Origin of the sequence: Fibrella aquatica (assembly GCF_041321135.1) — a bacterium.
GTDB lineage: Bacteria > Bacteroidota > Bacteroidia > Cytophagales > Spirosomataceae > Fibrella > Fibrella aquatica.
In genome coordinates this window covers 749,491-864,833 of record NZ_JBGGWF010000001.1, presented here as the reverse complement: position 1 = coordinate 864,833, position 115,343 = coordinate 749,491, and the positions used below count along the sequence as shown (strand labels likewise).

The following is a 115,343-nucleotide window of genomic DNA, read 5'->3' as shown; positions in this document are numbered from 1 at the left end:
GAAAACAGCCTTTCTTGATCTGATTCCTCAGGTACGTGCCGAATTGGCCTGTCAGTTGTATGAACTCTACGAAAGCACCGAGAAACCCGACCAGTTTATCATGCACGAACGCTGGGACGACGAAGCAGGTCTGGCCGCGCATGCCGCCATGCCGCACATGGATGCGTTCAAACAACAGTTTGGCAACCTGATGGCCGGACCCGCTCAGTTAACCACCGTTCAGGAATAGGTGCTTACCAACCAGCTATGTTATTTACCAACGCTACCGTTTTTACCGGCAATTCGTTTCTGCCCCAAACCCACGTTCTGGTCGAAAATGGCCTTGTCAGCGCTATTGGCTCTGATTTAACGGCCGATGCAAGCGGTGACATTATTGACCTTCAGGGCGATTACCTGGTGCCGGGACTGATCGACTTGCAACTGTACGGCGGGTCAACTGAGTTTCTGAACGCTGACCCAACCCCCGAAACCGTTCGGCATATCTGGCGGAGTCACGCGCTCAACGGTACTACAACCCTGCTACCAACCCTGCATTCGACCCATTTGGCCGAGATGCAACAAGCTATAGACGCCGTGCGGGTGGTGCGCGATGAAATGCCGCTGAACGTACCCGGCATTCATCTGGAAGGACCCTATTTTAATCCGGTAAAGCGGGGGGCTCACCGGGCCAACTACGTGCGTGTTCCCGCCGATGGTGAACTGGAGACAGTATTCAGTACGCATGCCGATGCTATTTCGATACTGACGTTAGCCCCCGAAATGCTGCCGCCCGAGCAGTTAGACTTACTGTACGGCCTGGCTAAAGCCTCAGGTACGTTGCTCTCACTGGGTCATAGTAATGCCACCTATCAGCAGGCGATGGCGGCCTTTGGTGAAGGAGCTGACACCGACCGTTTTCTGCTGGCCACGCACCTGTACAACGCCATGAGAGCCTTTGAAAGCCGCGAACCTGGTACAGTTGGCGCCATTTTCGACCATCCGACGGTGATCAGCAGTATTGTGGCCGACGGCTATCATTGTTCCCCCGCCGCCATTCGACTAGCCCACCGGCAACTGGGTCCTGACCGATTGTTCCTGATCTCTGACGCGTTGTTTGCGAACCCGCCCCGTGCCCAATTCACCCTCGAAACGTTCATCGTTCACTTCGAACCCGGCACCGGAGAACCAAACTCTCCGACCCACGGCAGGTACATGAACGAGCAGGGCACGTTGGCTGGTACCGCCATCACGGTTCTTGACTGCGTACGTTTCTGCGTGCAGGAGGTTGGTTTGCCCATAACAGACGCGCTACGCATGGCGACCGTTACCCCCGCCAAAGTCATTGGTCTTGCCGATCAGATCGGATGCATTGCGCCTGGGTACGTTGCCAACCTGGTTCGGCTGGACCAACAGTTGGTGAAGCAGGGCGTTTGGGTCGATGGGAAGGTACTGTAACACGGACTTCAGTCCGTTTTTGATACTGCCAAAAACGGACTGAAGTCCGTGTTACGGCGATACACCAGCAACATATCGTCGCCAACTGGCTGTTGATCAACCAGCGTGCCCTGTACCTGGGGGGCACGAACGCCAGCCTGCAACGAAGCATGGCTACGAAAAAGTCGAATCTCATCCCACAAACCGGCGTCCATAAACGACGTCAACGTTTGCGCACCCCCTTCGACCAGCACCGATTGAATACGCTGCTGATAGAGGTCAGTTAGCACATCGGTCAGTGAATGGCTGAGTACATAGCGTAGGTTTAGCTGGTCGCCCGGCATATCCAATCCTGAGTTGTGATACACGCGTGTTGGCTGGGCTCCATCGAATAAGTGCAGGTCGGGCGGCAACGTAAGCGATCGATCGAGTACAATCCGAATGGGTGCTTTACCACCCGGCCAATGCCGAACGTTCAAGCGGGGATTGTCATGACGAGCGGTGGTGGTTCCTACCAGAATCGCGTCTTCCTCACTCCGCCAGCGATGAACCAACCGACCAGCCAACGGCCCACTGATAGCTACAGGCGTGGCCCCTACGCCACCCATGAAGCCATCGGCAGTTTCGGCCCATTTCAGGATAATGTAGGGTCGTTTTTGCTCAATGAAGGTAAAAAAACGGGCATTCAGCGCACGGCCTTCGTCGGCCAATAATCCGGTGATCACGTCAATACCCGCTTCTCTGAGTTTGGCGAACCCTTTGCCAGCTACCAACGGGTTGGGGTCATCATTGCAACAAACTACACGCCCTATCTTTTTGGCAATCAGCAGATCAGCACAGGGCGGTGTTTTGCCGTAGTGCGAGCAGGGTTCCAGCGTAACATAGGCGGTCGAATCGGGCAACAGTGCTTCATCGGCGGGTGCAACAGACCGAATGGCGTTCACTTCGGCGTGCGGTCCGCCATACTGCTGATGCCAGCCTTCGCCCAAAATCCGGCCTGTGGGTTTTTCACCCAGGTCGTAGACGATTACGCAACCAACCATAGGGTTGGGGCTAACCGTGGCCCGACCATGTTGAGCCAGTTCGAGCGCCCGGCGCATAAAGAGAGGTTGTATAGACATGGTCTGCAAGAAAGCAACTGAGCAGTGATTGGCGAAGCTTTTTTTGAGAGGATTTACAGGATTGGTCTTTGCGTCAGAGAATTCCGGATCGAAGGCAAATCCTGTTAATCCACTCAAAAAAATACGCCGTGCTCAAAAAAACACCGTCAGTAACCAAATTGGTCCACAAGAAGTTATCAATACAATCAGGTCAGCTAATGACCTGCATAGTAATCACTCAACACATGATCTCTTTACGAATTCCCAGTTTACTCCTGGCCGGCAGCCTGTTGATGGCCAGCTGTGGTGATAAAAAAAAGTCGGAAGGCCAGGCCGCACAGGTCGAAACGGCCATTGGCCCACTGGATCTTCCAGCACCCTACGCCAGCAAATCGTCGGTCAAATTCAGCAAGGTAATTGGCTGGCCCGATGGTCAGATGCCAACGGCCCCCGAAGGATTTGTGGTTACGGAGTACGCCCGCGACCTGATTAATCCCCGCTGGGCGTATGTTGCTCCCAATGGCGATGTGTTCGTTTCTGAATCGAACACCGAGAAAAAAGGCGTTAAAAAGACAGTTGCTGACGTAAACGGTCAGTCAGACTCACAGCGGTTCGACCAAAGCGCCAACCGCGTAACGATCTTTCGCGACACCAACGGAGACGGCAAACCCGATCAGCGAGCTGTGTTCTTGACCGGCCTCAATCAACCCTTTGGCATGCTGGTGATGGGCGACTATTTCTACGTGGCCAACACCGATGCGTTGTTGCGTTTCCCGTACAAAGCGGGTGAAATGAAACTGACAAGCAAGCCCGATACCATTCTGAAACTACCAGCCGGTGGCTACAACAACCACTGGACGCGTAACCTGTTGGCTGGTCCGGATGGCAAGAAAATATACATCTCGGTTGGTTCGGGCAGTAACGTAGGAGAAAACGGGATGGAGCATGAAGTGCGCCGGGCCAACGTACTCGAAATCAACCCCGACGGATCGGGCGAACGGGTGTATGCCAGTGGTTTACGCAATCCGGTCGGTATTGACTGGCAGCCCGGTACTAACAAGTTGTACGCCGCTGTGAATGAGCGCGACGAACTGGGCGACGGACTGGTACCTGATTACCTGACGAGTGTGCAGGAAGGTGGCTTTTACGGATGGCCTTATAGCTATTACGGTCAGATTGAAGATCCGCGTCGTGCTGGTGAAAAACCCGACCTGGTCAAGAAATCTATCATGCCTGACGTACCCCTGGGTGCGCACACAGCCTCACTTGGTCTGGCTTTTTATGATGGGAACAAATTTCCGACTAAGTACCAAAGTGGTGCTTTCATTGGTCAGCATGGATCGTGGAACCGTTCTGAACTGTCAGGGTATAAGGTTGTTTTCGTTCCATTCACGAACGGCAAACCTGGCAAACCTGAAGATTTCCTAACCGGATTTATTGCTAAAAACGACGGTCAAGATGTATATGGCCGCCCTGTAGGTACGTTCACCATGCCCGATGGTTCACTGCTCGTCACCGACGATTCGGGCAACCGCATCTGGCGTGTAGCCGCGAACTAGGGAAACGTCATTAGGCTTTGCTGTCATTTATTGTCATTCATCGCAAAAGCCAGAAATGACGGCGAAGCCTACTGACAATAAATGACAGCAAAGCCTAATGACCACCTAACTAGTAGGCTTCATATTCGAACAGTATGCGAGACGACGTATTGTCGGTTTGCGCTACTATCGGCAACCCCTGTTCGTTATAGGTATAGCTGATGGTATACGTCCGTACGCTACCGCTAGAATACCGCACTGTGGCCTCTGTAACATTGTTTCGGCTGTAGCGTCGCACAGGTGTAACGTCGGGACCAAAGAGACCAAAGAACGGATTTGGCTTATCGTCGAACGTAAAAGTTTCGTATTGATCTGGCCCGGTAAGTGCTCTAATGCCCATTAAATTCCCTGACTCGATTGTATACTGGTCAGTAGTAGCCGTCGATGCCGTGGTAGTGGCTTCGGTCCGTACTGTGTTTACGGTACCGTTGACAAGTGTTGAGGTAGTGTGTTTCAGCAACTGATAGGTGCCGTCTGACTTAGCGAAATCAGTTTGGGCAAACAAAATCTCTACCATTGGCTGGCCGGGGCCACTGGCCTGTGGACTGTAACTAAAAACTGTGCGCTCCCCCTTTAGGCCCTGACTGTCGACATACGGATATTGATAGTCGTATGTAGCAAGCCGGTTGCTGCCGTTGTAAGAAAATAAGCCTTTTGGTGCGCCTCGTCCGGAGTCATGCCCGGTGTATGTGGCCTGACTCACTTTCCCATTGCTGCCGTACGTAAATTCGGTGGTAGCTCCTGTGGCCCAGTTTCCCTCGTAAACGATTCGTTTAATACGGTAGCTCTTCTCGGTTTTCTCCGGTTCTTTTTTGGGTTCCGACTTCTGTTCGGGCGGTGCATTGTTGGGTAAAACCGAGTAATCAGCCCCACAGCCAAGCAGGAAGAGCCCCCAAATCAGCAAGGAAATCGTTCGTAATGATGATCGCATGGCATTGGCTGTTTTTACACTAACTCAGTTCACTGACAAAGAGTTGTAACGAACAAACTCTACCCATCAAGACTACTACTTAGAAACAATAAAGCCCTTTATCTGAAAGTTAATTTCAGGTAATGGGCTTTATGGCAGAGTAAGCCTGTAAGGTCTTCAGAAACCTCACAGGCTTGAACGTTTTACCCCAACAACGCGCGGCCTTGTGCCAACGCGGCGTCTAGGCCGGAGGCGTCGGAACCACCGGCAGTGGCGAAGAAGGGCTGACCACCGCCGCCGCCTTTGATGTTTTTGGCGAGGTCTTTCACCACCTGACCGGCGTTGAGGCCACGACCGCTGATGAGGCTGTCGGGCAACATCACGGCGAGTTGCGGTTTGCCGTTGATATCAGCACCGAGTACTAAAGCCAGATTATCTACTTTCGCTTTCAGATCGTAGGCAAGTTGCTTCAGCGCATCGGCGTTGGGTACGTTCACCCGCTCAACAACGACGCTGTGCCCGTTGACAGTCAACACTTTACCCAGTAACTCTTCTTTGATCTGCTGCACTTTCTCATTCTCCAGCGCCTCTACTTTTTTCAGCAGGGCGTTGCGCTCGTCCAGGATCGACTGCACCGCTTTCACCACGTCTTTCGGCGCTTTAAGCAGTTCCTTTAGCTCGCTGTTAATTGATAATTGTTCATTAATAATTGCCCACGCGCCTTCCGACGTTTTGGCTTCAATCCGACGGATACCGGTCGACACCGATCCTTCCGACGTTAACTTGAACAGGCCGATCTGACCCGTTGCCGGTACGTGGGTACCGCCGCAGAGTTCAACCGAATAGGCGGGGTCGAAGGTAATGACGCGAACAAAATCGCCGTATTTCTCACCGAACAGCGCCGTAGCACCAAGCGATTTGGCCTGCTCGATGGGTACGTTCCGTTTTTCATCGAGCGGGATATTTTGGCGAATCTTCTCGTTGACGATCGTTTCCACGCGGGCGACTTCCTCGTCGGTCATTTTGCCAAAGTGGCTGAAGTCGAAACGAAGGGCGTCGGGACCAACGTATGAGCCTTTCTGTGCCACGTGCGTACCCAACACCTCGCGGAGGGCTGAGTGCAGCAGGTGCGTAGCCGAGTGGTTATCTTCGGTCAGTTCGCGGCGGTGCGCGTCTATTTTGGCAAACACCAGATCAGCCGATTGCAGCAGATCGTCCATGTCGGGGCGGTCGGCTACGAGGTGGATGCTCAGATCGTTCTCTTTACGGGTATCCAGTACGCGTAAGGTCGCCTTAGGTACGTTCGATTGGAACAGTTCCAACGTACCGGTATCGCCAATTTGTCCACCCGATTCAGCGTAGAACGGTGTGCGGTCGAGCACTACCTGCACCTGCGTGCCCTGCTTATTCTGCACCCGGCGGTATTTCACCACCTGGGCGTAGGCTTCGGTTTCGTCATAACCAACGAACTCGATCTTATCGACGTCCTGCAATTCAACCCAGTCACCGGTCGATGACGAGGCATCTTTCCGCGAACGGGCTTTCTGCTCCTGCAAGGCTTTCTGGAAACCTGCTTCGTCAATTTCTAGTCCTTTTTCGCGAGCAATCAGGGCCGTTAAGTCAGCGGGGAAACCGAAGGTGTCGTTCAGTTCGAAAACAGTTTCGCCAGCGATCGTTTTCGCGTCGCCCAATTGGTCGATGATCTGGTCGAGGCGGGTCAGGCCGGTACCCAGCGTACGGAGGAACGAAATTTCTTCTTCGCGAATGACCGTGGCCACAAAATCCTGTTGCGCTTTCAGTTCGGGGAATACGTCGGCAAACTGATCGGACAGTAAGGGCACGAGCTTGGTCATAAACGGCTCGGTGAAGCCCAGATACGAATAGCCGTAGCGAATGGCGCGGCGCAAAATGCGGCGGATAACGTACCCAGCTTTGGCGTTGCTCGGCACCAGTCCGTCGGCAATGGCAAACGATACAGCCCGGATGTGGTCGGCAATAACGCGCATGGCCACGTCCGACTTTTCCATCTTACCCGTATAGGTACGTCCCGACAGTTGCTCGATCAGGTTGATCGTGCCCGAGAACACGTCGGTATCGTAGTTCGACTGCTTGCCCTGGATGGCCATACACAACCGCTCGAAGCCCATACCGGTATCCACATGGCGGGCGGGCAGTTCTTCCAGCGAGCCGTCGGCTTTGCGGTTGAACTGCATGAACACGTTATTCCAGATCTCAACCACCTGCGGGTGATCGGCGTTGACGAGTTCTTTACCTGATTTCTCAGCTACCTCTTCCGGCGAACGCAAATCGATATGAATTTCTGAGCAGGGACCACAAGGGCCGGTTTCACCCATTTCCCAGAAATTATCCTTTTTGTTGCCCAGAATAATCCGGCTTTCGTCACCGATGATACCTTTCCAGAGATCCCACGATTCCTGATCGAAGGGCACTCCATCTTTCTCGTCGCCCTGAAAAACAGACACGTAGATACGGTCGGTCGGCAGTTTATAGACTTTCGTCAGCAGTTCCCACGACCATTCGAGTGCGTCTTTTTTGAAGTAATCACCGAACGACCAGTTGCCCAGCATTTCGAACATCGTGTGGTGATACGTGTCGAAGCCAACGTCTTCCAGGTCATTGTGTTTCCCCGACACCCGCAGGCATTTCTGGGTATCGGCTACCCGTTTGGCGGGCGGCGTCCCGTTTCCGAGGAAGAAATCTTTAAATTGAGCCATCCCCGAGTTGTTGAACATCAGGGTAGGGTCATTTTTGGCAACGAGCGGCGCTGAAGCAACGATCAAATGTTGCTTTGAACGAAAAAAATCCAGAAACTGGCGGCGTATCTCAGGAGAAGTCATAGTGCTGTAGTTTACCCCACCCCCAGCCCCTCCCCTGAAAACCAGGGGAGGGGAGCTTAACTACAGTAGCTTCGCACTGAAGCGGAGCATTGCCCCCCTCCCCTTTTTTTAGGGGAGGGGCCGGGGGTGGGGTCCTGCAAAATTACGCTATTTTCGCCGTTGGGTTAGTATTCACACTACACATCGGCCTTTAAATCACATCGTAACACCAATATGGAATCGGGCGAAAAGCGGTATTACAGCATTCGGGAAGTGGCTGATCTGTTCAATGTGAACATCTCTAAGCTGCGGTATTACGAAAAAGAATTCCCTACGCTCAGCCCCAAAAAGAATCGCTCCGGTGATCGGGTATACACAAAAGCAGAGGTCGATCACCTCCGCGAAATCCTTGATCTGGTCGAAAACCGGGGATTTAAACTCCAGGGAGCCCGTGAGTTTCTGAATAAAAAGCTGACCGCCCAGAATGACACCGCCAAAATGATCGACAAACTCCGCGAGATTCGACAATTTATGGCCGAACTACGCGATAAGATGGACTGATCCAATCAGTCGCCAGTCGTACTTTTTACCCATAAAAAATGCCCGACCAATAATGGCCGGGCATTTTTGTTTGTCATTATTGCCTAGAATAGTCGCCCAATGAAAATGAGCACAACGGCACCACCGAATGCGATCAGGAGGTTCATGAACAGGCCGTCATTTTCTGGATCATTACCCAGCTTTTTGGCGATGAAGCCGCCAACAAATCCGCCAACGATACCCAGAATGATGTTGACCAGCATCCCGTTGTGACTACCCATGAACCGACTGGCCAGGTAGCCGGCAATACCACCTACAATGATTGAATACAGGAAACCCATACGTATAAAAAGTTAAGTGAACAGGAAAAATGTTTAGGTACTAACGCCCAAGGTATTAATAAAGGCTGATAAAACTGAGCAAGCGGGCAGTCAAATGCAGGTGACCGTTTTGAATTTCCCAGTCATTACAAGAGGGTAATACCGCTCGATTGACAACCCATTATTCTCTGCCATGACATACGCTACACTTAACTTTACCATATCAACAAAACTGCGGTTGCTGGTTATTCAGGCGATGTGTCTGACGGTTTTACTGGCTGGTTGCAAAAAGGAGGACGGGCCAACCACACCACCATCGGCTGTAGGAAACTGGAAAATAACGGCTCTCACGTTTAGCCCCGCCTGGGCGGCACCCACCGGAACCGTTCCCGATTTTGTGCCATTCCTAAAAGCCAACAGTGAAACGTGCCTCACCGACGTTACACTCACCTTCGGCACCGACGGAACAGCGAGGACCAATGCATCTGCCTTGGCGTCGTGCAATGAAGCGATTAATTCAAAAGCGTTTCTGGATTTTCTGTTTGAAGACGAAGCGTCGTTTACTGAAACCGAAACCGAACTGATTTTATACGGAAAAGGCAAGTTGACCGCTTTGCCACTGGTAAAATCGGGTGCGGGCAATGTGCTTAACATTCAGTTCGTAGACGCCACTGACTTCAGCAATAAGCCCATCAGAACAACCTACACGCTCAGGCTGGAGAAGCAGTAATTTCTGTTTACGAATCTGTATTTACTCAGTCATAAAAAAAGCCGCTTCGTCAGGATAGACAAAGCGGCTTTTCTATGGGCAAAAACGTATTGGTTACTTAGGCATCAGCACCGTGTCGATGGCGTGTACCGTACCGTTAGTAGCCTGAATATCAGCCACGGTAACTGTAGCAGATCCGCCTTTGGCATCGACCAGCATCACTGCATCACCCTGCTTGCGAACCGTTAGTGTACCGCCGCCTACTGTTTTGATGGTTTGTCCGTCCTTCAAATCAGCAGCCATTACGTTACCCGATACTACATGGTAGGCTAGTATGCCCGCCAGCGTACCCTTGTTTTCGGGCTTTACCAACATGTCGACCGTACCGGCAGGCAGTTTGTCAAAGGCCGCATTAGAGGGGGCAAAAACAGTGTATGGGCCTGCACCCTGGGCTTTGTCGACCAGGCCAGAGGCTACCATTGCCGCTTTTAGCGTAGAAAAGTCGCTGGCACCCAGCAGATTTTCAACCAGATTTTTTCCGGTTTCTTTTGATTTTCCTCCCGAAGGACGAGTCATCGATGATGACCCCATAGTACCGTTAGCGGCGGGATTAGACGGAGTGCCTGTCTGCGCGTAGGCAGTGCTCCCTGCTGCCAGTAAAGCCAGCAACAGCGTTTGTTTCAATTGGATTTTCATACGAAAGGTATTTAAGTTCTTTTGGGAACATAGACCTAACCTCGAATACGCCCAATTGTTAGTTAACACATCATTAATTTAACACACACGCATTTACCAGATAATCAGAGCGTTTAACCAAAAACAGGCTTAGTAACCCACAGATGCAGGTACGTTAGTTATTTAGGCGGGAAAATGATATGATTGTGACCCCATTTTTTCCGCTCTACCGTGCCCACCACTCCCTCTCAGCAACTTCACCAAATTGCGCTTTCGCTCGTTCCGGGTGTTGGCGGCGTATTGATTCGTCAGCTTATCAGCTACGGCGGTTCGGCCGAGGCCGTATTATCGGCACCGATCGCCAAACTGCTCAAAATTCCGGGAGTGGGCGAGGTAACGGCCCGTTCTATCCGGCAACCCGGTTTGCTGGACACCGCCGAGCAGGTGGTGAAACGGCTGGAAAAAATAGGAGCTAAGGCCCTATTCTATACAGATACGAACTACCCTACCCGCCTGAAAACGCTTTACGACGCACCAGCGCTGCTGTATCAATTGGGTCACGCGGACCTGAACGCAACACGTACGCTGGCGCTGGTTGGCACACGACAAGCTACCGACTACGGGCGGCGCATCACCGAAGAGATTGTGCAGGCCATGCAACCCTACGGCGTATCGATCATCAGCGGACTCGCGTATGGTATTGATATCGCCGCTCACCGGGCCAGCCTTCAGGCAGGTCTACCCACAGTGGGTGTAATGGCCAGTGGTCTCGACGTTATTTACCCATCAGTTCATCATCGAACGGCACAGGATATGCAGGCATCGGGCGGTTTATTGACAGAACACGTACCTGGCACCAAGCCTGACCCGCGTTTTTTCCCGGCCCGCAACCGCATTATTGCAGGCCTGAGCGATGCCGTTGTCATTGTAGAAGCTGCGGCCAAAGGCGGTGCACTGATCTCGGCCGAATACGCCAACAACTACAACCGCGACGTGTTTGCCGTACCAGGTCAGGTGTCGCAACAGTTTTCGGCGGGGTGTAACAAATTGATTCGTGAGAACAAGGCGCAGATTTACACCAGCCCCGCCGATCTGATCGAAGCCATGAACTGGGATAGGGACCCTGCCACTATGGCCGCTGGCAAATCATCAGCCTCTATTCCGATACCTCTAGATTTTACGGCGCAGGAAACGCAGATTGTTGCTCTGCTTCGTCAGAAACCCGGTTTCCACATCGATGAATTGAGTTGGCATTCGCAGATCAATATGGGCGCATTGGCCTCCCTCCTGCTCAGTCTCGAATTCCGTGGGTACGTTCGGTCATTACCAGGAAAACGCTACGAAGTGGTGTAGCCCCAGCGGGGCGTAGCATCGGTAGAAAACATATAGCTTCCTCCATTTCCTTAGCCCCAGCGGGGCGTAGCGTGCGTAATTCGTTCTTTATAAATCATATATGGCTAATACCTACACCCAACTAGAAATACAACTGGTTTTTGCTGTCAAAGGCCGTGAAAGTCTGATCCAGAAAATATGGCGTGATGACTTATATCGATATATAACTGGCGTCATCCAGAGTAATCAACACAAAGTCCTTCAGATTAACGGAATGCCCGACCATATACACATTTTTACCGGCTACAACCCTACGCAACTGATTCCCAAATTAGTGGAAGAGATAAAGACATCGAGCAACAGATATGTAAAGGAGAACCGGTTGTCACGTTTTCCGTTCAGTTGGCAAGCAGGATACGGTGCATTTTCATATGGTCGATCCCAGCGTCAGGACGTCATACGGTATATTGAGAACCAAGAGTTACATCATAAAAAGAGAACCTTTCAGGAAGAGTACCTGCTGCTTCTACAAAAATTCGAGGTGGCTTATGATGATAAGTATCTATTCGATTTCACTAATATCGGCTCGTGGGAGTGAGTAATACATGGTCCCGACACAGAGTTTAAAAATACCCGCATGCTACGCCCCGCTGGGGCTAGACGGTTGTATGCACACCGCCCTATGCTACCGATGCTGCGCCCCGCTGGGGCTAGACGGTTGTATGCATACCGCCCTATGCTACCGATGCTGCGCCCCGCTGGGGCTAAACGAGTGCGGAGACACGTCACATCCCACCGATGCTACGCCCCGCTGGGGCTAGACGGTTGTGTGCACACCGCCCTATGCTACCGATGCTGCGCCCCGCTGGGGCTAAACGAGTGCGGGGACACGTCACATCCCACCGATGCTACGCCCCGCTGGGGCTAGACGGTTGTATGCACACCGCCCGATGCTACCGATGCTGCGCCCCGATGGGGCTAGACGGTTGTATGCACACCGCCCTATGCTACCGATGCTGCGCCCCGATGGGGCTAGACGGTTGTATGCACACCGCCCTGTGCTACCGATGCTGCGCCCCGATGGGGCTCTATGGTAAACTCCTCATTTAGCCCCATCGGGGCGTAGCATCGGTAGCACGGCACGAGTTGATCCACGGATTCTTAGCCCCAGCGGGGCGCAGCATGCGGTTCCTGGAAAGCTGATACCCGGTTCAATCGATGCTTTTCACCTTTACGGCATGCTTTACGGTTTCAACGCTGTTTTTGCTTCGTTCCAATATACGTCCATTTCAGCGAGGGTCATTTCGTGCAGGGCCTGACCGTTGTCCCGGGCGCGTTCTTCGAGGTACTGAAAGCGTTTGATGAATTTCTTATTGGTTCGTTCGAGGGCCGTTTCGGGGTTAAGATCGATGAACCGGGCGTAGTTGACCAGCGAAAAGAGCAGATCGCCAAACTCACCTTCGGCCCGTTGCGCATCGATCGGTTCACCGTTATCGGCGTTGAATTCAGCTTTAAACTCCTGCATCTCTTCTTCCACTTTTTCCCAGACCTGCTGCTTTTCGTCCCAATCGAATCCGGCGCCGCGGGCTTTTTCCTGAATACGCATAGCTTTTACTAGTGCAGGTAACGATTGAGGCACGCCACCCAACACTGACTTGTTGCCTTCTTTCAGCTTCAACTGTTCCCAATTGGCTTTTACTTCGGCTTCTGTTTCGGCTACCACATCGCCATAAATATGCGGATGCCGACTCACTAATTTATCGCAGATACCGTGTAACACATCGGCCACATCGAAGCGGGTTGGCTCTCCTTCCGGCGCTTCCGAACCAATCTTGCTATAAAACACCATGTGCAGCATCAGGTCGCCGATTTCTTTTTTGATTTCGGTACGGTCGCCTTCCAGAATAGCGTCGGATAATTCGTAGGTCTCTTCAATGGTCAGATGGCGCAGCGTCTCCATAGTCTGTTTACGGTCCCAGGGGCACTGTTCGCGCAACTCATCCATGATAGTCAGCAGGCGGTCAAACGCCATCAGTTGTTCCTGGCGGCGGGGGGGCAGTTGGTCAAACGTCATGAAGTAAAGATACGGGGAAAAGAGGTGAGGGGTGAAAGGTGAAAGGGTGAAGGGTGAAGGGTGAAAGGGTGAGGGGTGAAGGGTGAAGATCTCATAGTTCGCATTAATCTTAATTACACCCGTAAATTCGTCCTCACTCTTCACCCCTCGCCCCTTCACCCCCTCACCCTTTCACCCTTCACCCTTTCACCCCTCACCCTTTCACCCCTCACCCTTTCACCCCTCACCCCTTCACCCCTTCACCCCTCACCCCATGTCCTCCCGGTTACCGCTGACTACCATTTTCTTTACCGTATTTCTCGATGTTATTGGCGTTGGCATTGCCACCCCAACCATTACGCCGCTCATGCTCCGGGTCGATTCGGGGTTATTGTCAGGTATGTATAGTGTAAACGAGCGCACCATTTTGCTGGGTTATCTGCTGGCTTCGTTTTCTATCGCGGGTTTCTTTGGCGGCCCTTTGTTGGGTGCATTGTCGGATCGGTACGGCCGGAAACCGTTGTTGCTGTTTTCCCTCCTGCTGACCCTGGCCGGGTACATCATTTTTGCGCTGGGCATTCAAACACGTAACCTACCTCTGCTCTTTCTGAGCCGAGTCGTGTACGGTATTGGCGGCGGAAATATTGCCATTATCCAGTCGGCCATTGCGGATGTGAGCGATACGGCTTCACGCACCAAAAACTTCGGACTGATCGGTGTAGCGTTTGGTCTGGGTTTTATTATTGGCCCCACCCTGGGCGGTGAGCTATCGAATCCGAATACCGTTTCCTGGTTCAATTTTGCGACGCCTTTCTATGCAGCAGCGCTACTGGCTATTCTGAACATTTTGATGGTCATGTTTGCCTTCCGTGAAACGCTGTCTGTACCCATCCACCGACCCATCACGCCACTCACCGGTTTTGTCAACCTGGCCGAGGCCTTTACCATTCGACGGTTGCGCATTCTGTTTGCCGGGGTCTTTTTCTACACACTGGGCTTCAGTTTCTACACGCAGTTTTTCTCCGTTTATCTGGTCAAACGGTTCGATTTCGATCAGGTACACATTGGTCGCTACTTCGGTTTTGTGGGGTTATGCATTGCATTGATGCAGGGTTTGGTGGTACGTCGACTCTCGGCTATTTACACGCCCAAGCAGATTTTGCGGGTCAGTGTACTCGGGCTGGCGGTAGCTTTGTGGTGCTTCTTGTTACCTCAGGAGTCGTGGCAAATTTTCCTGATCGCACCGTTCATGGCTCTATTTCAGGGGTTGACTTCACCCAATGCTACAGCGCTTGTTTCGACCAGTGCCGGAGCGAGTGAACAGGGGAAAATGATGGGCATTAACCAATCGGTGTTATCGGCGGCTTTTGCTACACCACCCATCATTGCGGGTTATATCGAGACCATTAACCTCAGCTTACCACTCGTTATGGCCGGACTGATGGCACTACTCGGCTGGATCTTCTTCATCCAGTTCATCCGGCAGGAAACCGTTTGAGGTTTTGGGATTTCGGACGTTGGCTTTCGGAGCTAGCCCGCCCGTTTCACACCCTTTCTCTTCGAACCAAGCATCTAACGCCAGAAATCCAACGTCCGAAATCCCACATCCAAAATTCAACGTCCTGTTTCCTGCCTGACAATGACTAACTTATCTATAAAGTCGCAGGGACAAGCAGGAATACTCCGCAAACCCGATAGACTATTGCATAACTAACTGACAATCATTTTTTTACATTTTCCTTGCAAGGCAATTTTTTACGTATCAATTTTGCTGGCGAACCACAACGCGTAAGCGGTTTGGCTCGGTATGTGTAGGTCAGTTCATAGCTGGCCTTTTCATTCAATCAATTAATCTATTAAATCTATAGATTATAAGTATTATGATTCATGCGCTGCACTATCATCAATCTGTTTACCAGATAACCGGCTTTGATCGACACAACTTCGTGAGCGACGTGACCAACGCCATTCCGCAGGACGAGTATTGCCGGATTACAGGAATGATGTTTGAAGGCGATGGCATTCGGGTTGATGGTTGCCTGACGGTGCAGGTAGCTGATGAACGTCATCTCTCCTTGATCGACTACCAATTGCGGGCCATTCGGGGCCTGGTGAGCGTAAAACAGAGCAACTAATACCATGGACGAACTACAGGAACAACAAACGGGTCCGGTCAACCCTTACGCACAGACGTTTTTCTGGATATGGGGACTGGCCTTACTGGCACTGGCTGGTTTTAGGTCCGATAACCCGTCGTATCGCGAGCAACTCGATAGCTGGCACTGGCAACGGGTCGAGTCATTAAAGGGCGAAAACGGCTGGTTGAATCTGGCCGGCTTACTCTGGCTGAAAGAAGGCACCAACCGCGCAGGTACCGACCCCGGCAATGAACTGACCTTCCCCGGCGGAAAAGCACCCGAACAGCTGGGTACGTTCCAACTGGCGAACGAAACCGTACAGTTTGAGGCTGCACCGGGCGCGGTGGTACAAGCCGACGGTCAGCCGGTGCTGGCTGCGAAAACCATTTTTTCGCCGGAGCTGACCAAACCCATCACCCTGTCGCACGGCTCACTGCGCTGGTTCGTCATCAAACGCGGCAACCGGTACGCACTTCGATTACGCGACCTGGAAAGTCCACTGTTGACGAATTTTAGAGGCATTGACCGTTTCCCCGTCGATGAATCGTTCCGGGTAAGTGCACGACTTGAGCAACCGACGGAAGCCCGCACCATTCCAATTCTGGATGTTATTGGGCAAACTGCTCAGCAACCGCTAGCAGGTACGTTGGTCTTCACCCTCGATAGGAAAACGCACCGGCTCGATGCCATTAGCGAGGGGAATAAGCTATTCATCCTGTTCGGCGATGCAACCAACGCGCACGATACCTATGGCTCGGGCCGGTTTCTGTATGTCGACAAACCAGGCGTCGACGGCCTTACCACGATCGATTTCAACCAGAGTATCAACCCGCCCTGCGCCTTTACCCCCTACGCTACCTGTCCGCTTCCGCCTAAACAGAACCGACTGGCGCTGGCCATTCGGGCGGGCGAAAAACGCTACGGCGACCATTGAGCTACATTGGCCCACTTCACAGCACACAACTAATCCGTAACACCAACACACAATACGCTTTTCTATGCTGACACTAACGAACGACACCGCCCCCCTCCTCACCCGCGTATTGACCGCGGAACAGCTTGCCTTTTTCAACAAGAATGGCTTCATCCACATCAAAAACTTCGTCGATCGCCAGACTGTCGATCTCTTCCTGTCTGAAATTCAGTGGATCGAATCGCAATGGCTGACCGAAGGCATTGAGAAAGTAAATGGTACGCCAATCAAGTTTGGCTATGATGAAAACGGCCAGCGGATCGTGCAGCGGTTTGCGTTCACATCGATGTTTAGCCCGGTGTTACGGCAGTTCCTGAACGATGAACGCCTGCAGGGCTTAACGAAACTGCTTGCTCCCTACGAAGGCCGTATCAGTCCCGAAGAGAAAGACGGGCTGGTAGTAAACCATTACGTTAGAACCCCCGAAAGCAACTTTTCGCGGATGGGCTGGCATACCGACAGTCCGCGCGATCTGTTTCTGGGTCAGCGCATTCTGCCGATGCTGAATGTAGGTCTGCACTTAGATGACTGCCCGCAAAGTAATGGCGGCCTGCGCGTATTGCCCGGCACGCACCGGCAACATACGCTGATGACGCTCTTCCGGAAAAAGCAATTCATCGACCACCGACCCGACCGCCGCGAAGTTGGTTTCGACATCGAAGCGGGTGACCTGACCATTCACAACGGGAATCTGTGGCACCGCGTTGAACAGTCGCCAAACTTCGGTGCCTCCAGCCGGCGTCGGGTCATGTATATCCCGATCATCACCGGCGATGTCAAGCTTAAAGACGCCAGCAGCAAAACGCCATTCTACCACCGGTTCGCTAAGCGGATTCAGGATTGAGTAGATGGATTAGCTCTTGTGCATTGCTTCGCGAGCTAGGCCCTTCGACTAGGCTCGTGAAGCAATGCACCTGAAACACAAAAGCAACTAACCAAAAAACAACACCTTTCTTTCAACTCATAATACGCATACCGTGCTCAGCCTGGCGGCAACCGGGTTGGGCACAAACGAAAAAGCCGAAACGGCGGCAACCGTTTCGGCTGGTACAAACAAGGTCCGGCAACCGAACCGTCGGCCGGACCCATTTATCACGTAACCACGACAATAATGCGAATTTTTATTCGATTGATAGCAGTTTTTCTGCTATTCACCAGCGTACTGGTGCCCGGCAAGGTACAGGCGCAAACAGCTACTATTACCGGAACTGTTCGTTCCGACACCGAGCTTATCCCCGGTGCGAACGTCGTTATCAAAGGGCAGAATAAAGGAACGAGTACTGATGGCAATGGCCGTTATTCGATTGCTGCCGGTCCTGGACAGGTACTGGTTATTTCAGCGATCGGCTACCAGAATACCGAAGTTACAGTCGGCAACGTGGGCAGTTCAACCCAACTGGATGTTACCCTCAAAGAAGCGGCCTCGCAACTGAACGAACTGGTTGTGGTGGGCTACGGCACAACGGATCGCAAAAACCTGATCGGTGCCGTGTCGCAGATCAACGCAGACGAAATAAAAACCCGGCCTGTTGCCAGTTTCGAGCAGCAATTGCAGGGACGCGTAGCAGGCGTACAGGTGTCGGCCAACACGGGCGTTCCGGGAGATGGACTCTATTTTCGCATCCGGGGCAATACCTCGATCAACGCCAGTAATGACCCGCTTTATGTGGTCGACGGTGTGTTTATCAACAACAACAGCCTTCAGAAAATTACCACGCAGGGGCAGGCGAACAACCCGCTGGCCGACATTAACCCGGCCGATATTGAGTCGATCTCGATTCTGAAAGATGCCGAGGCCACGGCTATTTACGGCGCACGGGCCGCTAACGGGGTGGTGGTGATCACGACAAAGCGGGGTACGTACAATGCCAAAACGAAAGTGGCCCTGAACACTTCGGCCGGACAGGCATGGGCACCCAAACTCTGGGATCTGGTGACAGGCCCCGAACACGCCACAATTATAAACGAAGCCTGGGTGAACGACGGCAAACCATTCGCTACACGGCCATTTCGCCCCGTTGCCGAGGGGGGACGCGGCCTGCCGGAAGAGCAACCCACCTACGACCGGCTGGGTGATATTTTCCGGACGGGCATCTTGCAGAATTACGACCTGAACGTGTCGGGCGGGAATCAGCAGACGCGCTTTTATCTCGGCGGGGGCTACACCAGCCAACAGGCCACGCTACGAACCAACGACTTCGCGCGGGCCAGCTTCAAACTCAATCTCGACCACGAATTGGCCGACAAGTTTCGCATCGGAACAAGCAATATCTTCTCGCAGTCGAACCGGACCAATGCGCGGGTGGGCGACGGGCCACAGGGCGGTATTTTGCAGGCGGCGCTGCACACGCCAACGTACCTGCCCAAGTTCAACGCGGATGGTACCTATGCCAAATGGGCCGGCTTTGATAACCTCGACGTGCTGATCAACAACACCGACATGCAATCGGTGAGTACGCGCTACATCGGCAATATCTACGGCGAATGGGACGTGGTACCGGGCCTCAAATTCCGCAGCAGCTGGAGCCTTGACTATAACCTCTACGACGAATACGAGTACTGGAATACGCTTACCAATCGGGGTACCGCCAGCAGAGGCCTGGGTACGTCGAGTATCAGCCAAAGCACCGTCTGGATCAATGAGCAGACCCTACAATACCGCAAAACGTTCGGCGATCAACATTCGTTTGGGGCATTACTTGGCAACACCATACAAGGTACGACCTCGACACAGACCCTAGCACAGGGGACCAACTTCCCCTCCGACGATTTCAAGCAGATTGCCTCGGCATCGGTCACCACGTCATCGTCTAACCAGAGCCAGAACCGGCTGACGTCGTTCTTCGGGCGGGTCGATTACAATTTCGCCCGGAAATACTTTGTCGAAGCCAGCCTTCGAGCCGACGCGTCGAGCCGGTTCGGGGCCAATAACCGCTGGGGGTACTTCCCGTCGGCGGGTGTTGCCTGGCAGATCAAACAGGAAAACTTTTTGCAGGATGTGCGGGCCATCAGCGACCTGAAACTGAGGGCCAGCATTGGCTGGACGGGTAACCAGAATGGCATCAACGACTTTGCCTCGCGTGGTTTATGGGGGGGCGGGTTCAACTACCAGGATAACCCAGGTACGTTCCCGACGCAGTTGGCCAACCCCAACCTGCGGTGGGAAAGCACCCGCCAGATCAACGCCGGTTTGAACGTGGGTCTGTTCAACAACCGCATCGGGCTGGAATTCAACGCTTACGAAAAGTACACCTACGACCTGCTGATTCAGGTGCCCCTGGCGCAGAGCACCGGTTTTTCGAGCATATTCCGCAACGATGGCGGAATCAGCAACCGGGGGCTTGAATTCGGCCTCAATACCGTCAACATCCAGAGCAAGGACCTGACCTGGAGCACGAGTTTCAATATTTCTACCAACAAGAACCGCATCGAAGAACTGTCGATTCCGGTCGATGCCAGCTATAGCGTACAGCGGCTGGTGCAGGGTTACCCCTACCATGCCTATTTCGTGTACAAGCAACTGGGCGTGAACCCCGAAACGGGCGATGTGATTTACGACGACTTCAACAAAGACGGGTCCATCACCGCGGCCGACCGGCAATATGTGGGCACGGCCCTGCCCAAATTCGTTGGCGGACTAAACAACACGGTGGCTTACAAAGGATTCGACCTGTCGGTGTTCGTCAATTTCACGTCGGGTAATCTGGTGAACAACAACAACCGGTTTTTCCATGAGTCGGGCGGCACGCGCGACGACCGGCGGGCCATCAACAAAAACCAATTGAACCGCTGGCAGAAACCAGGCGACATTACCGACGTGCCGCGCATTACCACGCTGGGTAACAACTACAACCTGAGCCCCAGCAGCCGCTTCCTCGAAGACGGCTCGTTTGTCCGGCTCAGCAGTGTAGTGTTCGGGTACACCCTGCCCAAATCACTCCTGCGTAAGGTCGGCATCTCGTCGGCGCGGGTGTATTACAACGGCTCGAACCTCTTCCTGATCAGCAACTATCAAGGTCCAGACCCCGAGGTAAACGTAACGGCGAATCAAAGCACGCAATCGCAGGACCTGGGCACGCCCCCGATCCCAAGAACCGCCCAGTTTGGTTTGAATTTGACATTGTAAAAGACCCCACCCCAACCCCTCCCCTGAAAACAGGGGAGGGGCTAATGCGCTGCCTACTCTAGATTGCTTGACATTAAGCTGGCAACTGTGAATAGCGAAGCATTGCTCCCCTCCCCTTGTTTAAGGGGAGGGGCCGGGGGTGGGGTCAAACATCCTCCACTATGAAAAAGACAACATTCTTCCTACCACTGCTTTTCCTGCTAACAGGATGCAGCAATTTTCTGGACGTTCAGCCCGTATTACAGGTTGACGAACAGCGAGCGATTACTGGTGCCGCTACAGCGGAAGTGGCCCTCAACGGACTATATAACCGGCTCGGTAATGATGGATATTACGGCTCTAACTTCTCGGCCCTGTCGTATCTGTCGGGGGGCGATATTCAGTGGACGGGCTCGCAGGGGGCACCACAGGAGATTACAGCCCGCAAACTGACCGCCGATAATGGGTACGTTGGCTCGGCCTGGAGTGCCATCTACCGCACCATTCTGGCGGCCAACTACCTGCTTGAAACCGTGCCGACACTGACCGATCCGCAGTTGACGGAAGCGCGGAAAAACCAGATTCAGGGCGAGGCACTGGCCATTCGGGCATTATCATACTTCGATCTGGCGCGGGGCTGGGGGGGCGTGCAACTGATTCTGAAGCCAACCCGCACCCCCAATGATAATACGAATGTGCCCCGTAGTTCGGTAGCCGATACCTACGCACAGGTGTTGAAAGACCTGACCGCTGCCGAACCGCTACTGGCCGCCACGACCAACCGCAACCGCGTGACCCGCAAAACGGTCTGGGCCTTACGGGCGCGATATCACCTCTACCGGCAGGAATGGGAACAGGCCGAGGCCTTCGCCACGCGGATTATCGACGATGCCACCAACTACAAACTGGTGAAGCCCTACAACGCCTTCTTTGCTAACAATGCCGTGAACACAACGGAGTCGGTTTTTGAGTTGGCGTATTCCAACTCGTTCAAGAACGGGCACTTTAACTGGTGGTTACCGCCCGCCCTGAGCGGACGGCGCGAATGGGCACCCAACACGCAATTGGTGACGCTACTAAACAACCCGGCGGTGGGGGGAAATCGCTCGGCGGTCATTGCGCAAACGGCTCCTCCGGGCAACCTGTGGTATGGTCGTCTGTATTACCGCAATCCAACCGGCACCGACCCCGCCTACCTGATCCGCATTGCCGAACTCTATCTGATTCGTGCCGAAGCCCGCGCTAAACTGGGTAAACCTGCTGATGCATTAGTCGACCTAAACGCCGTTCGCAGCCGCGCCGATCTGACCGCCCTGACCAGCACCACAACGCCCACCACCGACGCTATTCTACTGGCCATCGAGAATGAACGGCGCGTTGAGTTCGCCTTCGAAACCGACCGCTGGTTCGACCTCATCCGCACTGGTCGCATAGCGCCCGTACTCGGTATCAGCGATACAGACAAATACGTGTTTCCTATTCCAACGAGCGAAATCCTGGCCGATAAAGCCCTGACGCAGAACAAGGGGTATTAACTTACTACCCTACCCCCGGCCCCTCCCCTGAAAAACAGGGGAGGGGAGCAATGCTCCACTTTCAAAACCGCATGTTTGAAAGCGATCTCCAGGCAATATTAAGCAGCGCATTAGCCCCTCCCCTGTTTTCAGGGGAGGGGTTGGGGTGGGGTAACCACGCACAAATCATGCAACCATCATGAAAACTCGCATCTCGTACATCATCCTCCTTGTTGCCCTCCTCGCCGGGCAACTTTCCGCTCAAACGACTGGTCCTGAGAAAGGGGCTGTGGTGATCGTTGGGGGTGGTGCTATCTCGCCCGACATCTGGAACCGCTTCATCGATCTGGCGGGCGGGAAAGCCAACGCCCGGATTGTAGTCATCCCTACGGCAGGTGACGATTCGACGCTGAACGCCAGCGGGCAACGTACCCAGAAACGGCTTCAGGAACTGGGCGTCGCCAACGTGACCTTGCTGCATACCCGCGACCCGAAACAGTCGAATCAGGAATCGTTTGTGGCGCCCATTCGGCAGGCAACGGCCGTGTGGTTTGAAGGGGGCCGTCACTGGCGGCTAGCCGATTCGTACCTGAATACGCTGGCGCACAAAGAATTCAATGCGTTGCTTAGCCGGGGCGGGGTTATTGGCGGCACGTCGGCGGGAGCTACCATCATTGGTTCGTTTATGGTGCGGGGCGATACGAAAGGCAACAGCATCATGGTAGGCGATCATACCGAAGGACTGGCTTTTGTGAAGAACCTGACCGTCGATCAGCACGTGCTACGCCGGAATCGGCAGTTCGATTTGATCGACGTGATCAAAGCGCGGCCTGAACTGCTGGGCATCGGCATCGACGAAAGCACGGCGGTGGTGGTGCAGAAGAACGCGTTCGAAGTAATCGGCAATTCGCTCGTGGGCATCTACGATATCAACCAGATCAATAGCAACGCGAAGTACCCATCGGGTCAGAATAGCACGGGCGGGCCGTTTTACTTCCTGAGTAAAGGGCAGAAATTCGATCTGCAAACGCGAAAAGTAATCAACCAGTCACCACCCCGGCCCAACGAACCGGCGAAATAGGTTCACGGCCATTGGCCTGCGGCGTCATTTATTGTCATTACGCTGCGCTGTCATTAGGTGGTCATTTATTGCTAGTTCTACATGATTACCTAATGACAATGAATGACTACCTAATGACAGCGCAGCGTAATGACGCCATAGGCTAATGACCACTTAACTCCAACACATCATGCGTACCTCCAATCACGAGCCGCACCCTTCCTGGGAAGGCCGTTCAGCCACTGCTTTGCCCGATTCGGACTGGAAACCGGCCGAAAAAGGGCTGTTCCGGTTCGCTACCCTGTATTTTCTAATTCAGATTATACCGTCGGCTCCGTCGTTCTGGCGCGATCTATTCACCGCCAACTGGCAGTATGGCCTCTATCAGCCGTTGTTCAAACTGGCTAAGTACACGCCCAACTTCGTTGGCGATAGCGGGTCATTCCTCAACTGGATCATAGTGGCAGTACTAGCCGGGCTGGGTACGTTTGGTTGGTCTGTTTGGGAGAAGCGGCGGGCTAAATCGGGCAAACCGGCGCTTGATTACAACCAGTTGAACGCCTGGTTACGCATCCTTGTCCGCTACCGACTGGCGGCTGGTCTGCTGGCGTTTGGCCTCATCAAGCTGTTCCCAATTCAGGCAGCCGAACCGTCGTTGAGCCACCTCAATACACCTTATGGCGAACTGACCGAATGGAAAATCTTTGCCCTGACGCTGGGCGTAGTTCCCTCGTATCAGGCGTTTCTCGGTCTCGTAGAAACGATTGCTGGCCTGCTACTGCTCACCCGGCGATCTGCCACGATTGGGGCGTTTATCACGGTCTTCTTTACGGGAAACGTGTTCATATCGAACATCGCGTATGGCGGGGGTGAGTTCGTTTACAGCCTGTTCCTGATCAGCCTTGCGCTGTATCTGCTGGCCTACGACGGCCTCCGCATTTACAATCTGCTTGTGCTGGGCAAACCAACCGCGCCCAACCGCTACCGCCTGACGTTCGCCGAAGGCTGGCAACAATCGGCCCGACTGGCAGGTAAAGTCGTAGTTGCCTTGTTAATTCTCTCCTACGGGCTATCAGCTTACGGGGCCTTGCGGCAGGGTGGGCATCAGTACCCAAGTGCCACAAAGAAAGCTAGTCTATCCGAAGCCGCTGGCTTATACACCGTTCGTGAGTTTCGCCTGAACGGACAGACGCGCCCGCCCTCACCAGCCGATTCGCTTCGCTGGCAGAACGTCGTGGTCGAGAAGTGGAACACCATCAGCATCCGTCGTCCGGCCCCGGCTGCGCTGGCCACGCTCAACCAGGAGGATGTAATCGGACCTGATTCAGCCAGAAATTTTGAGTGGTCAGGACAGATCGGTCGTCATTATTACCACTACGAGCCAGTGGCCGGGCAATCAGATTCAGTTGTCAAAACGCTTCAGTTCCGAAACCCACAGCGCCCCGAAGACAGCTTCCAGTTCCACTACGAACGACCCAACCCCGGTACGTTGGTACTGGCTGGGGTGAACGCCCAACGCGATTCTGTCTACGCCGTTCTGGAAAGGGTTGATAAGAAATATCTTCTGGCCGAAGCCGCCAAAGCTGGCCGTCGTAAAGGATTGACACTGTAGATATAGCAACGCTGGCGCGAGCATGTGCTGGGGACGCCCAGTCCGTGCCTTTAATGTCGCAAGCGTTTGCTTGCACAGCGCGAAAGCGTAAAACGCTAGAGGCTGACAAACGGTAAGATTACAAACGGGTTCTTTTCACCACCGTATTGCGCTTTCGCGCTGTGCAAGCGAATGCTCGCGACATAAGAGGCACGAGCACATGCTCGCGCCAGCCAGCAATAACACCATTTTCCCATGATAAGCACGCAAACACCTACTGAGCAACGGTCCTCGCCTGTGGCCACCTCACCAGTCGGGCCAACGCAAAGCCGTTGGTCCGAAACGGAGAAGATCGCGTTTCGAGTCGCCTTCATTTTCTTTGTCGCCATGGCTTTGCCAAATAACGTCGGCTGGTACCGCGACGTGGTAGCCCTCGACTGGACGAACCTGCACTACCGCGACGTGTATGACATCGCCCGTTTCGGTTCGGGCCTGAGCCTGTTCGGCAACACTCTGTTTGGCAGTCCGTTGCTCGGCTATGCGCCCTGGATTATTACGATACTGGCCGCTATCGTCGGCGGATTGATCTGGACTGGTATCGTGAAAATTCGCAAGTCAGAGCCAAGCAACTATAACTTGTTGTACTACTGGCTTCGTGTGGTGGTGCGCTACCGGGCGGGCATCGGCATTATCGGGTTTGGCTTCACGAAACTGCTGCCAACGCAACTCCCCTACCCATCGCTGGGCATCATGAACGCTAATTTCGGTGACCTCACGGCGCAGAAACTGTATTGGCTATCCATTGGCATTGTGCCCTGGTATGAAGTGTTTGCGGGCGTGGTCGAAGTGGCAGCGGGCGTATTTCTATTCTTTCGCAAAACCACGTTCCTGGGCGCGGCGCTGCTGTTCGGTGCCCTGGCCGACATTGTGTACGTGAACCTCGCCTACGATGGAGGCGTACATGTGTATAGCTCCTACTTCGTGTTGTTGGCGGCTTTTCTGATGTGGTACGACGTACCCTTCGCCTGGAACCTGCTCGTTCGCGAACGATTCACGGTGCCGGTTTACCACTACCCCACCTTCCCAAAAGCGGGGCAGCGCTGGACACGCTACGGTCTGAAAGCCGCTACGCTGTTCCTGTTTATCGGTGTGCTGTTCTACCTGCAAGTCGTCAATTTTGTATACGACCCCTACAAGCAACCCGCCCAACGTGGTATTCGTGAACTGCGCGGCAACTATGCCGTGACCGAATTCAAGCTCAACGGCCAACCCATTCCTTACAGCCAAACCGATTCGACACGCTGGCAGGAAGCGACCTTTGAAAACTGGAGCACGCTGACCTTCAAAGTGAATCGCCCCGCCCGACTCGACCTCAGCAATGGCGGTGGCTCGCCCATGCGTGACCTGAACCGGACGTTTGAAGTAACGGGCGTAGCAGGTGGTCAACGCGTTTTCTACTACGATGCCGACACCATAAACCAGACGCTCTACTTACAGGATAAAGTACGCCTGAACGGCCCGCGCGAGGACGCACCCGGTGCCGGAAATCCCGGTGAAAGTGGCACGCGACGGAAAGAAAGAGTTAAAAATCCGAACGCCATTTCGGAGAAACAGTGGATTCCGGCGCAGGCACAAGCCAACATCGGTGAGGAATTTACGAAGGTGCATCCGTTGGTACAGACCACCCGACGCAAGCGGGGCCTGGTCGAAGAAAGCAAGCCCGCCGAGCGGAAACGGATGGTACTCCGCTACCAGACTACCGACGGTTCACGCGTGGTGTTGACCGGCATCAACGAGAAAAAAGACTCGATCTACGTGGTGTTAGACAGAGTCGTCAGGCCATACGCCCTCACAGAAAGCACCTTGAAAGCGGGACGGTATGAATGACTTATCTTTCGGCTTTAAACCCCGACAATGAACGTACCCGGTATGCACACACCCGAAAAACAATATGACGCCGTGATTGTCGGCTCCGGCCCGAACGGACTGAGTGCCGCCATTGTACTGGCGCGGGCGGGTTTATCGGTGGTAGTGCTCGAAGCCCGCTCAATGATTGGGGGCGGCACCCGCTCGGCGGAGCTGACCTTACCAGGATTTGTGCACGACATGGGTTCGGCCATTCATCCGCTGGCAGCTGGCTCTCCCCTGTTTCGAAGCTTACCGCTGGCCGATCACGGTCTGGAATGGATTTACCCGCCTGTAGCCGCCGCCCACCCGCTCGACGGTGGCAAAGCGGCCATCCTGACTGGTTCTGTGGCCGACACCGCCCGAACGCTTGGCGCCGATGAGGCAACGTACCTGAAGTTGATGGAGCCGATTGTGAAGCACTGGTCTACGCTGGCTCCCGACATACTTGGCTCGCTCCGTTTCCCGAAACACCCCATCGATCTGGCCTTGTTCGGCCTGGATGCCCTTCCACCGGCAACGTACCTGGCCAGTCGATTCAAGACCACCGAAGCGCGGGCCTTGCTAGCGGGCATGGCGGCCCACGCCATTCAACCGCTGACCAACCTGACCACCTCGGCTATTGCGCTGGTGCTTATGGCGGCCGGGCATCAACGGGGATGGCCGATGCCCAAGGGCGGTTCGCAACAGATTGCCAACGCGCTGGCCTCGTACCTGCAGTCGCTGGGAGGCGAGATTCAGACCGACCGAACGGTTCGCACGCTGGCCGATATTCCTAAAACGCGCGTGGTGTTGTTCGACCTGACGCCGAAACAGATCCTCAGCATTGCCGGTGATCGCTTCTCGACCCTATACCGAAAGCAACTGGAAGGCTACCGTTACGGTCCCGGCATCTTCAAAATCGACTGGGCGCTCGATGGGCCAATTCCATTCACGAACGTCGATTGCCAGCGGGCCGGTACGATTCACCTCGGCGGTACACTCGAAGAAATCGTGTTGGCCGAACAACAAACCTACGACGGTAAACACCCCGACCGGCCATATGTGTTGCTCGCTCAGCAAAGTCGGTTCGACCCTACCCGCGCCCCCAAGGGCAAGCACACCGCCTGGGCGTATTGCCACGTACCCAACGGCTCCACTGTGGATATGACCGCTCAGATTGAGGGACAGATCGAACGCTTCGCGCCCGGTTTCCGCGACCTGATTCTGGCCAAACACACGATGAATACCGTGCAGGTCGAGGCTTGGAACCCCAATTATGTGGGCGGCGATATCAACGGCGGCATCATCGACGCGGGTCAGTTGTTCACCCGCCCCACGATCAGCCTGACACCCTACCGAACCTCAGAAACGGGGATGTTCATCTGCTCGTCGGCCACACCACCGGGCGGGGGCGTTCATGGCATGTGCGGCTACCACGCCGCCCGCGTCGTCCTGCGCGACAGCTTCGGGAAAGATGTCCCGGTTGAACTATCGACGGTGTAACGTACCTACTGACGGAATGTTAGCAGAAAGGCCCTATCTGCCAGCTTCGACAGGATCAACAATTTATAACACCAATCAAGTTTTTCTGTGCGTGTTGCTGACGCGTGGCCCTTCGACTAGGCGTCCCCGACAGGCTCAGGGCCACGCGTCAGCAACACGCACGGACAAACTTGATGTAGTAGTATATCGCATTACCAAGAATGTATAAACTCACCAATTGGCATTCAAGTATCTGCCATCGAACGGATCACATTGGTCGTACACCCTGACAATGAATCGCTTAATATACTTATCCAATTGATTCAGTGGAATACTCCCTAAACCCGATAGACTACTAACACAACCAATTGACAATCATTTATTTAACTTTTCTTTCAGATTTCAAATTTCCTGTTCAACTTTGCCCCGTTGCTTTCATATCGAACCAAACCGCCACTGGATCAGTAGGCCAACAACGATCTGAAGCAATCCTTTTTTTGCCTCTATTACTATATTTAGTATATAGACTTTATTAACTAATAAAATGCATTGATTTCTGTTCAAACGATCGCATTGGTAATCTTCTCTCCTGAAAACCAGTAGCCCATAAACCAGACGAAACGTTAGCCGACAATCTCCCCATTTACGCTTAACAATAACAATACACCTGACAATGAGACACTTTTTAGTAACTGTTTTACAGATTTCAATCCTGCTGCTACCCTTCTGGTCAGCGGCTCAGAATACACCGATTATCAATGAAACCATATCGGGCCGAATCATCGACGCCCGTACCGAACGGCCCCTGATTGGCGCAACGGTGGTTATTAAAGGCACCACAAACGGCGCATCAGCCAAAGAAGATGGCCGTTTTACGCTCCTCACGGGTCAGAAACTCCCCTTTACGCTCACGGTTTCCTTCGTTGGTTATAAGACGACCGATGTCGTTATCGGCGAGAATAATGTAGAGATAAAACTGGAAGAGGGCACCAATGAGCTGGCCGACGTAGTCATTACCTCGCGTCGCCGGCAGGAGTCAGCACAGAACGTACCTATCCCGATTTCGGTAGTGCGGGGTGCGCTGGTCGAGGACGCCGGAGCGTTCAACGTGAACCGGTTGAAAGAACTCGTGCCTTCGGTGCAGTTATACGCCTCGAACGCCCGCAACACCACGCTCAACATCCGGGGTCTGGGCTCAACGTTTGGCCTTACCAACGACGGTATTGATCCGGGTGTAGGCTTTTACGTCGATGGTGTTTACTTTGCTCGTCCCGCCGCCACCGCCCTTGACTTTGTCGATATTGACCAGATCGAGGTGTTACGTGGTCCGCAGGGAACGTTATTTGGTAAGAACACAACATCCGGGGCATTCAACATCACCACCCGGCCAGCCAGTTTTCAACCGGGAGCCACCTTCGAGGTCAGCTACGGCAACTACAACTACATGCAGGCCAAAGCATCGGTGACCGGACCGTTAGCCAAAAACCTGGCCGCCCGCGTGTCGTTTTCCGGGACCCAGCGTAATGGCCTGATCTACAATGTCCGCAGCCAGCAGTCTATCAATACCCTTAATAACCTTGGTGTTCGCGGGCAACTACTCTTTACGCCTAGCGATAACGTGAAGTTGACACTGATCGGCGATGTTACCGACCAGCAACCCGTGGGTTATGCCGTTATCTATGCCGGAGTCGTGCCCACTCAGCGGCCAGCCTATCGCCAGTTCAACGCCATTATCGCCGATCTAGGCTATAAACTCCCTTCGACAAACCCCTTCGACCGGATTACCGATCAAGACACCCCTTCGCGGGCAGGCAATCAATTAGGCGGCGTTTCGCTCAACGCCGACGTCAAACTTGGCGGCGGTACGCTGACATCGACATCGGCCTGGCGGTACTGGAAGTGGGATCCGCTCAACGACCGGGATTACATCGGGTTGCCCGCATTCACAATTTCATCGGGTAGTTCTAAACACGATCAGTACTCGCAGGAGATCCGTTACGCCGGCAACGTATCATCGCGCGTGAATGGTGTGGTTGGCGCTTTTTATCTCTACCAGGATTTACAGTCAGACCCCGTACAAACGGAAGAAGCAGGTTCGGCTCAGTGGCGCTTTGCGCAGAGCTCCACCAGCGCACTCTGGAGAACACCCGGCCTGCTCGACAACTTCGGCATCCGCACCACCAACCGGATCCGCAGCACCAGCGCCGCTTTGTTTGCTCAGGCAGACTGGGCCATTACCGACAAACTGCACGTGCTGCCCGGTCTTCGCTACAACTACGACAAAAAAATTGCCAACTATAGCCGTCAGACTTATGGTGGTCTACAAACGACCGACCCCGCCCTGCTGGCCCTCAAAAACGCCGTTTATACCAACCAGGCGTTCAACGTTGACGTCGACGAAACCAACTTTTCGGGTCAGTTGACGCTGCAATACAAAGCCAGCGATCGGCTAAATGCCTTTGCTACCTACTCAACCAGTTATAAGCCCATTGGCGTTAACATTGGTGGATTACCTACGGCCAACGGGCAGGTGTTGACCGATCTGGCCCGTGTAAAGCCTGAATTTGTAACGCACTACGAAATTGGCGTGAAGACCAAACCAACCCCAAATTCTGTATTGAACGTAGTACTCCATAACTCGGATATCAGGGATTATCAGACTCAGGTACAAACGCCTGAGCCCGGCGTAAACCGGGGGTATCTGGCCAATGCTGAACGGGTGCGGGTACGCGGTGTAGAAATAGATGGCAACCTGCGCGTCAGCAACGCCTTTTCGGTATACGGCGCGGTAGCCTACACCGATGCCAAGTATCTGTCATTCACCAATGCGCCGGTACCACTCGAAGAAACGGGTGCTGCCCAATCGTTCAAAGACATTTCGGGAGGTGCGCTGCCGGGCGTATCGAAATGGGCGGGTTCGCTTGGGGGTGAAGTAAGTGGAGCCGGAAAATTCCTGTCGCAGGAAGGACGGTACTTTGCTGCTGCTGATGGCTATTACCGCTCTTCATTCTCATCGAGTGCCTCACCATCACGATACCTCAATATCGACGGGTACACCCTGGTGAACGCCCGCGTTGGTTTCCGGGCATCGAACGGCACATCAATTTTTCTATGGAGCCGCAACCTGCTGAACAAGGATTATTTTGAGCAACTGTTGCCCGCACCGGGTAATGCCGGTCAGTACGGCGCCGTGTTGGGTGATCCACGTACCTACGGCGTTACCTTGCGGTATTCATTCTAAGCAGTGCCCGTAAACGGGTGTATTTATGTTCAACGGAGCGGTGCTCCGGTAGGCCAAAAGGTATGCTCGATTAGCCTAACGGAGCACCGCTCCGTTGAACATAAATACACCCGTTTACAAATTCTTAACAGACAATCTTACTTCGCGCTACGGTCTGCATTTTCTGACCGTAGCGCGAAGCTTATCTTTTGTAACTCATCGTAAATTTGACCTTCCATTTTCCCTTCCCACCATGCAATCCTTCCAAACGCTTCCGTCTAAACTTCCTCGCGTCGGCACCACGATTTTTACCGTTATGTCGAAACTGGCGGCAGATGTGGGGGCGCTGAATCTGTCGCAGGGATTCCCGAGTTTCCCGGCCGATCCGGCTCTGCTTGAGTTGGTCACGAAGGCGATGCGGGCGAATCATAATCAGTATGCACCCATGGCGGGCGTGCCGATGCTGCGCGACGCCATTGCCCAAAAAACCGCTGATGTGTACGGCATCAGCTACAATCCGGATACAGAAATCACCGTCACGTCAGGCGCAACCGAAGCGCTGTACGCAGCCATTACAGCGGTAGTGCAACCCGGCGATGAGGTGATCGTCTTTGAACCTGCCTACGACAGCTACGTACCGGCCATCGAACTGGCGGGGGGCATACCCGTTTACATCACGCTCACCCCGCCCGATTACGGCGTCAATTGGGCACAGGTGGCGGAAGCCATTACGGAACGTACCCGGCTCATTCTGGTCAACACGCCGCATAACCCCACCAACCGCGTCTGGACAGGCGACGACCTGAACCAACTGGCCCACCTGATCCGCGACCGCGACATCTTCGTGATTGCTGACGAAGTCTACGAGCATATCACCTTCGACCAGCGGCCGCACGTATCGCTGCTGCAGCATCCGGGATTACAGGAACGCACGTTTGTGGTCGGCTCGTTCGGGAAGACGTTTCATGTGACGGGCTGGAAGATCGGCTATTGCCTCGCTCCGGCGGAGTTAACGGTCGAGTTTCGGAAGATTCACCAGTTCCTGACCTTTAGCGTCTCGACGCCGATGCAATACGCGCTGGCCGAGTACCTGCAACAGCCTGAGCGCTATCTGGAGCTACCCGCTTTCTACCAGCAAAAGCGCGACCTGTTCCTGCAAGCTATAGCCGGGTCGCGGTTCAGGTACGTCCCTACCGAAGGCACGTTTTTCCAGAACGTATCGTACGAAACCATCACCAATGAGTCTGACTACGACCTCGCTATTCGACTCACCAATGAAATCGGTGTAGCGTCTATTCCCGTTTCTGTTTTCTATGATCAGAAGAACGACTACAATATTCTCCGCTTCTGCTTCGCCAAAGACGACGACACCCTGCTCCGTGCAGGTGAACGATTGGTGAAGTGGTCAGTTGCTTCGCGTCATTAAAGTGGTCATTGATTGCTTCACGACGAATGACCACTTGATGACGCCGAAGGCAAATGACCGCGAAGCAAATGACATTTCTATCTCAACGTACCTATGCGTATAAAATCTCTTGAACGACTGCGGCAGGAAGCAGCAGAGAGTGACTCATCAACCCTTAAGCGATCGCTGGGGGCCTTCAATTTAGTGGCTATTGGCATTGGCGTTATTATTGGCGCGGGCCTGTTTTCGCTGACGGGTATTGCCGCCGCCAACCATGCTGGTCCCGCCGTGACGCTGTCGTTTGTGGTAGCCGCCGTGGGTTGTGCGTTTAGCGCCTTGTGCTACGCCGAATTTGCCGCTATGGTGCCCATTTCGGGCAGCGCCTACACCTATGCCTACGCCACCCTGGGCGAGTTGTTCGCCTGGATTATAGGCTGGGATCTGGTACTGGAATATTCTGTCGGGGCGGCTACCGTGGCCATCAGCTGGTCGCAATACCTGAACCGCTTTTTGGGCAATTATGGCCTGCATATACCGCCTCAGATTATGCTATCACCGTTTGAAACCGCTACCGGAGCCGACGGTTCCACCGTAACTGGCTTCATGAACGTACCTGCGGTCTTAATTGTGGTGTTGATCACCAGCATCATCATTCGTGGCACGTCGGGCTCGGCCATTTTCAACGCCATTGTGGTCACACTCAAAGTACTGGTCGTTCTCGTGTTCATCGCCCTCGGCTGGCAATATATCGATCCGGCCAATTACCAACCATATATTCCGGCCAATACCGGCACCTTTGGCGAATACGGCTGGAGCGGCGTACTGCGTGGTGCTGGCGTCGTTTTCTTCGTCTTTATCGGCTTCGATATTGTGGCTACGATGGCGCAGGAAGCCAAAAATCCGAAGCGCGACATGCCTATTGGTATCATTGGCTCGCTGGTGGTCTGCACCATTCTGTTCGTCCTGTTTGGCTACGTTATGACCGGCATGGCCAACTATACCGAGTTCAAAGACAGTGCGGCTCCAGTAGCCATTGCCATCGAAAAAACGCCGTATCGTTGGCTCGGTCAGCTCATTATCGGGGCCATTTTGATTGGCTACACGTCCGTTATCCTGGTCGATCTGTTGGGGCAGTCGCGCGTATTTTTCTCGATGAGTCGGGACGGATTATTACCAAAAGCGTTCTCCGAGATTCACCCACGATTTCGTACGCCCTGGAAAGCCAACGTGCTCTTGTGCGTGTTCATTGGCCTGTTCGCGGGTTTCGTGCCCATTCGGGTGGTGGGCGAAATGACCAGCATCGGCACACTACTGGCCTTCGTGATGGTCTGCATCGGCATCCTAATTCTGCGTAAAAAACAGCCCGACGCCCCCCGCGCCTTCCGCACGCCCTGGGTGCCTGTAGTGCCAATAATGGGCATTCTGACTTGCCTGCTGATGATGTTCTCACTGCCCGGCGATACCTGGTTACGGCTGGGCGTCTGGTTGGCCATAGGACTGGCGATCTATTTTGCGTACGGCAAAAAACGCAGTAAACTGCATCTTTCCTCTGTAACCGATGATCGGAGAACCCTTGATTAGCCGCCGATCGACTGCTTAGTTCAATCAAGAAAACGGTCTGTTAACGACTATTTTCGCCGTTAACAGACCATTCCTATCAACTCAATCTTCCCGCCCTTCTTTCCGGTTGGCATCCGCCATGCGGACAATCTTGGGCGTGAACTTGGCCAGTACTGATACCAGATCGCGTTGGGCTTCGATAACACTGTCGATATTTTTGTAGACCATCGGCGCTTCGTCTAGGTCGCCGCCCACCAATTGAATATCCGCTTCGACCAGCGCCTTCTGCCATTGCGACCGCGTAATCGTGTTGAACGCCTGGGTACGTGACATCAAGCGACCCGCACCGTGCGAGGCCGAGTTGATCGAGTCTGCGTTGCCGCGGCCACGCACTACGTAGCCCGGTTGGGTCATCGAGCCGGGAATGATACCCAGCACGTCAGGACCAGCGGGGGTGGCTCCTTTGCGGTGAACGATTACCTCCCGACCATCGGCCAGTTGCTCTTTCCAGGCAAAATTGTGGTGATTCTCAACCATCACCAGCGGTTTCTCGCGCAGGGCTTTGGCTAGTTTCCGGTGAATTTCGTGGTGATTGGCCGATGCGTACTCACCCGCCAGATTCATCGCAATCCAGTATTCCTGTCCTTCTTCCGTATTCAGATCGAGCCACGCCAGATGAGCTGCTTCTTTGGGCAGCTTCGTTTTCTGCATAGCCAATTTCGAGTAGTAATTCGCTACGTTTCCGCCAAAACCACGCGAACCTGAGTGCGACAGCAAGGCCAGGTATTCGCCCGGTGGCAGATTCAGGCCGGTCTCTTTGGCTTCGTCGGCGTACACGTCTACAATGCCCCACTCCACAAAGTGATTGCCCGTTCCTGAGCTACCTAATTGGCGGTAGGCTTTGTCTTTCAGATCGCGGATCACCTTCGTGGCCTGCCATTCGGGCAAGTCCATCACGCTCTCGTCGATCTTGTCGCGGGTTTCGCCACCGATGCCGAATTTGGTCTGCTCCACCAGCGCCTTCTTCAGCAGATGAGGTTCGCGCTTCAGAAAATCGGGACTTAAGTCGAAGATCGACAGGCACATACGGCAGGCGATATCAACGCCCACGGCAAACGGAATCACCGTGTTCGCCTCCGTAGCTAACACGCCGCCAATGGGCAGTCCGTAGCCCTGATGCGCGTCGGGCATGAGCGCACCCGCCACCGATACCGGCAAACTGGCCGCCGTGTGCATCTGTTTAAGCGCCCCTTCTTCAATGAAATCACGCCCAAACACGGCATATGGAAGTGGGCCTTCGCGCAGTTCGAAGGTATTTTCGACCTGCTTCTGCCCGGTGCCCAACACAAAGGGCGCGGGCTCAGCGGGCAGGTACGTTGCGCCCACTTCGCTGAGCGGAATAGCGATTCCCTGTTTGTTCAGCTCGTAGACCGACTGCGCCAGGTTAGTCACTTTATTCTTCGAGAACGCGTATTTCTTCGGGTTCTGAAGCATCTGCGCCAGTAAACCCATTACTTTCTCTCTGGTGTAATTTCCCCGCAGCATCAGGCCATTAGCCACGCGCAGGAATGTGGTATGTAACGACTCCGGGATTGGCCCGAGCGTTAAGATATCGTCAAGTAAGATTGATGTTTCCATGTGGTTAAAGGTCATTAAGTGGTCATTAGGCTGCGCTGTCATTTATGATCATTCGTTGTTTTGCGATAAAGGCCTACTTGATGACAATGAATGACCACTTAATGACGCACAGCGCAATGACTACCTAATGACGCGAAGCATAATGACGCCGAAGGCAACTAATTATTTCACAAACAATTGTTTCAACTGGTCAACCATCGTGCCGCCATTGGAGACGGAGATTGAGCCGATTTTATCCGCGATTTTTTCCACGTATTCCATCTCTTTCAACTTCCACAGCATCTCGTTGTCTTCCATCAGCTTAGCGGTGTTCAGCAAGCTACGGGTCGACGCCGTTTCTTCGCGACGCATGATGCTGTTGGCTTGTGCTTTCTTTTCGGCCATCAACACCTGGTTCATAATATCGCGCATATCGCCCGGCAGGATGATGTCGCGTAAACCGCCATTTCGGAGAACGATACCCAACTCCGCCGCTTTAGCCGCTGTGGCATTGACCACAAACGGAGCCAAGTCGCCTTTTTTGTCGAGGACTTCATCGAGTGTCAGACCACCTATGTATTCGCGTAGGGCCAACTGAATAGCCACGTACAATTGCTTGTCGTAGTCTTTGTTATCGACCAGGGCTTTCATAATATCCTGCACCTGATACTGAACAAAGAACGTTAACCGCAGCGACGCTTTGTCTTTGGTCAGAATCTCCTGACCCGACACTTCCATTTGCTGCTGACGGGTGTCGACTTTCAGCACGTGGATAGGCGTCGTGTTTTTCCACCAGTGATATGTACCCGGCGTCAATACCCGATCAAATGTCCAGTCAATGAACAGAACACCTTTTTCGTGGGCTTCAACGGTATACGTCCGCACATAGGCCGACAATGGCTGCGGCATTAGCGACACCAGATCGATCTCGGCCGGAATATCTAGTTGGTTCAAATCGGCCTTGATGTAGGTGTAGTGCTTTACCCCTTTCCAGTACGCCCAGCGGCCTTTGTGCAGGATGGTCTGAAACAGGCCCGTCGATGAACCAACCCGTTCGTATTGAAGGGCTATTTCATGGTCGTTGACCTCAACCACATCGAGCGCAGCGGCAACCTCCGCGTGTTCCAGCAACAAGGCCAGATCGCAGGGCGGATTCTGTAGCTGTTCTCCCTGGTTGTAGACATAGACGGTTTCGTTGGACCAAACCCAGTGGTTGCCCTCGGAAAGCATTTTCTTAAAGCCGCCATGTTTGAACACGAGCCCAATCTGATGAGCCAGGATGCGTACAGTTTTCATTGTAATAGATAGTTAAGTAATTCACTAAAAACCAGTTAGAAGGCAACCCATTTAGCCTGTGCGGAAGCCGATGGCTAGCTGTATTTGTACGAAGGAATGGCAACCTGATGGGGCGAAGAAATCAGCCGATCAGACGCAACTCAGTCTGATCAACCACCTTGTTTACCCCACTCTGTTTGCCAACACCCCGTACGCCCGACAGCCGCGTTACCGACTTGCTGGCCCTTGCTAAACCGTGTTGACCGGGCGCTGCCCAACCGCCACAGGGTCGCTTCTGACTGATTCACTGTTCGAGAGACCATTTTTAGAAGTGGCCGTCTTCCCAACCATCGGATCAACTTTTTGAGAGTTGATAGCAGGATTCGAACCTGCATATTCCAGTGAAACCAATCAATAACCAACAGCATATCGGGCTCAGCCACAGGCTGCGATACTATGAGGCTATACAGAAACCTACATCCGGTTTGGTCATCGACGCTTTCACTGCGACAAAGATTTAGGCCTCCTGCGCAGTCTTTTTGCGTAGTACGATTAATTTGTACGCGAATTGTTGGATGGGTACGCGGATTTCGCGGATTTAAAGGGATTTACACAGATTTTTGGATTAAATCTGATTGGCTCTGCTTGGGTCTACTATTCCGCTTACATCCAAGATCCGTGTAAGTCCGTCTAATCCCTTTAAATCCGTGTTCCATTAATTCTCTGTGTAAATCCTTTTAAATCCTTTAAATCCGCGTACCCATTACATGCCTGCTAACCGCAATGCCCTTGTTCGCTACAAAACGCTCGACGCCTGCCTGCGCAACCGGCAACGTACCTGGACTCTCGATGACCTGATTGAGCGGGTGTCGGAGGCGCTATACGAATTTGAAGGCATCGACAAGGGCATCAGTCGGCGTACGGTTCAGGCCGATTTGCAACTGATGCGGAGCGATAAGCTGGGCTACTTTGCGCCTATCGTGGTAATCGACAAGAAGTACTACACCTACGAAGACCCGAACTACAGCATCACCAATATTCCGCTGTCAGACGGCGATTTATCGCGGATGAACGAGGCGGTGGAGGTGCTGAAGCAGTTCCGGGGGTTCTCGCATTTCACGGCGCTTAACGAGGTGGTTCAGAAGTTGGAGGACCATGTGTATTCGACCGCCCAAAAGTCAACGCCAGTCATTGATTTCGAAAAGAACGATAACCTGAAAGGGCTTCACTGGCTGGATGAACTGTATCAATCGGTCGTTCAGAAACGGGCGGTTCAGCTTGATTACCAATCGTTTTCGGCGCGGGCACCACAATCGTTTACGTTCCATGTCTGGTGGCTCAAAGAGTTTAAAAACCGCTGGTTTGCCGTGGGACTACGCAATGGAAAAGGTATGATAACTAACTTGGCGCTGGATCGGATGCTGGCCGTCAGCATAAACCCTGCCGTCGACTACGTACCCAACGAGCACATAGACCCCGACCAGTATTACCAGCATGTAATTGGCGTAACGGTGAGCGAATCCATGCGACCGGTTCAGGTAAAGCTGTTCGTCACGGCCCGGCACGCCCCTTACGTGGAAACAAAACCACTGCATCACTCACAGCAGGTAATCGAACGAACCGAGAACGGCATGGTGATTCAACTATTGGTGCAACACAATTTTGAGCTGGAAAAAGAGATTTTGGGCTTCGGCGAGGCCATGCATGTACTCGAGCCCGCCCGACTACGAAGCGTCATTCAGAAACGATTGCAAGCCGGACTCGACGCGTATCTGCCCTCAGAACAGCCGTTGATGTAGAGGCAAAACATTGATTTGAGCGTTCAGACGAGGCATTTTGTTACCAATGATACCTTATCTTGGCAGTCGTTATCGAGAATTATAGCGGAAGTTGCTTCGCGCTGCAATGTATTGCTGGCGCGAAGCAACTCTCAATCCGAAATCCCTTCATCATGCCCAGAAAGCACGTTCTCCTCTTCCTTTGCGCCGGACTGATTCAGTCGGTTTCAGCCCAGACTATTACGATTCCTGCCGATGCGCAGCAAGCGGCCAAAAGCGTTCGGCCCGAAGCCATTGAGGCGCACATGCGCTACCTGGCCGATGATAAGTTGCAGGGTCGTAAACCCGGAACGCCGGGTTTTGAACTGGCGGCGCAGTACGTAGAGAAACAGTTTACGGCACTTGGCTTCAAACCGGCCGGACAAAAAGGAGGTTTTCGGCAGGCGGTGCCATTGCGAAAAGCGCAGGTACGTGATGAAGGCAGCACCATGGCCCTGATTCAGGACGGCAGCACTCGGCAGCTTACCTATGGCAAAAATTTCTTTCTGAGTCCGAATTACAACGCGGCCATTAGCGAGGTATCGGCACCGATCGTGTTCGTTGGTTTCGGTGTGTCGGCCCCTGAACTGGGCTACGATGATTATGCGGGGGTTGATGTAAAAGGCAAAATCGTAGCCTGCTTCAACGGCGCACCGTCTACGTTTCCGTCGAATCAGCGGGCTTACTCCAATTCAGCCAAGCAGGAAGTAGCCGCCCTGCGCGGTGCCCTAGGCATTATCACCTTCAGCCTACCCACCGACGTCAGCGCCCGGATCGAATCGAACGCACCACGCAACCGGCAGGCCACCTACCGCTGGACCGACGCTAACGGACAGGCGCAACGTACCTACTCACAGCTAAAAGTGATTGCGTCGATGGGCGACGAAACAGCCCGCTCGCTGTTTGCCAGAGCGGACAAAACGTTTGAGGAAGCCCGTCTGACCGCCAACAAGAACCAACCGCAGTCATTCCCGCTCAATATCTCCGCACAGGCACGTACCCAGACCGAAATCACCGACGGACTGGTAGGTGAAAACATTATCGGCCTGCTACCCGGCACTGATCCGAAACTGAAAGACGAGTACGTCGTGTACGTGTCGCACCTCGACCACCTCGGCATTACCCGGCCCGTAAAAGGCGATTCCATTAACAACGGAGCGCATGACAATGCGTCGGGTGTGGCGATCAATCTGGAAGCGGCGCGACTGTTCTCGACATTACCGAAAAAGCCACGCCGGTCTATTCTGTTTGTGGCCTTAACAGGCGAAGAAATGGGCCTGCTCGGCTCCGATTATTTCGCCAGCAACCCGACCGTTCCTAAAGACAAGATCGTAGCGAACCTCTGCCTCGACATGCCGTTCTTCTTCCACCCGCTAATCGATATTGTGCCTTACGGATCGGAGCATTCGAGCATGAAGGGGACCGTTGAAGCCGCCGCGAAGTTTGTCGGCGTTCAGATTGCGCAGGATCCCATTCCCGAACAGTCGGTGTTTATGCGCTCCGACCATTTCAGTTTCGTGCGGCAGGGTATTCCAGCCATTTACATCAAAAGCGGCAGCACCACCGGCGACGACCGTGATGGCACCCGGCTGAACCTTAACTGGCGGGCCACGATCTACCACTCACCGCAAGACGATATGAACCAGCCGTTCGACTGGACCGCAGCGGCCCGGCACGTACAGCTTCAATTCCTGATCGGTTACCTTACGGCCCAGGCCAACGACCGCCCCGTCTGGAATAAAGGCGACTTTTTTGGCACCAAATTCGGGGCTAAGTGAAATGTCATTCTGCTTCGCGTCATTACTAGCTAATAACTTACAATAAATGGCTACCAATGACGCGAAGCAGAATGACAAAAATGACCACTTACTTATTGTACGTCAGCATGATCAGGAAAAAGAGGTTCATGCCCCAGCCGGTGAGGCGGGTCATCCACATGGCGGCGCGGTAATCAGCAACGGCAGGGTTTTGCCAGACGCGATAGGTCAGCGCGGCCAGATACACAATACCCGGCGTCAGCAGCGCAATCATCAGCACAAAGGGCCAGGTGCCCTGATAGAAAATCAGAAAGCACACGCCCGACGCCAGCAGACAAAGCCAGGCGTTGATGAACGTACCCCGCACGCCCATCAGCCGGCTAATGGTGAGGTCGCCCCGGCTGGCATCTTCGGCATGTTGGTAGACCTGCGTAACCGGGTAAAGGGCCAAAATATTAAGGGCCGAAATCAACGTACCCAGCCAGAGGCCAATCGCCTTCGACATCACAAACAACTCCCAGAAGCTAACGTCGTGCATGATCATGTAGGTCATCAGAAAGACAAACCCACCCTGAAACGTACTGATTAGCAACCAACTGGCTACAGGGCGTTTCTTGATTCGAATGGCGGTATGGCTGTAACATTTCATGAACGCCCCGTAGACCAGAATAAATACCACGAACTGCGTATTGATAAATACCGCCGCCAGTAACGACAGCGCTTCGAGCCCCATCGACACCCAAAACAACAGTTCATTGACCGGGGGCGGGCTTTCGAGGCCGTTCACGCTGCCTTCGTCTTTGTCGTAATAACTGTTGAAGGTATTGGCCGCCGGGTACACCAGCACATGAATGATCAGCAGTACCCACACTGCCCGTCCCCAGTCGCTGATACCGGGTTTAAGGGTCATGGCAAACAGGCAGACAGGTAATAAATAAATGGAGAACGGCATGCGCAAATGCAGCCAGATAGCACGTAGGGTCATATTTGTAAGTGGTGAAACAACCTTATGGTAACGGTGTGGTTATAGATGTAACATCGTGTGAGTTACAAAGCACGTATATTGAGAAATATCCCGTCGGACCGCAACACCAATACCCCTGATGAACGTACCTGCCAGTTTTATTACGTCGCTCGGCACTGCCGTACCAGCCAACGCTATTCCACAAGCGCAGATCGCTCAGTTTATGGCCGAGGCCCTGGGGATGGACGAACGGGAACAACGCCGATTGTCAGCACTGTACCGGCAAACCCGCATTGATCAACGCCACTCGGTCTTACCCGACTACAGCCGTTCGCGGGGTGAATATACGTTCTACCCCAACACCGAAGGGCTTGAACCGTTTCCAACGGTAGGGCAACGCATGATAAAGTACCGGGAAGAAGCGGTACCGCTTGCCCTGAAAGCCATCGATGATTGTTTGGCAACGTACCCAGGTTTCGACAAACAGCGCATTACGCACATTGTAACCGTCAGTTGCACAGGCCTGTATGCCCCTGGTCCCGACATCGAAATCATTGAAGCGATGGGATTGCCGGGTACCACGCAGCGAATGGCCATTAATTTCATGGGCTGCTACGGGGCCTTCAACGGACTAAAAGCCGCTGATGCTATTGTGCGCTCGACCCCCGAAGCAGTGGTACTGGTTGTGTGCGTGGAACTGTGTACGCTGCATTTCCAGAAGAAAAACGACCTCGACAACCTGCTCTCCAACGCCCTATTCTCTGATGGGGCAGCGGCCGTTCTGATCGAAGGAAAAGCCCGGCCCGACCGGTCATTGCGGTTACGTTCGTTCTACTGCGATCTGTTGCCCGAAGGAAAAGACGCGATGGCCTGGCACGTAACCGATTTTGGCTTTGAAATGACGCTGACCTCCGAAGTTCCCTCGTTCATTCAACAGGGAATCGGCCAGATGCTGTCGCGGTTACTCGAACGCAGCGGCCTCACCATCGGCGACATTGGCACGTATGCCCTGCACCCCGGCGGAAAGCGCATTCTGGAAGTAATCGAAGGCCAATTGGGCCTCGACCAAAGCGATAACCGATACGCCTATCAGGTACTGCGCGAATTCGGCAACATGTCGTCGGCCACGGTGTTGTTTGTCCTGAAAGCAATCTGGAACGACCTGGAAAACGCCGCCACCGACCCCGACAAAAACAGCGATGGCTCGTTCAATATCTTGAGTTGCGCCTTTGGCCCCGGCCTCACGCTCGAATCCATGATTCTGGAAGCCAATTACACGCCCCTCGTCGATGCAGGTACGTCTGTTGACGCTGAAGCGGTGACGGTGTAGTTTTGTGCCAATGAGTATCTTACCGAAGCAACTTTTACTCGATCTCGTATCGGCTATTGAACCCCTATCGAGCGATGTGCTGACCGATGTGGAACAGGCGATTTCGGTGCAGCAAACGCCGAAAGGAACCATGTTGCTCGAAGCCGGTCGGGTTTGCCACAACGTGTGGTTCATTACCGAGGGAGCCGCGCGGGCTTTTTACTACAAAGACGACCGGGAAGTCACTGCCTGGTTTATGGGTCAGCACGATTTCATTATTTCGGTGCGCAGTTTCATCGAGCAAAAGCCCAGCTACGAATACATTCAGACCCTGACCGACTGTAAACTGGTCAAGATTTCGTACACCGATCTTCAGGAGTTGTACCAGAAGCACCCGTCGTTCAATGCCGTTGGCCGACAGTTGGTTGAAAAATACTACGCCCTAAGCGAAGAGCGCCTATTTCAGCTACGCATGCATACCGCCGCCGAACGCTATGATCTGCTACTGGCAACGTACCCAGCCATTTTCAAACAGGCTCCGCTGAAACATATCGCCAGCTATCTGGGCGTCACCCCCGAAACCGTCAGCCGCCTGCGAAAGCGGAAATAGCTGGGTACATTCTTGATATATGTCAAGAGAAACATGGTTGTAGATGACTTGTTTTGTCTCGTTCAAAAACTCAACAGAGTGACGACAAAACTGAACTTACAACTGTAGCCGTATGAAAACCAAGAAATGGCACGAGGCACTTCCGCGCTTAAAAAAGCGGTATGTTGCCTTGATAGTGGTATTTACACTACCAAACCTGCCGTACGGGAGACAAGTTATAAATACTCAATTGAACCATTTTCTCTACGTGACTAGATACGGCCAATGGATTGAAGAATGGGAGTTCTTTGGCTGGCGGTACAAGGATAGAATCACGGCATTTGATAAATATTGTCAGCATCCTTACTACAAAAAAGATTCAGTCTTATACCGGGTTGACGCTATCAATCCGTTAAAATTCTGGCGGTGGTACGATTATACTACCCACCCCCGCTGGAAATTACCTTACAATAGCCAACCTGATACGTTGCCTATTAATAATCATCCGATTGGATCAGAACCCAGACCGTTGCCGAAATAAGCCAAGTGTTACCTGATTATCATGCCCATCAAACGACTTGTTTTCATTCACGGTAACCTCGATGTGCCGGCTTCGTTTGATGAGCTACTGCCCCTGTTGCCACCCGCAAAAACACGTTGTATTAATCTGGAAGATGATTTCAATGTCTGGGACGCTAACCAGCCGGTAACAGCCAGAACCGTAGCCGAACGCGTAGCGCAAGCCTACCGGATTGGCCCATACGATGTACTGATTGGCCATTCGATGGGGGGCTGGGTGGCCGCACATATGAAGGAACTGACCGGAGCCCGCGTAATTCAGCTAAGTTCGTGGACTGACCAACGCAAAATAAAAGCCCCCATCCGGCGGCTAACGATAATTCGGGCGATCATCAACAGCGGGGTAGTACAACATCCAGTCTGCATCAGCCTCGCCAAAAGGCTCTATCCGTTCCGGCAGTCCCGCACCCGTATTCGGGCGGCGATGGATCGGGTGCAGCACATGAACCCGGCCTACATGATCTGGCAATACGAACTAATTTTCAACGCCGCGCCCCCGCTCACCCTCCTACCCGACCTCCGCATTCACGATCCCCATGACCGGGTCATCGGCCCACCCGACGAGCCGTTTGTCAACGTACCCGGCAATCATAAAATCCACGCGACTAACGCAGCGGGTGTGGCAGAGGCTATTGGGAGATTTCTGAAGTCTACTGTTTAAACCTTACTTCAACACTTTCCAGTCGATGAGTCCCCAACGGGTGAGGCGGTACAGGAGCGATACTTTCAAGACGCCGAGGCCGTAGATGGAGCTGCGTTTGAAATTGATGGATGAGGCTTCTTCGAAGTACTTGGTAGGGCAGGTGACTTCGGCGATTTCGAAGCCTTTATAGAAAATCTGCGCGATCATCTCATTGTCGAAGATGAAATCGTCGTCGTTATGCGTAAAGTCAAGCGCCCGCAGTACCTCGCCCGAAAACGCCCGGTAGCCAGTATGGTACTCCGACAGTTTCTGGTTCATCAGAATATTCTGCGTCAGGGTCAGAAACCGGTTCGCTACGTATTTATACATCGGCATTCCGCCTTTGAGCGCGCCTTTGCCCAAAATGCGGGAAGCGAAAACGACCGGGTAGAGGCCGTTCCCGATGATCGAGATCATGGCCGTCAGCAGTAGCGGGGTGTACTGGTAATCGGGATGCAGCATGATCACGATGTCGCCACCGATTTCGAGCGCCTTGCTGTAGCAGGTTTTCTGATTACCGCCATAGCCCTTGTTCACGTCGTGCCGGATAACGTGCCGGATGCCCAGATTTCTGGCCACCTCCACCGTGTTGTCGGGGCTATGGTCGTCAACCAGAATGACATCATCGACCAAATCGAAAGGGATTTCGCGGTAGGTACGTTCCAGGGTCAGGGCGGCGCGGTAGGCGGGCATCACCACCACTACTTTTTTACCATTATACATAAGTACAAAGCTACAACACGAATTTCATGCCAAAACAGCTATCAGGGGCACATATTTCCCAGGTCGCTTAACCAATTCCTCATTGATTAATGCGCAGGGCCATATTGTTTGGTACGTAGACACGCCCACCCCGGTCAACAACACGTTTGGCGGCTTGCCCTGGTTGGTTAACAGTCACTGTGTGCCCAGCTTCGATATGAACCACATCACTGGCAGTAGGAATTCGGCCACAAGTCCAGGTAGCGGGGTTTGTCCAGTTACCCGATTGGAGTGACCGCATAGGCGAATAAGTCAGCGTGGCAGCTACCCGCAAGCTGGGGCACATGCCTGCACACAGGCCCTGTGCGTAAACGGTTTGCGAGGCATTGGATAGCGAAACCGGCGAGTATGCTGCGCCAGTGCCCAGTAACGTACCTCCCGTTGGGGCGCTCCACCACGAAACGGCCGACGGGCTGTTTCCGCCGCCACCCGGCGAAACTACTTTAACGGAAAAACCAGATACACATAAAGGATCTGCTCCTGACAGATCGGTAGGTAATAACGTCCACACTCCGGTTGGATTTTCGGAGTTGAACGTAGCCAATGGCTGAGTTGGGCTGAAGATACCTGAAGTTGGTCGCGAACCAGCCGTAATTGGCGTTGCCCCGTCTCTGAACACGGTTGTTACCACACCACCATAGTCTCCCCCAAGAAAACTGCCGGGAATCAGCGTTATGATGGTTCCCTGCGGCGACCGCAGTCGAAATTGGGTTTCGCTGTTAAATGGCGAGCCCCCTTCATGCGGACTGCCACAGGATGTCTCGTAATACCCGTCTTTCTTTTCCCAGGTAATCGATACCTCAAGTTGAATTGCACCAGACGTATTTGTAATGGTGACCGATGGGTCTGCGCCACTACTATATCCATTATCGTACCCGACTGTACCACCGGTATACGTAGCTGTTTGGGTCAGGCCGGCAGGGCAAGCTACCGTTGTAGCCACAAGCGTACCACTCACACTGGCCGATGGGTCGCCTCCGCAAAACGACGTATTGTGCACGACAGGCGCTGTGGTTTGAGTAGCATAAAAACTAATAGTGGACGCCGACGATTGAGCCTGGCAATTACTTGCCTGAATACGTACCGTATAACTCCCCGACTGCGTAGTGCTGTAGACCGACGATGTGGCCGCGTTTATTGCGTTGCCACCCAGATACCATTGGTAGGTTACCCCTGCCGGGGTTGGGCTGACTGTAGCCGATAATGAAACCACTGTTCCCAAACAGGCAACGGTTTGAGGGGCATTTATGCCCACCCGGTACACAGGTACCGACACGCTTATGGCTGGCGATGTGGTGCTACAGAATGTAAAGGACGCGCCAACGGTGTATTCACCAGCATCACGAGCGGTGTAACTGGCCGACGTAACACCACTGATGTGTTGACCGTTACGCCGCCAAAAGTAGGATACGCCAGCCACGTCAGTTGTGCGCAGACCGGTTGAATCGCCCAGACAAAAGGTAGTTGGCCTTGTTGTGGCTATACTAAGCGTGGCCGGTAACACCGAAACCAGCGTTTGGGCCGATGTGAAACTACAGAACCCGCTGGTAATCGTAACCAGATAAGTCCCCGATGTAGTTACGGGCAACACATTACTGTTAGACCCAACAAAGGTTGTGCCCCGCCGCCATTGATAGGCCGCCCCAGCAGCAGCAGCAACCTGCAAATCGACCCGCTGTCCGGGGCAAAGCTGCGTGTTACCCCCTGCGGTCACTTGTGTATCGACCAGAATACGCTCAACCACCAACGGGTCACTGGTAATAGCACAACCCGATCCGGGCACATCGAGCCGGGCCGTATAGGTTCCCGGCATCGAGGCAACGTACCTGTTGGTTGCATTGGCAAGCAATGCGCCATCACGACGCCACTCAACCGGTACGCCACTCATCACGGGCACCGTAAGCACAACCGAGTCGGCATTACAAAGCACCGGCTGCTTGCTGGTACTGATCATCAATGTTTGTGGCACCACCGTAACATTAACGGCAGTGGCTGACGAAGGGCACCCGTCTGCTCCCTGAAAGACAACCCCGTACGAACCTGTTTCATTGACAACGAGCGTCGTTGCGTTTCCACCCACAAACAAGTTGTCTTTAGTCCATTGGTAGGTTCCATTGGCTAACGATGTGGCGGTGAGCGTTACCGATGTGCCTTCGCAGATAACCGAGCTTCCGGCCGGAGAAATAGCAATGGGCGCAGGATTCGGGCAGGCTTGCAGGGCGGCCCTCAATGCGTTGACCCGGCCACTGCCCAACAAACCGGTTTCACCCGGATTTTGCGCGTCGATGTTGTCGCAGGTACTCTTTATAAGATTGATGAGCTGCGTAGCTGTTAACGTCGGATTAATTGACCATACGTACCCAAATACGCTGGCTGCCAGAGGCGATGCCATAGATGTACCGCTAAATGTTCCGTATGTATTGGCAGGTAATGAGCTATAGATCGCATCGCCGGGTGCACACAAATCAACGGTGGTTCCGTAGTTACTGAACGAGCTTCGCGCATCGGTCGAGTTGGTGCTGACCACTGAAATTATGTTATTGAGCGCGGCCGGATAAGAGGGTAAGGTCGAGGCGGAGTTACCAGCCGAAGCGATCCAGATGATACCCCGGTTAAACACATCATTGGCAATATCCTGCGCCGTTTGTGAGAAAGCACCGCCGCCCCACGACGTGTTGATGATATTAGCCCCGTTTTGAGACGCCCAGACAACCCCTTCGTAGGCGTGGGTGATTGACGATGGCCCAGCGTCATCTCTGGTCGATTTGACCGGGATCAGTTTTATTTTGTTAAAACCCAGCGACGCAATACCGATGCTATTATTGGTTACGGCTCCTGCAATGCCAGCAACGTGTGTGCCGTGGTTCATGGTCACATCCGGAGGGTTGGGGTTAGTATCACCGTTGGCCACATCGTAGCCGGGCAACAGGTTACCCACTAAATCGGGATGGTTGGTGTCAATGGCATTATCACAGATGGCAATCTTTATAGTTGCGTTACCCTGACTGACATTCCAGGCTTCATAAGCAGCAATTCGGTTGAGGCCATATTGCTGAGAGGCTACCGCAGGGTCATTGGGAATTACCCGCACACGCATCAGCGGTACAGGTTCGGCATACACCACATCACTCTCACGGCTCATGTCTTCAATAAACTTAGCCACCATTTTCGGGTCGGCTAACCGGATTCGATATACCTGACGGATAGTTTGTGTACGAGCAAAATAAAACGATTGCTGTGCCCCTGCTAAGGAATACTTTGAGGCGTATTTCGCCAAAAAAGGCAATTCGCTGGTAAGATTGACCGATGAATTAGTCTTGACCTCTGTGGGATTAGTGAGCCTTTTGACTTTTATATATATCTCGCCATCGACATAGTTTGAATCTATTTTTTGAGCCAAACCGGGAATGGAGCACATAGTTAGTAAAGTCCCCAAAAGGTATAAATAGCGCATCGTAGCTGATTAAATAGTATAAGGTTTTAAGAAAAGTGCTACAATAAACAACCTCAGCGTATATTTTGCACTATACTGCTAGCTATAATTACTCATAATAACATTTAATCATACGTAAGTACATTAATCGCCTCAAACAGATTAGAGAGTCATTATAAACCTTAACCCTGCTACATACTTACCATGCTTCAACTTCGAATCATCGAAAACATTGGCAACTTTGCATACCTATTTCAGTGAAACGCGAAGCCATTTTAATCCCTTTCGTGTTATCCTGACTGTTATCCATTGCTTATGTTCACCAGCGAAACTTTGTTTTTTACCGGCTTTGCCGTGTTTGTCCTGTTTGTGATGTCGCTCGATCTGGGCGTCTTTGCGTCGAAAAAGGCGCAACAGAGTCACGTTGTTGGCTTTAAAGAGGCCGCTACCTGGAGCGCCATCTGGGTAGTTCTATCAGTCCTGTTTTACCTGTTTCTGCGTCAATACGGGCATTTTGTCCACGGAATTGATGATATGGCCCGGCTTCAGGAAATCCGGGATCGTTATGCCAGTCACGTGCAGCTCACCGCAGGTACGTTCGCCGAAAACCTCGATATTTTCCAGAAGAATATGGCCCTCGAATACATCACCGGTTATCTGGTTGAGTATTCACTGTCGGCCGACAATATCTTCGTATTTATCCTCATCTTCAGTTCATTTGCTGTTCGGGAGCGGTACTACAAGAAAATTCTGGTGTGGGGCATTCTGGGTGCCATCGTGCTACGATTCATCTTCATTTTCCTGGGTGCGGCCCTGCTCGAACGTTTTGACTGGATCATGTATGTGTTTGGCGCCTTCCTGGTGTACACGGGGGCTAGCCTGTTTTTTCAGAAAGACGAAGACGAGAAGATCGACACCAAAAATCACCCGGTGGTCAGGTTTGTGTCGAAATACATGAACGTGTATCGGCGCAACGTGATCGACCACTTCTTTGTCCGTCGTAAATCTGATAATAAGCTGTTTGTCACGCCATTGTTTATCGTTGTGATTGTGGTGGCCTTTACCGATCTGGTGTTTGCCGTCGATTCGATTCCGGCGATTTTCTCGATCACCAAAGACCCATACATCGTCTTTTTCTCGAACGTGTTTGCCATCATGGGCCTGCGGTCGATGTTCTTCTTCCTGTCGAGCATCATGAGTCAGTTCCGCTTCCTGAAAACGGGTCTGGCTGTACTGCTGACATTCATTGGTCTGAAAATGCTGTTCGAACCCCAACTGCATGATCTTGGCTTCAAGCCCGCTTACTCACTCTACGTGATTCTGGGCATTCTGGCAACGAGCATCCTCGCTTCGTATCTGATCCCAGAGAAGAAAGAGATCGAAGCGTAATTAATTACGATTTACGAGGTACGATTTACGATGTAGCGCTGCTAAATTATAGTTGCTTATCGGGCAGAGCTACATCGTAAATCGTACTTCGTAAATCGTAATTCGTAATGCATTTTTCTGCCACCGTTCTTAAAACATACCGTCGTCGCCTCACGAACCTGAGCAGCCGCAACCGGTCGCTGTTGCTGAGCAGTCTGCCCGTCGATCAATTTGTTGACCTGCACGACGCCGATTTTCGCCTTAACAAATCATCGTTCGAGTTGGTGGTGGGGCTAATGGCCCGGAAAAATCACGTTCCTATCTGTGCCATTTCCGATCCGCGCGACGAACGCACCAACACGCTTAGCAAACGCCTTCGCCGACTGTCGCGTACCGAACGGTTCATTGAAGAAGAACGCGGTACCGAAGACCTGTACGTAGGCTGGCCGTTTGTTCGCGGTCGATTCAACGATGGCACGCCCGTTCATGGCCCGCTTCTCTTTTTCCCGGTTCATCTGACTACCGAAGGCAACGAATGGCGACTGGAACGGCGGGGCGACGTACCGGTAGTATTCAACCAGTCGATGGGCTTGGCCTACAGTTATTTCAACGGCATAAAACTAGCCGACGAATGGCTCGATCCTGATTTTGACGGCTTCGATAAAGACCCGCTTTCATTTCGGATGCAGTTGTACGACTGGCTGAAGAGCAGTCCGTTCGAGGTGAACTTCAACACGCAGAACTTCACTAACCTGTTGTTGCCATTCGACAAACAGTCGGCCAAATCATTAACCCAACTGGAAGGCGTTGGCGAACTAAAACTAGTTCCCGAAGCAGTCTTAGGCATTTTCCCCCAAGCCGGTTCGTTTCTGGTACCTGATTATGATAGGTTGTTGGAGAAGGGGGAAGAAGGGGAGGAAGGGGAAGAAGGGGAAGAAAGGGACGAGAGGGACGAGAGGGAGGGAGAGGATAAATCCTCTTCGTCCCCTTCGTCCCTTTCTTCCCCCTCCTCCCTTTCCCCCCTCTCCTCCCTTTCTTCCCCCTCCTCCCCCCTAAAAGAATCCTCTCTTCTCCTGCCCCTCCCCGTCGATGCGTCGCAGGAAGCGGCTATTCGGGCCGTAAAAGCGGGACAGTCGGTGGTGGTGCAGGGGCCGCCGGGAACGGGGAAGTCGCAGCTGATTGCTAACCTGATGGCCGATGCCGCCGCTCAGGGTAAGCGGGTGTTGCTGGTGTGTCAGAAACGCGCCGCCCTCGATGTAGTGTATCAACGGCTGAAACAAGTGGGCATGGACGCCTTTGCGGCGCTGGTCCATGATTTTCAGGACGACAGAAAGCCGCTCTACGCCCAGCTTGCCGCCCAGATCGACGCCGTGGAAGGGTATCGGCAGCAGAACAACGGCCTCGATGCCGTCTTACTGGAGCGTGAATTCGATAGCGAAAGCCGCCGGATCGATGTGCTGGTGGGCGAGCTACAGACCTTCAAAACCGCCCTGTTCGATACGTCGATCTGCGGGGTGTCGGTGAAGGAGTTGTACCTGACTAGCAATCCTAACCTGCCCGGCCCAAACCTGACCGATTGCTACCGGGCCTTTCGGTTCGATTCACTAGGTCCGTTCCGCGATCAGTTGGGTAATTACCTGGCCTATAATGACCGGATTGGCCCCGATCATCCGTTTGCCGATCGGGTTAGCTTTGCCCTATTTAACGGGCAAGACCTGGTTGAACTTCGGGAAACGATTGAGGAAGCGGCACAGGAATTACCGCCCCTGCTTGACCGGGCAGGTACGTTGGTTGGACAAGCTGTTTCCTGGACGGAGCTGATGAGCCAATACGCACCGAACCGTACCGAGCTCGACGCGCTGGCGCAGGCTGTAAGCGACCCGCTGGTGTGGGCCGTACTGACCCGTATAGCCATAGGCGCGCTTCCCGACAATGCGGTTGCTACGTTTGCGCAAGACAAAGCTGACCTAAGCCAGATTGAAGCGCGCGGCATGCTGTTAACGGCCGAAACCAATGGCCTGACCGACCGGCTTAAACAGGGCATTACCGCCCGGCAATCGGTATTCAACTGGCTGTTTTACAAGGACAAAACGTACCTGAGCACACTGGCGCAAGAACACGCACTGGGTACGTCGCTGGCCGATCTGCAGCAACTCGAAGCGCGCTGGATAAACCGCCAATCATGGGAAGCGCGGGCCGCCGAAACCGGGCAACAATTTGCCGGAACAGCTATTGTAAGTCAAACGCCGACCCAGACAACACAAGCCTTGGAAACGCTGGAAACGGCCGTTTCGCACGCTCAGGACCTCTGGGTACGTCTCCGTGACCAGTTTCCAACGCTGTGTCGATTGATTGCTACCGAAACTTCCGGCGCTTCATTTGGCCAACGGCTGATGGACATCCGGTTTCTGCTGGCCGATGTAGTTGCCCGCCAAACCCGATGGCAAACGTACCTGACGGCGGGGCAATTAGCCGCCCTCGCCGTCGACCCGCAGACGTACAAAGCATCGCTGCTGGCGGCCGTACGTACGGATGCGGATAACCTGATTGAGATGGATCGAATCTGGGCTTCGTTTACGGCACCAGAACGTACGGCGGCTAAACGAATAACCAGCGTAGCCGACTTCGACAATGCGTTGCGCCTGGCCTGGATCGACGACATTGAGCGGCAACACCCAGAACTACGCTGCGTTTCGTCGTTGAAAATGGTGCAGAATGAAGCGGCGCTTCAATACAGCATTCGGCAGAAACAGGCGCTTACTCATGCCATTCTAGGGCTGAAACTGCGCGAACAAACGTATCAGGAGTTGGTGGTTAATCGGCTCAACAACCTGGTCAGCTACCGCGAGTTGCGGCATCAGGTGACGAAAAAACGGAGCATCTGGCCCATCCGTAAACTGATGGAGCAGCATGCCGATGAGGTGTTTCGGCTGGTTCCCTGCTGGATGGCGTCGCCTGAGTCGGTATCGACGCTATTCCCGATGCAGGAAGGTCTGTTCGATCTGGTCATTTTCGACGAAGCCTCGCAGTGTTTTGCCGAAAATGGCCTGCCCGCCATGCTTCGCGGCCAGCAGGTGGTAGTCACCGGCGATAGTAAGCAACTTCGCCCCAGCGACCTGTACCGCGCCCGGTTCGACACCGATGAGCCAGACGCGCCAGAGGAGGAAGATACAACCTCGACGGTGATGCTGGAGGTGGAATCATTACTCGATCTGGCGGCGCAATACCTGCCTCAGGTGTCGCTGACGGGACACTACCGCAGCCGGAGCCTAGACCTGATTGCGTTTTCGAATGAGCATTTTTACAACAACATGCTCACGCTTCTTCCCGATTTTGCGGACGTGAACAACCCCGAACCGGGCATCCGCTACATGAACGTGAAGGGCACGTGGCTTAACAACACGAATCCGGTTGAAGCCACCGCCGTATTGACGTTGATCGATCAGCTTCAGGGCGAGTTACCCGGCCGTTCAATTGGGGTAGTCACGTTTAATTTTCAGCAACAACAGTTTATTCAGGAACTGCTGGAAGACAAAACCGCTACCAGAGGTACCCCGCTCGGAAGTGAGGTCCGGTTTGTGAAGAATATCGAGAATGTACAGGGCGATGAATGCGACGTGATCATCTTTTCGGTAGGGTACGCGCCCGACGAACGGGGTAAACTGTCGGCGCAGTTCGGGAGCCTGAACATGCAGGGTGGCGAGAACCGCCTTAACGTAGCCGTGACCCGCGCCCGCGAACGTACCTACCTGATCACCAGCGTAAACCCGGATCAATTATCGGTAGAAAACACAGCCAATGAAGGCCCGCGCATGCTGAAAGCTTACCTGCAATATGCCCTCGACGTGTCGCAGGGGCGGTTTACACCACAGCCACGCAAGGTAACGGGTATACAGGCAGGCGGTCTGCTGAAAAACGTGCTGACAACCGCCCACCCAACCTGGCGTCCCGAATTACCGTTCGCCGACCTGACCATCCGCGACGGTAGCCAGTATCAGGGGCTGGTCCTCACCGACGACGATCAGTATTTTCAGCAAACACCCAAAGAGGCTCACGCTTATCGCCCCTTTGCCCTGACCAATCGTCATTGGCCGTTCCAACGCAAGTGGAGCCGCGAAATCTGGACAGGAAAGGAGGCGTAAGGCATTTTCTGTCAGAAGCCCCGTTGCCATGCTTTTACGGCAGCGGGCAACGTGCCTGGATCAGCAACGGTTACGTTGATCAGGGCAAAGACGGGTTCGCCCCGCAACATCCGACTCCGCACGTCTAGCTGACCAATGCTGCGGTGTTGTCCGTTGGTGAACCACCAGGCCGTTTGTAACCGCTGATGCCCTTTTCGTAGTTCGCCCCTGTAAACACGCTGACCGGCAACAGTCACCTCATGCACCTGTCGGAGCGTGTAGCCCTGCCCTTTCCAGCAAACGGCGGGGCTGTGTTCGGCACTGTACCAGTCGGGAAGCGGTTTTACGTAGATTAACTGACCGGGGCGGCTGTATTGAACGAAATCGAACAACGTGACTTGCCGAACGTACCCAGCCCGCGGCGGAACCGGATACCGTTGACTGGACGGCCGTATGAACGCAACGCAGAACGTACCCACGAATAAAAGTGCCATACCAGTTTTCCAGTTGATCACCCGCGCAAGTCGTTCCTGTAGCTTGTCGGGCTGGCCATAGCGGGTAAGTAGCCAGCGAGCCAGCCACCAGAGCGGCAACCAGGCATAAACAAGCACACAACATAGCCCAACCAGTTCGTGGAGCGGGTGGTCGGGCCCAAGGTTGAACAGGACTAGAAAAACAATCCGGATCAGGTTGCTAAGTATCGTCAGGGTCAGGGCCACAAAGCCGTAGGTCAGCACCCAACCTGTTGCCAGTGTGCGTAGTTGCCGCCGTTCATAGGCTAGCAACCAGAAAACGGCCAGCAGCAGCGTCAGCCCGGTCATGCGTAAGCCCATGCAGGCCGGATCAACGGCCATTTCCTGACCGTGTAGAATCAGCAGATTTCCTTCCGTTTGTACGGGAACGCCCACCCCACGAAGCATCTGCCCGGCCCAGTCGCTCAATCGTAACCGAACAGCAAAGCCGAATACGGTTTCAACGTACCTGAGCAACGGCGACAGCAGCAAAAGTGTAAGCAACCGAAGCAACCACACAACCCGATTGGGCTGACCCGGCCACATGGCAAATACGATCAGCGCAGTAGTTAGAATGAGCAGAAGGTCAGGCATTTATTAAGTTGATTTGCTGTACAATGATTGGTGTGTTGCTTCGCGCGTCGTACCCTAACTAACAGTAGTTTACCAAAGAATCTGGCACAACCTCATACCATGAGCCGGGGGCGGATGTAGAACCAGCCAACCAGCAGCGCAATGATCAGCATCATCGCCCATTCGTGGGGCTCGGGTACAGAACCATCCTGCTTCAGCGTTGCGTTATCGAGCCCGTTGTTATCCGCTTTGATGCCAAAACGGTCGTAATCGTGCTGCGTTTCCAGCACAACCAGACTCGACACGGGCGACACCACATGCCCTGCCTGTGCCAAACCGGCCAGCGTTTCGTTATTCCGATACGCTTTGTCGAAATACTGACGGCCCACCCGCTGCATGAGTTGGTTGTAGGTAAACAACCGAAGCAGATGATCGGGCGCCATACCAGCCGCCTGCGGGCTACCTGACTCGACGGGCGTTTCCCGAATCACCACGCCGGTTTCGGCAATGACTACCCGATAGGCGGTTTCTGGTTTCGTGGAGAACGTATGCGCTTTCATGAGCCGCTCTGTGTAGTCACTGCTACTACCCCACTGCACGTTCAGCACCCGCAGTTCCTGAAGCGATTGCAGATAGGGCGAGAGTTGATTCGTGGCATTGTCTGACAAACAGAACGTTCGGATTGGCTCACGCAATGTTGCCATTGTCGACAAGCGATCAGCGAACGGACTTCCCTGCAAATCACTCAGCGCGGGGCCCAGCGTGCCTTTAGTAACCAACAGGGCCGTAGCGGGCTGGCTAATGCGATAGACCGGAAACAGACTAAAACGCTGCTCCGCCAACCGATCATACGTTGCCTGAAGGGCGCCTGTCGTCAGTTGTTGAAGTCCGTCGTCGAACACCCAGACAATCGCCGTTTTTTGCCGACTGGCCGCCAGGAAAGCAGTTTTAAACTCCTCAAATGTCCAGGCAGCGTTTACATCCAGATACACGTTGACTGGCGTAAACGATTCATGCTGTGGCGTATAGGCCGCCATGCTGTATTGTTTCCCATCTAACCGAAATGGCTCAGCGGCAAGCGGCGGTGCGTCCATTTGTACAGACCAATCAGGTTTGTATGACTGATACTGCGTGAGTGCACGATTTACCAACGAACCTGATAGGCCGGTCATCACGAGTGCCGTTGGTTCACGGTCGAAGGTCAGTTTTAACGTTTCGTCGGCTCCACTGGCGTTAGGGCCCTCGAACCAGGGGTTCAGGTACGTTAATTTTTCACCATCGAAGCGGAGGGGTGACGTGATACCGATTTTCAGCTGTCGATTGCCCCCTGCCGGTACCGGAAATACCCGAACCGTTACGCGGTTTCCTTCCTGCCACGTCACAACCGACGGGTCGCGGGACGATATCCTGCTTTCGACACCAACCACCTGTGCATAGGCCGAATCGGCTTTGGCCTGCGTGGTTAATCGTGCCGGTTCTTCGCGGCCATTCACCCACAGCGATAACGCCGACACAGCCGACCCTTCGGGCAGGTGAAACGTGTAGAGCGCCTCCCGATCGCCCCACTGCGCCGCACTCTTAACCCAGATCGTTTTTTCGGTATAACTCAGCCGATACTGCGGCCAGATACGTACCTGCGTGGTCAGTTGCGACGTAGTCAGATTCCGGCCACTCCAGAATTTGCTCTCGGTACCATAGTGCTGTTGACTCACCGTCCGTAGCAACTTCGTTCGTTCGTCGGCCGTGACAGCCTGAACCGGAAACAGATTCTGGGCAATAACCACCAGTGGATCGTGCAACCGCACATCGTCGAGGGCCGTTAGCTCGCTGAACGAGCGGCCCCAGGGTTCTGTTCCGTACACCAGTCCTACTTTTAGCATGCGGTCAGTCAGTGGGCCAGGTGTTAATTTCTGCGCCATTTGTACCCAATCGGGCAGGTCACTGGTTTGGCGCAGCGCCGAGTCCATACGTACCTGATTCAGGCGCTCGCTGGTACGGTACCACGCAAACAGGAACAGGAGCAATAGCGAGACTGACATCGCCAGCCCCGTAAGCACTGCACTACGCAGGTACGTTTGCTCTCGGGCAGCTACCCATAGCTGTCGACCTGTCACAATGGCCAGTAACGCCGGTATAAACGTATGGAACGAGATGCCCAGCACAAACATGCCCGGAATGCTAATCGGATACAGCGACGCTACGTAAACAGCCTGATACAGAAACAGCAGAAAAGCACCCGTCAGGCCGGTGTAAAGCAGTTGCTGTGCCCAGCGCGGCATCATATCGGCCCAGGTATGAAGCACCATCAAAGCACCACTGCCCACAATTATCCAGCACAGCCAGGGCATTGACTGCTCAAAGACAGCCATCTGCCGGTTCAGGGCAAAGGCGCTCAGGTACCAAATTAGCAACGATATCCAGGTTGCCGCCTGCTGCCGCCGGTCGTTTCGCACCAGATAGGCAACACCACCACTCGCAACGACCAATAGCCCAAAAATCACGGTGGCGACATAGTGGATGCCAAACCAGATCATCCCATCCGGCTCACGAGATGGACCGCTTGCCCGCCAGTCATGCGCCAGAAAAACGCTACCAGAAAAAACCAGCAGCAGGATTCCGGTCTGGAAAACAGAGTTCTCGAAGGGCGACTTCCAGGTGGTCAGAAAATCACTCCGGGTGCCCGGCAGCGGGCTTAGCGGTGATTGCGGCACCTGTGTGTCAGGTACGTTGGTTAGGCTAAATGTGGTATCCATAAAGTACTTTGTTTTTCAAAGTGAAAAGACGTGAACGCACACGAAAAAGGGCTGACTGCTACTACATCAACACCACACTTAATATTAACTAACTAATTATCAGCAAGCTAACCTCAGATAGCTCCCCGAATGAAGGCTTCGAGGGCGTTGAGGTGATCGGTGAATGCCTGTTTACCAGACTCGGTAGCCAGGTACGTTGTGTTGGGTCGCCGACCAACGAACTGTTTCTGAACCAGTACGTAATTCTGTTCTTCCAATGCCCGCAGGTGGGTAGCCAGGTTACCGTCGGTAAGGCCAAGTAACTCTTTCAATTCGTTAAAACTGACCGCGTCGTTTACCATCAGCACCGACATGATGCTGAGGCGGGCTTTACTTTCGAAAGCCTTATTGAAACGGGACAGCACATCGTTTGTCATACAGTTGACTGGGCGTTTACAGACTGACCGTTCGTGGGGCGATCATATTTAAGCCACATCATGGTGCCGTATACCACGTGTAGTACGCCAAAACCAATAGTCCAGGCCAACAGGCTGTAGCCCGTCAGGAAGAGTGATGATAGGCCAAGGACTATTTCGCAGAAGCCTAGGTACTCCAGATCGCGGTAGGTGTAGCGGCTGGCGTTGAGTAATGTCAGGCCGTAAAAAGTAAGCATGGTGGGGCAAACCAGCCAGAACAGTTGGTGGTAGATCAGGCCGATGCAGAAAATGCCCGCTGCCACCAACGGCACCGCCAGTGCCCAGATCATCCGCCGCGAGGCCGCCGTCCAGATACTCAGGCCCTGCCGACGGGCTTTCCGGGACGTGAAGTACCAGGCTGCTAACAAAGCCAGGGACAGCACAATCGCGGCGTCGACAGCCAGAAAGTCGATCAACTCCCGTTGCGACATGGGCGTGAGTGACTGGTAATGTCCCGAATCGAAGACGGTAAACCAGCCTTTCCGAAACCGCAGATAGGCTACCAGCGCCCCACCCAGCGCGATGATTCCCACCGACACGCCCGACAGGCCGCTCAACGACAGGAACTTGGTCGACCGCTCCATGAGACCACGGATCTCGGTCAGGGTTTGTAGATGTTCGCGCGACTCGGTCATAGTATTGAAAATGGGTACGCTGATTTAAGGGATTAAACCGATTAACACGGGTTTTTAGGTAGTGAGATGGCAGGAATATGCTAAATAGAGCGATTAAAACGGATTGAGGGCAAGTAGTTTGGGCACAAAGATAACCAGCCCAACCACCAGTGCCACGATAGCTACGATCAGCACCGCCCCGGAGGATAGGTCTTTGGCCACCCGGATCAGGGGGTCGCGCTCAGTAGTGACCCGATCAGCCAGCTTTTCGATCGCCGTATTGAACCCTTCGGCCGCCATAACGAGGCCAATCTGGGTAATCACCATGGCCCATTCCATAGCTGAAAGTCCTAGCCAGTAACCCGCCCCTATTACCAGCACAGCTGCCAGCAGATGGATTTTGGCATTATTCTCGAACCGGAACAGATCGATAATTCCCTGCACGGCAAAGCGGATACTTCGAAAAAATTTAAAGACGTCGATCATTGTTGGGTAGCTGTCAATTCGCTCGTTGTCATGCCTTATTCAGACCGCAAACTTACCGACGGGAAACTACTGACATTGTATTGTCAACGTATATGTAAAACGCAACATACAGCGTGGCAAGCGCGAACCCGTAGGTCAACGCCACTTTTTGAGCCAGCGGATTATGCATTGACGCCCACAAGCTACGGGTAAGAATCATAGGTTCGGTGACTATGCTCCAGCTATTCCAGCGAATGTAGCGCCCTAGATAGATACCAAAGCCAGCCAATCCCTGACAGGCCAGAACCAGTGCCCAGGCGGTGAGCGAATCGGTTAGGGTGCGCAATGTACGGTGGGCAAGCAAGGTACTGTAGAGCCCCGCCAAAAGGCCGGTCAGCGCACCAATAAAGATCATCAGCGTGTCGAACCAGACCAGTTCATGGTCGGTCATGCGCAGGTGAAAAAGATCGGTGATGATGTAGGGCGCGTTGGGCATAAACAGCAGCCAGCCACCCATCATCAGCCACGATACGGACAGGTTTAGCCGCCCTCGGCCCAGCAAACCCGACTGACGCAGATCGCGAAGCACCAGCATGATGCCCAGCGGAAACCAGGCCAGAAACAGGTTCCACATCAAGAACATGAAGAACCACCAATTACCGGTCAGTGCCCCGCGGGTAGTGACCAGAACGAAACTCACCCCCGTCAGTAGGGTCAGGGCCATAAGCCCCTTCCCGGTTGACGGTGTTACGGTGGGTAGAGTACGCTCTACCAAAAACTTAGTCGGATAAAGCATTGTGCTGAAAGTACTTTGAGTTACAAAGTAAATAGATTTCACTTTGTAACTCAAAGTGAAATGAGAAATAAATAATAATGATTGATTGAACGGTAGTTTCAAGCCTACTGTCGAAACCGACATTACGTTGAAATCGTCATTCGTGAGCGACTTGTTAATCTGGACAACGAAACGGCTGAGTAGATGCGGCCATTTACAAGCTCATTGACTACTAACCTTCTTCACTCTGCCGTTTCAGTAATCCGTATGCACTCTGCTTCCCCCACCCCTACCCTTCGTGCGGTGCTCACCTTACCCGTGCTGGTGGCCGCATTAGGCTATTTTGTTGATGTTTACGACCTGCTGCTGTTCAATATTGTCCGCGTACCCAGCCTGACCGAACTCGGTTTGTCTGAGAAAGATGTCTCGCTTGTTGGTGGCCGGATCTACAATTTCCAACAGGCTGGCTTACTGCTGGGTGGTATTTTGTGGGGTATTCTGGGCGATAAACGGGGGCGGTTATCCGTCTTGTTCGGGAGTATCATCACCTATTCGCTGGCCAATCTGGCGTGTGGCATGGTTCAATCAGCCGATACGTATGCCTGGCTTCGGTTTCTGGCGGGGCTGGGCCTGGCGGGCGAACTGGGTGCAGGCATTACGCTGGTGAGCGAAGTGTTGCCCAGACACCTGCGCGGCTATGGCTCATCGGTAGTTGCCAGTGTTGGCTTATTGGGCGCCGTGGCCGCTTTTCTGACGGTGCAGGTAACCGGTAACTGGCGACTAACGTACCTGATTGGCGGCGGACTTGGACTAGCTTTATTACTGCTCCGGATCGGTGTACTCGAATCAGGCATGTATAAGGGCGTGGTTCAGTCGGAGGTTCGGCGGGGGAACTTCGGGGCTTTCTTTACCAAGCGTGACCGATTTCTGCGGTATCTGCGCTGCATGGGCATCTCGCTTCCCACCTACTTCATCATTGGCTTGCTGGCCACGTTTGGCAACGAATTTGGTAAGGCGCTGGGCATCGACGAACCTATTTTCCCCGGCAAATGCGTCATGTACACCTACATTGGTATGGCGGCAGGCGATCTCTTCAGCGGCTTTTTCAGTCAGTGGTTACGATCACGGAGAGCAGCCATTGGCTGGATGATGGCTTTCACGGCGGCCTTTGTCGTACTTTTCTTATCAGGAGCCGTCAATTCAGCCACAGTGTTCTACCTCATCTGCGGCTGCATGGGCTTTGGCATCGGGTACATCGCCATGTTCCTGACCATCACGGCCGAAAGCTTCGGCACCAACCTACGCGCCACGGCAACCACCTCCGTGGCTAACAATGTGAGGGCCACTACCCTGCTCAGCATTCCGGCTTATCAGTATCTGAAAACGATACCAGCTCTAGGCACGCTTGGCTCGGCCGCACTCGTTGGCCTCGTCTGCTTCGCTATAGGCGCCTGGTCGTTATGGGCCATCGGCGAAACCTACGGGAAGGAGCTGGATTACGTGGAGAGTTAAGGGTTAAGAATTAAGAGTTGGCTCTGCTCAGGTACGTTCCTAAGCAGAGCCAACTCTTAATTCTTAACCCTTAATTACTAAGAATCTGATCGCGGCGGATGTTTTCGGCGGGTGCGCCGTTGAGGCCCTGTCGGTATTCTTTGGTCTTAAAATCACCCCGTTTTACCGACTTGATAAAGTTGGCCCAGGCAAAGGGGTTCAGGAATGGGAACGTGGTAACCGAGCCGCGATTGGCAAACGACTCCCGACCCAAAAATTGCTGATTCATAAAGTACTGATGGTTCGACAATGCACCCATCGGTGTAGCGGCCATAGCACGCAACAGCGCCTGTGGGTCGGTATTTCGGGCCAGCGCATCACGATCGCGCTGATCGGGCAACTTCATATTAATCAATGCCTGCTTGAATAATTCTTCGGTTGGATACGGGTACACCTTTACTTCCGAGAGCAACTTCACGTCTTCCTGCAACGCCACAACCGCCGAGTACGTAGGCTCTGTAAGGCGGCGGGGAATAATATGATACTGCGTTTTATAGCCCACATAGCTAAAAATCACACTATCGCCGGGATAAACGGGCAACGCAAAATAGCCGTTGGTAGCCGACAGTACACCCTTTCCTGCACGGGGAATGAAGATGCGGGCCAGCGGCAGCGGTTCATTGTTTTGCCCCCCTGTTATTATACCTGTAAACGTAATCTGAGCCCCCTGCCCCTGCGCCAGACCATCGGTGGTCAGACAGAAAAGAAGGGCCACAAGGCCAGCCCACGCACTGTATTGTTTGATCAATCGATTCATATCGGAAGGGGAAAGGCAACCTACCCAACAAAATTAACAGTTTACCGGCGGGAGGTTGACAAGAAGACCCCTATTTTGAACAGGGGGTTGTTGCAGGTATTAACAAAGTAATAGGCCCTACGGTTGCAACAGGCTGGTCAGCACCAGAATTTAACGAATATTAATACCAATCGTAGACAAACCTATAAGGTTTTTAAAAACCTTATAGGTTTAAGATGGCCTATGCAAACAGCTTCAGAAAAGTCAGAATAAATGGTGCGGCCAGCAACAGTCCATCGAACCGGTCGAGGAAGCCGCCATGACCGGGGATACTGGTTCCCGAATCTTTGATGGCAATGCTCCGCTTAAAGAGCGACTCTACCAGGTCGCCATACGTACCTGTGACTACAATGATAGCGCCGATGCAATACCATAACCAAGGATCGAGCACAGGGGCATACCACGTAAGTGCCAGGGCCACAATGCCTGCTGCTACGGCACCACCAATACTCCCCTCCCACGATTTTTTAGGCGATACCCGCTCAAAAAGTTTTCGTTTTCCAAACTTCGTACCGGCAAAATAAGCGCCGATATCCGAAGCCCACAGCAGGAACAGACAGCCCAGAATAACATCGGGCTCATACGTACCTGTACGAAGCGCCAGCACGTTGAGCAGGGCAAAAGGAACGCCCACGTAGATGATACCCAGAAACGTGAAACCGATGTTGGTGAACGGTTTCATGTCTTTCTTTTTATACAGTTTAATCAGAAAAATCATCGACGACGCCGGGCTAATGAGGTAGTAGGCCGATTCGGCTACGTAGTTCATTTCGACCAGAAACGTCAATATACTGACCAAACAACCTACTACCGTTCCGTAGTAAGTCAGTGGCTGATTGCCATCGAGACCGAGCAGCCGGTAGAACTCGATTTGCGCCAAAGCGCTGATAACCAGAAATAACAGCGCAAACGTATACACGCTGTAACTGATGCAAAAAAGAATGACGGCTACGCCGAAAATAGCCGCGATAACGCGCTGCTGTAGGTTGGATAGCTCAGCTAATCGTTGTCTCATTATCTAAAATTATACGGGCTATAATAGCATCTTTCGTTGGGACGTACACCTCGTAATTACCAAACAGTTCGGGGTACGAACTGCTTTGTTTATTGATAATTACGGCATCGATGTCGTTTTCAACAAGCTGCGCTTTTGCCAGTTCGGCCTGATACGCTTGCTTCGTCATCAGCACTTTTTCCCAGTCTGTTGTCATAAGTCAGTTATCAGTTATCAATTATCAGTAAACAGTTATCAGGGTTGCAAGGACTACGAACTTGATTGTCCTAAGCAACGCTGATAACTGTTTACTGTTAACTGATAACTGATCGATTCATTCGTTTAAAATAGAGCAATGCGGCCACCGACACAGCCGTGCCCAGTAAAGCCGTTGATAGCGGGACCGATTCGGTATTGTCGATATCGATGGTTGTTAATTGACGCTGATGTAGAAAAATGAGTACCACCGTAAATCCGTTATTGACAAAGTGGGCCAGAATTGGTGCCCATAAGTTACCAGACCAAATATAGAGATAACCGAATAGAGCCCCCAGCAACATACGCGGCACAAAGCCGTAGAACTGAAGGTGTATAGCACTAAACAAAGCCGCCGCCAACCAGATCCCTACGTGTATGTTACCAGTCCAGACAATAAATTTTCGTTGCAATACGCCCCTAAACAGCACCTCTTCGCCCATTGCCGGCACAACCGCGATTGTCACCACAGCCATCAACAGTTGCGGAACGGTGGTGAAGGTGGTCAGAAATTTAGTGAGTTCGGCCATTTGGTCTTCTTTGGCGCGCATCCAGCGTTCCAGCGGGGCCAGCGACTCAGGAAGTTTAAGCATCTGGTTCAGCTCGATGATGAGCCCGTTGACAGGCATGAAGGCAATGGTAAGCACCACAACCAGCCCCCAGCCAGCAACCCGGTGAACAGGCTGACCATTAAAATCGTTAATTCCTCGCTTGTCTATGAAGTACCAGTAAAAAAGCGCAGGGAGCAGAAACGTACAGATGTGACTCAGCAACTGTACCATCATCAGCAACCACCAGCCATTGGGAATAGTTGTTGGGTTTTGAAGCAACTCCGTGACACTATTGACCGTACCACCCGTTGCCACCGCTTGTGCCCCAATAACCCCGGCTGCGGCAAGGGCACCAAGGGTCATACCCAGCATGATGAATCCAAACAGCAGGAACATCGAACGCAACGGTTGCGGCTCCGGGGTCAATGGGTAAGGCGCTCGTAGTTCTCTCATAGTTTTTACAAAAATAGGCTAGCTTTCCCAGACAATTGACCCAAATTTGTAACCCACCGATACTCAATTATTCCTTTGGCTTCATTCTGGCAAACATTCACAAACCGGCTGAAACAAGCTTCTTCTACGGCGCAACCCGTTAAGGCGGGGTACGTTATAGAGATGCACAGTCACCTTCTACCCGATGTAGATGATGGCATTCGAACGACCGACGACGCCCTGACCTGCCTGCGTCAGTTTGCCAAGTGGGGTATTCAACATGTAGTGACTACCCCGCATATTAGTCAGGATATGTACCCAAATACATCTGATTTACTGCGCAATGTAGCCGCAGAACTACGTACTCAGCTTGAAACCGAACAAATTCCCCTGACCTTCGACGTTGCTGCCGAGTACATGGTCGATGAATTGTTTGTGAAGCGATTACAGGAAAATGACCTGCTTTCGTTTGGCGCTGAGCGGTATGTACTCATCGAAACGGGCTGGGCAAGCCTACCCCGGCAACTCAACACCTGGACTTTTCAAATGCAGGTGCAGGGTTACAAACCCATTTTGGCCCACCCGGAACGCTACCCTTATTTTCGGGGAAAAACCGAGTCACTGGCCGAGCTTCGCCAACAAGGTTGTCTGTTGCAGCTCAATTTAATGTCGCTTGCTGGCCGATACGGGGCAGAAGCACGTCGAATGGCACAGGCGCTCATTCAAAACGGTCTGGTCGACTTTGTCTCATCAGACCTGCACCACCCCCGCGATTTACCCATCCTCGAGAAAGCCATGCAAACAGCTGATTATCAAGCACTATGCCAGTTACCTCTCTGTATTCCCACGTTCGAGGGCGGGCCGTCTGCTCTATAAACCAGGTCGGATAGGCCTTCCAACTGGGTGATAGCCAACATATTTATAGACTGGGCTCTATATTTACGGCTAGTTCCGAGAAACCCTATCCCCATCCACTTTCATTGATCCCAATTACCACCCCACTCGCCAGTTCTCCGCGCATAGGTATCATTGGGTTGGGCTATGTGGGCCTTCCGCTTGCCCTTGAATTTGGCAAAATATGGCCGACCACAGGCTACGACCTTAACACAACCCGGGTTGCCGAGTTAAACCAACACACCGACCGGACACGCGAAATAGAAACAGACGCATTTCTGGCCAGTCAGTATGTTTCGTTTAGTAGTGAGGCCAGCGATTTGGCCCATTGCACAGTGTACGTTGTAACCGTACCAACACCCATCGACAAATATAAACGGCCTGACCTTTCGGCCTTGCTGGCAGCCTCGAAACAGGTGGGAACGTACCTGAAACAAGGCGACGTGGTCATCTACGAGTCAACCGTGTATCCGGGATGTACTGAAGAAGACTGCGTTCCGGTGCTTGAGCGCGTCAGCGGCCTTCGCTACAACATCGACTTTTTCTGTGGATACTCACCCGAACGCATCAGTCCCGGCAATAAAGAACGTACCCTGGTCAATATTTTGAAAATCACGTCTGGTTCTACGCCCGAAACAGCGCAGTTCGTGGATCAGCTTTACGGGAAAATCATTCTGGCGGGTACCCATCGGGCCCCGTCTATCAAAGTAGCAGAGGCGGCCAAAGCCATTGAAAATGCCCAGCGCGACATCAACATTTCGTTTGTTAACGAACTGGCACTCATCTTCGACCGGCTCGATATCGACACCATGGACGTGCTGGAGGCTGCGGGTACCAAATGGAATTTTCTGAAGTTCAGGCCCGGTTTGGTGGGGGGGCATTGTATCAGCGTTGATCCATACTATTTAGCCCATAAAGCGCAGAGTGTAGGGTATCATCCACAGGTAATACTCTCAGGCAGAAGGGTCAACGACGACATGCCGATCTACGTAGCTAACAAACTGATCAAAGCCATGATTAAGGCAGGTAGCCCCATTGCCGGTGCCAGCGTGTTGCTGTTAGGTATTACCTTTAAGGAAAATTGCCCCGATATACGGAATACCAAGGTGGCCGACATCTACCACGAACTTACTGACTTCGGCGTCGATGTAACGGTTTATGACCCCTGGGCCAATGCCGTTGACGTAGCCAATGAGTATCAGATTAACCTTGCCAATAGTCCTGATGGCGCTTATGACGGAATTATTCTGGCGGTAGCTCATGATGAATTTGAGCAGTTGACCATTCCCTCATTGTGCCGCAACGATAAAGCCATTGTGTACGACCTTAAATCTGTGTTAGATCGAAGCATCGTATCTATACGAATCTAGTTTTTCATTTACTCAACTTCTCTATATATGCAATTCAACAACATTTCCGCTTTCGCCTTACTCACTGCCCTGCTTCTCACGGGCTTGTCAGAATCAACCAACGCTCAGTCGAAAAAACGGCGCGACGACATTACCTACTTTCAGGACCTCGCGCCTTCCGACACATCCATGCGTATTAGCACCGGGCCAAACGGCACCGTTTCTGGCCCTTACGTTTACCGGTTACAACCGGGCGACATTCTGGCCATTGCCGTTTCCAGCCTGAACACCGAGGCCGATGTGGCCTTCAACCCCTTTGCCCGTACAGGATTCACGCTTTCATCGGGCGCCAACAACTCGCAGGAAAACAACAATCTTCCGATTGGCTACCGGGTTAGCGAAACGGGCCTGATCAATTTCCCCAAGTTGGGCACCGTACGCGTTGAGGGGAAAACCCTCTCGGGACTAGAAACGATGCTCCGCGATACGCTTCGCCAATACCTGCGCGAACCGTTTGTGTCGGCCCGCTTGCTGAATTTCAAAATATCAGTGATGGGCGAGGTCAATCGGCCGTCGGTGTACACGGTACAGAACGAAAAAATTACCCTGACCGAAGCCATTAGCCTGGCCGGTGACCTCACCGTATACGGGAAACGAGATAATGTGATGATCATTCGGGAAACTGCCGGGCAACGCGAGTTTCTACGGGTAGACCTCACCCAACGCAACACCTTCTCGTCGGAGGCCTATTACCTAAAGCCCAACGACGTTATTTACGTAGAGCCAAAAAGTAGCAAAAAAGTACAGGCAAGCCGTACCCTCCCTATTCTTCCATCTATACTTGGCGGTTTAACCCTATTGGCCACAATCGTATTGAATCTGGTTCGATAACAAATAAGGCCAATAATACTAACCGGCGTGTATAAGTCAAAACACTTATACAAGCCGGTTTTTCATTTCGTCGCTGTCTGAGTATTAATTTGCAACTTGCGGTAGCAGAGTACGACTATAGCTTGTAGCATCAACGAATGACAGCACCTGAAAAAACAGCATCCGGTCAGCCTGGGCAGGAATACATTAAATTTCTGGTAACGAAGTACCTCCGTAACTGGCACTGGTTTGGGTTGTCACTGACCATCAGTCTTGTGAGTATGTTTACTTATCTCACTACCCTGAAATATTCGTACAGCGCCCAGGCCAGTATTCTGATCAAAGAAGAAGACAGCATGGGCGGTTCGTCTAAGCAGGCCCTGATGGAGGAACTGGATATGTTCGGTTCTAAAAAACAGGTGGAGAATGAGATTGAGGTGCTTAAATCGTATAAACTGGCCAAAAAAGTAGTCGACGATCTGGGCCTCGACATTGTTTATTCGTACAAAGACCGGTGGCGGGTGCGTGATATTTACCGCGACGCCCCCATTGTGGTCAAGGTGCTGAAGCCAACAGAAGCAGCGTACGACATACCGGTCAACGTAACCATGGCCGCCGACAAAGCCATCATTGGGGGCGTATCTTGTCCGTTTGGGCAGGCTACACAGTCGCCCCTGGGGCTGGTGATGGTCACCAGGCGCGACAGCGTAACGAAGCAGCACCGCGATATCATCGTTACCATGGAGCACCACGACGATGTGATTAAATCGTTTACGAAACGGTTACGCGTGTCGCAGCCTAACAAATCAGCCTCGGTGCTTTTCCTGACTATGGAAGACAATGCCCCCGACCGGGCCGAGATATTTCTGAACCGGTTGATTTACCTCTACGAACTCTCTTCATTACAAGACAAAAACCGCGTTGCCGCCAACACACTGCGTTTCGTTGAAGACAGATTAGGCATTATTTCCCGCGAGTTGACCTCGGTTGAAGGTGATATTCAACGCTACAAAACCAATTCGGGCATTGTAGACCTCAGTTCAGAATCGACGCTTTTTCTGGATAAAGTAAAAGAAAACGACGCCCAGTTAAGTCAGGTAACCATTCAGCTGGGTACGTTGACAGAGATAGAAACCTATCTGGCCAGCAAAAGTGGGAACCGCGTGGTTTCACCATCCACGGTAGGCCTGGAAAGCCCCACCCTAACGGCCCTCATCGGTAACTTAATGGACCTGGAAGGGCAACGCGAAAAACTGATTCGGACAGTGCCCGAGAAATCTGTTCCGATCGAAACGATTGACGATCAGATTAGGAATACCAAACGCAACATTGCCGACAATGTGCAGACCCTACGCCGCATTCTGACGAATACGCAGGGCAGTTTACAAACGACCAACAAACGGATCGAATCGACCATACGCACGATTCCGCTCAAAGAACGGCAGCTACTCGACATATCCCGGCAGGCCAGCATTAAGGGTAATCTGTATACGTACCTGCTGCAAAAGCGCGAGGAAACAGCCATGTCGTTTGCCTCCACCATATCAGACCTGCGCGTTATCGATGACGCCAAGGCCGATCCTTTGCCGGTAAAACCGGTCAGACGTAACTACTACCTGGTTGCCATCCTGATAGGTTTGTTACTCCCAGTACTGGTGTTGTGGCTGATCGACTATTTTAACAACAAGATCAGCCGAAAATCGCAGATTGAAGAGGCCACTAATACGCCCATCATTGGTGAGATTATTCAGTCAGACTCAACCGAATCGCCATTGGAAATGACCGTTAAAAGCCGGTCGCTGCTGTCTGAGCAAATTCGAGCGTTGCGCACCAACATCCAGTTTTTCAACCCCGATACGGGCACTAAACAAACCATTCTGATTACGTCGAGTATCAGTGGCGAAGGCAAGTCGTTCATCTCCCTCAACCTTGCCGCCAGTTTAGCTATTGCCGACAAGAAAGTGGTCATACTGGAGTTGGATATGCGGAAACCGAAACTGCATCGGTACATCAAAGAAACCAGTCCGCAGGGTTTGTCCAGCTACCTCTCCGGACAGGCCACACTCGACGAAATCATCAAACCGGTGCCGGGCTACGATTCCCTGTTTTTCATTCCCTGCGGCATCATTCCACCCAACCCATCTGAGTTGATCAGCGGCGAAAAAATGCGTTATCTGTTCGAGAATCTGCACGAACATTTCGACATTGTCATTGCCGATACGCCCCCCGTTGGCCTGGTAACCGACGCCAACATTCTGGCCAAATATGCCAGCATGACCCTCTACATTGTACGGCATCTGTACACAAGCAAGGGATTTCTTAAGACTATCGACACCCTGTACCGGGAAAAGCGCTTTCCGAATATGTGTCTGGTAATCAACGGTATAGACGTACAGAAAGATTACGAGTACAACTACGGATACGGCTACGACGCGGGCTACGGCTATATGTACCGCTCTACCTACGGAGGCGAAGAAGGCAAATCAGAGCCAAAACGCGTTGCCAAGAAAGGCCTGGGATTTGATTGGTGGAACAGGAAATGAACACGACACCAGTTGGCCGAAAAAGGGCGAAACCGTTTCTGATCATCAACTCGCATCCAGTGCAATACTTTGCTCCCCTTTACAGGCAAATGGCCGCCGATTCTTCCATCGACATGAAGGTGCTTTACTGTTCCAGACATGGACTTGATGGCGAACTCGACCAGCAGTTTGGCACGTCGGTGCAATGGGATATTCCGTTGTTGACCGGCTATTCCCACGAATTTATCAGCAACCAATCGCCCGCTCCGTCGATCTATACTTTCTGGGGTTTACTAAACTTTTCAGTGATCGGGCACTTGTGGCGTGCGCCCAAAAGTGTGGTGATCATACACGGATGGGCCTATGCCGTATGCTGGCTAACCCTTGTTTTTGCCCGACTGTTTGGGCATACCGTTTGCCTTCGTGGCGAGAGTCCATTGCGCCTCGAACAAACAAAAAGTAAGGCAAGCCGCCGGGTACGTCGGCTCATTCTTGGTCATGGCTTATTTAAGCTCGTGCATTATTTCGCGTATATCGGCCAGCAGAATTACCAGTTTTACCGGTACATGGGCGTTCAGGACAGTCAGCTACTATTCTGCCCTTATTCAGTTGACAACGATCGTTTCCAGCAACAAGCGGCCATACTTTGCCCACAGCGTACCTCATTGCGCCAGCGTCTGCAACTGCCGGAAAACGCTTTTGTGGTGCTCAGTTCGGGTAAATACACCGCTAAAAAACGCCCCCTAGACATTCTGAAAGCGATTGCCGAACTGAAACAACCCAACCTGGCAGCTGTTTTGGTTGGCGACGGCTCACTACGCCCCGAACTCAACGACTTTATTGCCCGGAACGATCTCAGGCATATCAGCCTCACGGGCTTCATCAATCAGTCGGCCATCAGCGAGTATTACGCCGCCGCCGATGCGTATGTGATGTGCTCGACAGAAGAAGAAACCTGGGGACTGTCGACCAACGAAGCCATGAATTTTGGTTTACCCATTGTGCTCTACGACACCGTTGGCTGTACTGATGATCTATTGGCCGACGGAGAAAATGGCTTTAAAGTCGCCTTTGCCAATACGGCTGGACTAGCCGCTGCTTTTCAGACACTGGCCAGTATGTCGCTGGGTCAACGCCGACAAATGGGTCGTGCGTCACTAGACCGCGTCAGCGGGTACAGTTACGCGAACGTTATCGAATCGTTAAAAGCCATTGCCTAACGCCGATACCATGACCGTCTTCATTGTAGGTAACCAAACAAACTCCTGTCTGGAAGCATCGTACCGGAGAGGTTTTGAGGAGCAGGGCGTTCGGGTACGTACCTACGCCATTTTCGAGCACCAACGAAACTATGTGCGCCTGGGTACGTTCGGCAAGCTCTTTCACGATTTTGTGCCGGTTGAGGCCTGGCAGCAAAAGCTGAACCGGGAGCTTGCGCTGACTATTGTGGCCGAAAAACCAGATCTGGTGCTCGTTTTTGGCAATGCGCCTGTATTGAGCGGTACCCTTGCCTTTGTCCGCTCGCTGACCACTATTCCCTTTGTGCTGGTCTGGCCCGACCCGCTCCTCAACCTGCAGGCGCATGTACAACAAGCCGCCCTGCTCTACGATGGCGTAGCTACTTTTTCGCGGGCCACAGTGCCTGTTTTCGAACAAATGCAGTTTCGCCATGTATATTGGCTCCCCCTCGCCGCCGACCCCGCCCTGCACGGCCTTGACTCACCCCCAAACACATTTTCGTACGATCTATCCTTTGTCGGGGCCTGGCGGCCCGAACGGGAGAAAGCCTTAGCGACTATCAAGCGGCTTTTCCCTCAGCTAAGGATAGGCATTTGGGGAACCGACTGGAACCGCTGTCAAACGGTTGCTCTCCGGTCGTTGGCCCGTAATTCGGCGTTGCGTGGACAGGCTTACGCCCAAGCGTTTAATGCCAGTCGCATCAACCTGAATGTCATTGACGACACCTGCTATCCGGCGGCAAACATGCGTTTTTTTGAAATTCCAGTTGCGCATGGGTTACAACTCGCCAGTTTGTGCCCCGAGTTTCAGGAGACATACCGCCATCAGGAGCACATGCTGTACTTCTCGGACGAAACGCAGCTTGGCAACAACATCGAGTGGGTATTGCAACATCCCGACCAAGCGGCCACTCTCCGGGCAGCCGGGCACAGGCAGGTTCTGCAGGCACATACGTATGCCCATCGCGTGGCGCAGTTGATAGATTTGATCAGTCATATCCGTGCCAAACCATGACGACCAAAACGGATCTGACAGCGCTGCCAACCCCCGAACCTGTCCAGTCGACCTGGATGGGAAAGCTGCTAGTATTTCTGTTTAGCGGACAGGCCGTTACCGCCGGTTTGTCGGTACTCATCGGTAAGATCACAGCTACTTACATTGTTCCCGATCAGTTAGGGCTTTACAACCTGCTGTTTGCCGGTATGACCTTTGCCCAAACGTTGCTGATCACGCCCATCATTCAGTCGTTTAAATCGGCAGTTACCGATAACAATCAGGAGCCGGTCATTCCCTTTTACATCCGATTGTTTCTCATCGCTTTTGGTATCACCCTGCTGGTTGCCTTGTTGGCTGGTAGCTGGTCGGGGGCACCCGTGTTGCTACTGCTTGTTTGGCTAACAGGCATTGGTCAGGCGCTCTACTCGCTGGGGAGCGACTGGCTGATTATCAACAGCCAAACTAAAAAGCTGACCTGGATTCAGTTGACGTATTCATTCATTAACCTGCTGGTGCTGGTTGTGCTGGTGATTGTCTTACAGAGCCGTACTGCCCGTTCTATTTTCGTGGTGTTGCTGAGTACGAATCTAGTCCTGGCCGGCTTGTCGCTCTGGCAATCGCGGCATCAGCTACTGGCAGTTGACTGGCAACAGATTGGCAAAGCAAACACGTACCTGTGGCACCGTTACAAACAGTACGCCCTTCCCATTATGGGACTAGCCTGCTCGAGCTGGCTACTGAATTACGCCGACCGCTTTCTGCTGGATTACTACATGACCACAACCGACGTGGGTCTGTATTCGGCGGGTTATAACCTGGGGGCCAGGATTTCGCTCTTATGCAGTCCGTTCATGATTATACTGAGTAGTGAAGTCTATCGGGCCAAAGCCGCCAATACACCTGAGCAAATTGCCCCAGCCCTCCAGCGTACCCTACTGCTTTTCTGGCTTACTGGTGGCGCGGCATGGCTGGTCTACACCCTCTTCTACGTACCAATCAGCACACTGTTACTCGACAAGCAGTACAAGGCCGGTTTTGCCGTTGGCCCCTGGGTTGCTCTGGGGTATATGTTCCTATGTAGCCTGTGGCTGGTCGACATACGACGATATGCCTACGGTAACACAACATTCATCGCCTTGCACAACATGGTCGGCGCAGGTGTCAATATCCTGCTGAACATCCTGTTTATACCCCGATTCGGGTTGATGGGTGCCGCTTACGCTGCCTGCCTTGGCTATGTGGCACAGGCTCTAGCCGTTTATGTTTTACGGGTAACCAGTGAATAAAATGAAAAACAACTATCATTTTGCCATTGCAGGTTTTATTCTATACGTTCTGTTAATAATTCAGGGAAGCTGTACCGTGCTTGAATCAATTGCACTGGGTTTTTCGCTCTTTTCTTTCTTGAATTTAATGCACGAAATAGGTCGTTCATTTCCTATAAGAGAGTTTATGGCCTTTATTGCCGTATTGCAGCTCTTACTAATGCCTACACTAGAAATACTTCAGGATAGTAATGTGCTTATGGTACAATCAGAAGAATATCTGGCTTTTGCAGTGCCGGTAACCATTTTATTCAGTATTGGTGTTCAAATGCCTTTATTCAAACTGCCAGAACCAATATCTTTTCTCGAAAATGTTCAGGAATATCTTAGAGATAAAAGAGAAGTTACGGTATTATTATTTTCGATTGGTCTAGTTGCCTGGTTTTTATCTGACAGTTTACCTCTGCAATACAAAGCCGTATTTCGATTACTGACCATCTGTACACACGCATCTGTTCTATACAGTATATATACACCCGGTAAACTAAGATTTTACATAATCAGTGCTACGCTAGCCGCTATTTTACTACAAACTATTCGCGAAGGTATGTTCGGCGAATTAGTCAACTGGACAACGCTATGGATTATGATTATTTCCGTTGGAACATCCTGGGGACAAAGTACCAGGATAAAGTCACTTGCGGTTATAGCGGGCTTGTTTGTTATTATAATTATTCAGTCTATCAAGTTAGAATACAGATTACTAACCTGGGGAGAAACGCAGAAAGACAGAAATGGTGATGCCTCATTATTATGGTCTTTGGTTACCAACAGAATTAACAACTCAAGCACACTGCTGGAAACCGGAATTCTCAACGCTTCGCTACGCCGTTTCAATCAGGGATATATTTTGTCTCATGTAATGGCATATGTACCTCATAACGAACCATTCGGAAACGGAGAAGTCATTATGCACCTGAGTTATCCGTTTATACCCCGCCTGTTCTGGGATGACAAACCAATCACAGGCGGCGCTGCCAACATCAAGCGATACACTTCTTTACAGATTTCAGACAATACGAGCTCAAACATATCACCAGTTGGTGAAGCTTATATCAACTTCGGCTATTCAGGAGGCCTGTTGTTTATTTTTCTTTTCGGATTACTCCTGAATTATTGCTTTCATAAGGTATTAGATCTCGCCAGAACCAGACCAACTTTAATATTATGGATACCATGTCTTTTTATTGGATCACTAACGATGGAAACTGACATTTTAACAACATGGGGTAGCTTCGCATCAATGGCTATTTTTTTAACTGCATTGTGGCATACAATGAAGCGACTTACTATTTCGATATAGCCTGTGAATACTTCAGTTAGTCTATTTTTTGATTTCATTTTCCTATCTATAAAGTAGATGTGAACTGCGCACCTGATGAAGATATTATACCTATACCGTAAAAATAATGCCGGCTATAGTATTGAAAACTTATTCAGCCAATTGGCTGACGAGCTAAGGGGGCGGCGTTTTTTTACAGTTACCGAAGCGTTTGTTCCGCATATGGCGCTACGCATTTGGTCAATCCTACAGAACCTTCGCTTTGCGCACCGACAACAGGCCGACATGTATCACATCACGGGCGATGTACATTATCTCATGCTCGTTTTACCGCCCGCCCGTACTGTATTGACCATTCATGATTGTGTGTCGCTGGTGCGTCAGCAGGCAGCGAATAATTGGCTAAAATTCAGGCTACTGTGGCTATTCTATTACTACCTGCCCATGCGCCGGGCACGCTACATCACAACGGTATCCGAAAAGTCGAAAAAGGAGTTGCAGCACTTTATGGGCGATAAACTAGCTGGTAAGGTCAGCGTGGTTCCCAATCATTATAATCCGCGATTTGTAGCTTCACCCAAAGCATTTAACGAGACTAAACCCACCATTTTGCAGATTGGCACTGCCCCGCACAAGAATCTGGAGAAACTGGTAGAAGCGCTGGCGGGTATTTCGTGTACCCTCGTCATTTTGGGGCCATTATCCACTACCCAGCAGTCTTTGTTACAACAGTCCAGGCTTAACTTTTATCAGAAAGAACAACTCACGGATGAGCAGGTACTAACTGAATACATAGCCTGTGATCTGGTCGCTTTCGCTTCCACCTACGAAGGTTTCGGTATGCCTATCATCGAGGCAAATGCGGTAGGTCGTCCTGTGCTTACCGCAGCTATTTCTCCCATGCGTGATGTAGCCGGTCAGGCAGCCTGTCTGGTAGATCCACACTCAGTCCAGTCTATCCGGGCCGGGTTACTTCAGATTATTACCAACGCCACTTACCGCGATCAGCTTATCGGGGCCGGGTACGAGAATGCGAGGCACTACACGGTAGAAAAAAAGGCAACCCAATACGAATTGATTTACCAACAACTACTAGCCTGACAAACGGCAGATGCACATCTTCTATCCCATAGGTACGTTCTATCCAGCTCAATCGGGTGGACCAAGCAATTCGGTGTATTGGCTGGCCAAGGCAATGGTACGTCAGGGAGTGAGCATAACCGTTGTTTCCACCGATACCGATCAACCAGACAACACCTTACGCGACCAATGGATCGACTCAGAAGCCGGACGAATCAGGTACGTTACCACCCGCCATCATGGCTTACCCTGGAGGGTTATCTGGCAGTCGTTTCATCTACTCGCCACGACCGATGTCGTCCACCTCGCCAGCTTATTTTACCCCCTGTCATTGGCGGTAGGTTTCCTGGCTTTGCTACGCGGAAAAATTGTTGTGTGGTCGCCACATGGGGAGTTAGCGCCGGCCGCTTTAGCCTATCGATCTGCACGCAAGAAAGCAGCGCTCAAGTGGCTTTTACGGAAGTCGAAAGCCATCACTTTTCATACGACCTCGCCCAATGAAACAGCTCAGGTAAGGCAACAGTTTGGCCCTTCTGTGCGAGTAATTGAGCTCCCTAATTATATGGAATTACCTGCCTTACTACCGAGAAGTAATAAGCAATCTTCTCCTTACCTGCTCTTCCTGGGCCGACTACATCCCATCAAAGCCCTTGACAAACTTATAGAAGCGATTGCCCTTTCATCCGCCTTTCGGCAAGGATCCTGGCAACTTCGTTTGGTCGGGCCCGATCTCGACGGCTACGGCGATATACTCCGTCGACAAACTGACAGACTGAATATTACGAACAGAATCACTTTTGAATTACCTGTTTCGGGCATCGAAAAAGAGGTGCTACTAGCCAATGCCTATGCGTTGGTACTTCCCTCGCACAGCGAGAATTTTGGGAACGTAGTTGTGGAAGCGCTGGCACAGGGTACGCCCGTTATTGCCTCGACCGGAACCCCCTGGGCTACCCTATCGACAACCAATACTGGTTTTTTTGTAAGTAATGACCCAGCCGAGTTAGCTGCTGCCATTACCGCCTGTTTATCTTTATCGGCTGATGCGTATGCTGGCTATCGGGAACGGGCATTAGCACTCGCTCAAGACCAGTTTGACATAAAGACCAACAGCCACCGTTGGCTGGCTGCTTACCAACAAACGCTTTTATCCACGAATCAGCATCCCCCCGTATGTGTGATATAGCTGGACTCATTGCTTCTGCCAACGCAGTTACTCCAATAAGCATGGTGCCTTTAACAGTTGTGGTCTTAACGCTTAATGAAGAAGTCAATATTCCGCTTTGCTTACGCAGTGTGTCAGGCTGGGCTCGCGACATCTTCGTGCTAGATTCGGGCTCAACCGACCGTACTATTGAGTTGGCAAACGCCGGTGGAGCCACCGTGTTTTACCGGACTTTCGATAATTACGCAGCGCAACGCCGCTATGCCGTCAGTCACCTTCCCATACAAACCGATTGGGTCTTGTTTTTGGATGCAGACGAAGCAGTAAGTGCACCGTTGAAAGTAGAAATCGACGGGATTATTAACCAGCCCTCGGCGCTGAACGGCTACTTTATCCGGCTACAGTTTGTCTTCATGAAGCAGTGGATTCGTCATGGTGGGTATGACGCATGCAGCAAGCTGGTGCTTTTCAGAAAAAGCAAATTAGTGGCTATCGAACGCGATATGGACGAACTCGTTATTGTGGAAGGTCCCACCCGTCAACTGACCGAATACATTATTCACCAGGACCGTAAACCCGTACGGTTCTGGTACGAGAAACATGCCCGCTACACCCGTTTTCAGGTGGCCGATTTAGTAAAGTCAAAACACGAAAAGACACTTCGATGGGCTGAGATCACGAATCAACGAGATCGTAAACGATGGGTTAAAGAACAAGTCTGGGGCCGTATTCCGGTCTTGCTGCGTCCTTTTCTCTACTTCGTTTACCGGTACTTTCTGCTCCTGGGCTTTCTGGATGGCCGCGCCGGTTTCATTTACCATGTCAGCCACGCCTTTTTGTATCAGTTTATGATCGCCGCCGTCTACATCGACGAACGTTCCCGCTTACCCGCCGCCCATGAACGCCGTTGATTTTCACTCCGACATTGCCAAGGCCTTTGGTGATCGATACCAGCAATCACCTGATTTTCAGGAGCGCTTTAGTGTGTGGAGTTCGCTGCTGGAAACCTACATTCAACCGGGTGCCAGCGTACTCGACGCGGGTTGTGGTACGGGCGTTTTCAGCCACTACCTGACCAATCGGGGTTGTACGGTGCTGGGCATCGATGGGTCGGCCGAAATGATTCGTCTCTGTCAACAGCAGGCAAATCCGGGCGCTACTTTCCGCGTGTCGCTGTTGCCGATAAACGATGAGCTGACCCATGAACGGTTCGACGCCATTCTGTCGTCGAGCGTATTGGAATACGTACCTGATCTGGCTAAGACACTGGCTTCTTTCGACCGTCATCTGCGGCCGGGCGGCCGTCTTATCGTGTCGCTTCCCAACCGCCATTCCGTGTATCGGGTGCTGGAACGAGTCGGCTTTTTTCTCACTGGCAAACCGCCCTACTTACAGCACGTATTGCATTACGGCACGGCTAAATCGATAGCGAAGCTGCTTGAGACGGATCATTATCAACTGATTGCCAATCAAACTTTTGGCGGCACCAACGCCATTGCCCGGCTGCTTCGTAGCTGTTTACCCACCTCCTACGCCGACACGCTGTTTGTGGCGGTTTTTCAGAAAAAATGAAGATTATAAACATTGTCGGTGCGCGGCCCAACTTCATGAAAGTGGCCCCACTACACCGGGCTTTTTTGAAAAAAGGCGGTATTGTATCGAAAATCGTGCATACCGGACAGCATTTCGATGACCGGATGAGCGACGTTTTTTTCAATCAACTCGAATTGCCAAAACCCGACTATTTTCTGGGCGTAGGCAGCGGTACCCATACCCAACAAACTGCCGAAATCATGACCAAATTAGAGGCCGTGATCCAAACCGAAAAGCCAGATTGGGTCGTGGTTGTGGGCGACGTGACCAGTACGCTCGCTTCCGCGCTCGTGGCAGTACGAATGGGGGTACGTGTAGCCCACGTTGAAGCGGGCCTTCGCTCGGGCGACCGGCAAATGCCCGAAGAGATAAACCGGATTTTGACCGATAATCTATCTGACCTGCTGTTTGTTACGGAGCAGTCGGGCATCGATAACCTGGTCTGCGAAGGGATTGCCGCCCGAAAAATCAGGTTTGTTGGCAATACCATGATCGACTCGCTGATTCATTATCGAGCTAAGGCCAATACCCTCAACACGGTTCGTACGCTGGGGCTCGTACCCGGTCGGTACACGTTGCTCACCATGCACCGCCCCACCAACGTAGATACGGCCGAGGGCTTACAAGCTATTTCAGCGATCGCCTGTGAAGCGGCTCAACACAGTACCGTCGTGTTTCCAATTCACCCGCGCACCCATGCTAATCTGATCCGGTTTGGGCTGCTCGACAAGCTAAAGGCAACGTCGAACATACGGCTACTTGAGCCGCAGGGTTATCTGGAATTTTTGAACCTGATGGAACATGCTCAGGCCGTAGTGACCGATTCGGGAGGCATTCAGGAAGAAACTACGTACCTGCAAGTACCGTGTTTAACTCTTCGCAACAGCACCGAGCGCCCCATTACCGTCACTACCGGTTCCAACACCTTACTGGCCGGGCTTAACCCCGCACTCGTTGCCGCTCACCTGCACGCCATTCGGGAAGGCAGGGCCAAATCTGGCGCTGTTCCTCCCCTATGGGATGGAGCAACCGCCAACCGAATTGCCGCCATGCTGGTGACCGAACAAGACGCTTTACCTGCTCATTCCTAGATGTACCAACTGATACAGAATTTAAAGTCTGGTGAAACGGTGCTGGAGACGGTGCCTGCCCCGCAGGTACGTGCCGGTCAGGTTTTGATACGTACCCGACGCACGCTGGTATCGCTGGGAACCGAACGAATGCTGGTCGATTTTGGCAAAGCCAATCTGCTCAGCAAAGCCCGGCAACAACCCGATAAGGTGAAGCAGGTAATCGAGAAAATTCAGTCAGATGGGCTACTTCCAACGCTGGAAGCCGTTTTTCGGAAACTGGATCAACCCTTACCGCTGGGCTACTGCCACGTTGGCGAAGTGGTGGCGGTTGGGGCTGGTATTACCGATATAGCCGTTGGTGACCGGGTGGCCTCTAACGGTCACCACGCCGAAATGGTCTGTATCCCCCGTAACCTGGTCGCCCAAATTCCCGATTCGGTGAGCGACGAGCAGGCCACGTTTACGGTTATTGGTGCCATTGGCCTGCAGGGAATTCGCCTGTTGAATCCGACGCTGGGCGAAACCGTAGTGGTTATTGGGCTGGGGCTGATTGGCCTGCTCACAGCCCAACTTCTGCGCCTGAACGGCTGCCGCGTTATTGGTCTCGACCCCGATGAACGTAAGCTAACCCTGGCCCGCACTTTTGGCATTGAAACGCTGAACCCCGGCAATACCGATGTGGTGAAAGCGGTGACGGACATGACTGGGGGCGTTGGTGCTGACGGCGTCTTGATTACGGCCTCCACCAAGTCGGATGAAGTAATAACGCAGTCAGCCCGGATGAGCCGGAAGCGAGGGCGCATTGTGCTGGTCGGCGTGGTCGGTCTGAACCTGAGCCGGGCCGATTTTTTCGAGAAAGAGTTGACGTTTCAGGTATCATGTTCATACGGCCCCGGCCGCTACGATGCTGGTTACGAACAGGCTGGACACGACTACCCCCTACCGTTCGTGCGCTGGACCGAGAACCGTAATTTCCAGGCTATACTACACCTGCTCAGCACCGGGCAGTTACAGGTAGAGCCCCTGATTACGGAGGTAGTAGCCCTAGAAAATTACCAGCAGATTTACGGGCAGATGAACAGTTCGGGCAGCATTGCATCGCTAATCAGCTACCCCGATACGCTGACTCAGTCGGGTACGTCGGTAACCTTGCGCGAACCAACACCGGGTACGTCGAAGGGTGTGGTGGGCATCATCGGCGCGGGCAACTTTGCGGGGTCAACACTGGTGCCTGCCCTTAAGAAAGCGGGGGCCGAGCTTCATATGATTGCCAGCGCCAATGGGCTGTCGGGTACGTTGCTGGCCAAAAAACACCACATCGGCCGCAGCACCACCAATTACCTCGACGTTCTGACCGACCCGGCAATCGACCTGTGCGTCATAACCACCCGCCACAACAACCACGCGAAACTGGTCGTAGAAGCACTACAGGCGGGCAAGCACGTGTTTGTAGAAAAACCGCTTGTGATCTACGACAGTGAATTACCCGGCGTGATCGCTGCCCAACAAGCCGCCAACCGCATGGTCATGGTGGGCTTTAATCGCCGTTTTTCCCCAACAGCCCGAAAAGCAAAGGCGTTACTGGGCGGCAACAATAGCGGAGCTACTCCCATGAATATTGTGGCCACGATGAACGCCGGGGCCATTCCGGCCAATTCCTGGGTACACGACCGCACCGTGGGCGGGGGCCGTATTCTGGGCGAAGCCTGCCATTACGTTGACCTGATTACGTACCTGACAGGTAGCCGTGTGGTGGCGGTGTGCATGAACGCCATGGGGCAACACCCGTCAGAAAGTACCGATTCGGCATCGATCCTGTTGCGTTACGAAAACGGGGCCACCGGCGTGATCAATTATTTTGCCAACGGAAGTAAAGCCTACGCGAAAGAACGTATTGAAGTGTATTCACAGGAACGGACGCTGATTCTCGACAATTTCAAATCGCTGAAAGGCTATGGTTTTCGCGGCTTTTCCAGCCAGTCGGGCGGGCAGGATAAAGGGCATACCGAACAGTTTCGGCAGCTTATAGCCTGTCTCCGTTCCGGCAGCGCACCCCTTATTGCGTTTGCCGAGATTGTGAACACCACCGCCGCCACGCTTGCCGCGCTGCGTAGTTTGCAGGACGGAGGCTGGGCCGATGTCAGTTAACAGTTAACAGTTATCAGTAAACAGTTATCAGTTATCAATGAACAGTTATCAGAGTTGCTCCTACACACCCCACCCTCAATGCAAGCCTTCACCAATAACTGTTCACTGATAACTGATAACTGTTCACTGATAACTGATAACTGTTCATTGAGCTTGTACTGGCGAACGCTACGGCATTTAACGATCCGGCAGGTAGGCTATCAAGTGTGGAACAGACTTCGCCCATCACCTCGCCTGTCGCTAAGCGATATGGCCCTACCTGCCAATGTACCCAACGTCGCCCTCCCAATTACCTTCACCTTCCTGAGCCAGTCGGTCACCTTCACCGAGCGCATCGACTGGAATTACGCTGCCAACGGGAAGCTGTGGACCTATACCCTGAACTACTTCGATTGGTTGCAGTTGCCCGAATACGAAGCCGGACAGCAGGGCACCGCCCTGATCTACGATTTCATTCGACAAACAGCGTCGCTTCAAGATGGGCTGGAACCGTACCCAACCTCGTTGAGGCTCCTGAACTGGCGGGCATTTCTGATTCGTGAAGCCATTCAGGACCCAGTGATCGAGCAACATCTACACGCCCAGACAGCGCTGCTCCGGTCTCGCCTGGAATACCATTTGGGCGGAAATCATTTGCTCGAAAATGCCTGCGCCCTCACAGTGATGGCCCTTCGTTTTCAGCATAAACCCTGGTTCTTAACGGGTGCTAGCCTACTACGCACTCAGCTTACCGAGCAGATTCTGGCCGATGGCGGTCATTATGAACGTAGCCCGGTTTACCATCAGTTACTCACCGATCGGCTGCTTGATGTGTATGCAATTTTACAGGCCGACTCCTGGGCCAACGAGCCGGGCCTGACAGCCTTTGTGCACGAAAAAACGGCCGCCATGCTCAATTGGCTGGTTGCGGTAACGTTTCGTGATGGATCGGTGCCGATGGTCAACGATGCTGCTTATGGCGTTGCTCCCACTACGGCCGAGTTAGTCCAGAAAGCTGCACTATTGGGCTTTCAGCCAACACCCGTTTCGCTAAGCGACAGCGGTTACCGAATGCTCACAACGCCCCGCCTCGAACTCTTCATTGACATTGGACCGGTGGGACCCAATCATCAGCCGGGGCATGCCCATGCCGATACCTTTTCGTTCATTCTGCATATTGATGGGCAACCTGTTCTCGTAGATCCAGGTACGTCGACGTACCAGATTGGGGAGCAACGACATTGGGAGCGCAGTACGGCGGCGCATAACACCGTGACAATTAATGACCAGAACTCGTCTGAAGTCTGGAGTGGCTTTCGGGTTGGTCGCCGGGCGCAGGTACACATCGCGTTGGATACCCCTACCTGTGTTGAAGCTAGTCATGATGGTTATCAGTACCTGGGCGAACGGCACACCCGCCGTTGGGAGATACTGGATGGCGATAGGCTTGTTGTACGTGACTCCTTTACAAACCCGACACTCATGCGAACCTATCACCTGCACACAGACCATGGTTTGCCGTTGAGTACCACGGAGCAGAACGTTGTTGACTTACCCAATTGTAGTATACAATTCAACACCGATGTTCCACTGCATATCCTTGTCTCTGCTTATCATCAGGCTGTAGGGTTCAACGTTACCCGATCCGCCTCTCAACTAGCCTGTAGTATTCCTGCCGAACTGACGACCTTATTTACTGCCCGCCCGTGAACGTACTTTTACTGACTTACTACTTTTCACCAGACCTGAGCGCGGGTTCATTCCGCAATACACCATTAGCCTACGAGTTGGCTCGTCAGGTTGGCGACACGGGCACCGTTCATGTTATTACCACGCAACCCAACCGATATGCTTCGTTTCGGGCTGAGGCGGCAGCTGAAGAGCAGCAGGGTAATCTGCGCATCAATCGTATCTCGGTGCCAAACCATAATGGTGGTTTCATTGATCAAATCAGGTCATACCTTCATTTTTATCGACAGGCTTATGCACTCACCAGAAACGAGACGTACGATGTGGTGGTGGCGTCATCGTCGCGGTTATTTTCGGCTTTTCTGGGTGCTCAGCTGGCTCGTCAGCGGCAGCTACCCCTTGTGCTCGACATTCGGGATCTGTTTCGGGAAAACATTCTGGAGTTACTGAAAAACCCGCTCGCTAAAATTGCATTAGCCCCTACTTTACAGGCAATAGAACGATACACATTTGGCTATGCCCGGCATATCAACATGGTATCTGAAGGATTCAACGATTATTTTGCCAAGTATCAGCAGGCATCCTACAGCTACTTCACCAACGGCATAGATGACCATTTTCTGAACCTTCCACCTACGCCGGATACTGGTCAGCAACGGAACCACCGCACCATCTTGTATGCGGGTAACATCGGAGAAGGGCAGGGACTGGAAAAAATTGTGCCGGCCGTAGCCAAACTGCTAGGCCCAACTTACCGGTTCGTTATCATTGGCGACGGCGGTACCAAATCCAGGCTGGAAAGAGTAGTGGCCGAGTTAGACCTGCATAACGTCGACATTCGGCAACCGGTAGACCGAACGGCTTTACTCAACGAGTACAAAAAAGCCGATTACCTGTTTCTTCACCTCAACAACCTAAAAGCCTTTGAGCGGTGCTTACCGTCGAAACTATTTGAATACGCCGCCACCGATAAACCTGTTCTGGCAGGAGTAGCGGGATATACGGCCCAATTCATCAGTCAGCACGTACCCAATAGCTTCGTCTTCAATCCCGGCGATGCCACAGCACTGACTACGTACCTACAAAAAACGCCGTACCAGAACACAGTCCGTACGGCGTTTATCGATCAGTTTCGGCGCCAGACCATCATTCGGTCATTGGCCGGGCAAATAGTACAGGCGGCTGGGCTTATGGCGCAACCGATACCATCGTCAGCAGATCTTGCTGAACTGTAGCAACCGGTTTGCGGCGACTTTCAAAAAACGCTTCGATACGGTTCAGCGCCAGGGTCATTTCGTCGATGTTGGGCAAACAGACAATGCGAAAATGGTCGGGCGTGCTGAAGTTAAAACCCTGCCCGGCTACAACCAGCACCTTCTGCTCAACCAGCAGATCGTAGACAAACTCATTGTCGTCGGCAATATCGAACTGGCTCAGGTCAATTTTGGGGAAGATGTAGAGAGCTCCTTTTGGTTTTACGCAGGTAAGGCCCGGAATAGCCACTATTCGCTCGTAGGCTAGCATGATTTGCCGATACAGTCGCCCAGCCGGAATAACCAGATCCTGAATACTCTGATACCCGCCCAGCGCTGTTTGAATGGCATATTGCGTAGGTACGTTGGCGCACAAACGCAGACTAGCCAGCAACGTTAACCCTTCGATATACGATTTGGCCTTGTGTTTTGCCCCCGTCATAACCAGCCAACCACCCCGAAAACCAGCAGCCCGGTAATTTTTCGACAGACCGTTCATGGTGATACAGAGCGTATCATGGACAAAACGCGCCATAGGGTGATGCACAGCCCCATCGTACAGAATTTTGTCGTAAATCTCGTCGGCAAACACGATCAGCTGATACTTTTCGGCAATACGGGCAATGCCTTCCAACACCGATTTGTCGTAGACGGCTCCGGTTGGATTGTTGGGGTTGATCAGTACAACAGCCCGCGTGCGGCTGGTGATTTTACGTTCTATATCGGCCAGATCGGGGTTCCAGTCGGCCGTTTCATCACATATATAATGTACCGGTTTGCCGCCACATAAAGCCACTGAGGTTGTCCAGAGTGGGTAATCAGGTGCGGGTACCAAGACTTCATCTCCTTCATTGATGAGCGCCTGCATGGAGAGCAAAATCAATTCGCTTACCCCGTTGCCAATGTAAATATCATTGATGGTCACGCCCGGCAAACCCAGATTTTGCGTATAGTGCATCACCGCCTTACGAGCCGAAAATAAGCCACGCGAGTCGGCGTATCCCTGCGCATTGCGGATGTTTAAAATTACATCATGCACAATCTCATCGGGCGTATCGAAGCCAAACGCCGCCGGATTGCCGATGTTGAGACTGATGATTTTGTAGCCCTGACTCTCCAGTTCCAGCGACTTTTCATATACCGGCCCCCGAATATCATACTTGAGGTGGGTAAGCCGGTCTGATTTGCGAATTTCCATCATAAAAAAAAGACACAACCTCAGTGGGTCATGTCAAGGGCGCAAAGGTAACGGATTTTAAAAGGCCTACAGCCTTTCGGACACTGAAGATGAGTGCGTTTAATTACATGCAAATAGCACTTACTTCGGCTATTTACAGTGGAAGGTGGGCTTTAAACAGGCGTAAATAATGGCCAAGCGGGCATTGTCAAAAATCATGCCTTTTATTTACAAACAGCAATAATACAGTAACATCAGGCAACTATTCATCATTAGAGTTTCGGATAAGCACATATAGTATACTAAAATAAAACCATACCAATCACATATGTTACTGGTCCAATAGTTGTAGGTAAGTAAGGATGCAATGGAACCTGAACGCGACCACCTTCGTGCCTTCCTGGGAGGTTATCTCCACGCTGCAGGCACAGCAGACTGCCAATGGTACTGGCTGGGTACTAACGGTTACCGTGCCGCCGCTGATTCCGTCAACGGCCCACTAAGCATCGCTACTGCCGGTTAGAAACCAACCTTTGAACTACCTTCCGTACGTTCACCAGAAATGGTTTGCCCTTCAATATTGAAGATGTCTGCCAGGGTCATTGGATCATTGGTATGAAACTGACTACCCAGACTGGTTAGCAGCGCATTAGCTTTCGGAGCCGCCAGTTTCCCAAATGCATAATCGACCATCAGCCGCCCTTTTCGGAGCAATGCCTTATCCAGCAAACTCTTGTTGGCGTTGAAGGTGGCGATGATCTGAATGTGCAGACAGTCAGCCAGTAGACCATCAGTAAGGTTCAGAATATTAGAGACGCTGTTGGTGTCGCCGCCCGCTTCGCGCGCCTGCAAAATTCGCTCGGCATCTTCGATCAGTAATACTGAATCTCGCTGTTCGAGGAGGAACGGAATCAGGTCCGGCGAGGTCAGAAAATTGGTCATGTAGGGCGGCAAAATCAGCATGTTCTTCCGCACCTGCGAACTCAGGTATTTGATATAGGTTGTTTTGCCGGTGCCGGGTTCGCCATGCAGCAAGATCAAACCTTTGTATTTGGGCCGGTTCAGGAGCGACACCAGCCGCTCGTGAACGTCGGGGAAACCATCGTTGTAGTAAAGTTCCAGGTCAATCTGCGGCGGTTCAATCTCGACCCGTTCGGTGTGCAAACCACCCAGGCCGCTCTGAATCAGGTAGATGTTAGTTTTCTCGGGCTCCTGCTCACAAATCAGGCTCTCAACGCCTTCCAGACAGGCTTTCAGCGCGTCGGCATCCCGATAAAATCCCGAAAACCGACAATACGAATCCCACATAAACTCCCCGCTTATCATCACACCATTGGGGTGCGTGTACGCGCGTTCGTTGGTCCGAATCCCGTCTTTAGAAATCCGCATCGACTGATTGATGACGGTAAACCCACGCGCGAGTAGCCAGTCGTGCAGCTCGGTTTTATAGTCTTCGTGGGTAAAGAGGTAGTTGGGATATTCGCCGTACGTTTGAACGAAATGAGCCGCCAGCGGAAACTCGCGATCTAAATCGTGGGTAATGAACAGGTCCTGAATAACGCGTTGATTGGGCATACAGGGCTAAAAGTACGAAAATTTGAGTGTATTGGGGTTAGGCGTGTACCGAAAAACCAGTTCGTGCATGGTTCGCTGAAACGCCGTCAGCGGTGCTTCAGGTGCAATGGAATTGAAGAGATATCCCAGTCGCACATTCCCCGATAGCTGATACTCGAGCGTTCCCTGCACGTAGCTGAAGGTGCCGTTTGTAAATGTGTTATTTTGCCGAACCGACACGCCTACTGCCGCACGATTGGCATACCAGACCCGGGCGTTCAGGTCAACGGCCATAGGTTCGGCCCCCGACCGCGACAACACAATCGACGGAATTAGTTTAAAGTCGTCGGTCAGGTCTAGTTTTGCGCCGCCCTGCACATAAACAGGCTGCCGGTAACTAAATCCACCGAAGCCGAATGCTTTGCTGTTCAGTTCAGGAACCGATACCCCGGCAAAGAATTTGTCGGCATCGTAATATAGTCCCACGCCGTAGCTTAACAGGGCGCTGCTGCCACTTCGGTTTATGCCAGTGCCCACCACAGGCAACACGTTCACGCCACCCTGCACGCCAATAAACAGCCGGGACAGGTTAGGCAGATCAACCCGATACGACAAATTGGTGGACAGCCCCAGATTACCTAGTGTGCTGTTGCGATCATTGAGAATCTGAAACCCTAAGCCAAACTGACTGCTACCCAGTTGACCATCGGCAGCAAAGGTTTGGGTAATGGGCGTGGCAATTTGCTGTGCGTTCTGACTCAGAAAACTAAAAAGCCGCCCCCGAAAACCGAGTGTCATGTTAAAATCTTCACGCACCCCCGCAAAAGCCGGGTTTATCGCCATCGGATTAACAAGGTATTGCGAATACAGTACCTCTTTCTGCGCCAGTGCGGGCAGGCAACCGATTGATAAACAGGCGAAGAGCAGAAAACAAATAGAATAGCGCATCTGATTGGTGTTACAACAACCGCAAGTTGCCCCATACTGCTCGTTTTTCCAATCGTAACCCGGGAGCCAGGTACGTTAGCCTATTTTCCGGCCGGGCCAATTCGTTCTGTAGGGAACTGTATGTAGCTGTGACCGATCGTGGTCGTTAAATTAGCACCCGTTAAGGCTTTCCTGAGTACATGTGTTGCCCCTCTCCTATCTTATGTCTACAATCTGTTGTTTTGGTGAAGTGTTATTGCGGTTTTCGCCGGTGGCAAACGGCGGCTGGATTCAGCAGTCGGTCATGCCCGTTTTTGTGGGTGGTGCCGAGCTGAACGTATCCATGGCTCTGGCTAACTGGGACGTACCTGTCCGCTACTCGACCGGCATGCCCGAGAACGCACTCGCCAGCGATATTACCGACTACATCACCAAACGCGGCGTTGACCCGTCGGGAATAATTCGTAACAAACCGGGGCAGACGTCGGGGAATAGGATTGGGTCGTATTACCTGCCGCAGGGAAGTGACCTCAAAAATGCCGGCGTTATCTACGACCGGGCCGGTTCTGCTTTTGCCGAAATCAAACCCGGCGAAACAGACTGGGAACCCGTTCTGCAAGGCGTCAGTCGATTGCACATCAGCGCTATCAGTCCGGCATTAAGCGCTCAGGCGGCCGTTGTTTGCCGCGAACTGCTGGCCATCGCCTCTGAAAAAGGCATTTCTATTTCGATCGACCTGAACTACCGCGCCCGCTTGTGGCAATACGGCGTTAAACCTGTTGATATCATGCCTGAACTGGTGCAGTATTGCGATGTGGTGATGGGCAATATCTGGGCGGCCAACACGCTGTTGGGCATTCCGGTGGGCGATCACATCACGGAGCAGAGCACGCAGGCCGATTACGTCGCCCACGCACAGATAACGTCTGAGGCCATTCAGGCTCGTTTTCCACGCTGTCAGGTAGTGGCCAACACGTTCCGGTTCAGTAAACAACCCACGGGTATTCACTACTACACCACGCTGTTCACCGGCGGGCAATCGTACGTATCGCCGATCTATGAAGCCGATACCGTGATTGACCAGATCGGAAGCGGCGATTGCTTTATGGCCGGATTACTCTACGGGCTGTATCACAACCACGAACCCCAGACCATACTGAATTTCGCCACAGCTGCCGCCTTCGGTAAGCTGAGCGAAGTGGGCGACGACACCAAACAAACCGTTGCCGACGTACTGCTTGTTGGTGAGGGGGGAAGGGCGAGGAGTGAAGGGTGAAAGGGTGAGGAGTGAAGGGTCCGCTAAGGAACGGTCGGAAATAGTCACTGAGCGGATCATCACCTTTCACCCCCTCCCCCTTTCACCCCTCACCCTTTCACCCCTCACCCTTTCACCCCTCACCCTTTCACCCTTCACCCCTCACCTATGTCTCCCTTCCTCCAGAATCTGGCTGACCACCCATTAGTACCTGTTTTCTACCACGCCGACGCTGCCCACGCCCAATCGATTGTACAGGCCTGTTACGATGGCGGTATGCGTGTTTTCGAATTTACGAACCGGGGTGCCGCGGCCCTGCCCGTTTTCACGGAGTTGGCTGGGTACGTTGCCGAACACTGCCCCGGCCTGTCGTTGGGCATTGGCACCATTCTAACCGCCACCGATACTGAGCGCTTCCTTGATGCCGGTGCTGACTTTGTGGTGCAACCCGTGATGACAACCGAAGTAGGTGACGTTTGCCGCGAACGGGGCCGTCCCTGGGTGCCCGCCGGGGCCACACTGACCGAAATTTATCAGGCTACCCAACTAGGTGCCGAAGTGGTGAAGGTATTTCCCGGCAACGTAGTGGGACCTGGTTTCATTAAAGCAGTGAAAGGCCCGATGCCCTGGCTAAACCTGATGGTGACAGGCGGCGTTGAGCCCACCGCCGAAAGCCTCAACACCTGGTTTGGTGCCGGAGCAACGGCAGTGGGCCTTGGCTCTCAACTCTTTAGCGGCGAAACCGCCTCGCCCGACGCCCTGCGCGACCGGGTGACTATGCTGGTGCAACTGGTGGCCGATCAGAAGGTTAAGCGGTAATAGGGCACGGGCAGAAAGCCCTGCTGGTAAGCCGTTCCGATCTGATTGGTGCGCGGGTTGTAGGCTTGCTGAAACACGTTCTGGTGGTTGGTCAGGTTTTGCAAATCGATGGCAAATTCATGGGTAGATCGGGTTCGGTTCATGCGGTAACCAAACTTGGCATCGAGCCGAAAATAGGCCGACTGTTGCTGGGAAAAAGCCCGGTTATAGTCGCCGACTTCAGAACGGGTTTCGGCCGACATGGCCATGTTGATGGGCGTTGTAAATCGTCCGTCAGCCGTAGTCATTCTCCAGTTCACGAGCAGAACGTTGTTTTTTGCGCCAATCTGCCACTCTTTACCCGTCAGCAAATTTACCACGTATCGGTTGTTAAATGGCGTGTTGCGCTCTACCCCATCGCTACCGGTATACAATGAGTTGAAGACCGAAGCTGTGACCAGGAAATAGTAATTGCGGTTGAAAAATTGCTCGAGGGTTAGCTCTACACCGTAGTTGCGCCCGGTGCCCTTGTTCACCAGGTTGGCTTTGTTGGTTGGCGCGAAACTTACCCCTTCGGTCAGGGCCGAGTAGTAGCTGGGGGTACGTTCAACGGGGGCGTTAAACAGCCACTGGTAGTATGTCTCCAGCTTCAAACGCAGCGTTGGTGTGAGCATGCGGTCATAACTCGCCACTAAGTGATGGCTGCGGGTGAACCCGAGGTCTTTGTTGGTCAGGGCATAGCTGCCGTTGGCCTGTCGAGTTTGGTAGAAATAGGTCAGAATGGGCTGCATCATGCTGTGCAAGCCATACGCCACGTTGAGCGAACTCGTGGGCGACACCCGATACGACAGGCCTGCACGGGGTTCAACGGCCGTTGACCCGTTTAGGGCCAGGTGCAGCACAGACATACCCGTATTCAGCGTTAGCTGGTCGGTGAAGCGGTGCTGCCATTGACCAAATGCCTGAAACAATCCCGTTTGGCCATCCGTGTTCCGAAGGGTAACCACCGACGGATATAACTCCCGGCTCTGCAGATCATAATGAAGCAGATCAACAATAACGCCACCCGACAGTTTGTCTTTTGCGCTCAGTTTATGCGTAAGACCGGCGTTGAGCGACAGTTTTTCCTGCGTGAAATCATTCTTTGCCGCCGCAATTTCCTGCGCAATCACACCCGTCGACTGGTAAATCACGGTATCGCCTTCAAAGTGCTGCGTGCTTCGCGAACCGGATAGGGTCAGTTTTCCCACCGTGCGGTTGCTGAATCTGTGTTCATAAGATACCGCGCCAAGACCCATCGAAAAATTAACGCGCGTATTGGTGTTTTCGTCGCCATAGGCATCGGGTTTATCGGTGTCAATGTCTTTGCCCAGAAATGTGATCCGGCTTTGCCCACCCAGCACCCAGACTGACAAATTACCCTTGCTGCCTACAGTCAGATCGGTTTTGAATAGACCATCCTGGTATTCGGGCGTACCCGCAATCTGATAGCCTACGTTTTTGAGCAGGCCAAACAACGAATATCGGTAGTTGACCAGATACGATGATCGGCCACCCATACCGTCAGACTTTTTGCTGTACGGCCCTTCTGCGCCCAGTTCCAGCCCGTTGAACGCCATCTGGCCCAGAAACTCGCGCTTCTCGTCGTTGCCTTTCCGTAGCTTCAAATCGAATACGGAGCCAAGTGCATTGGCGTATTCGGCCGGGAAAGCACCCGTCAGAAAGTCTGATTTGGCCAGCAGGTTCGCATTCAGCATAGACACCGGCCCGCCCGACGTACCCAACGCTCCGAAATGGTTTGGGTTCGGGATATTTACCCCTTCCATACGCCACAGTAACGACGCTGGTGAATTACCCCGCACCACAATATCATTACGGGCATCGTTAGCCCCGCTTACGCCTGCAAAATTGGCCGCCATTCTGGATGGATCGCCCAGGCTTCCCGCATACCGGTTGGTTTCGGCAGCATTGAAAGGCCTTGCTGATACCACTGCCAGTTCATTATTGGCCACCGTGCGATCTTCGGCCCGTTTGTAAGTTACGGCCAGCTCGGCCAGTTGGCGCAGACTTTCGGTGAGGGGCAGTTCAAGCACAGTTTCCTTTCCTGAATTAACCAACACATCGCTTAATACCAGTTCCTGATAGCCCACCAGCGTAATTTTCAGCCCTACACGGCCCACAGGAACATTCACCAACCGGAAGCGGCCATCGCCATCGGTTGTTGTACCTACTAGTGGATTGCTGTTGATGAGCACAACACTAACGCCGGGCAACGGTGTACGCGAGGCAGCATCGACCAGCGTACCTCTGAGGGTCTGCGTTGGTGAGGCAGAGGTAAGGCGGTTCTCAGGTACGTTCTGGGCGTAGGTAGCCAGCGCAAGGCCTAGCAGCAGGCATGTAAATAAAGTCTTCATGGCCAAAATCGGTTTGGTGATTGATTTCGAACCAAAGGTGGCAGGGCCAGACCGTTCAGGAAACGGGATTCTGGTGGATTGCGGTTTAGGTATGGTCAATTGTCGGAGCAGGCGGGTGAATCGGAAGCCAATTATTGCCCAACTCATCGGCCAGTGGCGCAAGAAATAGCTATGTATAAGTACTTATATGGCCCAACAGACCATGATTAGTCATAGTCTACAAACATCGTTGGTTGATGTAGTTTACGAAAACAACTAATTTGCCAAGCTACAGTGTCTGGTACCTTATGAGAAGACTACCTGTTCTTTCCACTGTGACCCATCAATTCATGAAAAAAATAGTAGTTAGTACCCTGGTTATGCTGGCTTGCTCGGTGTTTCATCTGGCAACGGCTCAGCGGTGGCAACAAATTGGCAAAACCGGCGACTGGGCCAATACCGTTGCCGTGGTGGCTCAAAACGGCAGTCTCTACAGCATCGAAAAAGACGGCACCCTATTTCAAACCGATAAAAAGGGAAATTACCAACAGTTAGGCAAGAAAGGCGATTTCGAGAATGCCGAGATTCTGGTTGCCATGGGTGGCGAAATCTGGACCGTCGAAGCAGGGTCGTTATACCGCACTAACCCAACCACCGTTGCCTGGCAGCAGGTTGGCAAAACCGGCGACTGGAAAAATACGGAAGCGATGGTGTCGCTGAACAATAAGTTGTACAGTATTGAAACCGACGGAACGCTGTATGAAACCAGCAAAAACGGAACCTGGCAGCAAATTGGTGGCGACGGTGAATTTACCGATGCCACCATGCTCGAGGCAATGGGCGATTACCTCTGGACCGTGGAAGGCGGCACGTTGTACAAAACCAATGTCCGTGCCATGCGGTGGGAACAGGTTGGCAAAAAAGGCGATTGGGAAAGCACCGTTGCCATGGTAGCTGATAAAGGGTTTTTATGGAGCGTCGAAAAAGACGGAACGCTCTTCAAAACAAATATGAACGGCGACTATGAGCAGGTAGGCGAACGCGGACTGCTTAAAGATGTCTCCCTGATTGTTGCCATGGACGGCATGTTGTATGTCGTTGAAGACGGCACCTTGTACGCGACAAAAGGGTAAGCCTATATGCCCTTACGTATCGTGTTTCTGCTATGCTGCTTCGACTAGCGAAGAGCCCGGCTCGCGGAGCAACATAGCCGAAATACACTAACTCTTATAGCCTGGTTACGGCTTCAACCATGTCACCAGCCAGTCTATTGCCGTTTGGAGCGCAATGGGGGTAACGGCATGGCCGGTATCTTTCTGAATGTACAGTTTTACCTTTTCATCGGCAGCAGTACGCTGATATGCCTGCTTCGCGAGCGTCATGCATTCATCCAGGCCAGACAAGGGGGTTCGGGCATCGGAGTCGCCATTGATGACCAGCAGCGGCCGGGGCGCAATAAGCGGCACCATAGCCGGGCCATCGAACTGTGTATAGATACCAGGAGCCACCCGGTCATAGAACGCACGAACAAAAGCAGCGTCTACGTGGCTGATGCCTGCTTCTTTAGCCGCCTCATCAACAGCCGTCTGGAATGTACCCACGCGCGACATCCACATGTTGTTATCCAACGCCCAGCGAAAGCTTTGCACGCCAATCATCGGCACTGCTACGGCAATTCGCGGATCAGCGGCGGCAGCAAGGTACGTTTCCATACCTCCTTTCGAGAAACCCATTACACCAATACGGGCAGCGTCTACATCGGCTCGGGTTTCCAGATAATCGATCAGTCGCAGTATATCCCAAACTGTATCATACAGAAAGGGATGCCCCTGCCCTGTTCGATAGGTTTTCAGCATGGCATCTACATATTGAGTCGATCCGGTACCGGTTTGCCGTTCGCCGTGATACCGCCCGTCAATGGCTATAGCGATGAATCCCTGATTAGCCAGTGTTTTAAGTAGACTCAGTTGCCCCTCTTTCGTACCGCCCGTTCCGTGCAAAACCACCACAACCGGTCGACGCTGACTACCTTCCTGTGTCAATAGAATACCCGGTACGCGCTGTGTTTGCTCAGCAGCATAGGTAAAATGCTCCTGTCGTAAGCCATCGGTGTTTGGCAATACCTTTATCTCTGCCGCCACCGGCACTCGTGGATGATCGATCAGTTGCAGGAAGGCTTTTCGGGTTGCATCTGTGTTGGGCGTTTGCTGCGCCAATACACTGAATTTGAGCAACATCAATAGCGAAGAAAGCCGGAGACTTTGGTATCTAGTGAAGGGATTGAGCATGGGTTTATGAGTGTATTGAACTGGCGCGAGGATTTCCTCGTGCCAGTTATGTCGCAAGCATATGCTTGTAGCCCGGCAGGGCGATGTGCTATAGCTAATTTTAGTACTACCCTTGCGCTGTCGCGCTGTGCAAGCGGATCGGTCCGGCGTCCCGGCTTGCGGCATAAGAGGCGCGAGGAAATCCTCGCGCCAGCTCGCGGAGGGATTCGGCATGGGTGGATAATTCAAATCAAGGGGTAAGTCAAGAACCCACTACTCCTTTACCCGCTGCAGGTCAAGGTCCTGGAAGTCGAAGCTGAAATCGGTTAGGGGGGAGATAGGCTTCATTTTTATGGAAGCAGGCTTCATGTCATCATCAACCTGGAAGGTTACAAACGCATCGGCATCCAGACTGCGGTTATTCCACTTCACCACGAACGTATTGCCTTTGTAATAAAAGAGTTCGCCCGTCAGCTTCGGTGCCCGCACCGACCGGAACCAGGTACGTCCCCCCTGCTGACTCAGCACTACATCGCCAAACCAAGGGTCACGGTAAGTACCGGCGTAGTTCGCAAAATCGACTTTCCTGATGTTGTTTTTCTGCTCTTTTTCAACCCCCTCCCAAATGGTTGCGGTGATTTTATCGGCTTCCTGCTGACCACTTTTTGCCCGATCGCCGTAGCGGGTAACCCAATCGGTTGGTGGCAGGCCCAGGTAGCTGTCTTTTATGGTGTTGGTCACCGAGTTAAACGCCCCACCCGATTGCTGATTGGTGAAAACGATGATGCCCAGTTGAAGTTCGGGCAAGAGCGTTACCTGCGTAACCATCCCCGCCAGGCCCCCCGTATGCGTCACCTGCTTCAGGCCTTTTACATCAGACAGAAACCAGCCCAAACCATAGGCCGCAAAATGGGTATTATACGGCGGCGTTGCTGTTGGGCCGGTTGGCAAAATCGTCTGCGGAGCCCACATCTCGGCGTGTACTTTCTCACTGAATAGTTTCTGGCTTCCGTTTTCGCCATACTTGCCCCTGTTCAACTGAGCAATGACCCACTTGCTCATATCGGCCACGCTGGAGTTGATTCCCCCGGCCGAATAGCCAAACCGCATCATGTCCCGGTCAATCACCTGCACTTTCCCATTAACGGGCGCATGGGCATCGATGACATTTACTTTGTCGGCCAGGCGTTCGTAATAGCCGGCGCTCCGATTCATTTGCAGAGGCTTCATGATCCGGTCTTCTACAAACGCAGACCAGGTTTTGCCGCTGACTCGCTCAATCACCTCGCCAGCCACCATGTAGAGCAAGTTGTCGTAATCGTATTTAGCCCGGAAGTCCGAAACGGGTTTCAGATAGCGCAGGTTATGAATGATGTCTTTCATGGTGAAGTTGCTCGAATCGGGCCAGAACATCAGATCACCCGCCCCCAAGCCAAGTCCGCTGCGGTGCGTGAGCAAATCGCGGATGGTAAAGGCCTCGGTTACGTAGGCGTTATACATCCTGAACTCAGGTATGTGGTCAATCACCTTATCGTCCCAGGTCAGTTTACCTTCGTCCATTAGCATACCCAGGGCGGCGGCGGTGAACGCTTTACTGTTGGAAGCAATCCCAAACAGCGTATTCTCATCGACGGATTGCTGCGTCTTCAGCGAACGGACGCCGTACCCTTTCGCATGAACCACTTTTCCGTCTTTCACCACGGCCACGGCAATGCCAGGTACGTCGAACGTAGTGAGTGTGCGCCGCACCAGCGCGTCGATTTGCGGTGATGTGATGGGCTGAGCCCCGCATTTTAGCGAGCAAACAGCAACGAAAACGGCAAGACAGTAAGTAAGCAGTTGTTTTTTCATAAATAGTCAGACAGTGAATGACAAGATAAATCAGCACCTCAACGACAAGGTACTAGATTATCAGACTATTAGAAAAGAGTACGGCTTACTGATCCAGCCAGGCTTTAAACTCACCTACCCGTTCCCGGCTCACAATCACTTCGAAAGCCGGATTGGGTTTCAGATCGAGTTTGAGGCGGCTGTTGAAGTAGGCATGAATTCGACCAATGGCCGAGACCTGAACAATGACCTTACGACTGATTCGGAAAAACTGGCCGGGCGGCAGAAAATCGTCGGCCTCGTCGAGGGTATACTCCAGAATATGGCGTTTCCCGTCCGATTCCACGGCAAACGTCAATCCTTCATCGGAGTACAGATAGGCGATTGACGAAACAGGCACCGTAGCCATCTGAGCGCCGTTACGGATGAGTAGCCGTTCTTTATGCGCTGTTTTCGGCGTTGTCAGTTGGCTGAGCAATTGCGTCAATACCGTTGGCAGGCCCTTGTCTGATGCTACCGCCTGGGTAGCATGCAGCGACTCGAACTTTTGAATAGCTGACGCGAGCTCGTCTTCATCAATTGGTTTGAGCAGGTAATCGACGCTGTTGACTTTGAAAGCTCTGAGCGTAAACTCGTCGTAGGCGGTCGTGAATATCACCGGTACGTTCACCGTCACCTGCCTGAAAATATCAAAGCTGATTCCGTCGGCCAATTGCACGTCCATCAATAGTAAATCGGGCGGGGTATAGGTACGTAGCCAATTCACGGCTGCTTCCACACTGTCAATCACATCCAGCACTTTCCAGCCGGGGCGGATATCGGCCAGCAAGCGGGTCAATCGCCGGGCGGCGGGGGCTTCGTCTTCAATGAGCAGCAGGTTCATTAGGCTAGTGCGGGTTGTTCTGTGGCGGTCAGTATCGGTAAACTCACGGCAAACTGCTGCGTAGTCACGATCACATCGACCTGTTGACCAGCCAGTAACTGGTAGCGCGAGCGGATATTTTGCAACCCAACCCCCGTTGACTCTTCCAGTTCATCGGCATTGATCTGTAATTTTCGTTGCAGGTTGTTGCGAACAATGATCCGGTTATTTTCGATAAATACCCGAATCAGCAATGGCTTTTGGGTGGAAATCACATTGTGCTTTACTGCATTTTCAACCAGCATCTGCAACGACAGAGGCACGACACGTACCGTCAGGCAATCATCGGGCAGGTCGATCTGAATAGCAAGCCGGTCACCGAACCGTATCTGCATCAGGAAGTTATAAGCTTTCAGGGCTGAGAGTTCATCGGCCAGAGAAACCGTTTGTAGTTCGCGAATTTCCAGGATGTAGCGGTATACTTTAGCCAATTTCTGCACGAAGCGCACCGCCAGATCGGGATCTTCGGGAATGAGGGCCGTTAATGAATTGAGACTATTGAACAGGAAATGCGGATTGACCTGATTTTTAAGCGTCTCCAGCTGCGATTGCAGGTTGGCCTGTTTCAGCTGCTCGGCTTCGAGCAAGGCTGCCCGTAGCTGTCGGAAATAATAGATGCATTCATACACGGTCAGGCACATCACCAGCGGAATGAGTGAAGCCCGGTATTTTTCCAGCACATCCGTTTTATTCGTCGACCCCGGAAAGACGATATTCAATACCTCGTTCAGCCCATAGCAAACAAACGCCGAAAATAAAGCCGAAAACACTAACGAAAGCCCTGCTAACCAGAGCAGACGACGCATGGTTTGCGAAACAGCCGGAAACCAGCGGCGGGTTTGAAGGTATATGATTCGGCTACCTTCCCAATACACTAACGCATGGGCAGTAGAGGAAATCCAGACGGGCAAGTACGGCACCAACCCGTTTTGGAGTGTTTTTCCAAAGAACAGTAACGGCATCATAAACCCTATCAACGGAATACCGATGAGTCGCATCAGGCGATCGTCGAACTGAACAACGGGGGCAGTGGTCTGCATAGGGTGAAGCCGAAAACGATTCAAGGTAGCAACCCGGCTCTCTGCAAGCTACAAAAAAGCCGTGACCGGTCGGATTTGCCCGGTGAACTGTCGCAAACACAAGCTGATCAACAACTTTGATTAGCCCTCAACTAGTCGACGGTGGTAGTTTATCTGACCCAGATGATAAGCTAAATGAGTAGCCAAATGCACTAAAAAAAAGCCCGTCGACATTTTTTCCTCGAAAACCAGCACTGGATAGTCTTCCTCCAGCCGAGCTTCATCAAAGTTCAAAAGCGTCTGTGCTACCATCGAAAGGGCTTCGTTGAGTTGGGCCAGCATGACGGCACGCGGAATATCACGAAGCGAAAACTCAAGCTCACGCTGACGAACGTACCCAGACTGGCCTAATTCTCCGCCAATGTACGTGTTCAGGTTACCGATCAGATGCAGGCATAAATTCCCCGCTGAGTTGGTGATCCCCGGCGGCACAGCCCAAATCTGTTTTTCATCCTGATATTGAGTCAATTCAGTTTTTACCCGGTTTAGGTCCCGGATAAATAAGGTGGTCAGGGTTTTGAGTAGCATAGAGATAGAGGTTTGTATTCGTTGTTTCAGCCATTCAAACTAATCTTTCTCAACGGCAATTCCACGATATGATACCTTTCCGAACAGGCTATAAACAGCCGCTACAAGCATTCATGAAAGCCAAAAGCCGAACCCTTCGCAAGGCTCGGCTTTTGGCTTTCGTGAATAAACGGTCTAGGCTGGCGTCAGGGCTTTCTTCTGATCGTCGATCGCTTTCAACAGCTTGTCATAGGGCTTGTTGAATTTGTCGATTCCCTCATCTTCCAGTTGCTGCATCAGCGCGGCCAGATCAATGCCTGCCTCACGTACCTGATCGAGCACCTGCTGCGCCTGTTCCGGGTTTTCTTCCAGCCGCGATTCCGCCTGTCCGTGATCACGGAAGGCGTCGAGCGTTTCCATGGGAACGGTGTCAACGGTATTGGGGCCAATCAGTGCTTCTACGTACTTCACATCCGAGAAGGCGGGGTCTTTACTACCCGTACTGGCCCACAGCAACCGCTGCGGCGTGGCGCCTTTGTCGGCTAGTACCTTAAACCGGTCTGACTCAAATAGTCGTTTGTAGATCTGATACGCCTGTTTCGCAGAAGCAATGGCTACTTCGCCTTTCAAGTCGGTCAAGCCTTTTTCAACCAATATTGGATCAACCAGCGTATCAATGCGGCTCAGGAAGAAGCTGGCTACAGAGGCAACCTGATCAATGGGCTGTCCGGCGTTAGCCCGTTCTTCAAGTCCGGCAATGTAGGCTTCGGCAACGGCTTCATAGCGATCGAGGCTAAACAGCAGGGTTACGTTGATGTTGATTCCTTCGCTGATAGCCTGCTGAATGGCCGAAAGACCGGGTTGCGTTCCCGGAATCTTAATCATCACGTTTGGGCGGTCTACGGCCTTCCAGAGGGCGCGTGCCTGCTCGATGGTACCGGCCGTATTAAGCGCCAGATGAGGCGATACTTCCAGGCTAACGAATCCGTCTGCGCCGCTCACTTTATCGTCGTAAACAGGCTTAAACAGATCGGCAGCCTGCTGAATATCGGTCACAGCTACGCCGTAAAAGATATCTTCGTTCGATTTACCTGCCTGCGCCAGTTGCTTGATGTCTTCATCATAATCCTGGCTGCTACTGATTGCCTTTTCGAAAATGGCCGGATTAGACGTAATGCCCCGAATGCCATCTTCATCAATTAGCTTCTGTAGTCCACCGCTGTTCATAATCTGGCGGTCAATAAAATCGAGCCATATGCTTTGGCCCAGTTCATGAATTTGTTTTACCCGATTTGCTCCCATGGTGCTAGTTTTTGTTTACAGTCGAGACTGATAACCCCGGCTATCTTCATAAAGCCCTGACAACCGGGTTTGTTCATCGAATACCCACAACTCAACTCATTTTTCATAAGAAAGCCGCCACCAGTTGACTGGTGGCGGCTTTCTTATGAAAATTCAGGTACGTATCAGGCTAGTTCTCGCTACCCTAGTTAATGGCCAGAATCTTGATCTCTGTGCGGCGGTTCTTCTGGTGATCTTCTTCGCTACAATTGGCTCCATCAACACAATCATTCACCAGGGCCGATTCGCCAAAACCGGCAGCTTTCAGCCGTGACTTGGCAATACCTTTTGAGGCCAGGTAGGCAACAGCCGCCTTAGCCCGGTTTGTCGACAGTGTTTTGTTGTAAGCAGCCGTTGCGCGGCTATCCGTATGCGACCGCAGTTCGATCGTCATCTTTGGGTAACGACTCAGCATATCAACCAGCCTATTCAGTTCAATGGCCGCATCGGGCCGGATTTTCGACTTACCCAGATCATAAAAAATATTGTCGAGCCGTAGGATATCGCCGGGGCTAAGCATCGTGATGTTTGGGTTTCCGCTACCATCGGCGGCAATCCGCGAGCCAAGGCACACCATGTCCTTGTAAGTAGCTTCGAGTTTATATTCACAGCCCAGAATGGTAGTGAACGAGTACAACCCATTACCATCAGACACCATCTGGTACGACGAGCCATCACATTCGTTGGCCAGGGTGATTTTTACATCCGGCAGGGGTACGTTATCGCTCTGCGTGACCACTTTTCCTTTCTGCTGCACAACCATACCGGCTACGGCACCGGCCACGGCGGTTGCCGGTGTGGGGTAGCCCAGGGCTATCTCGAGCCGCGACGGCTGATCGTCTTGCAGGTTGTGCGTGGCAAACCCAATTTTGCTGTCAACGTACCCGTCACGCTGCGCTGTTAGGGTCAGTTCACTTTCTGCGTCAACACAAATCCGAATATCGCCGTTAGCATCGGTCTGTAGTTCTTTGCGCTCGTTGCCGGGTTCGCCACCCTGCAAAACAACCATGGTATTGGGAAGCGGCTCTTTGGTTCTTTCATCGAATACATTGACCGTTAGCTGGCGACAGGGATATAGCGATCCCTCGCGGGCAAATCGATAGATATCATCATCAGCACCGCCATTTTTACGGTTGCTACTGAAATAGCCCGATGAACGGTTTCCATCTGTTACAATACCGAAATCGTCTTTGGCCGAATTGATTGGCTCGCCCAGATTGCGGACCTTACTAGTAGCTTTCCCATCTGCCGTTAATTCAGCATAGAACAAGTCCAGATCGCCCAAACCGGGCAGGCCGTCGGAGGCTAGGTAAAGATTACCCTTTTCATCGACGAAGGGAAACAATTCGTTTCCTTTTGAATTAACCTCAGCGCCCAGGTTTATCGGGGCCGACCAGCGGGTTCCTTCCCAGTTCGACACATAAATATCGGTACCGCCAAAGCCACCGGGCATGTCAGAGGCAAAGTATAACCGCCGGTTGTCGCGGCTCAGCGATGGGTGACCGGTTGAGTACTCATCGCTATTGAAGGGCATTTCTTCAATCTCGGTCCACATGCCATTGACTTGCCGGGCCGTATACAATTTGAGTTTATTAACCCCGTCTTTACTGGCCGATGTTTGCCCGTTATTATAGTTGTTGCGGGTAAAAATCACCCGCGACCCATCCTGACTGAACGTGGCTGGTCCTTCGTGGTATTTACTGTTCAGCGACTGACTAAATTGTTCTGCTTCTGATACTGGAACCAGATCATATCCCTCGCCGGCGGCTACCTGACTGCCACCAAATACACCCGGCGTACGGCTGTCGTTGGACGTACTAGCCGTGAAATCATCGCGACCGAGCGGCCGATACGACTGCCTCCGGGCCAAACGGGCTGTTGATTTACCGTTCCCCAAACTAGCCGGTGCAGAACTTTTCACAGCGCTGAGTTCGGGCAGGAAATACAGATCCAGAAAAGGCGTATTATCCCATTTAAACACGCGACGTATGCCGTTATCTGTTTTTGATGAGGTTACGAACACCAGCCCTTCCCGGTAGTAAATTGGGCTAAACTCGGGCTCTCGGGTATTCAAATCCAGAAAATCGACCCGGTAGCTACCTGCGTTATTCGTCAGGGCACTCACATCGCGGTAGAGCTTGGAGAAACGTGGCCCCCGGCTATCTGACCCCTGGAGGCTCGAATACGTTTCGTAGGCTTCCTGGGCTTGTTTGTATTTCCCGTTACTGGCTAGTGCCTGAGCAAAATGTAGGTAAGCATCGTTATAATCGGCGGGCAACTGCCCCTCGCCAATCAATTCCCGATAAATACGTTCGGCATTTTGGGTATCGCGCAACTGACGGTAGCAGTAGCCTAACTTGGCCCGTACCTGACGCACCTCGGTCTCGGTAGGTAATTGAACGTCTTTCAGCGCCTTCTCATAGAGTTCGGCCGCCTGAGCATAAGCTAGCTGGGAAAAGTGCTGATCAGCACTTTTTACGGCATTCTGAGCCGACGCAACGTACCCAAGAAGCAGGAGTAGCCAGCAAAGGGAAAGAGATAATCGAGTGTTCATACGTGAAGCTGTATGAGAATGGGTTAGAACTAAGAAAGGGTATAATCCCGAAAAATCGAGACTATACCCTCTGAATAGCAAATACTTTGCCGAACTCTTAAAAATAACGCGGCGTCAGAATTTTGTTCCTGTTGAAGCCTAATTCATAACGAATCATGACCTCATGTGAATTAGGAGAAAACTTCCCCAAATTGTTTAGCGTACGGTCATACGCATAACCGAAGCGGAACTGATCGCTCAGTTGCAGTTCGAGCATGCCGACAACTGCGTCGTTGGTTTGATCGGTGAATGTGTAGAACTGATTGCGGCGATACGACGTACCGATAGCTACCCGATCATTGATCCACAGATTGACATTACCATCGAAACCAAGGGGTGAATTCTCTGAATATTTCACCAGCATCGATGGCTTCAACTTGAGCGCCGGACTCAAACCGATCACGAAACCAGCCATGGCATAAGCCTGCCGGGCCTGCTGAGACCGGATTCCCGGTGCGTTGAAGTCACTCAGATTGTTGCGTAACAAACGTGGCACCGATACCCCAAGATACGACCGGTCATTACTGATGTAAATGCCCGTTCCGAAGTTGGGCAACATCTTATTAACATCCGTAGCAAAAGCCGGGTCAACGGGACCAATTTGGCCCGACGACGTTACGACTTCGGTAAGCCGGTTACTGTACGCTGATACGCCACCGGTCAGACCCAACGAGAGCGTTGACCGCTCTCCCACCCGAAAGCGGAAGGCATATGACGCGTAGGCTCCAGTCTCGGTCTGCTGACCAATGCGGTCATTATACAGTTGAATGCCCACGCCAACCCGTTCCCGGTTCAGCGGCATATCGGCAGTGAATGTTGCCGTTTGCGGCGCACCTTCCAGGCCAATCCACTGCGCCCGGTAGAGGGCTGTCATACTCAACACATCACGGCTGCCCGCGTAAGCCGGGTTAAGCGCCATCATGTTGAACATGTATTGCGAGAACATCTTGTCCTGCTGAGCCTGGACCCGGCTACTGCCAACCCCCAGGGTAAGCAGCAGCACAGCTGCCCAAAGTTTAAAAGCGTGTTTGTTACACATATCAGATAGACTGCTTTGGTATATTTCAGTTCACTGTGGTTCGCCGTGGCCAACCACAGTGAACTTACTTACTACCGGTTAATCGTCATGTATCGCACGAACTCCCGGCCATCACTCAATTTCACGACGTAGAAGTACGTGCCATCAGGCAATCCGTTGCTGGTGTTACCAACCTGCACACCTGTGTTTGGCTTGCCATCCCAGTCATTCTTGTAATCTGCACTGTTGTAAACGCGGTGGCCCCAACGGTTGAAGATCTCAAGGTTAACTGTTGTTCCCTGCGTTCCGGTAATCACGAACGTGTCGTTGATACCATCTCCGTTTGGTGAGAAACCTTCAGGAATAAACACAGTCGACAGGTTCAGCGGCAGGTTCAACGGCGTGGCTTCGCTTTCGCTTGGATCTGTAGGGTTGTTGTTACCGTTCAGATCCGGGTTCAAGCCATTGGTCGATACGTCGCGGAGCGTTTCCAGACCTGCCTTCGCTACAGCATACACCGTGTTGAAGAACGTACCTGTTTGTCCATTGGTGATGACGTTAACCCGAACAAGCAGGGTATCCGTAGCACCTACAGCCAACCGGCTCGTTGAATCACCTGTTACCAGTACAGGATCCGTGCTTCCGTTGAAGCCTGGATTCACCTTCAGTATACTACCTGCTGATGCAATTGGTGTGCCAAGAATACTGAAGCTGGCACCTACCTGCGAATTGAATACGTTCGACAGGCTGTCTGACAGCGATACATTGCTCAAGGCTACCGTACCGTAGTTTTTCACCACCATGCGGTAAGTAACGTTGTAGCTACCGTTAGTCTGGCGAACTGTATCGCTTACCGTCATGGCAACTCCAATGTAAGGCGCACCTGGCAGGCTGTTCAGCACTACCTGCGTGCCATCGTTGTTGTTACGCGGATCCAGATCGTTGTCAGGGTCAACATTTGATCCTGTGTTCGACGTATCGCTTACGGCTACTGCGCCACTCATTGCCGAACCAAAGGCAATGTTGGTGTAGCTCAGCGACGTGGCTTGCGACACATTCACCCGGGCTACCAGTTGCACGTAACGAATTGCTTTTACAGGCAGTGTGCTGGCTGTGGTATCGAGCATGCTGGTTAGCAACCCTACACCCGTATAACCGGCGTTTACTTTCAGACCCGCATCAGCCGTTACCGTCACACTAGTTACCTGTGCACCGTTACCAAACGTTTTCGACAGATCGTCAATTACCTGTACTTGTTTCAGTTCGGTTGTGCCCAGGTTGCAGACCTTAATGGTGTAAGGAACATCCCACACATTATCAGCCACACGAACCGGAGTACCAACCTGTTTGGCTAAACCAAGCAGTGCAGAAGGCAGATCGAAACGAACGGCAGTTTTTGTATCATCATTCGGGATGATTACAGAACCGGCATTCGAGCGATCGCTAACCGTCAGCGTTGATCCTTCAGGCTTGGCAATAGCTACTACCTGGCTGTAGAATGGACCACTGGCGCCGTTGGGCTGTACATTGACTGTGTAGCTCAGGGTATCTTCTTTACCAGCAGCCAAACGGCTCAGATAGCTATTGAGGTAGTAGGGTGCGTTGTTTCCGTCGAAATCACCGCTAACTACTAACTGACTACCTGCATTTGCCACAACACCACTCACGATTGAGTAGGCAGCCGGGCTGGTAAAGGCATTAGCAACTGTATCGAGCAGACTGATATTGGTCAACGTTGTGCTTCCGTAGTTTTTCACGTATACCGTATAGGTTACGTTATAACTTTCGTCAGCCTGTTTAACCACTGAAGCAACCGACATGGCTACACCCAGTTTTTTGGCCTGCGGCTTGGGCGTTCCCTGAATTACGATCGACGTTGCGTAGCTGTTGTTGGTTGGATCACCGTCCTTATCAGGGTCGGCGTCATTTCCTTCAATCGAAACGTCACTCACGTGCGTAGTCGAGTTCGTGGCCGTGGCTATTGCCGAGTTCCAGAACGTGCGATCTACCGTGTCAACCTTGTTTACGCGTACCATCGCAGACAAGACAAATGTCGATGTCTGACCGGCGAGCAGCGTGCTGCTTTCCAGCATCTGCGAGTTGCTGCCAATTCCGGTAAAAGCCGGGTTAGCCATCAACTTGCTGGCAGGATCGATGACCAGTTCGGTAGCAATCACCTTGTTGGCACCATACACAATGTCGAGATGATCGGCAACACCTACGTGTGTCAGATCTTCGTCGCCATAGTTGGTCAGAGTGAAGCGGTACGATACGGCCAGAGTGCTGTCGTTGGTGAACGTTGGCGTGCCAACTACCTCTTTAGCCAGACCAATCAGGCCCGCTTTGTGAGGTGAGTTGTCGGTAACCGTCACACTCGACGTGTTGTTGGCCATAGCGGCATCCGTTACATCGCTGTACGTGATACTAGCCGTGTTCACAACAGCCCCTTTCTTGGTGAGACGAGCCATGAAGACAATCGAGTCAGTGGCACCAACAGCCAGGCTGTCGAACCGCTTAGTGATCGCTCCATTTGTAACCGTATATGACACAGGTGCGTTGGCAACAACCAGGTTCAGGCCAACAGGCAGTACATCGCGAATATCGACGTTGTATGCTTTGTCAGGACCGTTGTTGGTCACTTTCAACGTATAGGTCAGCGTTTCACCCACTTTCGCCGATGTGTTGCTTACCAGTTTGGTCATTACCACGTCGGCCGACTTACCGTTATCGATTGTGCAGTTGATCACTTTCACTACTACCTGAGCTGGCATGCTAACACACTGGTTAGCCGTCCGCTCGAATATGTAGTAAGTGCCATCGCCAGCCAGTTCCGGGTTCATCACCAGTGCTGAAGATGCTGACTCACCCATGCGGTATTCGTAGGTGCTGCCAGCCGGAGCCGGGCCAGCCAGCGCAGTGCTAAGGCTAACCGTTGTGGCTGGACAGGCATTACGCAGATTGGCAACAAGTGGTGCGGCAACCGGCGAACCAACGCTGATCGTTACATGCGCTGAAGGTACTGAGCTACAACCGTTGGCGTCGAACACCTGAACAGTGTACTCACCTCCTTCCTTCACCATGATCGACTGCGTAGTTGCCCGGTTAGACCACAGGTACGTAAACCCGGCTGGTGCCTGAAGCTTCACTGAGTCACCGTAGCAAAGCTGGGTGGCTCCGATCACCGACACCATCGGCTGCTCTTTCGGACCATTGAGATTCAGTACCATGGCATCAGTTTTCACACCGCAGGCCGTATTGTTGGTCTTCACCGAGAAGGTCAGTGTGACCTGGCCGGCCTGTACATCCGTCGCCGACGGAGTGTACAGAGCCTGACCAATAAAGGCGTTATCGAACGTACCTGACCCGCTGGTTGTCCATTGGGTGATCAGGTTGTTTCCGGTAGCCTTACCGTCTAATTTATACGTTTTGGCGGCACATACTGTCGCATCGTCACCAGCACTAGCCGTTACCGGGTTATCGGTACATGGCAGCGGATCACCACAACCTGTGATGTTCACCTGGATTGGAGTTGGCAGGCTGTAGCAACCTGTCGTCGTTTTCTCCACTACGTAGTACGTACCTGACACCGTTACGTTGGTGTTGGTCAGTTTAGTAGCCGGAGCTAGTGTGCTGCTTGAGTAATACTCGAACATACCACCGGTAGTCTGTACAGTACCTACTGCACTGGCCAGATTCACCGTCAGCAGTGGGCAGGCATTGGTCAGGTCAACCGTTTTCGGCTGTGGCACCTTCGGCAACACCGTGATCACGATGGCGTTCGATACCTTGCTCTTACAGTTGTCAGACGTGCAGCACTGTGCTGTGTAGGTTGCCGTAGCGGCAGGGTTCACCGTGATGGTGCTACCAACCTGGTTGTTACTCCAGATGGCGAATGCACCGGCAGGGCAACCGCTGGCCGTCAACGTAACAGGCGAGCCGAAGCAGCTTGTCACGTTATTCGTCGACCCATTGACCATTACTACTGGCGTACCAGGCTGACCAACCGTCAGCTTGCAGGCTGGTGACCAGGCGCTTTCGCACTGTCCGATCACACACTTCACTGCGTAGGTTGTGCTTTCACCCGGTGTCACCACGATGCTCGACGTTGTTGCGCCGGTGCTCCATAGGTAACCTGCGTTCTCGCATCCCTGCGCCGTCAGTGTGGCCGGATCACCCGCACATACTGTTGGCTTGTCGCAACCAATCGTTGGCACTTTAGGCTGAACGAGGTAATGATCAACCATTTCAGATGGTGCACTGCTGCATCCATCTACTGTGCATACAGCACTAAACCATGAGTCGTGCAGGACAGTGAACGTAAACACACTTCCCTGGGCACCACCACCCCACGATACCGTACCGTTTTCGCAACCGACAGCTGTCAGCGAGACTACCTCGCCGTAGCAACGGTTCAGACTTCCGATACCCAAAATTTGTGGTGCAGGTACGTATTTAACTTTCGTACGAGCGCCAGTCACATCCAGGTCAGCGCAAATCTTGTTAGTCTGAATCAGGTTCAGTACATCAGCACCCGTTGTTGTTCCCGGAACTACCACCGACAGATCGAGGGTAGCAGGGTTGTACACTAACGTGTGGATCGTGTAGATACCCGCTTCAGTAGCTGGCACCGTGAACGTTGGCATATCGCTGGTCTGCTGAATCACAAGACCGGCTCCTTTTGTCAGCACGTAGCGGACTGAGAAACCTGCTGGTACCACGCGACCACCGTTGTCGGTTGCCGAGATTGTTACCGTAGTCATTGTCGACGCGCACACCTCGCTGATCGTTGGTACCAGTGTACCCGCTTTAGCAACACAGTTGTCCGGGCCTTTCTTACGAACCGTGATCGTTACCGATGGGTCGCTGACGCAGGTACGGAAGCGGCAGGTAGCTGTGTAGTAGCTTACATCAGATGATGGCATCACTACAATCGACGAGCCTGTCTGGTTTGTGTTCCAGGTTACTGTACCTGGGCAGTTGGTCGCTGTCAGTGTCACGCTTTCGCCTTCGCTGATAATCGTGCTGCTAGCCGATACAGTTGGCACCGGAACCGGCACTACTTCGATCGTGTACAGGATTGACGAACCGCTCTCGCAAGCACCGTTCACACACTTCACCGAGTAATCGGTCGTGCTTGTCGGCGATACAGAGATCATCGACTTACCGTTGTCTGCCGAACCGGTACTCCATACTGGCGTACCTATGCAGTTCTGAGCCGTTAATTCAACTGACTCACCTGGGCAAATCACCGAGGTGCTGCAGATGATCGTTGGCGCTGTTGGCGTCGTTACACCGATCGTGATTACACGTGACTGTGGGCTTCCACACTTGTCAGCTTCCTTACAAGTTGCTGAGTAAGTGTTGGCATCAGCCGTTGGCATTACTACGATCGACGTACCTGTCATACCGTTCGACCACTGAACCATTCCGTTGGTGCAGTTACCGGCTGTCAGCGTTACGCTGCCACCATTACAAACCGAAGGTGCAGACGAAGCAACAGTTGGTGCAGTACCAGCCGTTTTCACAATCACCTTCACCGTGTTCGACGCTACGCTTTCGCAATTGTCGACTACGCAAGTGGCCGTGTAATCGGTATTGACCGTTGGTATCACTTGAATCGTGCGACCAGTCAGGTTACCCGGCATCCATTTGATCGTACCGTTGGCACAGCCTTCAGCTACTGTCAGGGTTACCGACTCACCAGAGCAGATAGCCGTGTTTGGAATTGCCCGGATTGTTGGTGCCGAAGGCTTACCGACGCGAATCGTTACCGACTGCGATGGGTCGCTCAGGCAATCCCGCACTTTACAGAAGGCGTAGAAGCTTTCTGTTGCCGTTACCGACACCGAGATCACACTACCCGTCATGTTGTTACTCCATGTTACGTGACCCGCACAACCCGTAGCACTCAGGCTAACTACTGTACCGGTACAAACCGATGTAGCCGAAGCAACCACCGTTGGCACCGCCGCTGGCGTCACCTTGATTGTGTAGTCGTCTGAACGTGGGCTGGTGCAAGTACCATCCATGCAACGTACCGAGTAGCTGTTGTTACCCTGCGTTGGCATCACCGTGATGCTCGTGGTTTGCTCACCCGTGCTCCACATTGGCGTACCCATGCAGTTCTGAACAGTCAGTACAACTGATTCGCCTGGGCAAATCTCCGTTGTGCTGCATACTACAGTTGGCTTCGGAAGGTCGTTACCAACCCGGATTACTTTTTCCGTCGATGGGCTGTAGCAGTTATTGATACGGCACTGAGCAGTAAGCTTCGTCTCGGCAGATATCGTTACCGTTACCACTGAACCCGACAGGCTGTTATCTGACCAGAATACCTGACCATTTCCGCAACCCACTGCCGTGAGGCTAACTACACCACCAGCGCAAACCTTGTCGGCGCTAGCCAGAATAGTTGGTGCCTGTACGTTGGTTACCGTTACCGTGATCGCATTCGAAGGAACACTGGTACATGTACCTACTACGCAACTCGCTGTATAGGTTGTCGTTACTCCCGGAATAACCTCGATCCGATTACCCGTCATGCCATTCGACCACTTGATGGTACCACGGCAGTCACGGGCAGTCAGCACGGTTGATTCAGTTGGACCGCAGAGTGCAGTGATGGCACAGGCAATCGTTGGCGCCGGTGCAGTACAATCTTCTACGGTGATAGTCACTGTAGAGGTGTTGTTCTCCGGTTTGCTTGGATCGTCGTTGCCACCTGTTACAATCGCTTTGTTCACTACAGAACCAATCGATTTGATACGTGCCTGAACAATCAGACTACGGTCAGAACCATTGAGCAGGCTGCCCACTGTCCAGATTCCCGTATTGGCGTTATAGTCGGTTGCCGGTGTGGCGCTCACGTATTCCAGTGAGGCAGGCAGAATGTCAGATACTGACACCGCCGTAGCGTTTACCGGACCGTTGTTGGTCACCGTAATACCGTAGGCAATTACATCACCCACTTTATACGGACCATCTGTCATTACTTTCTTCGCTACTGCGAGGTCGGCCAGACAAGTGGCTTTCACCGTTACTACTACTTCTGTAGTCGACACACTGGTGCAACCTGCCAGGCTTACCGATTCAGCTACGTACGTAGTCGACTGCATCGGCGTCACCGTCAGGCTCTTACCGCTGGTTGTTGTACCCAGCAATACACCGTTGGCGTACCAGTTGATCTTGGCACCCGTTGTGAATCCGAACAGTTTGGTGCTGCTGCCTTTGCAAAGAATATCGTCTTCACAAGCAACGCCAATCGGAGCATCGGGCCGTTTGTTGATCACAACCAGTACCGTGCTGTTGGCTGGCGTACAAACACCGTTGCCATCAGGATCATTTGTTGTTACCGTGATAGCAACCTGACCGGCGGCAATGTCAGCGGCAGAAGGCAGGTACATGGCTGTTAGGCTGTTGGCACCGGTCAGCATACCAGCGGTAGCCGAATTAGACGCCATCCAGGTTACACCCGTAGCCGATCCACCAATGGTGGCAACCAGCATGATCTTGTCGCCTTCGCAAACAGAACCCGAGGTCAGGCTTGTCGATACCATGGCTACGCTCTGGCAGCTGCAATCGATCGCGTTTACCGTCAGCACAGCAGGGTAGCTGTAACAACCGTAGCGTGAGCGCTCGAAGAGGTAATACTCTCCTGCGCCAACGGCTGTTAGGTTAGTCACCAGCGGACTAGTTTCGCTGATGCCCGTGCGCCATTCGAGCGTGCTGCCAGGCAGGGGCACATTATTTAGCTGAACCGTTGTTAAGTCAAACGTCTTGTCTTTGCAGATCGTCGTCTCCTTCAAACACGATGGTGTGTTTGGGCGGGCATTAACGATGATGACAACCGGTTTGATCTCGCTCTTGCAACCATCAGCCGATTCTGCCTGTACATAGTACGTCAGATTGGTCGACGGCGCTACTTCGATCAGTTGACCGCTTACCGTTGTGAAGGCCAATACCTGCGCCGTAGCGTCGAGGTACCAGTTCACTTTAGAAGCACCCATGGCAACGGCACTTACCGACGTAGAACCACCCACACAAAGGCTCATGTTGGTTGTTCCGGCCACCAGCATGAGCGGCGTAGCACACTTGCCAGCCACACCCGCATCGATGGTCATGTTATTGCGACCAACGTTACCAAGCGCCAGGGCCGTGTTGATCACGACCGTCTTGCTGAATCCATCAGCACCCGGATCACTATCCACCGCACGGTCATTACCAACTTCGCTCAGCGTAAAGGTTTCTCCTGTTGGCAGGGTAAACTTCACTTTATAGCTTCCTGAAATCAGGTTGTCGAACAGGTAGAAACCAGTTGCATCGGTCACCGTTTCAGAAAGTGGAACCGTCAGGTTATCGTTACCAAACAGTTCAACTGTAATACCAGCCAGGCCAGTATTGCCGTCATTCTGAATACCATCGTTATTCGTGTCGCGCCACACATAGTTGCCAATTGAACCGTAAGGAACAATGCCGGCATCAATGGTCAGGTTAACACGAGCAGTGCTCGACAGTGGCTGCGTTACATCGATGGTGATGACATCCGTCAGACCATCTACAACGCCCGCGTCGCTGTCAAGTGTTGCATCAACTCCTGTTTTGTTCTTCGTTGTGAACACACTACCCGCTGGGGCCGTAAACTTCACTACATAGGTACCCGAAGGCAGCTTGTCGAACAAGTAGTAACCAGTTCCATCTGTAGTGGTGGTAGCTAGTGGCACAGTCGTGTTGGCCGCAGCAAAGAGCTGAACCGTTACACCCGCAACACCTGGCTCAAGAACCGTAGTGCCCTGCTGACCATCACTGTTGTAATCGAACCATACGTAGTTACCAATTGCACCCAGGTTGCGAATAAACCCGCCGTCTATGGTTGGATTGTATTCGCCACTAGCCAGCGTAACGCTTTGGCTACGACCTGTCAACGGATCGATATCGCTGTCATTAGCAGCGTTGGTACCCGATAACGGCGTTGTTGGCGTGAAACCACCCGGCGTAGTGAAGCCTACGCTGTAATTGTTCGACGTACCTGGCGTTAGACCCGTAAATGAATACAGACCGTTTGCGTCAGTTGTCGTAGTAGCTACGACTGAACCGTTTTGATACAGCGTTACCGTCACCCCTTGAATTGGGCTGTCACCCGCATCCTGAATGCCATCACGATTTACATCGTTAAATACATAGTTGCCTAGTGAAGCAGGACGGAAGAAACCAGCGTCAACCGTGGGGTTGAACTCATTGGCCGTCAGTGAATATACACCCGTAAGACCAGTGGTCCGGTCAGCGTCTGAATCAAGAGCATTGTTACCGACACCTACCAGCGTTGGCTCGAAACCGGCTGGCTTACCGAAGCCTACCACGTAGGGTGTGCCCGGCGTCAGCCCTGTGAACGAGTAGAAGCCAGCAACATCCGTCACCGTAGTGGCGATAGCTGAGCTGTTGGTATACAGAGTAACAACGACGCCTGGAATGGCTACGTCACCCGCATCCTGAATGCCGTTGGCATTCTTGTCTTCAAATACATAGTCGCCCAGACCCGCTGTTGGCTGGAAGAAACCAGCATCGATCGTTGGGTTGTTCTCGCCAGATGACAAAGTCACACTCTGGCTACGACCTGTAATGGGATCAGCGTCAGAATCTTTAGAAGCATCTGTGCCTGAACGAGGGGTAGTAGTCGAGAAGCCCGATGGAGCCGTGAAGCCCACTACGTAGCTATTCGACGCACCTGGGGTCAGACCCGTGAATGAGTAGGCACCGTTTACGTCCGTAGTAGTCGTGGCGATGGCCGAACCGTTCTGATACAGCGTT

The 115,343-nt window shown here is 52.6% G+C and carries 84 protein-coding genes (1 of these 84 running past the window's edge); 50 read left to right on the top strand and 34 right to left on the bottom strand.

The window, feature by feature from the left end:
- On the top strand, positions 1 to 229 hold the 3' portion of the coding sequence (locus ACAW87_RS03250) for a putative quinol monooxygenase (RefSeq protein WP_370721709.1). 56 nt of this gene lie to the left of the window's left edge; the window shows 229 of its 285 coding nt (coding positions 57-285); the start codon falls outside the window, past its left edge; the stop codon is at positions 227 to 229.
- Between the two features lie 17 nt (positions 230 to 246).
- Positions 247 to 1,434: an N-acetylglucosamine-6-phosphate deacetylase gene (gene nagA, locus ACAW87_RS03245; protein WP_370721708.1), complete on the top strand. Its 1,188-nt coding sequence runs from the start codon at positions 247 to 249 to the stop codon at positions 1,432 to 1,434.
- 8 nt (positions 1,435 to 1,442) lie between these two features.
- On the opposite strand, the gene ribD is transcribed toward nagA, so the two are convergent.
- A complete protein-coding gene (ribD, locus tag ACAW87_RS03240; protein ID WP_370721707.1) occupies positions 1,443 to 2,534 on the bottom strand; it encodes a bifunctional diaminohydroxyphosphoribosylaminopyrimidine deaminase/5-amino-6-(5-phosphoribosylamino)uracil reductase RibD in 1,092 nt (363 codons plus the stop codon).
- 224 nt (positions 2,535 to 2,758) lie between these two features.
- On the opposite strand from ribD, the gene ACAW87_RS03235 reads away from it, so the two are divergent.
- Entirely contained in the window at positions 2,759 to 4,072 is a 1,314-nt protein-coding gene (locus ACAW87_RS03235) for a PQQ-dependent sugar dehydrogenase (protein WP_370721706.1), read from the top strand.
- Between the two features lie 109 nt (positions 4,073 to 4,181).
- Here ACAW87_RS03235 and ACAW87_RS03230 read toward each other — a convergent pair whose 3' ends face one another.
- On the bottom strand, positions 4,182 to 5,042 hold the full coding sequence (locus ACAW87_RS03230; protein WP_370721705.1) for a hypothetical protein: 861 nt from the start codon (positions 5,040 to 5,042) through the stop codon (positions 4,182 to 4,184).
- 182 nt (positions 5,043 to 5,224) lie between these two features.
- Entirely contained in the window at positions 5,225 to 7,879 is a 2,655-nt protein-coding gene (gene alaS, locus ACAW87_RS03225; RefSeq protein ID WP_370721704.1) for an alanine--tRNA ligase, read from the bottom strand.
- A gap of 213 nt (positions 7,880 to 8,092) precedes the next feature.
- Here alaS and ACAW87_RS03220 point away from each other — a divergent pair, with 213 nt between their 5' ends.
- Entirely contained in the window at positions 8,093 to 8,419 is a 327-nt protein-coding gene (locus ACAW87_RS03220; RefSeq protein ID WP_370721703.1) for a MerR family transcriptional regulator, read from the top strand.
- Between the two features lie 83 nt (positions 8,420 to 8,502).
- Here the strand turns inward: ACAW87_RS03220 and ACAW87_RS03215 are convergent, their stop codons facing one another.
- Entirely contained in the window at positions 8,503 to 8,739 is a 237-nt protein-coding gene (locus ACAW87_RS03215) for a GlsB/YeaQ/YmgE family stress response membrane protein (protein ID WP_370721702.1), read from the bottom strand.
- 172 nt (positions 8,740 to 8,911) lie between these two features.
- On the opposite strand from ACAW87_RS03215, the gene ACAW87_RS03210 reads away from it, so the two are divergent.
- Positions 8,912 to 9,448: a hypothetical protein gene (locus tag ACAW87_RS03210; RefSeq protein ID WP_370721701.1), complete on the top strand. Its 537-nt coding sequence runs from the start codon at positions 8,912 to 8,914 to the stop codon at positions 9,446 to 9,448.
- A 93-nt stretch (positions 9,449 to 9,541) separates the two neighbouring features.
- Here the strand turns inward: ACAW87_RS03210 and ACAW87_RS03205 are convergent, their stop codons facing one another.
- The gene (locus tag ACAW87_RS03205) at positions 9,542 to 10,123 is read right to left on the bottom strand and encodes a fasciclin domain-containing protein (RefSeq protein WP_370721700.1); all 582 of its coding nucleotides are present in this window, start codon (positions 10,121 to 10,123) and stop codon (positions 9,542 to 9,544) included.
- Positions 10,124 to 10,333: 210 nt separating this feature from the next.
- On the opposite strand from ACAW87_RS03205, the gene dprA reads away from it, so the two are divergent.
- Positions 10,334 to 11,455 carry a DNA-processing protein DprA gene (dprA, locus tag ACAW87_RS03200; protein ID WP_370721699.1) on the top strand — a complete coding sequence of 374 codons (1,122 nt, stop codon included), beginning with the start codon at positions 10,334 to 10,336 and terminating at the stop codon, positions 11,453 to 11,455.
- Between the two features lie 100 nt (positions 11,456 to 11,555).
- On the top strand, positions 11,556 to 12,032 hold the full coding sequence (gene tnpA, locus ACAW87_RS03195; RefSeq protein ID WP_370721698.1) for an IS200/IS605 family transposase: 477 nt from the start codon (positions 11,556 to 11,558) through the stop codon (positions 12,030 to 12,032).
- 645 nt (positions 12,033 to 12,677) lie between these two features.
- Here tnpA and mazG read toward each other — a convergent pair.
- Positions 12,678 to 13,508: a nucleoside triphosphate pyrophosphohydrolase gene (mazG, locus tag ACAW87_RS03190; RefSeq protein WP_370721697.1), complete on the bottom strand. Its 831-nt coding sequence runs from the start codon at positions 13,506 to 13,508 to the stop codon at positions 12,678 to 12,680.
- Positions 13,509 to 13,761: 253 nt separating this feature from the next.
- Here mazG and ACAW87_RS03185 point away from each other — a divergent pair, with 253 nt between their 5' ends.
- The 14 genes from ACAW87_RS03185 to ACAW87_RS03120 all read left to right on the top strand — a co-directional run bounded on the left by ACAW87_RS03185 (position 13,762) and on the right by ACAW87_RS03120 (position 34,443).
- Complete coding sequence (locus ACAW87_RS03185) at positions 13,762 to 14,985, top strand: MFS transporter (protein ID WP_370721696.1); 1,224 nt, start codon at positions 13,762 to 13,764, stop codon at positions 14,983 to 14,985.
- 382 nt (positions 14,986 to 15,367) lie between these two features.
- Positions 15,368 to 15,622, top strand: a complete 255-nt coding sequence (locus tag ACAW87_RS03180) for an ACT domain-containing protein (protein WP_370721695.1) — start codon at positions 15,368 to 15,370, stop codon at positions 15,620 to 15,622.
- 4 nt (positions 15,623 to 15,626) lie between these two features.
- The gene (locus tag ACAW87_RS03175) at positions 15,627 to 16,559 is read left to right on the top strand and encodes a DUF1684 domain-containing protein (RefSeq protein WP_370721694.1); all 933 of its coding nucleotides are present in this window, start codon (positions 15,627 to 15,629) and stop codon (positions 16,557 to 16,559) included.
- A 64-nt stretch (positions 16,560 to 16,623) separates the two neighbouring features.
- Positions 16,624 to 17,442, top strand: coding sequence for a phytanoyl-CoA dioxygenase family protein (locus tag ACAW87_RS03170; RefSeq protein WP_370721693.1), 819 nt, complete (start codon positions 16,624 to 16,626; stop codon positions 17,440 to 17,442).
- 133 nt (positions 17,443 to 17,575) lie between these two features.
- Positions 17,576 to 17,698, top strand: a complete 123-nt coding sequence (locus tag ACAW87_RS03165; RefSeq protein WP_370721692.1) for a hypothetical protein — start codon at positions 17,576 to 17,578, stop codon at positions 17,696 to 17,698.
- An 11-nt stretch (positions 17,699 to 17,709) separates the two neighbouring features.
- Positions 17,710 to 20,724: a SusC/RagA family TonB-linked outer membrane protein gene (locus ACAW87_RS03160; RefSeq protein ID WP_370721691.1), complete on the top strand. Its 3,015-nt coding sequence runs from the start codon at positions 17,710 to 17,712 to the stop codon at positions 20,722 to 20,724.
- Positions 20,725 to 20,885: 161 nt separating this feature from the next.
- The gene (locus ACAW87_RS03155) at positions 20,886 to 22,238 is read left to right on the top strand and encodes a RagB/SusD family nutrient uptake outer membrane protein (RefSeq protein WP_370721690.1); all 1,353 of its coding nucleotides are present in this window, start codon (positions 20,886 to 20,888) and stop codon (positions 22,236 to 22,238) included.
- A 178-nt stretch (positions 22,239 to 22,416) separates the two neighbouring features.
- Positions 22,417 to 23,298 carry a cyanophycinase gene (locus ACAW87_RS03150; RefSeq protein WP_370721689.1) on the top strand — a complete coding sequence of 294 codons (882 nt, stop codon included), beginning with the start codon at positions 22,417 to 22,419 and terminating at the stop codon, positions 23,296 to 23,298.
- 169 nt (positions 23,299 to 23,467) lie between these two features.
- Positions 23,468 to 24,889, top strand: coding sequence for a DoxX family protein (locus ACAW87_RS03145; RefSeq protein ID WP_370721688.1), 1,422 nt, complete (start codon positions 23,468 to 23,470; stop codon positions 24,887 to 24,889).
- 234 nt (positions 24,890 to 25,123) lie between these two features.
- The gene (locus ACAW87_RS03140) at positions 25,124 to 26,755 is read left to right on the top strand and encodes a hypothetical protein (protein WP_370721687.1); all 1,632 of its coding nucleotides are present in this window, start codon (positions 25,124 to 25,126) and stop codon (positions 26,753 to 26,755) included.
- Positions 26,756 to 26,782: 27 nt separating this feature from the next.
- A complete protein-coding gene (locus ACAW87_RS03135) occupies positions 26,783 to 28,258 on the top strand; it encodes a phytoene desaturase family protein (protein ID WP_370721686.1) in 1,476 nt (491 codons plus the stop codon).
- 652 nt (positions 28,259 to 28,910) lie between these two features.
- Entirely contained in the window at positions 28,911 to 31,478 is a 2,568-nt protein-coding gene (locus tag ACAW87_RS03130) for a TonB-dependent receptor (RefSeq protein ID WP_370721685.1), read from the top strand.
- A 232-nt stretch (positions 31,479 to 31,710) separates the two neighbouring features.
- Positions 31,711 to 32,883: a methionine aminotransferase gene (locus ACAW87_RS03125; protein ID WP_370721684.1), complete on the top strand. Its 1,173-nt coding sequence runs from the start codon at positions 31,711 to 31,713 to the stop codon at positions 32,881 to 32,883.
- 93 nt (positions 32,884 to 32,976) lie between these two features.
- Positions 32,977 to 34,443 carry an amino acid permease gene (locus tag ACAW87_RS03120; protein ID WP_370721683.1) on the top strand — a complete coding sequence of 489 codons (1,467 nt, stop codon included), beginning with the start codon at positions 32,977 to 32,979 and terminating at the stop codon, positions 34,441 to 34,443.
- A gap of 81 nt (positions 34,444 to 34,524) precedes the next feature.
- On the opposite strand, the gene ACAW87_RS03115 is transcribed toward ACAW87_RS03120, so the two are convergent.
- On the bottom strand, positions 34,525 to 36,060 hold the full coding sequence (locus ACAW87_RS03115) for an RtcB family protein (RefSeq protein WP_370721682.1): 1,536 nt from the start codon (positions 36,058 to 36,060) through the stop codon (positions 34,525 to 34,527).
- A gap of 162 nt (positions 36,061 to 36,222) precedes the next feature.
- Positions 36,223 to 37,335: a slipin family protein gene (locus tag ACAW87_RS03110; RefSeq protein ID WP_370721681.1), complete on the bottom strand. Its 1,113-nt coding sequence runs from the start codon at positions 37,333 to 37,335 to the stop codon at positions 36,223 to 36,225.
- 746 nt (positions 37,336 to 38,081) lie between these two features.
- On the opposite strand from ACAW87_RS03110, the gene ACAW87_RS03105 reads away from it, so the two are divergent.
- Together ACAW87_RS03105 and ACAW87_RS03100 are read left to right on the top strand one after the other, a co-directional pair.
- Positions 38,082 to 39,113 (top strand): helix-turn-helix transcriptional regulator, encoded by a 1,032-nt coding sequence (locus ACAW87_RS03105; RefSeq protein WP_370721680.1) that lies wholly within the window; start codon positions 38,082 to 38,084, stop codon positions 39,111 to 39,113.
- Between the two features lie 152 nt (positions 39,114 to 39,265).
- Entirely contained in the window at positions 39,266 to 40,909 is a 1,644-nt protein-coding gene (locus ACAW87_RS03100) for a M28 family metallopeptidase (protein ID WP_370721679.1), read from the top strand.
- 88 nt (positions 40,910 to 40,997) lie between these two features.
- On the opposite strand, the gene ACAW87_RS03095 is transcribed toward ACAW87_RS03100, so the two are convergent.
- Positions 40,998 to 41,873, bottom strand: coding sequence for a UbiA family prenyltransferase (locus tag ACAW87_RS03095; RefSeq protein WP_370721678.1), 876 nt, complete (start codon positions 41,871 to 41,873; stop codon positions 40,998 to 41,000).
- Positions 41,874 to 41,991: 118 nt separating this feature from the next.
- Here ACAW87_RS03095 and ACAW87_RS03090 point away from each other — a divergent pair, with 118 nt between their 5' ends.
- The 4 genes from ACAW87_RS03090 (at position 41,992) to ACAW87_RS03075 (ending at position 44,990) form a co-directional block, all read left to right on the top strand.
- Complete coding sequence (locus tag ACAW87_RS03090) at positions 41,992 to 43,182, top strand: type III polyketide synthase (RefSeq protein WP_370721677.1); 1,191 nt, start codon at positions 41,992 to 41,994, stop codon at positions 43,180 to 43,182.
- 10 nt (positions 43,183 to 43,192) lie between these two features.
- Complete coding sequence (locus ACAW87_RS03085) at positions 43,193 to 43,771, top strand: Crp/Fnr family transcriptional regulator (RefSeq protein WP_370721676.1); 579 nt, start codon at positions 43,193 to 43,195, stop codon at positions 43,769 to 43,771.
- A 112-nt stretch (positions 43,772 to 43,883) separates the two neighbouring features.
- Positions 43,884 to 44,291, top strand: a complete 408-nt coding sequence (locus ACAW87_RS03080; RefSeq protein WP_370721675.1) for a hypothetical protein — start codon at positions 43,884 to 43,886, stop codon at positions 44,289 to 44,291.
- A 21-nt stretch (positions 44,292 to 44,312) separates the two neighbouring features.
- The gene (locus ACAW87_RS03075) at positions 44,313 to 44,990 is read left to right on the top strand and encodes an alpha/beta fold hydrolase (protein ID WP_370721674.1); all 678 of its coding nucleotides are present in this window, start codon (positions 44,313 to 44,315) and stop codon (positions 44,988 to 44,990) included.
- Between the two features lie 3 nt (positions 44,991 to 44,993).
- Here the strand turns inward: ACAW87_RS03075 and ACAW87_RS03070 are convergent, their stop codons facing one another.
- A complete protein-coding gene (locus tag ACAW87_RS03070) occupies positions 44,994 to 45,734 on the bottom strand; it encodes a glycosyltransferase family 2 protein (RefSeq protein ID WP_370721673.1) in 741 nt (246 codons plus the stop codon).
- Between the two features lie 79 nt (positions 45,735 to 45,813).
- On the bottom strand, positions 45,814 to 49,191 hold the full coding sequence (locus ACAW87_RS03065) for a S8 family serine peptidase (RefSeq protein ID WP_370721672.1): 3,378 nt from the start codon (positions 49,189 to 49,191) through the stop codon (positions 45,814 to 45,816).
- A gap of 330 nt (positions 49,192 to 49,521) precedes the next feature.
- Here ACAW87_RS03065 and ACAW87_RS03060 point away from each other — a divergent pair, with 330 nt between their 5' ends.
- Together ACAW87_RS03060 and ACAW87_RS03055 are read left to right on the top strand one after the other, a co-directional pair.
- On the top strand, positions 49,522 to 50,595 hold the full coding sequence (locus tag ACAW87_RS03060; protein WP_370721671.1) for a TerC/Alx family metal homeostasis membrane protein: 1,074 nt from the start codon (positions 49,522 to 49,524) through the stop codon (positions 50,593 to 50,595).
- 107 nt (positions 50,596 to 50,702) lie between these two features.
- Positions 50,703 to 54,716 carry an AAA domain-containing protein gene (locus ACAW87_RS03055; protein ID WP_370721670.1) on the top strand — a complete coding sequence of 1,338 codons (4,014 nt, stop codon included), beginning with the start codon at positions 50,703 to 50,705 and terminating at the stop codon, positions 54,714 to 54,716.
- 11 nt (positions 54,717 to 54,727) lie between these two features.
- On the opposite strand, the gene xrtN is transcribed toward ACAW87_RS03055, so the two are convergent.
- The 6 genes from xrtN to ACAW87_RS03025 all read right to left on the bottom strand — a co-directional run bounded on the left by xrtN (position 54,728) and on the right by ACAW87_RS03025 (position 60,863).
- On the bottom strand, positions 54,728 to 55,801 hold the full coding sequence (gene xrtN, locus ACAW87_RS03050) for an exosortase N (RefSeq protein ID WP_370721669.1): 1,074 nt from the start codon (positions 55,799 to 55,801) through the stop codon (positions 54,728 to 54,730).
- 92 nt (positions 55,802 to 55,893) lie between these two features.
- On the bottom strand, positions 55,894 to 58,533 hold the full coding sequence (locus tag ACAW87_RS03045) for an XrtN-dependent VIT domain-containing protein (protein WP_370721668.1): 2,640 nt from the start codon (positions 58,531 to 58,533) through the stop codon (positions 55,894 to 55,896).
- Between the two features lie 113 nt (positions 58,534 to 58,646).
- Complete coding sequence (locus ACAW87_RS03040; RefSeq protein ID WP_370721667.1) at positions 58,647 to 58,949, bottom strand: winged helix-turn-helix domain-containing protein; 303 nt, start codon at positions 58,947 to 58,949, stop codon at positions 58,647 to 58,649.
- Positions 58,946 to 59,623, bottom strand: a complete 678-nt coding sequence (locus ACAW87_RS03035) for a hypothetical protein (RefSeq protein WP_370721666.1) — start codon at positions 59,621 to 59,623, stop codon at positions 58,946 to 58,948. Before ACAW87_RS03035 ends, ACAW87_RS03040 begins: the two co-directional genes overlap by 4 nt.
- A gap of 93 nt (positions 59,624 to 59,716) precedes the next feature.
- On the bottom strand, positions 59,717 to 60,088 hold the full coding sequence (locus ACAW87_RS03030; RefSeq protein ID WP_370721665.1) for a diacylglycerol kinase: 372 nt from the start codon (positions 60,086 to 60,088) through the stop codon (positions 59,717 to 59,719).
- 52 nt (positions 60,089 to 60,140) lie between these two features.
- A complete protein-coding gene (locus ACAW87_RS03025) occupies positions 60,141 to 60,863 on the bottom strand; it encodes a DUF1361 domain-containing protein (RefSeq protein ID WP_370721664.1) in 723 nt (240 codons plus the stop codon).
- Between the two features lie 246 nt (positions 60,864 to 61,109).
- On the opposite strand from ACAW87_RS03025, the gene ACAW87_RS03020 reads away from it, so the two are divergent.
- Positions 61,110 to 62,354: an MFS transporter gene (locus ACAW87_RS03020; protein WP_370721663.1), complete on the top strand. Its 1,245-nt coding sequence runs from the start codon at positions 61,110 to 61,112 to the stop codon at positions 62,352 to 62,354.
- A gap of 70 nt (positions 62,355 to 62,424) precedes the next feature.
- Here the strand turns inward: ACAW87_RS03020 and ACAW87_RS03015 are convergent, their stop codons facing one another.
- From ACAW87_RS03015 to ACAW87_RS03000, 4 genes are all read right to left on the bottom strand, one after another.
- The gene (locus ACAW87_RS03015) at positions 62,425 to 63,150 is read right to left on the bottom strand and encodes a carboxypeptidase-like regulatory domain-containing protein (RefSeq protein ID WP_370721662.1); all 726 of its coding nucleotides are present in this window, start codon (positions 63,148 to 63,150) and stop codon (positions 62,425 to 62,427) included.
- 220 nt (positions 63,151 to 63,370) lie between these two features.
- On the bottom strand, positions 63,371 to 64,204 hold the full coding sequence (locus ACAW87_RS03010; protein ID WP_370721661.1) for a phosphatidate cytidylyltransferase: 834 nt from the start codon (positions 64,202 to 64,204) through the stop codon (positions 63,371 to 63,373).
- The gene (locus ACAW87_RS03005; RefSeq protein ID WP_370721660.1) at positions 64,185 to 64,400 is read right to left on the bottom strand and encodes a putative signal transducing protein; all 216 of its coding nucleotides are present in this window, start codon (positions 64,398 to 64,400) and stop codon (positions 64,185 to 64,187) included. Before ACAW87_RS03005 ends, ACAW87_RS03010 begins: the two co-directional genes overlap by 20 nt.
- Positions 64,401 to 64,497: 97 nt before the next feature.
- A complete protein-coding gene (locus ACAW87_RS03000) occupies positions 64,498 to 65,442 on the bottom strand; it encodes a CPBP family intramembrane glutamic endopeptidase (protein ID WP_370721659.1) in 945 nt (314 codons plus the stop codon).
- 75 nt (positions 65,443 to 65,517) lie between these two features.
- Between ACAW87_RS03000 and ACAW87_RS02995 the strand changes: the two genes are divergently transcribed.
- The 16 genes from ACAW87_RS02995 (at position 65,518) to ACAW87_RS02920 (ending at position 85,860) form a co-directional block, all read left to right on the top strand.
- Positions 65,518 to 66,297 (top strand): tyrosine-protein phosphatase, encoded by a 780-nt coding sequence (locus ACAW87_RS02995; protein ID WP_370721658.1) that lies wholly within the window; start codon positions 65,518 to 65,520, stop codon positions 66,295 to 66,297.
- Between the two features lie 113 nt (positions 66,298 to 66,410).
- On the top strand, positions 66,411 to 67,685 hold the full coding sequence (locus tag ACAW87_RS02990) for a nucleotide sugar dehydrogenase (RefSeq protein WP_370721863.1): 1,275 nt from the start codon (positions 66,411 to 66,413) through the stop codon (positions 67,683 to 67,685).
- A gap of 27 nt (positions 67,686 to 67,712) precedes the next feature.
- A complete protein-coding gene (locus tag ACAW87_RS02985; RefSeq protein WP_370721657.1) occupies positions 67,713 to 68,555 on the top strand; it encodes a polysaccharide biosynthesis/export family protein in 843 nt (280 codons plus the stop codon).
- A 137-nt stretch (positions 68,556 to 68,692) separates the two neighbouring features.
- Positions 68,693 to 71,077, top strand: a complete 2,385-nt coding sequence (locus ACAW87_RS02980; protein WP_370721656.1) for a GumC family protein — start codon at positions 68,693 to 68,695, stop codon at positions 71,075 to 71,077.
- The gene (locus ACAW87_RS02975) at positions 71,074 to 72,276 is read left to right on the top strand and encodes a glycosyltransferase (RefSeq protein ID WP_370721655.1); all 1,203 of its coding nucleotides are present in this window, start codon (positions 71,074 to 71,076) and stop codon (positions 72,274 to 72,276) included. The genes ACAW87_RS02980 and ACAW87_RS02975 overlap by 4 nt, the downstream gene beginning before the upstream one ends.
- A 10-nt stretch (positions 72,277 to 72,286) precedes the next feature.
- Positions 72,287 to 73,309: a CgeB family protein gene (locus ACAW87_RS02970; RefSeq protein WP_370721654.1), complete on the top strand. Its 1,023-nt coding sequence runs from the start codon at positions 72,287 to 72,289 to the stop codon at positions 73,307 to 73,309.
- Complete coding sequence (locus ACAW87_RS02965; RefSeq protein ID WP_370721653.1) at positions 73,306 to 74,577, top strand: lipopolysaccharide biosynthesis protein; 1,272 nt, start codon at positions 73,306 to 73,308, stop codon at positions 74,575 to 74,577. The genes ACAW87_RS02970 and ACAW87_RS02965 overlap by 4 nt, the downstream gene beginning before the upstream one ends.
- A gap of 1 nt (position 74,578) precedes the next feature.
- Positions 74,579 to 75,919 (top strand): DUF8712 domain-containing protein, encoded by a 1,341-nt coding sequence (locus ACAW87_RS02960; protein WP_370721652.1) that lies wholly within the window; start codon positions 74,579 to 74,581, stop codon positions 75,917 to 75,919.
- A 75-nt stretch (positions 75,920 to 75,994) separates the two neighbouring features.
- A complete protein-coding gene (locus ACAW87_RS02955) occupies positions 75,995 to 76,999 on the top strand; it encodes a glycosyltransferase family 4 protein (RefSeq protein ID WP_370721651.1) in 1,005 nt (334 codons plus the stop codon).
- A gap of 10 nt (positions 77,000 to 77,009) precedes the next feature.
- Positions 77,010 to 78,164, top strand: a complete 1,155-nt coding sequence (locus tag ACAW87_RS02950) for a glycosyltransferase (protein ID WP_370721650.1) — start codon at positions 77,010 to 77,012, stop codon at positions 78,162 to 78,164.
- Between the two features lie 41 nt (positions 78,165 to 78,205).
- Positions 78,206 to 79,054 (top strand): glycosyltransferase family 2 protein, encoded by an 849-nt coding sequence (locus ACAW87_RS02945; protein WP_370721649.1) that lies wholly within the window; start codon positions 78,206 to 78,208, stop codon positions 79,052 to 79,054.
- Entirely contained in the window at positions 79,041 to 79,715 is a 675-nt protein-coding gene (locus tag ACAW87_RS02940; protein ID WP_370721648.1) for a class I SAM-dependent methyltransferase, read from the top strand. Before ACAW87_RS02945 ends, ACAW87_RS02940 begins: the two co-directional genes overlap by 14 nt.
- Positions 79,712 to 80,827, top strand: coding sequence for a non-hydrolyzing UDP-N-acetylglucosamine 2-epimerase (gene wecB, locus ACAW87_RS02935; protein ID WP_370721647.1), 1,116 nt, complete (start codon positions 79,712 to 79,714; stop codon positions 80,825 to 80,827). Before ACAW87_RS02940 ends, wecB begins: the two co-directional genes overlap by 4 nt.
- Entirely contained in the window at positions 80,828 to 82,957 is a 2,130-nt protein-coding gene (locus ACAW87_RS02930; RefSeq protein WP_370721646.1) for a bi-domain-containing oxidoreductase, read from the top strand.
- A gap of 147 nt (positions 82,958 to 83,104) precedes the next feature.
- Entirely contained in the window at positions 83,105 to 84,646 is a 1,542-nt protein-coding gene (locus ACAW87_RS02925; RefSeq protein WP_370721645.1) for a heparinase II/III domain-containing protein, read from the top strand.
- Entirely contained in the window at positions 84,643 to 85,860 is a 1,218-nt protein-coding gene (locus ACAW87_RS02920) for a glycosyltransferase family 4 protein (RefSeq protein ID WP_370721644.1), read from the top strand. Before ACAW87_RS02925 ends, ACAW87_RS02920 begins: the two co-directional genes overlap by 4 nt.
- Here ACAW87_RS02920 and ACAW87_RS02915 read toward each other — a convergent pair.
- On the bottom strand, positions 85,814 to 87,076 hold the full coding sequence (locus tag ACAW87_RS02915) for a pyridoxal phosphate-dependent aminotransferase (protein ID WP_370721862.1): 1,263 nt from the start codon (positions 87,074 to 87,076) through the stop codon (positions 85,814 to 85,816). The two genes, ACAW87_RS02920 and ACAW87_RS02915, sit on opposite strands and share 47 nt — an antisense overlap.
- Before the next feature lie 341 nt (positions 87,077 to 87,417).
- Here ACAW87_RS02915 and ACAW87_RS02910 point away from each other — a divergent pair, with 341 nt between their 5' ends.
- Positions 87,418 to 87,558, top strand: coding sequence for a hypothetical protein (locus tag ACAW87_RS02910; protein ID WP_370721643.1), 141 nt, complete (start codon positions 87,418 to 87,420; stop codon positions 87,556 to 87,558).
- A gap of 16 nt (positions 87,559 to 87,574) precedes the next feature.
- On the opposite strand, the gene ACAW87_RS02905 is transcribed toward ACAW87_RS02910, so the two are convergent.
- Both ACAW87_RS02905 and ACAW87_RS02900 read right to left on the bottom strand, forming a co-directional pair.
- A complete protein-coding gene (locus ACAW87_RS02905) occupies positions 87,575 to 88,630 on the bottom strand; it encodes an AAA family ATPase (protein ID WP_370721642.1) in 1,056 nt (351 codons plus the stop codon).
- 6 nt (positions 88,631 to 88,636) lie between these two features.
- Complete coding sequence (locus ACAW87_RS02900; protein WP_370721641.1) at positions 88,637 to 89,557, bottom strand: PorP/SprF family type IX secretion system membrane protein; 921 nt, start codon at positions 89,555 to 89,557, stop codon at positions 88,637 to 88,639.
- 202 nt (positions 89,558 to 89,759) lie between these two features.
- Here ACAW87_RS02900 and ACAW87_RS02895 point away from each other — a divergent pair, with 202 nt between their 5' ends.
- Together ACAW87_RS02895 and ACAW87_RS02890 are read left to right on the top strand one after the other, a co-directional pair.
- Positions 89,760 to 90,812 carry a sugar kinase gene (locus ACAW87_RS02895; protein ID WP_370721640.1) on the top strand — a complete coding sequence of 351 codons (1,053 nt, stop codon included), beginning with the start codon at positions 89,760 to 89,762 and terminating at the stop codon, positions 90,810 to 90,812.
- Positions 90,813 to 90,959: 147 nt separating this feature from the next.
- On the top strand, positions 90,960 to 91,610 hold the full coding sequence (locus ACAW87_RS02890) for a beta/alpha barrel domain-containing protein (protein ID WP_370721639.1): 651 nt from the start codon (positions 90,960 to 90,962) through the stop codon (positions 91,608 to 91,610).
- Here ACAW87_RS02890 and ACAW87_RS02885 read toward each other — a convergent pair.
- Positions 91,592 to 94,003 carry a carboxypeptidase regulatory-like domain-containing protein gene (locus tag ACAW87_RS02885; protein WP_370721638.1) on the bottom strand — a complete coding sequence of 804 codons (2,412 nt, stop codon included), beginning with the start codon at positions 94,001 to 94,003 and terminating at the stop codon, positions 91,592 to 91,594. The genes ACAW87_RS02890 and ACAW87_RS02885 overlap by 19 nt on opposite strands.
- Positions 94,004 to 94,332: 329 nt before the next feature.
- Between ACAW87_RS02885 and ACAW87_RS02880 the strand changes: the two genes are divergently transcribed.
- Positions 94,333 to 95,115, top strand: coding sequence for a hypothetical protein (locus ACAW87_RS02880; protein ID WP_370721637.1), 783 nt, complete (start codon positions 94,333 to 94,335; stop codon positions 95,113 to 95,115).
- Positions 95,116 to 95,220: 105 nt separating this feature from the next.
- Here the strand turns inward: ACAW87_RS02880 and ACAW87_RS02875 are convergent, their stop codons facing one another.
- The 9 genes from ACAW87_RS02875 to ACAW87_RS02835 form a co-directional block, all read right to left on the bottom strand.
- Positions 95,221 to 96,219 carry an alpha/beta hydrolase family protein gene (locus ACAW87_RS02875; protein WP_370721636.1) on the bottom strand — a complete coding sequence of 333 codons (999 nt, stop codon included), beginning with the start codon at positions 96,217 to 96,219 and terminating at the stop codon, positions 95,221 to 95,223.
- A gap of 303 nt (positions 96,220 to 96,522) precedes the next feature.
- Entirely contained in the window at positions 96,523 to 98,100 is a 1,578-nt protein-coding gene (locus ACAW87_RS02870) for a serine hydrolase (RefSeq protein ID WP_370721635.1), read from the bottom strand.
- 85 nt (positions 98,101 to 98,185) lie between these two features.
- The gene (locus ACAW87_RS02865) at positions 98,186 to 98,962 is read right to left on the bottom strand and encodes a LytR/AlgR family response regulator transcription factor (protein WP_370721634.1); all 777 of its coding nucleotides are present in this window, start codon (positions 98,960 to 98,962) and stop codon (positions 98,186 to 98,188) included.
- On the bottom strand, positions 98,962 to 100,041 hold the full coding sequence (locus ACAW87_RS02860; RefSeq protein WP_370721633.1) for a sensor histidine kinase: 1,080 nt from the start codon (positions 100,039 to 100,041) through the stop codon (positions 98,962 to 98,964). Before ACAW87_RS02860 ends, ACAW87_RS02865 begins: the two co-directional genes overlap by 1 nt.
- Positions 100,042 to 100,161: 120 nt before the next feature.
- On the bottom strand, positions 100,162 to 100,608 hold the full coding sequence (locus tag ACAW87_RS02855) for a DinB family protein (protein WP_370721632.1): 447 nt from the start codon (positions 100,606 to 100,608) through the stop codon (positions 100,162 to 100,164).
- Positions 100,609 to 100,782: 174 nt separating this feature from the next.
- Positions 100,783 to 101,889, bottom strand: coding sequence for a transaldolase (gene tal / locus ACAW87_RS02850; protein ID WP_370721631.1), 1,107 nt, complete (start codon positions 101,887 to 101,889; stop codon positions 100,783 to 100,785).
- Positions 101,890 to 102,073: 184 nt separating this feature from the next.
- Complete coding sequence (locus ACAW87_RS02845) at positions 102,074 to 104,482, bottom strand: OmpA family protein (protein ID WP_370721630.1); 2,409 nt, start codon at positions 104,480 to 104,482, stop codon at positions 102,074 to 102,076.
- Between the two features lie 97 nt (positions 104,483 to 104,579).
- On the bottom strand, positions 104,580 to 105,560 hold the full coding sequence (locus ACAW87_RS02840) for a PorP/SprF family type IX secretion system membrane protein (RefSeq protein ID WP_370721629.1): 981 nt from the start codon (positions 105,558 to 105,560) through the stop codon (positions 104,580 to 104,582).
- Positions 105,561 to 105,631: 71 nt separating this feature from the next.
- Complete coding sequence (locus tag ACAW87_RS02835) at positions 105,632 to 115,339, bottom strand: SdrD B-like domain-containing protein (RefSeq protein ID WP_370721861.1); 9,708 nt, start codon at positions 115,337 to 115,339, stop codon at positions 105,632 to 105,634.
- Between the last annotated feature and the right edge of the window lie 4 nt (positions 115,340 to 115,343).

Bases quoted from the DNA above. Each gene is read 5' to 3' on its own strand.
- nagA (WP_370721708.1), top strand. From the start codon at position 247: ATGTTATTTACCAACGCTACCGTTTTTACCGGCAATTCGTTTCTGCCC.
- ribD (WP_370721707.1), bottom strand. From the start codon at position 2,534: ATGTCTATACAACCTCTCTTTATGCGCCGGGCGCTCGAACTGGCTCAA.
- ACAW87_RS03235 (WP_370721706.1), top strand. From the start codon at position 2,759: ATGATCTCTTTACGAATTCCCAGTTTACTCCTGGCCGGCAGCCTGTTG.
- ACAW87_RS03230 (WP_370721705.1), bottom strand. From the start codon at position 5,042: ATGCGATCATCATTACGAACGATTTCCTTGCTGATTTGGGGGCTCTTC.
- alaS (WP_370721704.1), bottom strand. From the start codon at position 7,879: ATGACTTCTCCTGAGATACGCCGCCAGTTTCTGGATTTTTTTCGTTCA.
- ACAW87_RS03220 (WP_370721703.1), top strand. From the start codon at position 8,093: ATGGAATCGGGCGAAAAGCGGTATTACAGCATTCGGGAAGTGGCTGAT.
- ACAW87_RS03215 (WP_370721702.1), bottom strand. From the start codon at position 8,739: ATGGGTTTCCTGTATTCAATCATTGTAGGTGGTATTGCCGGCTACCTG.
- ACAW87_RS03210 (WP_370721701.1), top strand. From the start codon at position 8,912: ATGACATACGCTACACTTAACTTTACCATATCAACAAAACTGCGGTTG.
- ACAW87_RS03205 (WP_370721700.1), bottom strand. From the start codon at position 10,123: ATGAAAATCCAATTGAAACAAACGCTGTTGCTGGCTTTACTGGCAGCA.
- tnpA (WP_370721698.1), top strand. From the start codon at position 11,556: ATGGCTAATACCTACACCCAACTAGAAATACAACTGGTTTTTGCTGTC.
- mazG (WP_370721697.1), bottom strand. From the start codon at position 13,508: ATGACGTTTGACCAACTGCCCCCCCGCCGCCAGGAACAACTGATGGCG.
- ACAW87_RS03185 (WP_370721696.1), top strand. From the start codon at position 13,762: ATGTCCTCCCGGTTACCGCTGACTACCATTTTCTTTACCGTATTTCTC.
- ACAW87_RS03180 (WP_370721695.1), top strand. From the start codon at position 15,368: ATGATTCATGCGCTGCACTATCATCAATCTGTTTACCAGATAACCGGC.
- ACAW87_RS03175 (WP_370721694.1), top strand. From the start codon at position 15,627: ATGGACGAACTACAGGAACAACAAACGGGTCCGGTCAACCCTTACGCA.
- ACAW87_RS03170 (WP_370721693.1), top strand. From the start codon at position 16,624: ATGCTGACACTAACGAACGACACCGCCCCCCTCCTCACCCGCGTATTG.
- ACAW87_RS03160 (WP_370721691.1), top strand. From the start codon at position 17,710: ATGCGAATTTTTATTCGATTGATAGCAGTTTTTCTGCTATTCACCAGC.
- ACAW87_RS03155 (WP_370721690.1), top strand. From the start codon at position 20,886: ATGAAAAAGACAACATTCTTCCTACCACTGCTTTTCCTGCTAACAGGA.
- ACAW87_RS03150 (WP_370721689.1), top strand. From the start codon at position 22,417: ATGAAAACTCGCATCTCGTACATCATCCTCCTTGTTGCCCTCCTCGCC.
- ACAW87_RS03145 (WP_370721688.1), top strand. From the start codon at position 23,468: ATGCGTACCTCCAATCACGAGCCGCACCCTTCCTGGGAAGGCCGTTCA.
- ACAW87_RS03140 (WP_370721687.1), top strand. From the start codon at position 25,124: ATGATAAGCACGCAAACACCTACTGAGCAACGGTCCTCGCCTGTGGCC.
- ACAW87_RS03135 (WP_370721686.1), top strand. From the start codon at position 26,783: ATGAACGTACCCGGTATGCACACACCCGAAAAACAATATGACGCCGTG.
- ACAW87_RS03130 (WP_370721685.1), top strand. From the start codon at position 28,911: ATGAGACACTTTTTAGTAACTGTTTTACAGATTTCAATCCTGCTGCTA.
- ACAW87_RS03125 (WP_370721684.1), top strand. From the start codon at position 31,711: ATGCAATCCTTCCAAACGCTTCCGTCTAAACTTCCTCGCGTCGGCACC.
- ACAW87_RS03120 (WP_370721683.1), top strand. From the start codon at position 32,977: ATGCGTATAAAATCTCTTGAACGACTGCGGCAGGAAGCAGCAGAGAGT.
- ACAW87_RS03115 (WP_370721682.1), bottom strand. From the start codon at position 36,060: ATGGAAACATCAATCTTACTTGACGATATCTTAACGCTCGGGCCAATC.
- ACAW87_RS03110 (WP_370721681.1), bottom strand. From the start codon at position 37,335: ATGAAAACTGTACGCATCCTGGCTCATCAGATTGGGCTCGTGTTCAAA.
- ACAW87_RS03105 (WP_370721680.1), top strand. From the start codon at position 38,082: ATGCCTGCTAACCGCAATGCCCTTGTTCGCTACAAAACGCTCGACGCC.
- ACAW87_RS03100 (WP_370721679.1), top strand. From the start codon at position 39,266: ATGCCCAGAAAGCACGTTCTCCTCTTCCTTTGCGCCGGACTGATTCAG.
- ACAW87_RS03095 (WP_370721678.1), bottom strand. From the start codon at position 41,873: ATGACCCTACGTGCTATCTGGCTGCATTTGCGCATGCCGTTCTCCATT.
- ACAW87_RS03090 (WP_370721677.1), top strand. From the start codon at position 41,992: ATGAACGTACCTGCCAGTTTTATTACGTCGCTCGGCACTGCCGTACCA.
- ACAW87_RS03085 (WP_370721676.1), top strand. From the start codon at position 43,193: ATGAGTATCTTACCGAAGCAACTTTTACTCGATCTCGTATCGGCTATT.
- ACAW87_RS03080 (WP_370721675.1), top strand. From the start codon at position 43,884: ATGAAAACCAAGAAATGGCACGAGGCACTTCCGCGCTTAAAAAAGCGG.
- ACAW87_RS03075 (WP_370721674.1), top strand. From the start codon at position 44,313: ATGCCCATCAAACGACTTGTTTTCATTCACGGTAACCTCGATGTGCCG.
- ACAW87_RS03070 (WP_370721673.1), bottom strand. From the start codon at position 45,734: ATGTATAATGGTAAAAAAGTAGTGGTGGTGATGCCCGCCTACCGCGCC.
- ACAW87_RS03065 (WP_370721672.1), bottom strand. From the start codon at position 49,191: ATGTGCTCCATTCCCGGTTTGGCTCAAAAAATAGATTCAAACTATGTC.
- ACAW87_RS03060 (WP_370721671.1), top strand. From the start codon at position 49,522: ATGTTCACCAGCGAAACTTTGTTTTTTACCGGCTTTGCCGTGTTTGTC.
- ACAW87_RS03055 (WP_370721670.1), top strand. From the start codon at position 50,703: ATGCATTTTTCTGCCACCGTTCTTAAAACATACCGTCGTCGCCTCACG.
- xrtN (WP_370721669.1), bottom strand. From the start codon at position 55,801: ATGCCTGACCTTCTGCTCATTCTAACTACTGCGCTGATCGTATTTGCC.
- ACAW87_RS03045 (WP_370721668.1), bottom strand. From the start codon at position 58,533: ATGGATACCACATTTAGCCTAACCAACGTACCTGACACACAGGTGCCG.
- ACAW87_RS03040 (WP_370721667.1), bottom strand. From the start codon at position 58,949: ATGACAAACGATGTGCTGTCCCGTTTCAATAAGGCTTTCGAAAGTAAA.
- ACAW87_RS03035 (WP_370721666.1), bottom strand. From the start codon at position 59,623: ATGACCGAGTCGCGCGAACATCTACAAACCCTGACCGAGATCCGTGGT.
- ACAW87_RS03030 (WP_370721665.1), bottom strand. From the start codon at position 60,088: ATGATCGACGTCTTTAAATTTTTTCGAAGTATCCGCTTTGCCGTGCAG.
- ACAW87_RS03025 (WP_370721664.1), bottom strand. From the start codon at position 60,863: ATGCTTTATCCGACTAAGTTTTTGGTAGAGCGTACTCTACCCACCGTA.
- ACAW87_RS03020 (WP_370721663.1), top strand. From the start codon at position 61,110: ATGCACTCTGCTTCCCCCACCCCTACCCTTCGTGCGGTGCTCACCTTA.
- ACAW87_RS03015 (WP_370721662.1), bottom strand. From the start codon at position 63,150: ATGAATCGATTGATCAAACAATACAGTGCGTGGGCTGGCCTTGTGGCC.
- ACAW87_RS03010 (WP_370721661.1), bottom strand. From the start codon at position 64,204: ATGAGACAACGATTAGCTGAGCTATCCAACCTACAGCAGCGCGTTATC.
- ACAW87_RS03005 (WP_370721660.1), bottom strand. From the start codon at position 64,400: ATGACAACAGACTGGGAAAAAGTGCTGATGACGAAGCAAGCGTATCAG.
- ACAW87_RS03000 (WP_370721659.1), bottom strand. From the start codon at position 65,442: ATGAGAGAACTACGAGCGCCTTACCCATTGACCCCGGAGCCGCAACCG.
- ACAW87_RS02985 (WP_370721657.1), top strand. From the start codon at position 67,713: ATGCAATTCAACAACATTTCCGCTTTCGCCTTACTCACTGCCCTGCTT.
- ACAW87_RS02980 (WP_370721656.1), top strand. From the start codon at position 68,693: ATGACAGCACCTGAAAAAACAGCATCCGGTCAGCCTGGGCAGGAATAC.
- ACAW87_RS02975 (WP_370721655.1), top strand. From the start codon at position 71,074: ATGAACACGACACCAGTTGGCCGAAAAAGGGCGAAACCGTTTCTGATC.
- ACAW87_RS02970 (WP_370721654.1), top strand. From the start codon at position 72,287: ATGACCGTCTTCATTGTAGGTAACCAAACAAACTCCTGTCTGGAAGCA.
- ACAW87_RS02965 (WP_370721653.1), top strand. From the start codon at position 73,306: ATGACGACCAAAACGGATCTGACAGCGCTGCCAACCCCCGAACCTGTC.
- ACAW87_RS02960 (WP_370721652.1), top strand. From the start codon at position 74,579: ATGAAAAACAACTATCATTTTGCCATTGCAGGTTTTATTCTATACGTT.
- ACAW87_RS02955 (WP_370721651.1), top strand. From the start codon at position 75,995: ATGAAGATATTATACCTATACCGTAAAAATAATGCCGGCTATAGTATT.
- ACAW87_RS02950 (WP_370721650.1), top strand. From the start codon at position 77,010: ATGCACATCTTCTATCCCATAGGTACGTTCTATCCAGCTCAATCGGGT.
- ACAW87_RS02945 (WP_370721649.1), top strand. From the start codon at position 78,206: ATGGTGCCTTTAACAGTTGTGGTCTTAACGCTTAATGAAGAAGTCAAT.
- ACAW87_RS02940 (WP_370721648.1), top strand. From the start codon at position 79,041: ATGAACGCCGTTGATTTTCACTCCGACATTGCCAAGGCCTTTGGTGAT.
- wecB (WP_370721647.1), top strand. From the start codon at position 79,712: ATGAAGATTATAAACATTGTCGGTGCGCGGCCCAACTTCATGAAAGTG.
- ACAW87_RS02930 (WP_370721646.1), top strand. From the start codon at position 80,828: ATGTACCAACTGATACAGAATTTAAAGTCTGGTGAAACGGTGCTGGAG.
- ACAW87_RS02915 (WP_370721862.1), bottom strand. From the start codon at position 87,076: ATGGAAATTCGCAAATCAGACCGGCTTACCCACCTCAAGTATGATATT.
- ACAW87_RS02910 (WP_370721643.1), top strand. From the start codon at position 87,418: ATGCAATGGAACCTGAACGCGACCACCTTCGTGCCTTCCTGGGAGGTT.
- ACAW87_RS02905 (WP_370721642.1), bottom strand. From the start codon at position 88,630: ATGCCCAATCAACGCGTTATTCAGGACCTGTTCATTACCCACGATTTA.
- ACAW87_RS02900 (WP_370721641.1), bottom strand. From the start codon at position 89,557: ATGCGCTATTCTATTTGTTTTCTGCTCTTCGCCTGTTTATCAATCGGT.
- ACAW87_RS02895 (WP_370721640.1), top strand. From the start codon at position 89,760: ATGTCTACAATCTGTTGTTTTGGTGAAGTGTTATTGCGGTTTTCGCCG.
- ACAW87_RS02890 (WP_370721639.1), top strand. From the start codon at position 90,960: ATGTCTCCCTTCCTCCAGAATCTGGCTGACCACCCATTAGTACCTGTT.
- ACAW87_RS02885 (WP_370721638.1), bottom strand. From the start codon at position 94,003: ATGAAGACTTTATTTACATGCCTGCTGCTAGGCCTTGCGCTGGCTACC.
- ACAW87_RS02880 (WP_370721637.1), top strand. From the start codon at position 94,333: ATGAAAAAAATAGTAGTTAGTACCCTGGTTATGCTGGCTTGCTCGGTG.
- ACAW87_RS02875 (WP_370721636.1), bottom strand. From the start codon at position 96,219: ATGTTGCTCAAATTCAGTGTATTGGCGCAGCAAACGCCCAACACAGAT.
- ACAW87_RS02870 (WP_370721635.1), bottom strand. From the start codon at position 98,100: ATGAAAAAACAACTGCTTACTTACTGTCTTGCCGTTTTCGTTGCTGTT.
- ACAW87_RS02865 (WP_370721634.1), bottom strand. From the start codon at position 98,962: ATGAACCTGCTGCTCATTGAAGACGAAGCCCCCGCCGCCCGGCGATTG.
- ACAW87_RS02860 (WP_370721633.1), bottom strand. From the start codon at position 100,041: ATGCAGACCACTGCCCCCGTTGTTCAGTTCGACGATCGCCTGATGCGA.
- ACAW87_RS02855 (WP_370721632.1), bottom strand. From the start codon at position 100,608: ATGCTACTCAAAACCCTGACCACCTTATTTATCCGGGACCTAAACCGG.
- tal (WP_370721631.1), bottom strand. From the start codon at position 101,889: ATGGGAGCAAATCGGGTAAAACAAATTCATGAACTGGGCCAAAGCATA.
- ACAW87_RS02845 (WP_370721630.1), bottom strand. From the start codon at position 104,482: ATGAACACTCGATTATCTCTTTCCCTTTGCTGGCTACTCCTGCTTCTT.
- ACAW87_RS02840 (WP_370721629.1), bottom strand. From the start codon at position 105,560: ATGTGTAACAAACACGCTTTTAAACTTTGGGCAGCTGTGCTGCTGCTT.